The organism is Sphingopyxis indica, from assembly GCF_032879645.1.
Classification (GTDB): Bacteria; Pseudomonadota; Alphaproteobacteria; order Sphingomonadales; family Sphingomonadaceae; genus Sphingopyxis; species Sphingopyxis indica.
In genome coordinates, this window is sequence record NZ_CP076394.1 from 3,995,487 (window position 1) to 4,105,959 (window position 110,473).

Sequence of the window (110,473 nt, forward strand, 5' to 3'; positions counted from 1 at the left end):
GCCTCGTTGCTTGCCAAACTGCGCGAAGCGCCCATTTTTTGATCGCCTGCGGCGACAAACGTCCGCAAAGGCTGACCCGACCTTCTTCGTGCCTTTGCGTCTTTGCGCGAAACGGATATCGCCGCTGCCCGCGCTCAAAGCCGAACGGAGGGGCGAAGCGCCCCATATGCGGCAATGCTTGCATTTCCGGGCGAATCCCCCTAAGCGCGCGCCTTCCGATTGTGTCGGCTGGCTGAAAGGGCTGCCATGCCGATACCAAAGCGGACTTCAAAGGAGACCGAAATGCCCAAGCTCAAGACCAAGAGCGGTGTAAAGAAGCGCTTCAAATTCACCGCCTCGGGCAAGGTGAAGCACGGCGTCGCCGGCAAGCGCCACCGCCTGATTTCGCACAACGCCAAATATATCCGTACCAATCGCGGCACCAGCGTGCTCAGCGATTCGGACGCAGCCCATGTGCGCCTCTGGGCGCCCTATGGCCTGAAGTAAGGAGCGCCAAGCATGTCCCGTATCAAACGCGGCACGACCACGCGCGCCAAGCACAACCGGATTCTCGAACAGGCGAAGGGCTATTACGGCCGCCGCAAGAACACGATCCGCATCGCGCGCCAGGCCGTCGAAAAGGCCGGCCAGTACGCCTATCGCGACCGCAAGGTCAAAAAGCGGAATTTCCGCGCCCTGTGGATTCAGCGCATCAACGCCGCGGTCCGCGCCGAGGGCCTGACCTATTCGCAGTTCATGCACGGCGTGAAGCTTGCCGGGATCGAACTCGACCGCAAGGTCATGGCCGATCTCGCGATGAACGAAGGCGCGGTGTTCGCCTCAATCATCGAGCAGGCAAAGAAGGTCCTGAGCGACGTCGAAGGGCCCAAGGCCGCCTGACGCTTCGCGCATCGACACAGCAAGAGGGCGGCCCCCGCGGGGCCGCCCTTTTTCGTGTCCGCGCGCGACGCGCAGACAGAAGGACGGCGCGGAAGCGAGTTCCCCCACGCCGTCCCGGGGATGATCCGAAGGACGTACCGCCCCCCTCCCTCCGTTCCGACGAGCCCTGGGTCGCAAAAAGCCGACGGTCCGGCGGGAGTCCGGTGGAACCGGCACGCGCGTGTGCCGGACGTCGATCTATATCGCCGCCGCCGGTATGGAAATTGTAGGAAACCGACACGTTCTCCGGGCAATTTGTTGGAACATTGTGCCGTTCCGGGCTATGCTCCTTGTTCAAGGACCAACGCCGTGGGCAATGAGGGCGACCAACAGGGTGGGCAGGCGCGCGTCGTCACGCGCTTCTTTCCGGTGTCCGCGGCGCTCCGCCCCTATGCCAGCACCATCTACAGCCTCGAGGTCGATGCGCCGCCCGGTGTGCGGGTCGAGGACCATCTGCATCCCGAGTGGGCGAACCTGCGCTTCATCGACGGCGAAGCGCCGCTGGCGGCGATCGGCGACGCGGTGCCGGTGCCCGTTCCCCCCTTCGTCGTCGCCGGACCGACGAGCCATGCGACGCGCTTCGCCGCAGGGGCGATGCGCGCGTGGGGCATCGGAATCCTGCCGATGGGCTGGGCGCGGCTTTTCGCGGTGCCGGCCGAGGAGCTCGCCGACCGCTTCTGCGACGGCCGCCGCCATCCCGCCTTCGCGGCGATCGCACCGCTCGCGGATGCGCTTGCGGGCATCGACGATTTCGCGGCGGCGGCGCGCCTTATCGACAAGCATTTTGCCGCGCTGCTGTACGAGACACCCGAGGATGACGGCGCGGTCCTCGCCGCCTATCGCGCGCTCGTCGACGACGAATGGGTCAGCGTCGCCGAGCTCGCCGCGGCGCTCGACCTTTCGGTGCGCTCGGTCGAGCGGCTGTGCCATCGCGCCTTCGGCTTTGCGCCCAAGCTGCTCCTCCGCCGGCAGCGCTTCCTGCGCAGCCTCGCGCGCTTCATTCTCGACCCGTCGATGGCGTGGGTCGATGCGCTCGACCATCGCTATTACGACCAGTCGCAATTCACCCACGACTTCCATCGCTTCATGGGGATGAGCCCGCGTGCCTATGCCGCGCTGCCGAAGCCGATCCTCGCCGCCGCCGCGCGCGCCCGCGCCGCCGCGGCGGGCGAGGCGGTGCAGGGGTTGCACAAGCCCGGAGCCTAGCGGCGACTCATATGGGTTGACCCATGCCGCCGCTTCGGTGCAAGCGGCGGCGGGGCAAAGGCGGGTTTTCCGCTGCCGGCAGCCCGACAAGCGACACGAACAGACAGCGGCGGCGCCTTCCCGGCGATCCGCCGCCGCAGGACGAATGACGATGAGTGACTATCAGGCCATGCAGGCCCAGCTCGTGAGCGAGATCGCCACCGCCGCCGACTTGGGCGCACTCGAGGCGCTGCGCGTCGCCGCGCTCGGCAAGACGGGCAGCGTGTCCGCCCTGCTCAAGACCCTCGGCGGCATGACCCCCGACGAGCGGCAGGCGAAGGGGCCGCAGATTCATGCGCTGCGCGAGGCCGTGACCGAAGCGATCGCCGCGCGCAAGGCGGCGCTCGAAGCCGCCGCGCTCGACGCGAAGCTCGCCGCCGAACGGCTCGACATGACGCTGCCGGCCGAAGCCGCGCCGCAGGGTAGCGTCCATCCGGTCAGTCAGGTCATGGACGAACTCGCCGAAATCTTCGCCGACATGGGTTTCGCGGTCGCGACGGGGCCGGAGATCGAGGACGACTGGCACAATTTCACCGCGCTCAACATTCCCGAGACGCACCCCGCCCGCGCGATGCACGATACCTTCTATTTCCCGTCGCAGATGAACGATGCCGAGGGCCGGTCGATGCTGCTGCGCACGCATACGTCGCCGGTGCAGATCCGCACGATGATGCGCGAGGCGCCGCCGATCCGCATCATCGCGCCGGGACGCGTCTATCGCAGCGACAGCGACGCGACGCACACGCCGATGTTCCACCAGATCGAAGGGCTGGTCATCGACCGCGGTATCCATCTGGGGCATCTCAAATACACGCTCGAAACCTTCCTCAAGGCCTATTTCGAACGCGACGACATCGTGCTCCGCCTGCGTCCCTCCTATTTCCCCTTCACCGAACCCTCGGCCGAGGTCGATGTCGGCTATGCCCAGGAAAAGGGCCGCCGCATCGTCGGCGGGGACGGCGACGATGCGGGCCATGCGTGGATGGAGCTGCTCGGCAGCGGCATGGTCCACCGCCGCGTGATCGCCAATTGTGGGCTCGATCCCGATGAATGGCAGGGTTTCGCTTTCGGGGTCGGCGTCGACCGGCTCGCGATGCTCAAATATGGCATGGACGACCTTCGCGCCTTTTTCGACGGCGACCTGCGCTGGCTCGCCCATTATGGCTTCGGCGCGCTGTCGGTGCCCACGCTGAGCGGGGGGATTTCGGCATGAAGATCACCCTCGACTGGCTTCGCGATCATCTCGACGGCACTTTCACCGTCGACGATGTCGTCGCCACTTTGAACCGCATCGGCCACGAGGTCGAAGGCGTCGAAAATCCCGCCGAAAGATTCGCGGGCTTCCGCGTCGCGAAAGTGCTGACCGCCGAGAAGCATCCGCAGGCCGACAAGCTGCAGGTGCTGACCGTCGATGCCGGCGACGGCGGCCCCCCGCTCACCATCGTCTGCGGCGCCCCCAATGCGCGCGCGGGGCTCGTCGGCGTGCTCGGGCTGCCCGGCGCGGTCGTGCCCGCGAACGGCATGGCGCTGAAGGTCGCGGCGGTGCGCGGCGTCGAATCGAACGGCATGATGTGCTCGGTGCGCGAGCTCGAACTCGGCGACGAGCATGACGGCATCATCGAACTGCCCGCCGACGCGCCGGTGGGGACGCCTTTCGCCGATTATCAGCAAGCGAACGACCCGGTGATCGACATTTCGATCACCCCGAACCGGCAGGATTGCATGGGGGTGCGTGGTCTGGCGCGCGACCTTGCCGCCGCCGGGCTCGGTACGCTGAAGCCGCTCGACGTCCCGGTGATCGAGGGGGCGGGCGCCCCCGCGACCGAAATCGCGACGCACGACCCCGAAGGCTGCCCCGCCTTTTACGGCCGCACGATCAGCGGCGTCACCAACGGCGCCGCGCCCGACTGGATGCGCCGCCGGCTCGAAGCGATCGGCCAGCGCTCGATCTCGGCGCTCGTCGACATCAGCAATTATGTGATGTTCGACCTCGGCCGCCCGAGCCACATCTACGACCGCGCCAAGCTGACCGGCGCGCTTGCGGCGCGGCGCGCGAAGGACGGCGAAACCGTCACCGCGCTCAATGGCAAGGATTATGTGCTCAGCGACAGGATGACGGTGATCGCCGACGACGCGGGCGTCCACGACATCGCAGGCATCATGGGCGGCGAGCATAGTGGGTGCGGCGAGGCGACGACCGACATCCTGATCGAGATCGCATACTTCGCCCCCGAACGCATCGCGCTCACCGGCCAGGCGCTCGGCCTGACGAGCGATGCACGCAGCCGCTTCGAGCGCGGGGTCGATCCCGCCTTCCTGGACGATGCGACCGCGATCGTCACCGGCCATATCCTCGCCATCTGCGGCGGCACCCCGTCGGCGGTCACGCGCGCGGGCACGCCGCCGGTCGAAGCGCGGACGATCGCCTATGATCCGGCGCTCGCCGAAACCCTGGGCGGCATCGCGATTCCCGCCGCGCGCCAGCGCGAAATCCTCGAAGCCCTGGGCTTCGGCGTGACCGAAGGCGCGCCGTGGCAGGTCGCCGTGCCGAGCTGGCGCCGCGATATGGACGGCGCCGCCGACGTGGTCGAGGAAGTCACGCGCATCCACGGCTTCGACGCGATCCCCTCGACCCCGCTGCCGCGTGCAGACGGCGTCGCGCGGCCGACCGCTACGCCCGGCCAGCTGCTCGAACGCCGCCTGCGCCGCGCCGCCGCGGCGGCGGGCTATCACGAGGCGGTGACGTGGAGCTTCGTGTCGGAGCGCGAAGCCGCGCCCTTCGGCGGCGGCGCGTGGAGCCTTGCCAACCCGATCAGCGAGGATCTGAAGGTCATGCGCCCCTCGCTGCTCCCCGGCCTGCTCTCGGCCGCCGCGCGCAACCAGAATCGCGGCGCGGAGAGCATCCGCCTGTTCGAGATCGGCCGCCGCTATCTCGCCGACGCCGAGCATCCGACGCTGGCGCTGTTGATGGCGGGCGACAAGCGCGCGCGCAGTTGGCAAGCGGGCAAGGCCGCGCCGTTCGACGCGTTCGACGCGAAAGCGGCGGCGCTCGCGCTGCTCGATGCCGCGGGCGCGCCCACCGACCGGCTGCAGGTGATGGAGGCGGTGAGCGAGGGCGCGATCTGGCACCCCGGCCAGTCGGCGACGCTGCGCCTCGGGCCGAAGGCGGTGCTCGCCGAATTCGGCGCGCTTCACCCCGTGCTGACGCGCCACTTCGACGTCGACGGGCCGGTGATGGCGGTGCAGATCTTCATGGACGCGATCCCGGCGAAACGCGCGAGCGGGCCGGCGCGCCCGGCCTATGCGCCGCCCGCGCTGCAATCGGTGCGCCGCGACTTCGCCTTCCTCGCGCCCGAAACGCTCGCCGCCGCCGATCTGGTCCGCACGATCCGCGGCGCCGACAAGGCGGCGATCGTCGATGCCCGCCTGTTCGACCGCTTCGCCGGCCAGGGCGTGCCCGAAGGGCAGGTCAGCCTCGCGGTCGAGGTCGAGCTGCAACCTCAGGATAAGAGCTTCACCGACGCTGAACTGAAAGCGATCGCCGACAAGGTGGTCGCCGCGGCGGCGAAGCTAGGCGCAACGCTGCGCGGATAAGCCGCGCAGCCCGACACGATCAGGACGGCAGGCCGCCGACGCGCGCTGTTCGGGAACGGGGCGGTGGAGCGGGTGAAGGGAATCGAACCCTCGTCGTAAGCTTGGGAAGCTTCTGCTCTGCCATTGAGCTACACCCGCACGCCGTTGGAAACCCATGGGTTTCCTCCGGACGACGCGAATCGGTTTGCCTTGAAGTCCACCGGCCGCGTCGAATGCGCTCGCCGATTGCCACAATAACCGCGGATTGGTCAACGCAGGTTCGACCTATCCCGAAAACTTGTTCCGCCGCCGCGCCGGCGCGAACCCCGGATCAATAGAGCCCCGGCTGTTCGCGCTGTGCCGTGCTCGGCTTCGCGGGCATCAGCATCGCCGGCGGCGTGCGCGGTGCGCCCGTCCGCTGGTCGGCCGAGGCCGAGCGGGTGTCGGCGATGCGCGTCGTGCAGGCGCGGCCCGCCAGGAAGTCGATCGCGGCGCGTACCGACGCCTCGCGCGGGTCGCCGAGCGGATAGGCGAGATCGTCGTCGGCGGCGCAGCTGTTCGGGATGCGCGAGGCGAGGCCGTTGTAATAGTCGCCCGCGCCGTCGGCGTTGGCGAGCGCGAACGCGATGACGCGCATCCGGTCGTCGCATTCGGCCTTGTCGAGTGCGATCTGGCCCACCGGCTTGCCATAGGTGTTGCTGCCGACCAGCGTCATATTGGTGCCGAGCCAGGGCAGCATCCCGTTGATCACCAGCTCGCTCGCCGAGGCGGTCGATCCGGTGCCGATGAAGGCGAGCCGCGTCGGCGCGATCGCTTCGGGCTGGGCGGTAAAGAAGTGCCGGTCGTTCTCCGCCGATTTTTCGGGGCGGAAGGTGAGCTGCGAGAAGAGGTCGCTGGCATTGCGCCCGCCGCCGAGCAGGTCGCCGAACAGTTCGGCGACCGATACCAGCCCGCCGCCATTATAGCGCAGGTCGACGACGACGTCGGTCACCCCCTGGTCGCGGAACGTCTGAAAGGCGTCGCGCAGCTGCGGCCCCGCCGAGCTGATGAAGGTGCGCAGATTGACATAGCCATATTTGCGCCCGCCCTCGCTGATCACCTTGGCGCCATAGCGGTCGGACACGGGATCGAGGTCATATTCCTCCTTGGTCACCGCGATGTCATGCGTTCCCGATGCGTCGGTGACGCGCAGCACACGCGTCACGCCCGGCTGATCAGGGCCGAGCGCGTCGATGATCCCCGCGGTGCCCTCGGCGGCGACGATGCTCGAGATCGAGCGCATCGTGCTCGCGCTCGTACCGATCGCCGAGATGGTCGCGCCGCGGTCGATCCCCGCCGACAGCGCCGGTGCGCCTTCATAGGCTTCGGCGATCAGCAGCAGTTCGTTATAGGGGTCATAGGCCAGGCGCACGCCATAGCCCGCGCTCGACCCGCTCGCATAATAGGCTTCCTCCTCGGCGATCGAGGTGATGTAGGTGAAATAGCGATCCTTGTTCTGCGCGCGCGCCGGTTCGAGCAGCGCGTCGATATAAGTCTGGACGTCGCTATAGCTCGCCGGGTTGACGTTCGTCGCGACATCGTTCGGGAAGAGATACCATTCGTCGATCACCGCCTTGGCAAAGGCCTGGCGCGAAGAGAGGCTGCAGGTCGCGGTCGGCGTGGGGGTTGGCGTGGGCGACGGAGTCGGCGTGACCGCGACCGGCGACGCGCTGCCGTTGCCACCGCCGCCGCACGATGCGAGCATCAGCGCCGCGAGCGTGATCGCCGCGATCGAACCCTTGCACCCCCTCATAGCGTCACTCCTCCTTTTCGTCCCGTTCGGCGCGTCCCTTGAATCCCTGCGCGACGACATAAAGCTCGGGCGATCCCTTGCGGCTCGCGGGCGGCTTGGCGTGCTTGACGCTCGCGAAATGCGTCTTGAGCAGCGTCAACAGCTCGCGGTCGGCGCCGCCGGCGAACACCTTGGCGACGAAGGTGCCGCCGGGCTGGAGCGTCTGTACCGCGAAATCGGCGGCGGTTTCGGCGAGCCCGATCGTGCGCAGATGGTCGGTCTGCGGATGGCCGACGGTGTTCGCCGCCATGTCCGAGATGACGAGGTCGGGCGCGGCGCCGAGCGCGCCCAACAGTGCGTCGGGCGCGGCATCGTCCATGAAGTCCATCTCGAGGATCGCGACGCCCTCGATCGGCTCGCAGGCGAGCAGGTCGATGCCCGCGACCTTGGCGCGCGGGTTCGCCTTTCGCACCACCTGCGACCAGCCGCCGGGCGTGATGCCCAGGTCGACCACCGCGCGCGCCTTTTTCAGAAAGCCGAATTTCTCGTCGAGTTCGAGCAGCTTATAGGCGGCGCGCGAACGATAGCCTTCGGCCTGCGCGCGCCGGACATAGGGATCGTTGAGCTGGCGCTGCAGCCAGCGCGTCGACGAAGCGGTGCGCCGCCGCGCGGTCTTGACGCGCTCGTGCAGCCCGCCGCGTCCGCCCCCGCTGCCCCCCTTGCGGCCGCTCATTTGCGAAAATCGCGGCGGGTGACCGGAACGTCGCGGCCCTGCACGGCAAGGGTGCGCAAAATGCCTTCGCGGATGCCGCGGTCGGCGACCCCGACGCGCGCTGCGGGCCACAGGTCGATGATGCTTTCGAGGATCGCGCAGCCGGCGACGACCAGATCGGCGCGTTCGCGGCCGATGCACGCGATGCCGGCGCGGTCGGCGATGCTCGCTTCGGCGAGGCGGCGGCTGATCGCGCGCATCTCGTCCGCCGGCACCGACAGCCCGTCGACGACGCGCCGGTCATAGCGCGGCAGGTCGAGGAAGACGCTGGCAAGCGTCGTCACCGTGCCGCTGGTGCCGAGCAGGCGCAGCGGCTGCCCGGCGAAGCGCGTCGCACGGTCGGCGAACGCGGCAAAAGCCTCGCGCGTGACTTCGCGCATCCGTGCATAGCTCGCCCGACGCGCCGCCAGATCGTCGGCGGCAGGAATCGCATGTTCGGTCAGCGAGACGACGCCCCACGGCACGCTGATCCAGTCGTGAATCACGACGTCATGGCCCGACGCCTCGACCTGCATCAGCTCGGTCGAGCCGCCACCGATGTCGAAGATCAGCCCGGGGCCGTCGCCCGGCTCCATCAGATTGTGGCAGCCGAGCACCGCGAGCCGCGCTTCCTCGGCGGCGGTAATCACGTCGAGGACGATCCCCGTCTCGGCCCGGACCCGCGCGACCAGCTCGTCGCAATTGCTCGCGCGGCGGCACGCTTCGGTCGCGACCGCGCGCGACAGGGTGACGTGGCGGCGGCGCAGCTTGTCGGCGCAGATAGCGAGCGCCGACACGGCACGGTCCATCGCCGCGTCGCTGATCCGGCCGCTGCCGTGCAGGCCTTCGCCGAGCCGGACGATACGCGAAAAGGCGTCGATGACGACGAGCTCGCCGTCCTGCGGGCGCGCGATCAAGAGCCGGCAATTGTTGGTGCCCAGGTCGATCGCGCCATAGCTCTTCGCGCGCGTAAAGGGAAAGGGGCGGGTTACGGAGCCGCCCTGCTGTCTGTCTTTCGCCACCGCTGCCCGGGGCCGCGGCGACCGCCCTGAAGGCGCTGCCATTTGCCGCATGGCTATGTTGACCTGTCTTCTCACGCGTCCGCCTGGGTGCGGACGAGCACTTGGCGGCAAGACTAGGCGCGCCCCGCGGCAAAGGCAAGCCGGGCGGGCCGGCCGGTCGCCGCGCGACGAAAAATCCGCCCGGCGCTAGGGCCGGGCGGGCAAAGGTGACGAACATATTATTTGGGGGTCGGGACTGGTCCTAGCGACAGCCGTCATTCCCCTTGTCGATCGCGCGACCGGCGATGGCGCCGATCGCGCCGCCGATGATCGTGCCGACGGTCTTGTCGCCGCGGCCCGCAATCTCGTTCCCGGCCAGGCCGCCCGCGATCGCGCCGATCACGGTGCCGCCGGTGCCATTGTCGCACTGGCGATAGCGGCGGTCGTTGTAGCGATTGTTGTAATAGCGGCGGTCGTAGCGCCGGTCATAGCGGTCGGCGCGGCGGTCGTAGCGCCGGTCGTAACGGTCGTAGCGGTCATAGCCGGCATAATGGCGCGAATAGCCGTCGCGGTCGTAATAGCCCGTCTGTGCGGTGGCGGGCGTCGCCAGGCCCAGCGTCGCGGCCGACATCAGGGCGGCGATGGAGAGCGTCATCGTCTTTTTCATCTCTTTTCTCCTTCTTTCCGTTCGGCGCCCGGACGGGGGCGGTGAATCGATGATGCCCTTTTGCCCGATTCGCTTTGAGCCAGGGCTGAACATCGGCGTCGGCGTTCGTTCAGCTTCGGTTGCCTGCCGTTCATCTTTTCGAAGGGTGCATCTTCCCATTTGCGGCGCGCCACTCTAACCCCGCGCCGATGCGCCGCCTCCTCCCCGCGATCCTGATCTTTCTCGCGATCGGTCCCGTACCGGGGGCGAGGATGCGGTTTCCGGTCCCCGACGAAAGCCAGCAAGCGCGCGCGATCGCCATCGACTTCGCAGCGCAGACGTCGGGGACGCTGCGCTTCGTGCGCGGCTGGCACCTCGTCAGCCCGAACAGCCATTTCGGGGGTTTTTCGGCACTCGCGCGCATGGGGCCGGGCCGATACCAACTGGTCGGGGACAATGGCTATTGGGTCAGGATGGATTTCGGCGGCGGCGATCGGCTGCGCGCGGTGCGGATCGGCAGGATCCCCACTCCCGAAGGGCGGCCGCGGCGCAAGACGATGGTCGATACCGAAGCCATGACCTTCGATCCGGCCACCGGCGAGAGCCGCGTCGCCCTCGAGGGGATCAACGAGGTCTGGCGGTTCGACGCTGCGCTTACACGGGTCGCATCGCGCAATCATTTGCCCGACTGGCCGGGCAACCGCGGCCCCGAGGCCATGGCGCATATCGCGGGCGGCCGCACCGTCATTTTTTCGGAGGATGCGAGCGACGACCCCCGCGGGCGCCAGGCGCTGCTCTTCGCGGACGATCCCGCCGCGCCCGGAGCAAAGCCGCTACGCTTTTTCTACGATGCCGAGGGCAAGGGCAATGTCAGCGACGCCGCGCCGCTTCCCGACGGCCGCATATTGCTCGTCCACCGCAAGCTCGGTTTCGATCCGTTTTTCACGACCATCCTCGCGATCGTCGATCCGGCCGATATTCGGAAGGACGCGGTGGTCCGCTCGGTGCCCATCGGCCGGGTGCCACGGCCGCTCGCCGACAATTTCGAAGGCGCGGCGGTCGCGATCGAGGATGGCCGGACGCGGCTCTGGCTCGTCTCCGACAATAATTTCAACAGCTGGCAGCGCAGCCTGCTGCTCGAATTCGACCTCGTCGGCCTCCCGCCGCGCAAAACGGACAGCAAAAAGGCGGCGCCGTAGCCGGGCCGCCTGATCGCTTCGATGCGGGCCGGAGCCGCACAAGGAATGGCGAATTACGCCGCCTTTTCGGCGAGCTTCTTCGCGACTTCCTTCTTCAGCTTGCGCGCATTCGCCGAAAGCTGCTCGTCGCCGGTCTTCATCAGCCAGTTGTCGAGGCCACCGTTGTGCTCGACCGAGCGCAGGCCGTGCGTCGACACGCGCAGCTTCACGCCCTTGCCGAGCGCTTCCGAAAGCAGCGTCACATTCTGCAGATTGGGCAGAAAGGTGCGCTTCGTCTTGTTGTTGGCGTGGCTGACATTGTGGCCAACCTGGCGGCCCTTGCCGGTCAGTTCGCAAATGCGCGACATGTCTTCAGTCCTCACAAAATCTGGGCGGCGTGCCGGACGGCGCGAAAGGCGCCGAAAAGACCGGGTGGGCCGGGAAAGGCGCGCGCTTATCGGCTTGCCGGGGATTCGTCAAGGGATTAGCGGGAAGGACATGGCTCTTTTCCTGCTCCCCGACCCGATGCGCCGCGCGCTCGACCTCGCCCGAATCGCCGCCGAATGGGGCGAAGTGCCGGTCGGTGCGGTCGTCGTCAAGGATGGCGAGATCATCGCCGAAGGGCACAACGCCCCGCGCGAATCGCACGACCCGACCGCGCATGCGGAGATCGTCGCGATTCGCATGGCGGCGGCGAAGCTCGGCAACGAGCGGCTCGACGGCTGCGACCTTCATGTCACGCTCGAACCCTGCGCGATGTGCGCGGGCGCGATCGCCCACGCCCGCATCGCGCGGCTCTATTATGGCGCCGACGATCCGAAGGGCGGCGCGGTCGCGCACGGCCCGCGCCTCTTCGCGCAGCCGACGGTGCATCACCGGCCCGAGGTCTACGACGGAATCGGCGCCGGCGAGGCTGCGGCGCTGCTCAGGGACTTCTTCGCGGCGCGACGCTGATTAGAGCAGCGAGCCTTAAATCTGCACCGTCTCCCCGAGCGAAGACGAGGGGCTGTGCCGAGCGAAGTCGAGGCTGCGACGCTGCGGTTCTCGCTCCGCTCGAACGAGCCCCTCGTCTTCGCTCGGGGAGACGAGTCGATTCAGATTTCCTGCAATTTGCTCTAAATCTCACACAAAGACACGAAGAGGGCATTTTTCCCTCCTCCGTTCGTGCTGAGCTTGTCGAAGCACCGTCTTCCTCGTTGAGGGAAAAAGGACCGCTCCTTCGATTGTCGTGCAGGCGCTCAGGCAAGACCTCCACAAACGCAGGGCGAAAGGAAGAAGAGCCTCTTTGTGTGAGATAATTTCTTTTCTTCGTGCCTTCGTGCCTTCGTGCGAGACTTTCTTCGGCGCCGCGTCAAAACCCCAATATCTGGTCGACCCACTGCGGAACGAGTTGCGTCGCCGGCCCGTGGCGGGCCTCGCTGAACCAATAGCTGCCCTGGCTCGGCTCCATATTGAGTTCGAGCGTCCTTGCGCCCGCAGCCCGCGCCTCGCGCACGAAGCCCGCGGCGGGATAGACCGCGCCCGAGGTGCCGATCGACACGAACAGGTCGGCTTTGTTCAGCGCCGCGTAAATCTCTTCCATCCGGTACGGCATCTCGCCGAACCAGACCACGTCGGGGCGCAGATAGCCGGGCATCCCGCACGCCGGGCAGGCGGGCCGCTCGATCAGCGTTCCGGTCCAGCGGCTGCGCGTGTCGCACGCGATGCACCAGGCGTTCAGATGCTCGCCGTGCATATGGATCAGCCGCTTCGCGCCCGCGCGTTCGTGCAGGTCGTCGACATTCTGGGTGACGATCAGCAGCTCGCCGGGCCACCCGGCGTCGAGCCGCGCCAGCGCCTCGTGCGCGGCGTTGGGCTGCTTCGCTTGAATCGCCTCGCGCCGCGCATCGTAGAAGCGGTGGACGAGGTCGGGGTCGCGCGCAAAAGCCTCGGGCGTCGCGACATCCTCGACGCGGTGCTGCTCCCACAGCCCGCCAGCGTCGCGGAAGGTGTCGATGCCGCTCTCGGCCGAGACGCCCGCACCGGTCAGGACGACGATATTCCGAATCGGGGACATGCGCCCTCTTATCCATGCGCGCGGCAAAGTCGAGATGCCCCGAAAGCCGTCGTCCCAGCGAAAGCTGGGGCCGCTATCGAGGCAACAGGCCGAGAGCGATCCCGGCTTTCGCCGGGATGAGGATTTCGGGAGCATGTCTCGACTTCGCTCGACACGAACGTCTAAAGGGGGGCCGGATAGGGGATTGAACATGACCAATATCGGCATCGTCGGCAGCCACGGCCGGATGGGCGTCGCGCTCGCCGCGGCGATCTCGGAAGCCGGGCAGCATCATCACGGCATCGACAAGGGCGGCAATGTCGCGAAGCTCGCGGAGCGCAGCGACGTGCTCGTCGATTTCTCCTCGCCCGTGGCGCTCGAAGCCACGCTCGACGCCTGCATCGCCGCGAAAAAGCCGATCGTGATCGGCACCACGGGGCTCGAGGAGCGGCATCATTATCTGATCGACAATGCCGCAAAGGATATCGCGGTGCTGCAAACCGGCAATACCTCGCTCGGCGTCACCCTGCTCGCGCATCTGGTGCGCGAAGCCGCGGCGCGCCTCGACGCCGACTGGGATATCGAAGTGCTCGAAATGCATCACCGCGCCAAGGTCGACGCGCCGAGCGGCACCGCGCTGCTGCTCGGACAGGCGGCGGCCGAGGGGCGCGGCATCGACCTCGATCGCTGCTCCGAACGCGGCCGCGACGGGCTCACCGGCGCGCGCTGTCACGGCAAGATCGGCTTCGCGAGCCTGCGCGGCGGCACGATCGCCGGCGACCATGATGTTATCTTCGCCGGGCCGGAGGAGATGCTGACGCTGTCGCACCGCGCCGAAAACCGCATGATCTTCGCACGCGGCGCGGTGAAAGCGGCGCTGTGGCTCGTCCACCAGAAGCCGGGACGCTATCGGATGGCCGAAGTGCTGGGATTGTCGTGAAGGCGATGACGAAAGCCGAAATTTTCGAATTCTTCCGCCGCCTCGCCGAACTCGACCCCGATCCCCGGACCGAACTCGACTATGGCAACACCTATCAATTGCTCGTCGCGGTCGTGCTTTCGGCGCAGGCCACCGACGTCGGGGTGAACAAGGCGACGCGACGGCTGTTCGAGGCGGTGAAGACCCCGCAGGCGATGCTCGACCTCGGCGAAGCGGGGCTCAAGCAGCACATCAAGACGATCGGCCTGTTCAACGCCAAGGCAAAGAATGTCATCGCGCTTTCCGAAATCCTCGTACGCGAGCATGGCGGCGAGGTGCCCGCCGACCGCGACGCGCTGGTCGAACTACCCGGCGTCGGGCGCAAAACCGCCAATGTCGTGATGAACTCGGCGTTCGGGGCGGAGACCTTCGCGGTCGACACGCATATCTTTCGCGTCGGCAACCGCACCGGCCTTGCGCCCGGCAAGACACCCCTCGCGGTCGAGAAACAGCTCGAAAAAAAGGTCCCGGCGCCGTTCCGCGTCGGCGCGCATCATTGGCTGATCCTCCACGGCCGCTACATCTGTAAGGCGCGCACCCCCGAATGCTGGCGCTGCCCGGTCGCCGATCTGTGCCGCTACAAGCCCAAGACATTGGCACCAAAGGCGAAAAAGGCCGCAGCCTGATCCCGCCCCGCCCTTTCGGGCGCAAAACCCGAAACTCGAAGCCGAAATCCGGCCTGAACATCGGGCGATTCGTCGCATAATTGCGTGCATTTTCGGCACAGATTCTATGCAGCGAGCGTGGGGGGTAACAGCCCGACACGGCATTTCAGGGGAAGCGGTCCACGAAAGGCCCGCGATCATGCACGGTCGGCTGATGCCATCAAAGGAGTATTAGAATGCGTGTCGTTTCCAAAAGTCCAAAGGCGCTGTTGCTGCTGGCGCTGCTTGCCGTTCCGGCGACGGGCGGCTGGGCGCAGGAACAGCAGGACCAGTCCGAGGGCGACGTCATGGCGACCGTCTATGGCCAGGGAATGCCCGATCCGGCCACGATGGCCAAGGGGCCGCAGATCGACGGGATCATCTCCGCGCGCAGCGGCGACCAGATTCAGATCACGACCGCCGACGGCAACCGCACCGCGGTCGCGGTGGGCGACATGACGAAGATCAGGGCCAAGGGCGGCTTCCTCGGCCTCGACCGCGACAAGCTCGCCGCCGATTCGCTGATGAACGGCCTGCCGGTCAGCGTCGAGACGCTGCAGTGGGACGGCGGTCTGCTCGCGAGCCAGATCGACCTCAAGAACAAGGATCTGAAAACCGCGTCGATGATCCACACCGGCACCAACCAGCGCTTCGAGGCCCAGGAAGCCGCGACCGAAGCACTGCGCGGGCGCATGGGCGACATCGACAAATATAATATCAAGGGCACGACGAATGTGAACTTCGCCGTCGGCAAGGCAAACCTGTCCGAACAGGCCAAGGCCGATCTTTGCGCCGCGGCGTCGCAGGCCGAGGCGACCGACAATGCGCTGCTGCTCGTCGTCGGCTACACCGATTCGACCGGCAGTCAGGAGTTCAACCAGCAGCTCAGCGAAAAGCGCGCGAGCCGCGTCGTCAACTATCTGCAACAGGCGTGCGGGTGGAAGCCCTATCGCATGCTGACGCCGACGGGCATGGCCGAGGCCGACCCGCTCGCGGACAATGAGACTCCCGAAGGCAAGGCGCAGAACCGCCGCGTCGCGGTGAACATTCTCGTCAGCAAGAGCGTCGACGGGATGTGATCGGTCTTGGGGGGTGGGGACGCCCACCCCCATTTCTGTATCCAGACCTTGTTCGGTTCAAGTCGAATCAGGCCCCTCCCCTTCAGGTGAGGGGCTTGAAGTGGTTCGGTCCCGACAGGAAAGACACTGGCGGGCTCGCCACTCCGGCAGCGATTGCCACTTGCCGACTGCGCGGGACGCGGCATAGTCGCGCCATGCGCATATCCTACGCCCCGCTCGCTCTCGCCGCCGCCCTGTTTGCCGCGGCGCCCGCTCACGCCAGGCCCGCCGATCCGGTCGCGGCGAAACAGATATTGATGGACAGCGTCGCGATCCCGACCGTCGCGGGGCGCGGCAAGGTGCCCGAGCTTGCGGCCTATTATAAAAAGGTGCTGACCGCGGCGGGCTTCGCCGACGGCGATGTCGTGATCACGCCGATGGGCGAGACCGCGACCTTCGCCGCGACCCTGAAAGGAACGAGCGACGCGAAGCCGATCCTGCTGCTCGGCCATATGGACGTCGTCGAGGCCGACGCGAAGGACTGGACGCGCGATCCCTTCGTGCCCGTCGAAGAGGACGGCTATATCTTCGGGCGCGGGTCGGAGGACAATAAGTTCGACGTCGCGATGATGGTCGCGACGATGGCCCAGCTCAAGAAAGACGGCTTCAAGCCGAAACGCACGATCATCCTGCTGCTCTCGGGCGACGAGGAAACGTCGATGACGACGACGCGCGCGCTCGCCGCCAAATATAAGGGCGCCGAAATGGCATTGAACGGCGACGGCGGCGGCGGGCTGATCGGCGAGGACGGCAAGGCGCAATATTACGGATTGCAGGCGGGCGAAAAAACCTATGCCGACTTCACGCTCGAAGTGACCAACCCCGGCGGCCACAGTTCGCGCCCCGGCCCGGTCAACGCGATCGTGCAATTGTCGAACGCGCTCGCCAGGATCGGCGCCTATCATTTCAAGCCGCAGCAGAATGAGCTGACCAGGGCGGGAATGCCGATCGTCGCCGACCAGGTCGGCGGCGAAATCGGCGCCGCGCTCAAGGCCTTTGCCGCCGACCCGGCCGACGCCGCGGCGATCGCGACGATCACCGCCGATCCCGAATATGTCGGGCAGATCGGCACGACCTGCGTGCCGACGCTGGTGAACGGCGGTCACGCCGAAAATGCGCTGCCGCAGCGCGCCACAGCGAACATCAACTGCCGCATCTTCCCCGGCGTCGCGGTCGAGGCGGTGCGCGCCGAACTCGAAAGGGTCATCGCCGATCCCGCCGTGGCGGTGAAAACCGACCCCGACGCGACCGCGAGCGACGCCTCGCCGCTGCGAAAGGATGTGGTGACGGCGGTGACGAAAGCGGTCCATGCGCGCTTCCCCGGCATCCCGATCATTCCCTCGATGAGCGCGGGCGCGACCGACAGCCTCCATTTCCGCGCCGTCGGCGTGCCGAGCTACGGCGTCGCGGGCCTGTTCTCCAAGGCGAGCGACAGCTTCGCCCACGGGCTCAACGAGCGCGTGCCGGTCGCCGCGATTCCCGGCGCGCTCGCGCATTGGGACAGCCTGCTCAGGGATTTGTCGAAGCAATAACGTCGTCCCAGCGAAAGCTGGGACCGCTGGCGTTTCAGCAGGCCGATGGCGGTCCCAGCTTTCTCTGGGACGACGTTATAGCAGCGCCGCCACAGCCCTCTCGATCATCTCCGCTGCCGCCTCGGCGCCGAAACTCGTCGGATCGAGCGACAGTTCGAGCCACAGCCCGTCGACCATCGCGGTCAGCAGGATCGCCAGCCGCGCCGCGTCGGGCGCGCCGCACGCGGTCAGCAGATCGCCGAGCCGCGCGCGATATCCGGCATAGCTTGTCGCATGGATCGCCGCCATCCGCGCATCGCTGCGCGCGAGCGCCCAAAAGGCGGTCCATGCGCCGAGCAGTTCGGGATCGGTCACCGGCGGGCGGAAACTGGCGGTCAGATAGGCGGTCAGCCGCGCGCTGGGGTCCGGTCCGGCGGCGGCGACCGCGGCGGCGAAAACCGCGTCCATCCGGTCGCTCGTCGCCTGATAGGTTGCCGCGACCAGATCGTCGATACCGTCGAAATAATGCCGCAGCAGCCCCGGCGACACCCCCGCCCGGGCGCAGATTGCACGCACATTGGTCCCGGCCAGCCCGCGCTCGGCCAGCACCGCTGCCGCCGCCTCGATCAGGGCGGCGCGGCGGGCATCGGCGCTCTCGCGCGTAAAGGCTTGGCGAAGGGAAGTCATATTGTTATACGGACGTATAACAAGGAACGAGCAATGGCAACAGCACCCCTGCACAGCGCAAACGCCGACCCCCTCGACGGCTGGTCGCTCCCGGCATGGACCTATAGCGACCCCGACTTCTACGCCGCCGAAGTCGAGCGCATCTTCCGCCCGAGCTGGCAGGTCGTGTGCCACGACAGCGACATTGCGAATCCAGGCGACTGGCACAGCATCGACTATGTCGGCGAAAGCGTGATCCTCGTCCGCGGCACCGACGCGATCGTGCGCGCCTTCACCAACGTCTGCCGCCACCGCGGCTCGCGCCTCGTCGACGGTGCGGCGGGCTACGCGAAGAAGCTCGTCTGCCCCTATCATGCATGGACCTACGAACTCGACGGCCGCCTGACCGGCGTCCCCGATTCGGCGAGCTATCCGACGCTCGACAAGGGCAAGGCGGGACTCGCCCCGGTCGAGGCCGAAAACTGGCGCGGTTTCTGGTTCGTCCGGCTGGAAGACGACGGCGGCCCGTCGGTCGCGGAGATGATGGCGCCCTATGAGGCGATGATCGAACCCTATCGCTTTGAGGAGCTTGGCGCCCTCGGCCGCGTCACGCTGCGCCCGCGCGATGTGAACTGGAAGAATGTCGGCGACAATTATTCGGACGGCCTCCACATCCCCGTCGCGCACCCCGGCCTGACGCGGCTGTTCGGCAAGAGCTATGGCGTCGAGGCCGAGTCCCAGGTCGATCGCATGTGGGGCGACCTGATCGACCGGCCGTCGGCGAACTGGTCCGAACGCCTTTACCAGCGCCTGTTGCCGCCGGTGCCGCACCTGCCCGCGAACCGTCAGCGCCACTGGCTCTATTTCAAGCTGTGGCCCAATGTCGCCTTCGACATCTACCCCGACCAGGTCGATTTCATGCAATGGCTGCCGACCGGGCCGACGAGCTGCCTGATCCGCGAATTTTCCTATGTGCTGCCCGATGAGCGCCGCGAGATGCGCGCGGCGCGCTATCTCAACTGGCGCATCAACCGGCAGGTCAATGCCGAGGACACCGCACTCATAACGCGCGTCCAGCAAGGGATGGCGTCGCGAAGCTTCTCGATGGGACCCTTGAGCGACAAGGAGGTATGCCTCAGGCATTTCTGCGCGAGGATGCGCGAGATCATTCCGGAGGCGCGGCTCGAACAGGCGCCGGTCACGGGGTGGAGCCGATAGGTCCCCCTCCCGCTTGCGGGAGGGGTTAGGGGAGGGCCTGTGGCTCTCTCATGGTTTGAAGACGGGACAGGCCCTCCCCCGGCCCCTCCCGCAAGCGGGAGGGGAGAATGGACGATCTTCCGGTCATCATCGTCGGCGGCGGTCCCGCCGGCATGGTCGCGGGGCTGCTCCTCGCGCGCGCCGGGGTGCGCGTCACGGTGCTCGAAAAGCACAAGGATTTCCTGCGCGATTTCCGCGGCGACACGGTGCATCCCTCGACGCTCGAACTCTTCCACGAGATCGGGCTGCTGGGCGAGCTGCTGAAGCTGCCGCACGCACGCTTCGACACCGCGACGCTCGACCTGCTCGGTGGGCGCTACACGATCGCGACGCTCAAGCATCTGCCCGTCGCCGCGCCCTATATCGCGATGATGCCGCAATGGGACCTGCTCGACTTCATCGCGCGCGAGGGCCGCAAATATCCGACCTTCGACCTGCGCATGTCGACCGAAGCGAGGGCGCCGACCTTCGACAGCGCGGGGCGCGTCGACGGCGTGACGTTGACCAGCGGCGAGGTGCTGCCCGCGCGGCTCGTCATCGCCGCCGACGGGCGCCGTTCGGTGCTGCGCGAGGCGGCCGAGCTGCCGCTCGACGATCTCGGCGCGCCGATGGACGTGCTGTGGTTCCGCATTCCGATGCCCGAAGATGCGCCGAGCGACGTCCCCCTCGGGACGATCGAGGCGCGCGGCATGGTCGTCGCCATCCCGCGCTCGGGCTATTGGCAATGCGCGCGGATCATCGAGAAGGGCGGCTTCCCCGCGATCGAAGCGAAAGGTATCGAGGCGTTCCGCGCCGATGTCGTCGCGCTTGTCCCCGGTCTGGCAGCGGGCATCGACGCGATCGCGAGCTTCGACGACGTCAAGCTGCTCTCGGTCTCGCTCGACCGGCTCACCCGCTGGTCGCGTCCCGGCCTGCTCGCGATCGGTGACGCCGCGCACGCGATGTCGCCCGTCGGCGGCGTCGGGATCAACCTCGCGGTGCAGGATGCGGTCGCCGCGGCGAATATCCTCGCCGCGCCGCTCGCGCGCGGCGAGGATCCCGATCCTTTGCTCCAGCGCGTGCAGGATCGCCGCTGGACCCCGACGGTGCGGATGCAGGCGTTCCAGCGCTTCGCGCATCTGCGCGTCATCGAACCCGTGCTGCGCGGCGAGGTGAACCGCGTGCCGCTCGCGGTCAAGCTGCTCGACCGCTTGCCCGTGCTTCGTCGCATCCCGGGCCGCGTGATCGGCCTCGGCTTCGGCCGCCAGCATGTCGAATCCCCGCTCGCCAAGGAGTTTCAATGACCAAGCCCTATGACGCCGTGATCATCGGCGCCGGCCACAATGGCCTCGTCTGTGCCTTCTATCTCGCGCGCGCCGGGCTGAAGGTGCGCATCGTCGAGGCGCGCGATGTCGTCGGGGGCGCCGCGGTGACCGAGGAATTCGCGCCGGGCTTCAGGAATTCGGTCGCGAGCTACACGGTCAGCCTGCTCCAGCCCAAGGTGATCGCCGACATGAGGCTCGCCGATCACGGCTATCGCGTGATCGAGCGGCCGATCAGCAATTTCCTGCCGCAGGAGGATGGCCGCTATCTGAAGCTCGGCGGCGGGCTCGAACGCACAAGGTCCGAATTCCGCAAGTTCAGCGATCATGATGCCGAGGTGCTTCCGGCCTATTATGATGCGCTGGAAAATGTCGCCGAGCTGCTCCGCGATCTCGCGCTCAAGGTGCCGCCGAACGTCGGTGAGGGGCTGCGCACGCTGATCGACGGCTTGACGCAGGGGCGGCGTTTCGCGGGGCTCAGCCTCGAACAGCAGCGCGACGTGCTCGACCTCTTCACCAAATCGGCGAGTGCGATGCTGGGCAGCTGGTTCGAGAGCGAGGCGGTCAAGGCCGCCTTCGGTTTCGACGCGGTCGTCGGCAACTATGCCTCGCCCGACACGCCGGGCAGCGCCTATGTCCTCCTCCATCACGTCTTCGGCGAGGTGAACGGCAAGAAGGGCGCGTGGGGCCACAGCGTTGGCGGCATGGGCAATATCACGCGGATCATGGCGAAGGTCTGCGAAGCCGCGGGGGTCGAGATCAGCCTCGAAAGCCCGGTGGCAAAGGTGCTCGTCAACGGCGACAAGGCGGTCGGGGTCAAGCTGGTCAGCGGCGAGGAGATCGCTGCCGCGCGTGTCGTCGCCAATGTCGGGCCGAAACTGCTCTATGAGCGGATGATCGACGCCGCCGACCTGCCGGCCGATTTCCGGCGCCGCATCAAGGGGTTCAAGGCGGGCAGCGGCACCTTCCGCATGAACGTCGCGCTGTCGGAACTCCCCAAATTCACCTGCCTTCCCGAACCCGGCGAGCATCACCAGTCGGGGATCATTCTCGCGCCGACGCTCGATTATATGGATCGCGCCTTTCTCGACGCAAAGGCGCACGGCTGGTCGAAGGCGCCGATCGTCGAGATGCTGATCCCCTCGACCGTCGACGACAGCCTCGCGCCCGCGGGCGCCCATGTCGCCAGCCTCTTCTGCCAGCAATTCGCGCCCGAGCTTCCCGACGGACGCGACTGGGACGACGAGGAGGAAGCCGCAGCCGACACGATCATCGACACGGTCGAGCATTACGCGCCAGGCTTCCGCGCGAGCATCATCGCCAGCACGCGCCTGTCACCCAAGGGGCTCGAGCGCAAGTTCGGCCTGATCGGCGGCGACATCATGCATGGCAATATGACGCTCGACCAGCTCTGGGCGGCGCGCCCCGTGCTCGGCAACGGCGGCTATCGCGGACCGGTGAAGGGCCTCTATATGTGCGGCGCGGGCACCCACCCCGGCGGCGGCGTCACCGGCGCGCCGGGGCATAATGCCGCGAGCGTGATCCTGCGCGACCGCGGCCTATTCGCGCCACGCTGGCGCTGAACGCATACCGAAAGGGCTCCATCAAGCGTCCCTCTTGCATTCTCCTTTACATTTTCATATGAGAATGCAAAGGAGAATGAGTCATGAAACTGATGGTTCAGATTGATTGCGTCGAACATGATTTGATCGACTTGTTAGAAGCCGTAAAAACCTTGGCCCATGGCGCGCCACGAGTATTCACACAACAGGAAGTTCCAAAGCTTCCGAGTGCCGAGAAGGAATTTGAGGATCGGGCGTATGCAATCGCGAAGGCGATCAAGCCTCGGCCAAGCCAGCCAATGCGACGGGAGGCTTTGCGGATGGCTTTGTGCAACGGCGACACTTGGTTCGATCAGAAGGGAGAACCTGATCCTGCTATGCGCAATGCAACCGGAGCACTGTCTAAGGCTTTGCGCCCCTTCGCGCCTTGGGAAGAATCGCCGTTGGAAATATTGTGCCGCCGACAGCGAGAAGTAGTTGCGAAGGGTCCTTACAAAGGTAAGTATCAGGGCACGCGATATTTGCCAACCTCACTGGGAAAGCGCGTTCGTGAAATTTTGAATGAATGGGGTGTTATTTGATACTTCTAGAGCAAATTGCGCGAAATCTGAATCATCCGCATCCCCGAGCGAAGACGAGGGGCTCGTTCGAGCAGAGCGAGAACCGCAGCGTCGCAGCCTCGACTTCGCTCGGCAGAGCCCCTCGTCTTCGCTCGGGGAAACGGTGCAGATTTCCGGCACGATGCTCTAGGTTTTATCCAGTCGTCAACCTTTATGTTGTCGACCGCCGAGTCCACCAATAGAGCGGCAGGCCGGCGGCCATCAGGATCAGGCTCATCGCGCTGACGTCGAGCCCCGCGCCCCACAGCGTCCACACGGCATAAATCAGCCCGAGCGCCGCAACCGGCGTCGCGACGCCGAGGCGCAGCGCCGCGCCGGCGCAGGCGAGGTAGAGCCACAAGGTGACCGAGGTCGAGAGGACGAGCATCGCGTTGAACATCTCGCTCGTCGATTGGCTGGCGTTGAGGAGCACGCAGACGGTCGCGATCGCGCTCGACAGAATCAGCGCGTTGGCGGGGGTGCCATGGCGGTTCTCGCGCGCGAACCAGGCGGGGAGCAGACCCTGGCGTGCGAGCGCAGCGGGGAGCTCGGCCTGCACCAGCGTCCAGCCGTTCAGCGTTCCGAGCGCGCTCACCGCGGCAAAGGCGGCGACGAACAGCGCGGGCTCGTGCGACCAATAGCGCTCGACGAACAAGGAGAAGGGTGCGTTCGATTTCGCGACTGCGTCCGCGGGCAGCATCAGGATGATCGCCGAGCAGACGATCAGATAGAGGAGGCCGGTCGCGAGCGTCCCGATCATCGTCGCGCGCGGGATGGTGATCGCCGGCCGATCGACCTTGTCGGCGGCAACGCTCGCCGATTCGAAGCCGAGCAGCGCCCAGAGGGTGAAGATCGCCGAGGCGCTCACCGTGGTCCACGACAGGCCCTCGGCGGGAAAAGGGGTGAGCGCGACCGGCCGGTCGCCCGCGAAGGCGATCGGGATCAGCGCGATCACGACCGCGAGCGGCACCAGCTTCACCGCCAAAGTGACGATCTGGAAGCGTCCTGCCGCGCGCGCGCCGCGCCAGTTGATCGCGGTGACGATCCAGATCAGCGCGATCGTCGTGATCGCCATATGGTCTGCGAGTTCGGGCACGAAGACCGACAGGAAACTGACCGCGGCGACCGCGAGCGTGACATTGGCGGTCCACACCGAAATCCAATAGGCCCAGCCGATCATGAAGCTCGGCACGCGGCCGAAGGCGCGCTCGACGAAGCCCGTCGGTCCGCCGGCCTCGGGAAAAGCGACGGTCAGCCGCGCGAGCACCGCCGCGAGCGCGAGCGCGCCGGCGATCGTCAGCGCCCAGCCCGCGACCGCATTCCAGCCGAAGGGCGCAAGGCTCGCGGGGAGCAGGAACACCCCCGACCCGATCATATTGCCCATGACCAGCGCGACGCACATCGCGAGGCCGAGTTTCCGGCCCGGCCCCGCGCTGTCCGTCACGGCATCATGTCTATCCTCAGAAATCCTTGCTGACCTTCAACCCTATCAGGCGCGGGCGGATGACATTGTCATAGAAGACGCCGCCGGTCGAACTGATCCCGTCGGGGTCGCCGCAGATCGATTCGCCGCACTGCACCGCGCTGTTCACGACGCCGCGGCTGTCGAACAGGTTGGTCGCGAACAGCTCGGCGCTCCAGTCGTCGCCCTTGACCCCGACGCTGATGTCGGCAGTCGTATAGGCGTCGAAATCGCCGACGATCGCATTTTCATAGGTGCGCAGATCCGACCGGCGCTTGCCGATATAGTTGACCGCGAACTGGATATGGCCGTCGAAGCCGCTGACCGGGAAATCGTAGCGCGCGACGGCATTGCCCTTGAACTTCGCGGTGACGGGCAGCTGCGTGCCGGCAGGCGCGAGCGTTTCATTCTCCTCGTTCGAAGCGTCGATCGCGCCGCTGCCGTCGAGGTCGGCGTCGATCGTGCAGTCGAATTCGGGGTTGGCGATCTTGCAGAAATCCTTGCGGATTTCGGCGTCGTTATAGCTGCCGCCGAGGCTCAGGCTGAAGCCGCCCTGGCGGAAGCTCAGATCGGCCTCGATGCCGCGGATGCGCGCGATGCCCGCGTTGCGGATCTCGGTCAGACCGTTGGCGCCGAGGAAGGAGAGCTGGATATTGTTCCAGTCCTCCTGATAGATGGCGCCGTTGAACCGCACCGGGCCGAAGCTCGTCTTCCACCCGATTTCGTAATTGTCGAGCGTATCGGGGCCATAGGGCGGCAAGGTGCCGCGGCGGTTGATGCCGCCCGGACGGAAGCCGCGCGAGAAGGTGCCGTAAACGAGGACGTCGTCGTTCACCTTGTAGGTCAGGTTGACTTTCGGGATGAAGTCGGTGTCGCTCGTGCTCTTGTCGAGGTTGGTGCAGGGCGATCCCGACACCTCCGGGCCCGCGAAGCATGCCGCCTCGCCGGTGCGGCTCGAATAGCCCGCCGAATAGCCGAAGAAGCCGACGAGGCTGTTGTCGAACTTGTAGAGCCGCCCGCCGCCGGTGATCGTCAGCCTGTCGGTGATGTCGAAGCTCAGCTCGCCGAACGCGGCATAGTCGCGGTCGATGCGCAGCTGCTTGGTCAGCCAGATGTCGCTGTCGGTGCCGGTGACGGTGATCGCGTCGGCGATATCGTCGATGATATAATGCTGCTCGATATTGTGCGACTGGCGCTGCCAGAAGACGCCGCCGATAAAGCGCACCCGCGCGTCGGCGGGCGAGGCGATGCGCGCCTCGAAGAAGCTCTTCTTATAGCGGTCGATGCCGTGGATATATTGATTGGGGCTGACGAGGTCGCCGTTGTTGTCATAGAAATAGACGCCATAGCCATAGAGGGCGTCGTAGAAATAGGCATAGTCCGAATAGTCGCTGTCGACCACGGTCTTGCGGCGCAGGTGCCCGCCGGTGACGGTGAGGTCCCAATTGCCGAGCTTGCCCTCGATGGTCAGCGCAGCCTGGATCCACTTATCCTCGCTTCGTTCGGGATTATATTGAACCGTCTGCAGATCCCTGGTCACCGCAGTGCTGCGTTCCTGCGCAAAGCTGCCATCCGCATTCTGGATCTGTCCCATCACCGTCGGGCGCAAGGTCCAGTCGTCGTCGAGGTCGATGCCGAGTGCAAGGCGCGCGCCATAGGTATCGACGTCGTTGTAGTCGTCTTTGACATAGGCCGCATTGTCCTGCGTCGCGGCCGCCGTGCCCTGCTCGGCTTCGAGCGAGGGATAGACGCGGCTCCCCGCGATATTGTCGATATAGCCACCATCGTGGCGATACCAGCCGACGAGGCGGAGCGCCGCGCTGTCGCTGATTTTCGCGTTGATGAAGCCTTCGGCGACGCCGCCGATGTCGCCGTGCGCGACGCTGTTGAGTTCGAGTCCCGCCGAGCCATAGGTGCCGCTCGTATCGGGCTTGTTCGTCACGAGCTTGATCGTGCCCGCCATCGAGCTGGCGCCATAGAGCGTGCCCTGCGGCCCCGCGAGCGCCTCGACGCGCGCGAGGTCATAGGCGTGGATGTCGAGCGCGCCCTGGATCGTCGTGATCGGCATTTCGTCGAGATAGGTGCCGACCGTCGGCAGCGACGCCGAATGGTTGGCATTCTCGCCCGACGCGACGCCGCGGAAATAGACCTGACTGAAACCGGGGCCGAGCGTCTGGATCGTCACCGACGGCAGGAATTTGACGACATCCTGGAATTCCTTGACCTGCAGCTCGTTCAGCTTCTCGGTGCCCAGCGCGGTGATCGCCATCGGCACGTCCTGCAGATTCTGTTCGCGCTTCGACGCGGTGACGACGATGTCGTCGTCATTGTTGCTGTTCGCCTGCTGCGCGAACGCCGCGCCCGTCGAACAGAGCATCGTGCTCGCCAACAGAACCGCGCCGCTCTTTGCTACCAACGCCCTGACACTATGCATGAGACCCCCCTTCGCATGACAGCTATGTGACGCCAGCATGACGCGGCGCGGCGCAAGCGCAAGCGCCTTCGCCTATGCGTCCCCGCCGCTGGTCGAAAATGTCGGAAGCTGTTGCCGAAAGGCAACGAATGGACACGCGGGGGTCAGTCGAAGCGCGGGGGCACCGCCGGATAGGCGTCGAGCACCGGGCCGAGCGCGTCGCGAAGCGGGCCGAGCCACGCGTCATAGGCGCGCCATTGGCCGACGCCGTCGCGGTTGATCGGGCGGCGCACCTGTTCGCTCGACGCGGTGCGCACCGCGCGGGCATTGGCGTGGAACGACAGGCACGCCGCTTCGAACGGCTGGCCGAGAAAGGCGAGCAGCGCGCGCACCTCGCGTTCGGGGTCGGCGAGCAGCGCTTCGTGGATCACGCGATGCACCGTGCCCGGCTGCACCGCATCGACATGCGCCATCAGCCGCACATAGTCGCGATAATAGGCGCCCATGTCGGCAAGGCCATAGCTGAACGCCTGCCCCTTCGCATAATGCTGGCGAAAGTTCGACCAGCAGCAATCGAGCGGGTGGCGCCGCGCGTCGATGATCCTCGCATTCGGCAGGATCAGGCGGATCAGCGGCACATAAAGCCAGTTGTTCGGCAGCTTGTCGATATAGAAGGGCTTGCCGCTCTTGCGCTGCACCGCGGTGCGCCGCAGGAAGGCGGCACCCATTTCGGCGAGCTTTTCGGGCGCGGCTTCGGCGAGCGCCGCTATCCAGTGCCGCCCGTCGCCCTTCACCTCGCGGCCGAGGCCGAGCGCGAGTGCGGGAATGTCGGGCAGCTCCATCGTCCCCTCGATCACCGAATGGCAGCTGAGAATCTGTTCGATCAGCGTCGACCCGGCGCGCGGCATGCCGAGGATGAAGATCGGGTCGGGCGCGGGATCGCCCGCGCCTGCGCGCGCAGCAAAGAATGCGGGGGTGAAGGTCGCAATCGCGGCATCGACGATCGCGCGCGTCTCGGCCGCGTCATAGCCGAGCTGGCCCGCGCGGATCGCATTGCCCGCGGCATAGTGGCGAAAGGCGGCCTCTGCCTCGCCCGCGTCGCCATAGGCCTTGCCGAGCGCGAAATGCAGGTGCAGCCGGTCATCGGCACGCGCGTCGCTTTCGGGCTCGGCGGCGGCGAGCGCTTCCTCCATCGCGGCGCGATCGGCGGCGTCGAAGCGGATCGTCTTCAAATTCGCGAGGCTCCACCACAGCTCGCCGAGCCCCGGGTCGGCGGCGAGCGCGTGGCGATAGGCAGCGATGCTGTCGTCCTGCCGCCCGACGGTCTTGAGCATATGGCCATAGCTCATCCACAGCTTGGCGTGGGCGGGGAAGCGCCGCGTCAGCGCTTCATAGAGGGTGATCGCCTCCTCATAGCCGCCGATCCGGCCGAGCGCGGCGGCCTTCAGATTCGCGTGCGCCGGATTGTCGGGGTCGCCCTCGAGCACCGCGTTCAGCGTCTCGACCGCGTCGGCATAGCGGTTCTGCTTGTAAAAAACGGTGGCGAGATTGGCGCGCGCCGCGCCGAACCCCGGCGCGAGTTCGAGCGCGCGGGAGAGCAGCTTTTCGGCGTCGCCATAGCGCCCGATCCGCCCCGCCACCTCGGCGAGCATCCGGATCGCCGCGACGTCGGTCGCATCGGCCTTGAGCCGCGCGCGCAGCGCCGCCTCGGCGTCGGGCAGGCGGTTCTCGGCGAGCGCGAGCGCCGCGTCGATCATCGCGGGATCGTGGATCGCCGCGCTCACCGCGGCAAGCGACGCCGCCTGCGCCTCGCCCTCGCGCCCGAGCGCGCGCAGCGCCTGCGCGGCGATGCGGTGCGCTTCGGCCGATGTCGGCGCGGCGTCGATGATCGCGCGCGCCTGCGCGAGCGCCGGACCCGGCTGGTCGCGCAGCAGCCGGCGGGCGTTGGCGAGCGCGTCGTCGAGGGTGACGGTCGCCGTCATCCGGCAAATACCGAGGCCTTCGATGCCCCTCTCCGTTCGTCCTGAGGAGGGGCTGAGCTTGCCGAAGACCCGTCTCGAAGGGTCATAACGCCGCGTCCTTGCCCTTCGAGACGCCATTTCGACAAGCTCAGCCCCTCCTCAGGACGAACGGAGAGAATGGGCTCCATCGACTTTGCCTCACGCCTTCGACCGCGCCCTGGCGACCGCCTGCTTCAGCGTGTCATAGCCGACCTGGCCCTGCAGCAGCTGGTCGCCGATCACCCAGGTCGGGGTTGCGTTGAGCTGGAGCTGGCTCGCGATGGCGAGATTATTGTCGAGCTCGCGCTGGAACAGCGCCTCGTTCGCGGTCGCGTCGGCGCTGCCGTCGGTGACGACGCCCGCCTTGGCCGCCGCTGCCGAGATCGCCGCGGGCGACAACGACGAGGCAGCGAACATTGCATGGTGGAAGGCGTCATATTTGCCCTGCCGCGCCGCGGCGAGCGCCATGATCGCGGCGTCGCGGCTCTGCGGCGCGATGATCGGCAGCTCGCGGAACACGACTTTCAGGCGCTTGTCCTCGCGGATCAGCCGGTCGACGTCGGGCACGCTCGCGCGGCAAAAGCCGCACGCATAGTCGGTGAAGACGACCATCGTGACGTCGCCGTCGGCATTGCCCGCCCACGCGCCGGCATAGGGCTTTTCGAGCGCCGGGCGGATCGCGTCGATCGCCTTCGCCATCTCGCGATTCCGCTGCGCTTCCAGCGCTTCGGGAATGATCTGCGGGTTCGCGCGGATATAGTCGGCGACGACGGTTTCGACCTCGCTCCTGCTCAGCCCGCCGCCGAAGCGGCCGCCGAGCCAGAAGGCGGCACCGAGCAGCGCCGCGCCGGCGATCCCGATCAGCCACGGGCGGCTCGCGCCATTCATTTCCATTGCGGGCCTTTCGCTTCGCTGCGCGGTGGGTGCGGCGGTCATCGCCTTTGCGCGCGGCGGCGCGGGCTTCGCCGCAGGCGCCGGGTGCGGCGTGCGGTCGTCTTCCTCGGCGATCGTCGTCCGGGGTTCCGCCTCGGCCATCGCGGGCGTTTCGGCGAACAGCGGCAGGTCGGGCGCGGGCTTCGCCCGGCGCGCCTCGGCCTCTTCGCGCGCGAGCAGCTGCTCGAGACCCGAGGGCGGCGGCGCGGGCTCCTCGCCCGGCGCGGGGCGCAGCTTGATCGCCGCTTCGCCGAGGCTGTCCTTGCCGGCCTTCGCAGCCTGGCCGATGCCGGCCTTTGCCTTGCCTGCGACCTCGCCGATCCCGCGTCCTGCCTCGCTCGACAGCTTTCGGGCCTTGTCGCCGAGCGCCAGCTTGTCCCATGCCTGCGCGCTCGCCGCGGCGGCAGCGCGGCCCGCCTTCGCCGATCCGCGTCCGGCGGCGCGCGCACCGCCTGCTATCGCCCGCGCGGCCGCGGCACTTGCTTCGCGCGTGCGGCGCGGGATTTCCATCGCCTCGACGCGCGCCGGAATATCGGCGCGTTCGCCGACGCGAATCGTCCAGCCGGCGAAGGCGGCGGCGCCGCGGCGCGTCGCCGCCCAGACGCGCCCCGCGCCCGCGCGCAGCTTCGCCGGCTCGACGAGCGGCGCGCGGGGCGGCTTGTTCTCGGCGGGATAGCGCGACAGGTCGATGCCGATTGGCGGCGTATCCTTCGGTTTGGCGAGCCCTTCTTCGCTGCGCGGGGCAGCACCCGGTGCGGGCGCCGGATCGCGCAGCCAGGGCTGGTAATATTCGTCTTTCTTGTCGGTCACTTGTCGCCCTTGTGCATCACGGGATCGCGATGCATTCCCCGCCGGTCGCGCATGAATCTAGCGTCGTTTACGCTCGCGTTCCACCTCGGCGCGCGCAACCATCGAAATATCCTGTGCCCGGATCCAGTCGGGACTGCCCTGGGGGAGGCCCTGCATCGCGACCTCGGCATTACGCAGCGCGAGTCCCGCCTGTCCACCCTCGAGGCTATAGCGTTCGGCCGAAGCGAGCGCCGCCCGCGCCTGATCGCCCCGCGCGGCATAGACGATGCCGAGCTGATACCAGGCGAAGGGATTTTCATTGTCGAGCGCAACCGCGGTTTTCAGCACCTTTTCGGCCTCGGCATAGTTGGCGGGGTCCTCGGTCGCGATCAACGCATGGCCGAGCGTCGCGGCGATCAGCGGCGCCGAGCGCGAATTGGCGACCGCTTCGCGCAGCGGCGGGATCGCCTCTTCGGGCTTTCCCGATTCGAGCAGCACCTGCCCCTCGAGCTCGAGGAAATAGGGGTCTTCGGGATCGCGCTTGAGCAGCGCATCGACTTCGCCCAAGGCCTTTTGCGGATAGGCGCTTTTGTGCCAGGCATAGGCGCGCGCATAATGCGCCGGGATGCTGTCGTCGCTTTCGGGATAGTCGCGCAGCGTCTTTTCGGGCTCGGCGATATAGCCGACGAGCTTCGCCTTGACGCGCTGGAAGCGCTTTTCGAGATCGGGGTCGCTCGGCTTGTCCCACGCCGCATCGGCGACATAGCCGTCGCGCAGCGCCTGAATGCGGTCGCCCGACAGCGGGTGGGTGCGGCTGTAGGTCGCGTCGTCGTCCTGACTCACCGCATAGCGGAATTCGAGATTCTGCAGCTTCTTGAAAAAGGCCAGGCTTCCGCGTCCGCTGATTCCCGCCTTCGACAGATATTGCGCGCCTGCGGCGTCGGCGGTCGCTTCCTGCGTGCGCGTAAAAGCCAGGAATTTGCCGAGCGCGGCCTGCTGCCCCGCCATCATCACGCCCATCCCCGCCTCGCCGCCGCCCGCGGCCATCGCGGCGGCGCCGAGCAGCAGGCTGAGCAGCGAAATCCCCGTCGCCGCCTTCGCGCCTTCGCCGACGCGGATCGCGTGGCCGCCCATGATATGGCCGAGTTCGTGCGCGAGGACGCCCTGCACCTCGTTCGCGCTGTCGGCGGCCTCGATCAGCCCGCTGTGGACGTAAATATCCTGACTGCCCGCGACGAAGGCGTTGATGCTGCGGTCGCTGAGCAGATGGACGCGCACCTGCCCCGGACGCAGCCCGGCGGCGACCGTGATCGGGTCCATCATGTCCTGCAGCAGCGCTTCGGTCTCGGCGTCGCGCAGCAGCGACTGGGCGAGCACGGGGCGCGCCGCGACCGCGAGCAGGAGGATGAGCGTGAGCAGGAGCCGCGCGAGCGGGCGCAAGGCGTCCGCCCCTTGCAGGAAGCGCGGCTGAGGGGTGCGGGTCATCGGCGCCGGTCTTGCACCCCGCGCCTGAACCGCGACTGAAGCCAAAGGGCGTCGGTCGCGGTCGGGCGCGGGAGGGCAAGCATCCCGGTCATCGCGGCATCAATTGCCGAAGGTGCGCTGCCACCAGCCGCGGCGCGGTTCACCCGTCTCGTCGACAGCGGCTTCGTCGGTCGGCGCCGCGTCGGCCGGAGCCTCTGCGGTCGGCGATGACTCGGCGGCGACGGGTTCGGCCTTGCGGCGACGGCTGCGCGCCGGCGCCTTGGCGGGCTTGGCTTCGGGCTCGGGTTCGGCTTCGACCGCTTCGGCAGCGGGGCCCTCGGCCGCGACAGCCTTCTTGCGGTTTGCGCGCTTCTTCGGTGCGGGCTTCGCCTCAGGCTCGGCATCATTCGCCGCGACCGCTTCGACGGGAGCGTCCGCCGCTTCGGCCCCGGCCGTTTCGGCGGCCGCCTTGGTCTTGCGCGGCGCGCGCTTGCGCTTCGGCTTTTCCTCGGCTGCGGGTTCGGCCTCGACGGCTGCCGCCTCGGCGACGGCTTCGGCGGGCGCTTCCGGCGCTGCCTCGGCCTCGGCCTCGTCGCTCTTCTTGCGGCGTCCGCCGCGGCGGCGCTTCGGCTTTTCCTCCGCCGGCGCTTCGGCTTCGGTCTCTACGGTCGCCGGAGCCTCCTCGGCCGCCTCTTCGCTCTCGCCGGAGCTGTCTGCATCGGCCGCTTCGCCGGCTTCGCTGCCGTCCTCGTCGCGTCGGCCGCGGCGGCCGCGGCGGCGGCGGCGGCGGCGCTTGCGGCCCCCGCCCTCGCCATCGTCGCTTTCGTCGCGCACCGGACGCTCGGCCTCTTCGTCTTCGTCCGTCTCCTCTTCGACGGTCTCGTCCTCGTCGTCCTCGATCAGCTCGATCGGGGCGAAGCTGCGGCGCTGGGCCGGGGGCGGGCCGCCGACCTCGATTGCCATGCGCGCACCCTCGGTCTCGCCGTCGGGCAGGATTTCGACCGAAACGCCGTAGAGCTCCTCGATCTCGCGCAGCTCGCGGCGCTTTTCGTTGAGCAGGTAGAAGGTCGCTTCCTGGCTCGCGCGCAGGATGATCTTGCTGCCCTTGCCGCGCGCTGCTTCCTCTTCGATCAGGCGCAGCGCGCTGAGGCCCGCCGACGAAGCGGTACGCACCAGCCCGGTGCCCTCGCAATGCGGGCAGGGGCGCGTCGAGGCTTCGAGCACGCCGGTGCGCAGGCGCTGGCGGCTCATCTCCATCAGGCCAAAGCCCGAGATGCGGCCGATCTGGATGCGCGCGCGGTCGTTCTTCAGCGCCTCCTTCATCGCGCGCTCGACCTTGCGGACGTTCGAGCCGTGATCCATGTCGATGAAGTCGATCACGATCAGCCCGGCCATGTCGCGCAGGCGCAGCTGGCGCGCGATCTCGTGCGCGGCTTCGAGATTGGTGCTGAGCGCGGTCTGTTCGATATTATGCTCGCGCGTCGAGCGGCCCGAGTTGATGTCGATCGACACCAAAGCCTCGGTGGGGTTGATCACCAGATAGCCGCCCGATTTCAACTGCACGACGGGATTGAGCATCCCCGCGAGCTGATCCTCGACGCCGTAGCGCTGATAGAGCGAGACGGGGTCGGCATATTGCTTCACGCGCCGCGCGTGGCTCGGCATCAGCAGCTTCATGAACTGCTTCGCCGCCTTGTAGCCGTCCTCGCCCTCGACGAGCACTTCCTCGATGTCGCGGTGATAGATGTCGCGGATCGCGCGCTTGACGAGGTCGCTGTCCGAATGGATCAGCGCCGGTGCGCTCGACCCCAGCGTCTTTTCGCGAATCTCGTCCCACAGGCGGGCGAGATAGTCGAAGTCGCGCTTGATCTCGGTCTTCGTGCGGCTCATCCCCGCGGTGCGGACGATGCAGCCCATCGTCGGCGGCAGGTTCAAATCGTCGATGATCGCCTTCAGCTTGCGGCGGTCGGCGCCGTTCGAAATCTTGCGGCTGATCCCGCCGCCATGCATCGTGTTCGGCATCAGCACGCAATAACGGCCGGCGAGGCTGAGATAGGTCGTCAGCGCCGCGCCCTTGTTGCCGCGCTCTTCCTTGACGACCTGGACCAGCATCACCTGGCGGCGGCGGATGACGTCCTGAATCTTGTAGCGCCGGCGCAGCGACATGCGGCTTTCGCCATTGTCGTCGTCGCGGCGGGCGCGCCCGCGGCCCTTGCGGCCCCGGCCGCGCCCGCGTCCGCGGCGCCCGCCACGGTCGTCCTTCGCCTCTTCGGCGTCATCCTTTTCGGTCTCGCCGGCTTCGGCGTCTTCGCGCTCGTCCTCGGCGTCGCTTTCCTCGCCGACCGTCACCGGCGTCGGGGCGTCGCCATTCTCGTCCTCATGGCCCTCGACCTCGGCGACGTCGCCTTCGAGCTCGTCGAGATCCTCCTCGGCGCGCATCGCCGCCTCGGCGGCATGCTCGGCCTCTTCGCGGAGCAGCGCTTCGCGGTCTTCCTTCGGGATCTGGTAATAGTCGGGGTGGATTTCGCTGAAGGCCAGGAAGCCGTGACGGTTGCCGCCATATTCGACGAACGCCGCCTGCAGCGACGGTTCGACGCGGGTGACCTTGGCCAGATAGATATTGCCCTTGAGCTGCTTGTGCTCGGCGGACTCGAAGTCAAACTCCTCGATGCGGTTTCCCTTGGTGACGGCGACCCGGGTTTCTTCCCGGTGCCGCGCGTCGATCAACATACGCGTGGTCATTATTATCACTCCAGGCGCGCCGCGGCGCGCCAAACAAAAAGGCCGCAGGCGCCCGGGACGGACGGATGCGGTCGAAAGGGTTCAAAGAAAAAAAGACGTTATTGCCGCGCGCGGCCCGCGTCCGGTCGTGGACGCACATGCGGTCTTCGGCTCCACGGCCCGCGGGTGCGAAGGCACCCGGACCGGGATAAGAAGAAGGCATGGCAAGCCTCATGCGGCATCAACCTGTTTGGGGCGACCGGAGGGCGGGCGATCGCGACCGATCCGCCGCCCGGTCATCCGGGTGGACTGGCGGCCTGTCCCGCCTTCGGTCCGGCACCGGGGGCCGCGATCCCGCGATTTCATCGGGTTCGGGCCAGTCCCTCGAAAGGCCGGACGGCAGGGTGGAACGCCGTCAGTGGTCGCGGTGCTAGCATCGGCAGCGACCGACGGCAACCTTCACCGCTGCAATTGGGTCGGATGGCGCGCCACTGTTGCACGAAAACCCACCGTTCCTCGGCGACGTCCAGACGGAAATTAACCCTGTTTCGCGCCGCATTCCGTGGGCTTCGCAATAAGCGCTGGACCATGGCGCTCTGCCGGCGGCATAACCGCGGCCATGGGCCTGTCCTTGCTTCTCGCGACCCTCTCGCTCGCCGCGCCGGTGGCGTCCGCACCGCCGTTCGGGCCTTTTTACCAGCTCCCCGCGCCCGCCAGCTACCGCGCGCGGCCGCCGCAAAAGCGCTACAGCGTCACCGTTCCGATCGGCAAGCCGAAGCCGGCCCTGCCCTTGCCGAAGATCGAGGGGCCGGACGACGACGACCTGCCGCTCGTCGTGATCGACGCCGGGCACGGCGGGCACGATCCGGGCGCGATTTCCCCCTTTGGCGGGCAGCGCGAAAAGGACATCACGCTCCAGCTCGCCCGCGCGATGCGCGACGCGCTGGTCGCGGGCGGCCGGGTGCGCGTCGCGCTGACCCGCGCGGATGACCGCTTTCTGATCCTCGAGGAGCGCTATGGCATCGCGCGGCGACTGAAGGCCGACCTGTTCATTTCGGTCCACGCCGATTCGGCCCAGAATGAAGCGGCGCACGGCGCGTCGATCTTCACTTTGTCCGAGGTCGCGTCGGACCGCGAGGCGGCGCGGCTCGCGGCGCGCGAGAACAAGGCGAACATCATCAACGGCGTCGATCTCGGCGCGCACAGCGGCGCGGTATCGTCGATCCTGCTCGACCTCGCGCAGCGCGAAACGATGAATGTCGCCGCCGATTTCGCGCGCCTGCTCCAGCGCGAGGCCGCGGACGACATGAGCTTCCGCACCGAAGCGCACCGCTTCGCCTCCTTCGTCGTGCTCAAGGCCCCCGACACGCCCTCGGTGCTGCTCGAAACGGGCTTTCTGTCGAACGCAGAGGACGCCGAATTTCTCGCCTCGAAAGAAGGACAGCAAAAGATCGCGCGCGGCGTGCGCGACGCGGTCCAACTCCACTTCGCCCGCCGCTTGGCGTCGGGGCGCTGATCGGCCGAAACGGTGGAAAGCCGAAGGAGAAGGCGGCTTTGGGGTGGGGAACTGACGTTCGCCTGCTCTCTTTCGTCATCCCGGACTTGATCCGGGATCCACAGCAGCGCCGAAGTCATGGACCCCGGATCAAGTCCGGGGTGACGATGATAAATAGGGCAACACCCGGTCGCAAGCCGCCGCTGCGCCATAAATATAGTCTTGACTAACTTTTCTCCCGCCCCCAGCATCGCCCCCACACGGCGGGAGAGGCCTATGGGCTGGAGCAATTGGTCGGGCAGCGTCACCGCGCCCGCGGCGGTCGGGTATCCGCGCAGCGAGGACGAACTCGCCGCCGTCCTTCGCGGTGCGAAAAAGGTCCGCGCCGTGGGGGCAGGCCACAGCTTCATGCCGCTGTGCGAATCGGCGGAGGCGATCGTCGGCCTTGGCGCGATGGAAGGCGCGATCGCGATCGCCCCCGACCGGCGGAGTGCGCGCATTCCCGCGGGCTGGAGCATCAGGCGGCTGACCGCGGCGCTGTGGGACGAAGGGCTCGCGCTCGCCAATCAGGGCGATGTGAATCCGCAGGCGCTCGCGGGCGCGATGGCGACGGGGACGCATGGCACGGGGGTGACCCTCGGCTCGCTCTCGACCTTTGCGCGCGGCTTCCGGCTGATCGGCGCCGACGGCGAAGCGCACTGGTGCGACCGGCGGACGAACCCCGAACTGTTCGAGGCGCAGCGGCTGTCGCTCGGGCTGTTCGGCATCGCGACCGAGATCGACGTCGATGTCGTCCCCGCCTTTCACCTTGCCGAGCGGATCGAGAAAAAGCGCTGGGCGGAGGTCCGCGAAAGCTATGATGAACTCGCCGGGCAGCATCGCCACATCGAATTCTGGATCTTCCCGCACGCCGATGCCGTCATCCTGAAGACGCTGACGCCGTGCGACCCGTGCGACCCGCCCGCTTCGACCAGCGACGTCGACGAGGCGACCTTTCGCCGCGTGCTCGACGTCGCAGCGAAGCTGCCGTTCCTGACGCCCTTTCTCCAGCGGCTGATGATGCGCACGCGCTTCGACGGCCGGCGCCGCGGCCCCGCGCACAGGATCTTCCCGTCGGATCGCACGGTCCGCTTCGAGGAAATGGAATATGAGCTGCCGCGCGCCGCGGGGCTCGCCGCGCTCGACGATGTGATCGGCTGGATTCGCAGGGGCCGCCTGCCCGTCGCCTTTCCGTTCGAATATCGCACCGTCGCCGCCGACGACATCTGGATGAGCCCGATGAACGCGGGGCCGGTCGCCGCCATTTCGATGCACCAATATGCGAAGATGCCTTGGCGCGAGCATTTCGCGGGCGCCGAGGCGATCTTCCGCGCGCATGGCGGGCGGCCGCACTGGGCGAAGCGCCACAGGCTGACCCGCGCCGACGTCGATGCCCTCTATCCGATGGCGGAACGCTATCGCGCGGTGCGCCGCTCCGCCGACCCGGCGGGCAAATTCCTCAACCCCCATCTGGAGGCGCTTTTTTCATGACCGACGATGTGACGCTCCACGCCCATCTGATCGGCCGGCAGGGCTCGCGCGCCGACCTCAATACACCCGTGCTGGTGCTCGACGAAGGCGCGCTCGATCGCAATATCGCGGCGATGGCGGCGCTGGCAAAGGCGCACGGCGTCGGCCTGCGCCCGCACGCCAAGACGCACAAGAGCGTCGACATCGCGCGACGTCAGATCGCCGCGGGCGCGCTCGGCATCTGCTGCGCCAAGATCGGCGAGGCCGAGGTGATGGCCGATGGCGGCATTGCCGGAATCCTGATCACCTCGCCGGTCGCCGCGCCGCGCGCGATCGAGCGACTCGCGGCGCTCGCGGGCCACGCCGAGGGGTTGATGGCGGTGGTCGACCATCCGGCGGTCGCCGCGCGGATCGACGCGGCGCTCGGGCAGGCGCGCGCAAGCCTCGACGTGATCATCGACATCGACCCCGGCATCGCGCGCACCGGCGTCGCATCGGCCGAAAAGGCGGTCGAACTCGCGGCCGCCATCGCTGCCCTGCCCCACCTGCGCTATCGCGGCGTCCAATATTATTGCGGGTCGCAGCAGCATATCGAGGATTTTGCCGAGCGCCGCGCCGCGATCGTCGAGCGCACGCAATATCTGGAGAGCGCGATCGCGGCGCTGACCGACGCGGGCTTCGCGCCTGACATCGTCACCGGATCGGGGACCGGCACGCACCGCATCGACCTCGACCTCGGCGTCTTCACCGAGCTGCAGGCGGGCAGCTATGTCTTCATGGACAAGCAATATCTCGACTGCGACCTTGCCGGCGACGGCAGCGTGCCGTTCGAAACCGCGCTCGGCGTCGATGCGCGGGTGGTCAGCGCCAATCATCAGGGACTCGTCACCATAGACGCGGGGTTCAAGTCGCTTTCGACCGATGGCGGGGCCGCGGTGGTGCGGCGCGGCGCGCCCGCGGATGCCTTCTTCGCCTTCATGGGCGACGAACATGCCGCGCTGATCGCGCCGGGGATCGGCGATACGCTCGCGCCCGGCGATCCGGTGACGCTGACGGTTCCGCACTGCGACCCGACGGTCAATCTCTACGATCATTATCATGTCGTCGACGGCGACACGCTGGTCGCGATCTGGCCGGTGAGCGCGCGCGGCCGCGCGCGATGAAGCCGCCGCCGAAGCAGGCGCGCGCCGCCGCGACGCGCGAACGGCTGCTCGACGTCGCGGGCGCCCTGCTCGCCGAGGTCGGGATCGAGCGCATCTCGACCAACAGGATCGCCGCGCGCGCGGGAGTGAGCCCGCCCGCGCTCTATCGCTATTTCGCCGATAAATATGCCGTGCTCGAAGCGCTCGGCCGCCGGTTGATGGCGCGACAGAACGACGTGCTCGACGCCTGGGTGCTGCGCCATGCGCCCGGCGGCATCGCCGCGATGGCCGATCATATCGGCGAGCTGCTCGCCGACACCGCCGCCGTGACCCGCGCCGAGCCCGGCGCGGCATGGACCCTGCGCGCGCTCCACGCGACCCCCGCGCTCGTCCATGTCCGCCTCGAATCGCACCGCAGCGTTACCGACCGCCTCGCCGCCGCCTGCACGCCGCACCTGCCGGGCGTCGACCCGGCGATGCTGTGGCGGCGGCTGCGCATCGCGGTCGAGCTCGGCTTCGCCGCCGAGGAGATGCTGGGCGAAGAGGACCGGCTCGACCCCGCCGCGGTCCACGCCGACGTCGCCGCGATGCTGGGCGCCGCGATGACCGAGCTAATCGCAGGGCGCCTCGCCGCAACCATGCTTCCCTTTCCGGGAGACAGGCGATAGAGGCGGGCGATATGGCCGCCGACACCTCGTCCCATTTTCGCTACCGTCTGCGCCGCGACAGCAATGCCGTCCTCGGCTGGCTGCGCGAGATGTGGACGCGCCGCTGGTTCCGCTGGCTCGGCTATCTCGCCATTGCAGGGCTGCTCGGCCTCGCGCTGATCTGGGCGATCTTCGCGCGCGACCTGCCCTCGGTCGATCAGCTGCGCGACTATGAACCGCCGCTGCCGACGATGGTGCGCGACGGCGAGGGCAAGCCGGTACACAGCTATGCGCGCGAGCGCCGCGTCCAGCTCGACTACAGCGAATATCCGCCGCTGCTCGTCCGCGCCTTCCTCGCCGCCGAGGACCGCACCTTCTTTCAGCACGGCGGCATCGACTATCCCGGCATCGTCAGCGCGATCATCACCAATCTGCAGAACGATGGCCGTCCCGTCGGCGCTTCGACGATCACCCAGCAGGTCGCGAAGAATCTGCTGCTCACCAACGAGGTCAGCTATACGCGCAAGATCCGCGAGGCGATTCTCGCGAAGCGCATCGAGGCGGCGCTGTCCAAGGAACAGATCCTCGAACTCTATCTCAACGAAATCCCGCTCGGGCGTCGCAGCTTCGGGGTGCAGGCGGCGAGCCGCGCCTATTTCGACAAGGATGTCGATCAGCTCGCGCTGCACGAAATGGCCTTCCTCGCGATCCTGCCCAAGGCGCCCGAAACCTATGGCCGCGCGCGCAATGCCGAAAAGGCGCTGGCGCGGCGCAATTTCGTGCTCAAGGAAATGGAGCGCAACGGCTGGATCAGCAAGGCGCAGCGCGACGCCGCGCAGGCGCAGCCGCTCGGCCTGTCCGAAAGCGGCAATCGCGCGGTCGAGCAGGTCGGCGGCTATTATATGGAAGAGGTGCGCCGCCAGCTGATCGAGCAGTTCGGCGAGACCGCCGAGGACGGGCCGCACAGCGTCTATGCCGGCGGCCTGTGGGTGCGCACCGCCTATGACGACAAGATGCAGCAGGCGACGGCCAAGGCGCTGCGCGAAGGCATGATCCGTTACGACCGCGGCAAGGGCTGGTCGGGGCCGATCGCGACGATCGAGGCCGACGATCAATGGGCGAGCCGCCTCGCCTCGAGCTTCAAGACGGTCGACTATGCGGATTGGCGCATCGCCGCAGTGCTGTCGAAAACGGGCAGCGAGGCCCGCATCGGCTTTGCCGACGGCAGCACCGGCCGCCTGCCCGCGAGCGCGGCGCAGATGGGCTATCGCAAGCGCGGGACGAGCGCCTTCGTCGCGATGAAGCCCGGCGACCTGATCGCGGTCGCGCCGAGCGGCGGCGGCAGCTTCTCGCTCCGCAACATTCCCGAAGTGTCGGGCGGCATGGTCGTCGAAAGCCCGCATTCGGGCCGCATCTATGCGATGCAGGGCGGCTTCGACGTGCGCCTCTCCTCGTTCAACCGCGCGACGCAGGCCGAGCGCCAGCCGGGCTCGACGATCAAGCCCTTCGTCTATGCGACCGCGCTCGACAATGGCATGACCCCCGCGACGATGATCGTCGACGGGCCGTTCTGCGTCTATCAGGGCGCCGGACTCGGCACCAAATGCTTCCGCAACTTCGGCAATTCGGGCGGCAGCGGCGAGCATACGATGCGCTGGGGCCTCGAACAGTCGCGCAACCTGATGACCGTGCGCACCGCGAGCCAGATCGGCATGGAGCCGATCGTGGAGACGATTCGGACGATGGGGATCGGCCAGCACGAACCCTATCTTTCGACCGCGCTCGGCGCCGGGACGACGACGGTCGAGCGGATGGTCAACGCCTTTTCGATGCTCGCCAATCACGGCCGCGCGCTGACCCCGCACCTGATCGACTATGTTCAGGACCGGCGCGGCAAGGTGATCCTGCCCCGGAACTGGCGCCCGTGCCAGGGCTGCAACAAGCCCGATTGGGACGGGCGGCCGATGCCGCGCTTCGCGCCCTCGGGCAAGCAGCTGATGGACCCGATGACCGCCTATCAGGTCGTCCACATGCTCGAAGGCGTCGTCCAGCGCGGCACCGCGCAGCGGCTGCGCGACCTCGGCGTACCGATGTTCGGCAAGACCGGGACGACGACGGGGCCGAAGGACGTCTGGTTCATCGGCGGCACGCCCGACATCGTCGCCGGCCTCTATCTGGGCTTCGACCAGCCGCGCAACATGGGCGGCTATGCGCAGGGCGGCAGCCTCGCCGCGCCGGTATTCAAGCAATTCTATCAGGCCGCGCTCGCCGACCGCCAGCCGGTGCCCTTCACCGCGCCCAGGAATATCCGCATGGTTCGCATCGACCGCCGTTCGGGCCGCCGCGTCTATGGCGCGTGGCCGACGAGCGATCCGAAGGCCTCGATCATCTGGGAGGCCTTCAAGCCCGAAAGCGAGCCCAGGCGGACGATCCGCGAAGAGGAAATCAAGCCGTCGAAGCCGGCCAAGCAGCCCGACGCGCCGGTCCAGCAGGGCGGGCGGCGCAGCGACGCCGACTTCCTCGAGGATCGCGACGGCATCATCTGACGCCCGGCCGGCGGCGCGCGCGGGGCTTTTCCTCGGGCGCGCCAGCCACTAAGGCCGGACGCATCTATTCAGGAGCACAGACATGCGCGCCGAAGCGCAGGACCATATCGACAAGATCAACGCCGCGCTCGCGCTGCTGCGCCGCTTTCTCGACTGGGATCGCGCGCTGCGGCGGCTCGACGAGCTTAACGCCAAGGTCGAAGACCCGACGCTTTGGGACAATCCAAAGGCGGCGCAAGAGGTGATGCGCGAACGCCGCCGCCTCGACGAGGCGGTCGCCGCGACGCGCGCGATCGAAAAGGAAATGGCCGACACCGCCGAGCTGATCGAGCTTGCCGAGATGGAGGGCGACGAAGCGCTCGTCGACGATGCCGTCGAAAGCCTCGCCGCGCTCGCCGCGCGTGCCGAAGAGGATAAGGTCAAGGCGCTGCTCGCGGGCGAGGCCGACGGCAACGACGCCTATATCGAAGTCCATGCGGGCGCCGGCGGCACCGAGAGCCAGGACTGGGCCGAAATGCTGCAGCGCATGTATATGCGCTGGGCCGAAAAGCGCGGGATGAAGGTCGAGCTGATCGAATATCAGGCGGGCGAGCAGGCGGGGATCAAGTCGGCGACGATGCTGGTCAAGGGCGAAAATGCCTATGGCTATGCCAAGACCGAAAGCGGCGTCCACCGCCTCGTCCGCATCTCGCCCTACGACAGTTCGGCGCGGCGCCACACCAGCTTCTCGAGCGTCTGGGTCTATCCGGTGATCGACGACAATATCGAGATCGAGATCAACGAAGGCGACCTCAAGATCGACACCTATCGCGCGTCGGGTGCGGGCGGACAGCATGTCAACACGACCGATTCGGCGGTGCGCATCACCCACATCCCGACCGGCATCGTCGTCGCGAGCCAGAACGATCGGTCGCAGCACAAGAATCGCGCGACCGCGATGGGGATGCTGAAGGCGCGGATGTACGAGGCCGAACTGCAGAAGCGCGAGGCCGCCGCGTCGGGCGAATATCAGGCGAAGACCGAAATCGGCTGGGGCCACCAGATCCGCTCCTATGTGCTTCAACCCTATCAGCTGGTGAAGGATCTGCGCACCGGCGTCACCTCGACCGCGCCGTCCGACGTGCTCGACGGCGCGCTCGACCCGTTCATGGCGGCGGCGCTGTCGCAGAAGGTGACGGGCGAAAAGGTCGAGGTGGAGGACATCGACTGATGGCGCACGCGGGCGTCCGGGCGGGGCTTGCGGCGTGCGCGCTGCTCGTCCTGCTCGCCGGCTGCGATTCGCCGTGGAGCGACGACGACGACCGGATCGAGACGGCGCGCGACTTTCCGCCCGCCGACCGCCCCGTCGCTCCGGTCGGCGCGACCAAATGGTCGACCGAAGAGGCGCGCGACCGCGTCAACGAGGCAGAGGACATCATGGATTCGTCAGGCGTCCGGCCCGGCATGACCGTCGCCGACATCGGTGCGGGCGACGGCTATTACACCGTGCGCCTCGCCGCGCGCGTCGATGCGGGCGGGCGCGTGCTCGCGCAGGACATCCAGCCCGAAGTGATCGAGCGGCTCGCCGATCGCGTCGCGCGCGAACGGCTCGACAATGTGTCGCTGAAGCTGGGCGCGGTCGACGATCCGCGGCTGCCGCAGAACAGCTTCGACCGCGTCTTCATGGTGCATATGTATCACGAGATCGGCGAGCCTTACGCTTTCCTCTGGCGGTTGCGCCCGGCACTGCGCCAAGGCGGACAGGTGATCGTGGTCGACGGCGACCGCCCGATCGAAAAGCACGGAACGCCGTTCCGCCTGCTCGTCTGCGAGTTCGAGGCGGTGGGCTACAAGCTCCTGTCCTATGACGACAAGCAGACCGCGGGCGGCTATCTCGCGCGCTTCGTCCCCGCGGGGCAGCGGCCCGAACCCGGCGCGATCAAGGTGTGCGAGAATCCGTGAATCCGGATAGTGAGCCGACACCCGCCGGTCTCGAGTGTGTCCCCGCGAAGGCGGGGACCCATCTCCTGCCGGCTCGACATGGCAACGACGGAAGATGGGCTCCCGCCTTCGCGGGAGCACAGGGTCATTATCAATAGGCGACTAGTCGTTCCTCATCGTCCATCGCCGCCAGAAAGCCGACCAGCCCGCCCATCCGCGTCCCGGGCACAAGGTCCCCGGCCGTCAGTCCCGCCAGCGCAAGGCCCGACTGGCAGGCGATGATCCCGACCTCCATCGCCGCGGCTTCCTCGATCATCTGTGCAAGATCGGGCTGTCCCGCGGCGCGGCGCGCGGCGTCGCCGGCAAAGCCGGCCGGCGCGCGCAACAGCGCCACCGCCTCGCCCTGCACGAACATCCGCACGCGGCCGCCGAGCGCCGCCGCCGCCATCGCGGTTTCGAGCGCCGCATAGAGGCGCGCGCCGTCGCCGCCCGCGACGATCAGGCTCAGCCCCCGCATATCGGACAGGCGGGGTCTTTTGCGATGCCGACCTCGCGCCAGCGCCGCTCGAGCATGTCGAGGATCGCAAGCCGCCCCACGAGCGACCGGCCCCAGCCGGTGAGCGCGCGCACGCCCTCGAGCGCCGCCATCGTCCCGACCATCCCGGCAAGCGCCCCCATCACCCCGGTCTCGGCGCAGTTGATCCCCTCGCGGTCGGGATCGTCGCCGACGAGGCACGCATAGCAGGGGGCGTCGCCGCGCCAGCCTTCATAGAGCGCGATCTGCCCCTCGAAGGCGCCGATCGCCGCGCTCAAAAGCGGGATTTCGAGCGCGACGGCGGCGCGGTTAACGGCCAGCCGCGTGTCGAAATTGTCGCAGCCGTCGAGGATCAGGTCGGCCCCGGCGAGCAGCGCTTCGGCATTGCCCCCCCCGATCCGCTCGGTCACCATCGCGCAGTCGACGTGCGGGTTGATCCGCCACACCGCCTCGGCGGCGACGATCACCTTGGGCGATCCGACGTCGACGTCGGTGAAGAGCGGCTGGCGATGGAGATTCGACAGCTCGACGACATCGTCGTCGATGATCGTCAGCCTGCCGACCCCCGCCGCGGCAAGATAGGTGATCGCCGGGCAGCCGATCCCGCCCGCGCCGATCACCGCGACATGGCTGGCCTTCAGCTTCGCCTGCCCGGCGCCGCCGAACTGCGGCACGATGATCTGGCGGGCGTAGCGGTCGAGTTCGGCGTCGGTCAGCAAATCACTCGCCCGAACGCCGCATCTTGATCGCGGCGAGCGAGCCGACGTTCGCCGGACTCGCCGCTTCGGCCTTCGCATCGCTCGCGAGCCCGGTCGAGCCGAAGCCCCCCGCGCCGCGCACGGTATCGTCGAGCGCGGCGACCTCGGCAAAGGTCGCGCGCTGCACCGGCGCGGGGACGAGCTGCGCGATGCGGTCGCCGCGCCTGATCTCGAAATTATCCTCGGACAGATTCGCAAGGATCACCTTCACCTCGCCGCGATAGTCGCTGTCGATCGTCCCCGGCGTGTTGAGGCAGGTGATGCCGTGCTTGAGCGCGAGCCCCGAGCGCGGGCGCACCTGCACTTCATAGCCCGCGGGAATCGCCATCGCGAAACCCGTCGCGACGGCGTGGCGGGTGCCGGGGCGCAGGGTCAGCGTCTCGGCCGCGACGACGTCCATTCCCGCCGCGCCGTCGGACGCATAGGCGGGCAGCGGCAGGCCGCCGCCGTTGGGCAGGCGCTGGAGGCGGATTTCAATCGGAATCAAGGGGTGAACGGAGGTCGAGGTCATCGGCGATCTTTTCCATCAATTTGCGGGCGACGGCGTCCTTGGGCAGCCGGTCCCAACTTTCTACGCCCGCTTTGCTAATGATATGCACCCGATTCGTCTCGCCCCCCATCGGGTCGGCCGACACATCGTTGGCGACGATCCAGTCGCACCCCTTTCGGGCGAGCTTGGCCTCGGCGTGCGCGATCACATCGTTGGTTTCGGCGGCGAAGCCGACCAGCAGCGGCGGCCGGTCGGGGCTTTTCGCGATGCTCGCCAAAATGTCGGGATTTTCGGCGAGCGCGAGCGGCGGGACGGCGCCGCTGCCGTCCTTCTTGATCTTTTGCGCGCGCGTATCGGCGGCGCGCCAGTCGGCGACCGCGGCGACCATGATCGCGGCATCGGCGGGCAGTCCGTCCGCGACCTCCTCCGCCATCTCGCGCGCGGTTTCGACATCGACGCGGACCACCCCCGGCGGGGTCGGCAGCGGCACCGGCCCGGCGATCAGCAGCACCTCGGCGCCCGCCTCGGCGGCGGCGGCGGCGATCGCAAAGCCCTGCTTGCCGCTCGACCGGTTGGCGATATAGCGCACCGGGTCGATCGGCTCGTGCGTCGGCCCCGCGGTGATCAGGATGCGACGGCCGTGAAGCGGGCGGTGGTTGGTCGGCGCGAAATCGGGCTGGCCGCCAAAGTTCCCCTCCCGCTTGCGGGAGGGGTTAGGGGAGGGCGTGTCCCGATAATCCGTTCCAGCAACAGGCCCTCCCCCGACCCCTCCCGCAAGCGGGAGGGGAGAAGAAAGCGCCTCGACAATCGCGGCATGAATCGCCTCGGGTTCGGGAAGGCGGCCGGGGCCATATTCGCCGCACGCCATCTCGCCCTCGTCGGGCTGCATCACCGTCACCCCGTCGCCGCGCAGCACGCCCAGATTGCGCTGCGTCGCCGGGTGCAGCCACATGCGCACATTCATCGCGGGCGCCGCGAGCACCGGCTTGTCGGTCGCGAGCAGCAGGGTGGTCGCAAGGTCATCGGCGAGTCCCGCCGCCATTTTTGCGAGCAGATCGGCGGTTGCGGGCGCGACCACGACCAGGTCGGCCTCGCGGGAGAGCTGGATATGCCCCATCTCGACCTCGTCTTTCAGGTCGAAGAGGCTCGTATAGACCTTGTTCTCGCTCAGCGCCGCGAGCGTCAGCGGCGTCACGAACTGCTCGCCCGCGCGCGTCAGCACGCAGCGCACGACATGCCCCGATTTGCGCAGGAGCCGGACGAGCTCGATGCTCTTATAGGCCGCGATGCCGCCGCCGATAATCAGCAGGATGCGTTTCGCCGTCATCGTCATACTCCGGTGAGCAGCACGTCGAGTGCGCCGGTGATGGTCAGGCCCTCTTCATTCAGGCTCATAACGACCTCGCCCAATTGACTGACCGGAATGGCGGCCGCGAACTGCGTGTACATCACATAGCTCGTTTCTTCGACGGTGAAGAGCGGATTGAGCCGGTGCGCAACGACATCGAATTGATCGGCGTGCAGCAGCGGCACGACGAGCCGCGTATTGAGATGGGTCAGCAATTCGGATTGGCAATCGATCACCAGATCGCCGTCTCTGGTGCGCCAGACGTCGAATTGTGCCATCAGAAAAGCCGGTATTTGGCCAGCGGCAATCCATGCTTGCGGACATAGTCGTTCGACGCTTCGATCGCGGCGCGATTCTCTTCCTGCCACGCCGCCTGGCGCGCCTTTTTGACCTCGGCCGCGAGTCCCGACTGGCACGCCTCGCTGACGTTGATGCCCAACCGCTTGGCCTCTTCGACCAAAGCGATGCTAAGCGACACGTTGGTCGGTCGCTTGGGTGTCGTCTTCGACAGCCGTTCGAATCGCGCCGATTCGTTCATCGCCATTCTCCTTGCGCATGATATATGCGCATGATGACCGCCGATCAATGCCCGGCCAGAGTGCCGGTTTTGATTCAATCAAAACCGAACGCACTCTAGCGCGACATATCGGGTGCGATTATGCTCGCGCGAAAACAGCAGGATGCTGCCGATGCCAATCATGGCCGCCCGCCTTTACGACCGCGGAAAGCTCGTCCGCGATCTCGGCCCCGACGAGGCGATTCCCGAGGATTGCGCCGAGGGCGAGTTCTTCTGGCTCGGCCTCTATGCGCCGACGCCGGGCGAGCTCGAACGCGTCGCGCAGCGCTTCGGACTCCACCCGCTCGCGGTCGAGGATGCGCTCAAGGCCAATCAGCTTCCCAAGGTCGAAACCTATGGCGACCAGCTGTTCGTCATCGCGCGCACCGCCAATCTCGACAACGACACGATCCAGCCGGGCGAGACCGCCTTCTTCGTGGGGCGCCACTTTCTCGTCTCGGTGCGTCACGGCTCGGCGCGGGGTCATGCCGAGGTGCGTGCGCGGCTCGAAACGGCCCCCGCGCTGCTCGGCCATGGTCCCGACTATGTGCTCCACGCGATCCTCGATTTCATCGTCGACGGCTATTTCCCCGTCGTCGATGCGATCGAGGACAAGCTGCTGCTCGTCGAGGACAGCGTGATGGACACCCCGCTCGACGCCGAAGCGATCCGCCACCTCTATGGCCAGCGGCACGAGATCATCCGCTTCCAGCGCCTCGTCGGATTGATGAAGGACATGACCTACAAGCTCGCGACGACCCCGCTCGTCTGTATCGACGATCCGGTGCGGCCCTTCTTTCGCGACATATGGGACCATGTGCAGCGCGCCGAATTCCGCCTGACCGGCCTGCGCGACATCGCCGCCGGGGTGGTCGAAACCAACGGCCTGCTCGAACAGCAGCGCCAGGGCGTCATCACCCGCCAGCTCGCGGCCTGGGCGGCGATCCTTGCGGTGCCGACCGCGATCGCGGGCATCTATGGCATGAATTTCCGCCACATGCCCGAACTCGGCTGGCATTTCGGCTATCCGTTCGCGATCGCGCTGATGGCGGGAGTGTGCGGCCTCGTCTATTGGCGCTTCAAGCACATCGGCTGGCTATAGCGCCTCAGCCCCGCGCGCCGAACAGCGCGGTGCCGACGCGCACATGCGTTGCGCCCAGCATCACCGCGGTCTCGAAATCGCCGCTCATCCCCATCGAGCGCAGCGGCAGGCCGTGGCGCTCGGCAAGCTCGTCGAGCAGCGCGAAATAGGGCGCGGGCTCGACGTCGGCGGGCGGTATCGCCATCAGCCCTTCGATCGCCAGTCCCGCCTCCTTTGCCTCGGCGAGCAGCGCGGGCAGGTCGGCGGTCGCGCAGCCACCCTTTTGCGCCTCGTCGCCGATATTGACCTGCACGAACAGCCGCGGCTGCTTTCCCGCCTTGTCGCAGGCGCGCGCGAGCGCCTGGACGAGCGACGAGCGGTCGACCGAGTGGATGACGTCGAACAGCACCACCGCATCGTCGGCCTTGTTCGATTGCAGCTGGCCGATCAGGTGGAGGACGATATCGGGCGCCGCTTCGCGCAGCTCGGGCCATTTGGCCGCGGCTTCCTGCACGCGATTCTCGCCGAAATGGCGCTGGCCGGCGGCGATCAGCGGCCGGATCGCTTCGGCGTCGTGCGTCTTCGACACCGCGATCAGGCAGATGTCGTCCGCGCGCCGCTGCGCGCGCTTCGCCGCGATCGCGATCGCGTCCCTCACTTCGGCCAGCCGCTCCGCCGCTTCGCTCATCTCGCCTCCTGTCCGGCGCGTCCGTTGCGCGCGCTTCGTCCGCGCCTATAGAAAGCGCGATGGATCGATTCCACCCCCCTTCCCCGCCCCGGCGATGGCTGCTGACCGACGAACGGGCGCCGGTGCCCGTCGAACGCCTCGCGGCGATGCTGCCGCCGGGGAGCGGGGTCGTGCTGCGCCACGACAGCCTCGCGGTCGGCGCACGATGGCGGCTCTTCCGCCGGCTCGCGCGGATCGCGGCGGCGCGGCGGCTGACGCTGCTGCTCGCCGGCACCCCCGCGACCGCCGTGCGCTGGGGCGCCGACGGCGTTCACCTGCGCCGGCGCCGCGCCGCGCGCGCCGCGCAGGCGCAGCGGCTCGCGCTGGTCGTCTCCATGCCGGTCCACGATGCGCGCGAAGCCCGGCGCGCGCGGCGCGCGGGGGCGTCGCTCGCATTCGTCTCGCCGCTCTATCCGACGCGATCGCATCCCGGTGCCGCCGCGCTCGGTCGCGCCGCATGGCTCCGCCTCGCGCGGGCGGCGGGCGGGCAGGCGGTCGCGCTCGGCGGCATGACGCCGGCGCGCGCGCGCGCGCTGGCCCGCGCCGCCAGGGCAAGCGGGATCAGGCCCGGCTGGGCGGCAATTGATGCGTGGGTGGAGGCGGCCGAGATCCGCCGGCGACGTCAGAAGCGGAACTGCGTTCCGACATAGACCGCCTGGCTGTCGCGCCGCGAATCGGTAAGCGGCTCGAGCCGGTCGTCGGCCTTGTAGCGGACGCCGGCGGTGACATCGAGGTTGCGCGTGATGCGATAGCTGCTCATCACATCGACCGCCGGAGCGGCGCCCGGTGCGGTGATGCGATCGGTCGCGCCCGCGGGATCGGTCGGCCGGTTGACCATTCGCGTCGCGAAGCGCGAAGGCTTTTCTTCCTCGGCGGGCGCCTTGGCGACGGGCAGGTTGCGCAGGTCGGTGCCGCGCGGCAGCTGCGGCGTGACGAATTTCTGGAAGCCGACCGAGGCGCCGAGATCATAAGCGATCGGCGTGATCGCGACCGGCGCCGCGCGGCCCTTTGCCAGCGCCGCGGTGCGCGCCGCGCTTGACGCATCGTCGCGCTTGCGGATCACGACGGTGATCGCCCGGTTCTTGCGATTTTCCTCGGTCACCGCGGGAGTGAAGCTGAAATTGCGGCGCGCCTCTTCCGACACCTTGGCATAGCGCGCGATCAGGCGCGGGTCGCCCGACGCCGGCGTGAACTGGCCGAGCAGGGTTTCCGACAGCGCCATCTCGCGGTTCGCGTCGCTGCGCGTCATCGCGGCGAGCGCCGGCGGCAGGGCAAGCGACATCGCCGCCAGAACGACGATGCTTCCCTGCCAAAGATGTCGCGGCTTGCCCGCCATGATCTGCGACTCCAACCCCAAGTCATTCGACAGATAGGCGCGCTTGTCGGATAATTCCAGTGATTCGAGTCGGATCGTTCGCAGGCGAACGGCTTTTGGACCCGATTGTTGCGCAATGAGCACAGTTTGCGCACCCGCCCCGGACCATCTGTTCCGAAGCGGGGCGCATCGCTTGCAATCCTTGCCTGAGCCGAAGCTGAACGGCGGCGACAGGGCGAATCGCCATGCTTGCCGGGGCGCGGCAAGCGCGATAGAGACGCTGCCAATTCTCCGCACTGCGGCCAGCCGCCGCATTCAGAATAAGGTGTCCGGCATGTCCCAGCTTCGTTTCCTCGTCCCGACCGGTCGCCCGGCCGCCCTCGCGCTGCTCGGCGTCGCGGTGCTCGGCCTTTCGGCGTGCGGCGGCAAGGAACGGCCGAAGGCGGATCTTGCGGCGTCGCAGGTGACGACGATCGGCGTGAACAGCTATCTGTGGCGCGCGTCGCTCGATTCGCTCTCGTTCATGCCGCTGCTTCAGGCCGACAGCGCGGGCGGGGTGATCATCACCGACTGGTATGCGAACCCGCAGAACCCGAACGAGCGGATGAAGGTCACCGTGTCGATCCTCGACCGCGACCTGCGCGCCGACGCGCTGCGTGTCGCGGCCTCGCGCCAGGTGTCGCAGGGCGGCACCTGGGTCGATGCACCGGTGCAGGCGGCGACGGTGCAGAAGCTCGAGGAAATCATCCTCACCCGCGCCCGCGACCTGCGCCGCGGCGCGATCGAGGGTTAAAGGGAAATCGTCATTGCGAGGAGCCAAAGGCGACGCGGCAATCCAGAGTGCGCGTGAACCGCTCTGGATTGCTTCGCTCCGCTCGCAATGACGGAAGAATGAAATACGGGGTGAATAGAATATGACCCGCGAAATGCGCTTTGGCGCCCTGGCCGCCGATGCCCGCTGGCAGGCGGCGTGGGAGGCCGCGAACAGCTTTGCCGCCACCGACGGCGACGACCGGCCAAAGGCCTATATCCTCGAGATGTTCCCCTATCCTTCGGGGCGCATCCACATGGGGCATGTGCGCAACTATACGATGGGCGACGTGCTGGCGCGCTTCAAGCGGATGACCGGGCACGACGTGCTGCACCCGATGGGCTGGGACGCCTTCGGTATGCCCGCGGAAAATGCCGCGATGGAAAGGGGCGTGCATCCCGGCGGCTGGACGCGCGCCAATATCGACACGATGCGCGCGCAGTTGAAGCGGCTCGGGCTCGCGATCGACTGGGGGCGCGAACTCGCGACCTGCGACGCCGGCTATTATGGGCAGGAGCAGGCGCTGTTCCTCGATTTCTACGCCGCGGGGCTCGTCACGCGCAAGGAAAGCTACGTCAACTGGGACCCGGTCGACATGACCGTGCTCGCCAACGAGCAGGTGATCGACGGCCGCGGCTGGCGATCGGGCGCGCTGGTCGAGAAGAAGAAATTGTCGCAGTGGTTCCTCAAGATCACCGACTTCGCCGACGAGCTGCTCGAAGGGCTGAAGAGCCTCGATCAGTGGCCCGAGAAGGTGCGGCTGATGCAGGAAAACTGGATCGGCAAGTCACAGGGGCTTGAGTTCTCGTTCCGCCTCGTCGGCGGCGCGCCGGGGTTCGACGTCTTCACGACGCGCCCCGACACCATCTATGGCGCCAGCTTCGCGGCCATCTCGCCCGACCATCCGCTCGCCGAACGCCTTGCCAAGGATTCGCCGCGCCTCGCTGCCTTCATCGCCGAATGCCGGCGCCGGGGCACGTCGGCGGAGCAGCTGGAAACCGCCGAGAAGATGGGCTTCGATACCGGCCTCGCCGTCGAGCATCCGCTCGATCCGAACTGGCACCTGCCTGTGTGGGTCGTGAATTATGTGCTGATGGACTATGGCACCGGCGCGATCTTCGGCGTCCCCGCGCACGACCAGCGCGACCTCGACTTTGCGCGCAAATATGAACTGCCGGTCTATCGCGTCATCGCCGACGGCGACGAGACCGGCCAGCATTTCGAAGGCGGCGAGGCCTGGGTCGGCACCGGCCGCCTTGTGAACAGCCATTTCCTGAACGGCATGAGCATCGACGAGGCGAAGGCCGCGGTGATCGCGCGCGCCGAGCACGAAGGCTGGGGCAAGGGCACCACGGTATGGCGCCTGCGCGACTGGGGCGTTTCGCGCCAGCGCTATTGGGGCACGCCGATCCCCTTCATCCATTGCGATACGTGCGGCGTCGTTCCGGTGCCGAAGGACCAGCTGCCGGTCACGCTGCCCGAGGATGTCGATTTCTCGGTCCCCGGCAACCCGCTCGACCGCCATCCGGCGTGGAAGCATGTCGCCTGCCCGTCGTGCGGCGGCGCGGCGGTGCGCGAGACCGACACGCTCGACACCTTCGTCGATTCGAGCTGGTATTTCCTCCGCTTTGCCAGCTCCCCGGCGGACAAGCCGTTCGACCCCGCGGTGATCGCGCGCTGGCTGCCGGTCGACCAATATATCGGCGGCATCGAACATGCGATCCTCCACCTGCTCTACGCGCGCTTCTGGACGCGCGCGCTTCAGCGCATCGGCATGATCGAGGTCAAGGAGCCCTTCGCGAGCCTGTTCACGCAGGGCATGGTCACGCACGAAACCTACAGCCGCGATCAGGGCGAGGGCGTCGCGCCGCTCTATTTCACCCCCGAGGAGGTGACGCGCACCGCCGACGGCGCGACGCTCGCCGCCGACGGGTCGCCGGTCGAGGTCGGTCGCGTCATCAAGATGTCGAAGTCGAAGAAGAATGTCGTCGATCCCGACGCGATCCTCGACCAATATGGCGCCGACGCGGTGCGCTGGTTCATGCTCTCCGACAGCCCGCCCGAACGCGACCTTCCGTGGAGCGAGGCAGGGATCGAGGGCGCGTGGCGTTTCGTCCAGCGGCTGTGGCGACTGTTCGGCGAGACCGAGAACCGCGGCGACGGGGCCGAGGATATTGCGCTGGCGAGGCTGCTCCACCGCGCGATCGCGGGGGTTGCCGCCGACATCGAAGCCCTGGGCTTCAACAAGGCGGTCGCCAAGATCCACGCGCTCGCCAACGACATCGAAAAGGCGAAGCCGTCGGCGACGCGCGCCGAGGCGTGCGCGACGCTGATCCGCCTCGTCGCGCCGATGATGCCGCACCTCGCCGAAGAGGCGTGGGCGGCGCTGCCCGAGGCGCAGCGCACGAGCGCGATGGTCGCCGACGCGGCATGGCCCGCCGTCGATCCCGCGCTGCTCGCCGAGGACGAGGTGACGATCGTGATCCAGGTCGCGGGCAAGCGCCGCGACGAGCTGACGCTCGCCAAGGGACTCGACAAGGACGCCGTCGAAGCCGCCGCGCTCGCGCGCCCGCGCATCGCGGAGTTGCTCGCAGGAGCCGCGCCGAAGAAGGTGATTGTGGTTCCCGACCGGCTGGTGAATATTGTTCCCTAAGATGCGCGACCTGCTCGCCTCCTGCCTGATCGCCCTGTCGCTGCCGCTCGCCGGCTGCGGGCTGAAGCCGCTCTATGCGAACGGCAGCAAGGGCGAGGTCGCGACGATGCTCGCCGATATCGACGTCGCGCCGATCGAGGGGCACGCCGGCTGGCTCGTGCGCAATGCGCTGCGCGACCGCTTCGTCGCGGCGCAGGGCGGGCGCGGCGAGGGCAATCGCTTCCGGCTCGACGTCCGGCTCGAGGACAGCATCACCGGGTTCGGCGTCCGCACCGACGATTCGGTGACGCGCGAGCGGCGGACGCTGCGCGCGCGCTACCAGCTCGTCGACGGCGCGACCGGCGAAGTGCTGCTCGACGCGACCGCGGCGCAGGACGCGGGCATCGACGTCGTCGGCAGCGAATATGCGACGATCGCGGCCGAGAACAGCTCGCTCGAACGGCTCGCCTCGGGCGTCGCCGACCAGATCGTCGCGCGGCTCGCCGTCTATGCGAACCGCGGCGGCCCCGCCTCGGCGCCCGGCGTTGCACCGACGGCCCGATGAAAGCGGTCAAGCCCGCCGAACTCGAACGCCTGCGACAGCTCGACCCCGCGGTTCGCCTCATCCTCCTTACCGGTCCCGACGAGGCAACGATGAACGCGCTCGCGGCAAGGCTGGTCGCGCTCGCGGGCGAGGAGGCCGAGCGGCTCGACCTTTCCTCGTCGCAGCTTTCGCAGGATGGCGCCCTGCTCGCCGCCGAAGCGGCGTCGCTGTCGCTCTTTGCGGGTGCGCGGGTGATAAGGCTCGAGATTTCGGGCAGCGGCGACGATTGCCTCGCCGCGGTCGATGCGCTGCTCGGCGCCGACAGCGCGGTCAATCCAGTGATCGCGACGGGGGCATCGGTCACCGCGCGCTCGAAGCTCGTCAAGCTCGTCGAGGGATCGGACGCCGGCCTCGCCGCGATCTGCTACCAGCCCGACCGCCGCGCGCTCGTCGGCATCGCGATCGCGGCGGCCGAGGAACAGGGACTGCGGCTTGCCAATGCCGAAGCGCAATTGCTCGTCGATCTGGTGTCGGGCGACCAGGCACTGATGCGCCGCGAGCTCGAGAAGATGGCGCTCTATCTCGACGCGGCCAGGGATCGCCAGCGGCAGGTCACCGCCGCCGACATCGCCGCGCTCGGCGCCGCGAGCCACGAAGAGGACGTCAGCGAGTGCATCAACGTCGCGCTCGGCGGCAAGCTCGGCGACCTGCCCGACATGCTGACAAGGGCGGCGGCGGTCGGGGTGGCCGAAATCCGCATCATCCGCGCGCTCGCGATCCGCGCGGGCCAGCTCGCCCGGCTGCGCGCCGAGGTCGATGGCGGCGCGCATCCCGCAACGGTGGTGTCGGCGCGCAGCAGCGGCGTTTTCTGGAAAGAGCAGAGCGCAGTGACCGCGCAGCTCCATATCTGGGATTCGGTGCGCATCGCGCGGCTGATGACGCGGCTGCTCGATTGCGAGCGCGCGCTCAAAGCGTCGGGCACGCCGGGCAATGTGCTGTTCCGCAAGCTGATGACCGACATCGCGCACCAGGCGGCGCGGGCGCGGTAGCGCGCCGAGCGTCGTTGACCGAATAACCCGTGTGCTCCCGCGAAGGCGGGAGCCCATCTCCAGACGGCGCTATGTCGACCGGCGGGCGATGGGTCCCCGCCTTCGCGGGGACACTTTCACAGGAGGCTCGTTCAAAGGCGACCAGATCGTTTCCCGATGTGGGCGGGTTATGCCGCCTCGCGCGCTTCCATGCGCGCCTTGGGGTCCTCGGGCGGCACGAAGCTCCATAGCGTATCGCCCGCCTCGACCGCCGGCCGGTGGTGCTTGGCAAAAATGACAAGCTCGCCCGACGGCCGCACCACCGCCAGGCTGTCGCCGCCGCTCGCCTTCATCCGCGCGGCATAGTCGGAATAGGGGAATTTTTCGGTGATCCGGGTGCGGCTGAAGGTCCAGCCCGCCTGCAGCCGGTCGAGCTGTTCCTCGATCGGCGTCGCGGCGAGCGTGAAGACGCGCCCGCGCCGCTGGCTGCCCTGCTGCGCCTCGCCGATCACGCGGCTGACGCGGTCGTGGCCGATCTCGGGCGCAAGCTCGCTGCACACCAGCGCGTTATAGGCATCATTGTCGGTCGCCGCGATCAGCTGCTGAAACTGGCCCATGTCGAGGTGATCCTCATGCACCTCGTCCAATATATCGCCGTGATAGACCGGCAGGCCGGCGTGGCGCGCGCGGCGCAGCGCGAGCTGGCTCGCATCGGCGACGAGCACGTCGCGCTCCTGCCGCTTGATGAATTCGGCAAAGGCGATCGTCCAGCTGTTCGCGCCGACGAGCAGCACCCCGTCGCCCTTGCCGCGATCGAGCCCGAGCCAGCGCGCGAACGGCCCCGCAGTGAAACCGTGCGCAAAGATCGTCGCGATCACGACCCCGAACGACAACGGCACCAGCGCCTCCGACCCGGCGATGCCATAGTCGGAAAGGCGCAGCGCGAAGAGGCCGGTGACCGCGACCGCGACGATGCCGCGCGGCGCGATCCACGCGACGAACAATCGCTCCTTCAGCGGAATGCGCGTGAAGAGCAGCGCGATCATGATCGTCAGCGGCCGCACGACGAAGAGCAGCAGGACGAGGAAAACCAGGAAGCGCGCCTGAAAATTGGACACGACGGTCCAGTCGAGCGTCGCCGACAATATGATGAAGACGCCCGAGACGAGGAGGACGGTCAGATCCTCCTTGAAACGCTGGAGCATATGCGTCGAATAGGTTTCGCGGTTCGCCATCACCACGCCCATCACGGTCACGGTGATCAGCCCGGTTTCGTGCATGATCAGATCGGAGAGGACGAAGACCGCGATCACCGTCGTCAGCAGCACCGGCGCCTTCAGATATTCGGGAACCCAGCCGCGCGGGAAGGCCCAGGTCAGCGCAAAGCCCGCGGCGCCTCCGATCAGGATCGCGAGCAGGCTCGCCGCAACGACGTCGGTGACGATCCCGATGCTGTTCGCCTCGGCGCCGCCGTGGGTGATGTAGCTGTAGATGCCGACCGCGAGCAACGCGCCGATCGGATCGTTCACAATGCCTTCCCACTTCAGCATATTCTTGACGCGCGGCGCGATGTTGAGCGTGCGCAGCATCGGCCCGATCACCGTCGGACCGGTCACCACCATCACCCCGCCGAACAATGCCGAAAGCTCGAACGACAGCCCCGCACCATAATAGGCCGCGGCGGTGCCGAGCGCCCAGCCGACGGGCACCCCGACGAAGACGAGCAGCGCGACGGCATAGCCCGCCTGCCGAAGCTCGCGGAATTTGAGGCTGAGACCCCCTTCGAACAGGATCACCGCGACCGCGAGCTTGATGATCGGTTCGCGCAGATTGCCGAAATCCTGCTCGGGGCGGATCAGGCCGAGCACCGGCCCCGCGACGATCCCCGCGATCAGCATCAGCGCGATCGCCGGGCGCCCGGTGCGCCAGGCAATCCACTGCGCCCCGATGCCGATCACCCCGATCAGCGCAATTTTGACGAGCAGGGAGTCGATCGCGAACATCGCCCAAGCCTATGCGGGGACGAGCGGAAAAGGCCAGCCCAAAAGCGGCGGCAGGTTTGCCAGGCGTCGCCGCATCAAGCGACGAACTGCGCTTCACTGTCCTTGTTCATTCCAGCCCTTGCTCCGCGTCCGCGTGGTGCGCACGCGGCAGCCAGGCGTCGCCCCACGCCTTGATTGCGTCATAGGTCGGGCGCAGCGCCTCGCCCGCCGGGGTCAGACGATAACGCGCGCGCTTCGCTTGCGGCGGCACGCGCTCGAGCACCCCCGCCGCGACCATCCAGCCAAGCCGCGAGGTCAGCGCCGCGCGCGAGATGTCGAGCCGGCTCATGAAATCCTCGAACCGGTCGATCCCCAGAAAGGCTTCGCGCAGGATCAGCAGCACCCAGCGGTCGCCGAGCAGCCGCGACGCGCGCCCGACCGGGCAAGGCGAGCGCGAGGGCGTGTAATCTTTCATCGTCTGGATTTAAGACTTGACGCCGCGCAGGGCAAGCCGCGATAATGTCTGTAATCCAGACGATATAAGGATGCTCTCCCATGCGCGGCCATCGCTTTGCCAGCAACGAAGACGCCGTCGCCTATATGAAGCGCGTCGCGGTCGATGCCTCGGGCTTCACCGCCTTCCTCGGGGTCGAGCCGCTGCGCTGCTTCGCGGGCGAATCGGAGCTGTTGCTCACCCTTCGCCCCGACATGACCCAGCACCACGGCTTTGCGCACGGCGCGATCGTCGGGCTGATGGCCGACAATGCCTGCGCCTGGGCCGCGTCGAGCGTCGTCGGCGACGTCGTCACCGGCAGCTATACGATCAACTTCCTTGCCCCCGCGCAAGGGCAGCGGCTGCGCGCGAAGGGCGTGGTGATCAAGGCGGGCAAGCGCCAGGCGATCGTTCGCGCCGACGTGTGGGCCGAACGCGACGGCGAAACCCCGCGCCACTGCGCCACCGCGCAAGCGACGATCATGCCGGTGGCGGTCGAAGCCCCGGCCGTGCCCCACGATACGAATATTTGCCTCATCTGCGCCGCGCTCGAAGCGGCGCATGTCGCCGACGCGGCTTAGCCGAGCTTGCGGTGCGGCGGCGCCCGCTATACATGTATAGCGAAGGAGAGTTCTCCATGCTCGCAATCCGCCTCGACAAGGAGCTCGAAGAGCGCTTGTCCGCCGCCGCCAAGCGCTCTGGCCGCACCAAGACCGCTCTCGCACGCAAGGCGATCGAAGAATATATCGACGAGCTCGAAGATATCGCGCTTCTCGAAGCTGCGCTCAATGAGGCGGGCGCGGGCAAGACGATTTCCCACGAGCGGATGCGGCGCGAACTTGGCTTGGACGCTTGAATATGACGTCGCCGCTCGGCGTCAGCTACGTAAACTCCCGAGGACCGTCGGCGATCGGATTCTCACGACGCTCGAGCAGATTGCAGCGCTTGAGAACCCCCGGACTCGCGGCCATGCGTTGACCGGTGACTATGCCGGCCATTGGCGTTATCGCGTTGGCGACTATCGCGTCATCGCTCGGATCGACGACGGTCGGCTCGTGATCGTGGTCATCGCCATCGGCCACCGCAGCGCGATCTATCGCTAGAGCAAATTGCGCGAAATCTGAATCATCCGCATCCCCGAGCGAAGACGAGGGGCTCGTTCGAGCGGAGCGAGAACCGCAGCGTCGCAGCCTCGACTTCGCTCGGCAGAGCCCCTCGTCTTCGCTCGGGGAAACGGTGCAGATTTCCGGCACGATGCTCTAAGCCCGCGCGCCCGCCTCCTCGACCCCCGCGCTATTGTGGCGCAGCGCCTTGAGCACGGTGTCGACGATCTGCGGCGCGTTGAGCCCCGCGGCGTCATATTGGGCTTCGGGCTTGTCCTGATCCTGAAAGACGTCGGGCAGGCGCATCGTCCTGAGCTTCAGCCCCGCGTCGATCAGCCCCGCGTCGCTCGCCAGCGTCAGCACATGCGCGCCGAGCCCGCCGATGCTGCCTTCCTCGATCGTCACGCACACCTCATGGGCGGCGAGCGTCTGGCGGATCAGTTCCTCGTCGAGCGGCTTTGCAAAGCGGAGGTCGATCACGCTCGTCGACAGCCCGCGCGCCTCGAGCGTGTCGGCGGCCTTGAGCGCCTCGGCGAGCCGCGTGCCGAGCGAGAGAATCGCGACGGCCTTGCCCTGCCGCACGATCCGGCCCTTGCCGATTTCGAGCTTCTCGGGCACCTCGGGAAGCGGCACGCCGGTCCCGCCACCACGCGGATAGCGAAAGGCGATGGGTCCCAAGTCATATTCGGCGGCGGTATAGGTCATGTGGACGAGTTCGGCCTCGTCGGCCGCCGCCATCACCACCATGTTCGGCAAGGTCGCGAGATAGGTGATATCGAAGCTGCCCGCGTGGGTCGAGCCGTCGGCGCCGACGAGCCCCGCGCGGTCGATCGCGAAGCGCACCGGCAGATTCTGGATCGCGACGTCGTGGACCACCTGGTCATAGGCGCGCTGGAGGAAGGTCGAATAGATCGCCGCGAACGGCCGCATTCCCTGCGCCGCGAGCCCCGCGGCAAAGGTCACCGCATGTTGTTCGGCGATGCCGACGTCGAAGCTGCGGTCGGGATGCGCCCTGGCGAATTTGTCGACCCCGGTGCCCGACGGCATCGCCGCGGTGATCGCGACGATACGCGGATCGCTTTCGGCGAGCTTCGCGAGCGTCTCGCCGAAGACATTCTGATAGGCGGGCGGCCCCGGCGGCGCCTTCGCCTGCTTGCCGGTAATGACGTCGAATTTCTGGACGCCGTGATATTTGTCGTCCGCCGCCTCGGCGGGGGCATAGCCCTTGCCCTTTTGCGTCACCGCATGGATCAGCACCGGGCCATGGTCGCTGTCGCGGACATTTTCGAGCACCGGGATCAGATGATCGAGATTATGCCCGTCGATCGGCCCGACATAATAGAAGCCAAGCTCCTCGAACAAGGTCCCGCCCATCGCGAGTCCGCGCGCATATTCGTCGGTGCGCCGCGCCGCCTTGTGCAGCGGCTCGGGCAGCTTGCGCGCGAAGCGCCGCGCGATCTCGCGCAGTTCGAGGAAGGGGCGCGACGACACCAGCTTTGCCAGATAGGCCGACAGCCCGCCGACCGGCGGCGCGATCGACATATCGTTGTCGTTCAGGATCACGACGAGCCGGTTGCCCGCGGCGCGCGCATTGTTCATCGCCTCATAGGCCATGCCCGCCGACATCGCGCCGTCGCCGATCACCGCGATCGCACGGCCCGGCTGGTCCTTCAGGCTGTTCGCGACCGCAAAGCCGAGCGCGGCGCTGATCGAGGTCGACGAATGCGCGGCGCCGAACGGGTCATATTCGCTCTCGGCGCGCTTGGTGAAACCCGACAGCCCGCCGCCCTGGCGCAAGGTGCGGATGCGGTCGCGGCGCCCGGTGATGATCTTGTGCGGATAGCATTGGTGCCCGACGTCCCAGATCAGCTTGTCGTCGGGGGTGTCGAAGACATAGTGGAGCGCGACGGTCAGCTCGACGACGCCGAGCCCCGAGCCGAGGTGCCCGCCGGTGGTCCCGACGGCCGAAATCATCTCGGCGCGCAATTCGTCGGCGAGCTGGCGGAGCTGGTCGGGCCTGAGCTTGCGAAGGTCGGCGGGCACATCCACCGTGTCTAGCAGCGGCGTAAGCGGTCGATCGGTCATCGTGACGTCATAGGCCCAAGCCCCGATAGTGTCGAACGAAAAGGCGCCTACTCGCCGTCGTCCGCCGCATCCTCGCGCGCCTTGGCGGCGTCGATCTGGGCATAAAGCCCGCGCACCATCAGGTCGGTGAAGACGAGCATCACGCCGAGCATCCCCAGGAACAACGCGACCGCCACCGCGGGGAACGGCCCGACCGCTTCGACCGACCCGCGCCGCATCGCGACCGCGAGCAGCGCCGCCGCGACGATCAGCGCATAGCCGGCCAGGCGCGGTGCGCGGCTCATGCGGAACCATCGGCCGCGTCGCGGCATAGATGCGGGAAGCGTCTGTTCTGATGCATGAAAGTCACGATGGCGGGAAAAGCGTCCGCCCGCAAGCGACGGTGATTGCATCGGATCGACAAGGCCCTAAACCTCCTCGCAAGGGGTCGTAAGACAGGATTCTCCTCGCCGATGCACCGACCGGTCGTTCGCCTTGCGCCCAGCCGCCCAGCCGCCTCGCTCTTCCTTGCGCTCGGCGCCGCTTTGCTGGCGTTCCCTGCGCAAGCCGACGAGATGGCGCTCGCCCCCGATCCGGGTGCGCTCGACAATATCAGCCTCGCCGACGAGATCATCGCGAAGCGGCCGATCGCGCCGGCGCCCGCCGCCTATATGCAGGATCGCGACATCGACCAGGACATATTGTTTCCGCCGACCAATCCCGACGACGACGATCCCGACCGCAAATGGGCGCGCGACTATTTTGCGATCGCCGGCGGGGTGCTCACGTCGCCGCGCTACAATGGCGCCGACGACAACGTCGTCCTGCCGGGGGGCTATCTGCGCGGCCGCATATCGGGCTTTTCCTTTTCGACCCGCGGCACCAATTTCCAGGTCGACCTGATCCGCCAGCGGCGCGGCCAGCGCATCGACTGGAAACTCGGCCCGGTCGTCAACCTGCGGAGCGACCGCACGGGCCGGATCGGCGATCCGCAGGTCGAGGCGCTCGGCGAAAAAAAGGTCGCGGTCGAACTCGGCCTGACCGGCGGCGTGACGATGACCGGCGTGTTCACGAGCAAATATGATCAGCTCGGCCTGCGCTTCATCGTGCTCGCCGACATTTCGGGCCGCCACAGCAGCTGGGTCGCCTCGCCGACGATCGAGTATAGCACGCCGCTGTCGAAGCGCGCCTATATCGGCATGTCGGTATCGGTGAACGTCTATGGCAAGGGATTCGGCGCCTATTATTTCGACGTCGATCCGCTCGGCAGCGCCGCGAGCGGGCTTCCCGTCTATGAAAGGGCCGGGCGCAAGGCGACGGCAGGCAAATATACGATCGGCGTCGCGGGCGCTTATTCGCTGTCGGGCGATCTGCGCAAAGGCTTCGCGCTGCTGACCGGCGTGCAATATGGCCGCATGGCGAGCCGCTTCGCCGCCTCGCCGATCGTCGCGATCGCGGGCGACAAGGATCAATGGATCGCGGGCGCCGGCGTCGCCTATCAATTCTGATCGGGGAAGGCCGCGCGATCCCCTTGATCGCGGCCGCGGCGCAGCCCATATTGCGCCTATCGTCAACAAGCGAAAGGAGGTGGTCGAATGTCTCATTGTCCCATGCCGCACGCGGCGGACTCACTGAGCATGGCCTCCGTCGCGGGGGTCGTGCCCGGCTGAGTTTTCCCGCGTCAGGCAAAGACAATGGAAGGGCCGTCCGCAAGGGCGGCCCTTTGTCGTTGGCGATTTGTCGCTGGCCGAGAGCGGGAATGAGGGCTTTCGGGCGGGAGCGGACATAATAAGCCCCTCCTCTTCAGAGGAGGGGTTGGGGGTGGTGGCGCGCGACAGCGCGCGAGAGGTCTAGCACCACCCCGCTGCGACTAGGGCGCGAAGCGCCCAAGTCTCGCTGCCCCTCCTCTGAAGAGGAGGGGTTTTGTCCGACGGCAGCCTCCCACCCCAAAGCCGCCATCGGCGCGCGGTTCATGCAAATAATTGGAAACCGGCGAGGCCAATCGATCCCCGCGCAAGCAATTCCCGCTTCCCCGCGCGCGGCAAAGCCGCGACAAGGCGGACCCGACCCGCAGGAGCCTCTCGCCGATGACGACCAGCAACGCGACGACTTTCGCCACCATCATGTTCCTCACCGGGGTCGGCATCCCGATTCTCGCCGCCTTGAACGGCGGACTCGGCGCGCGGCTCGGCAGCCCGATGGCGGCGTCGGTGATCCTGTTCGGCCTCGCGATGCTCATTGCGCTCGCCGGCGCGGCGGTCACCGGATCGCTCGGCGACATCCGCCTGTCGGCCGAGGTTCCCGCGCAATTCTACTTCGGCGGGCTGTTCGTCGCCTTTTATGTGATCGCGGTGACCTTCATCGCGCCGCGCTTCGGGGTCGGCAATGCGATCTTCTTCGTCCTCGTCGGCCAGCTCGCGAGCGCGGCGGTGATCGACCATTACGGCCTGTTCGGCGCCGCGCGCTTTCCGATCGACGCAAAGCGCGTCGCGGGGATCGCGCTGATGATCGCCGGCGTCTGGCTCGCGCGCCGCACCGGCTGACCCCCTTTCACTCGCCGCCCACATCGCCTATGCTCGCCCGCATCCCCGGGGAGCCTGTGTGCGGAAACAGGTTGAGAGCGGAACAGCCCGCGACCCGTCGAACCTGATCCCGGTAATACGGGCGGAGGGAGGGAGCGCGATGGCACCACCGGACCGCAGACCCGCTCCCCCCGCCCGCAGGAAGGAGCGCGCGTGATGACCCATGCGACCATATGGTCGGCCCTGATCCTCGGCCTGTTCCTGCTCGCCGCCGCGATCGACGAACTGCGCCGCCCCGGCCAGTGGCACCGGATGATCGAGGAGATCGACGCCTCGCCCGCGCTGCAGATGATCGTCGGGCTGTTCGAGCTGATCTTCGGCACCCTCCTCTATCTCGGCAGCCGCGGCCCGACCGGCTGGCCCGGCGACTGGCTCGCCGCGGTGCTGACGCTGATCGGCGGGCTCGCGGTGCTCGAAGCGCTGGTCATCACCGCCTTTTCCGACATCTATGTCCGCTTCTGGATGCGCAAGCTCGGCACCAACACGCGCGTCGTCGCCGGCCTCACCCTGCTCATCGGCGCCGGCTTCATCGCCGCCGCGCTCTTCCGCCTCGCCTGATTCATCCCCAAGGAAAGACAAACCCATGGCCGATATCGACAGCCGCCTCGACAAGACCGCCGCAACCCCCATCGGCGTTACCACCGGGCCGATCCGTGGCAGCCGCAAGATCCACGTCGCCTCGCCCACCGGCAGCGGCATCCGCGTCGCGATGCGCGAGATCCTGCTCGAACCCTCGTCTGGCGAGCCGCCGGTGCGCGTCTATGACACCAGCGGCCCCTACACCGACCCGAACGCCGCCATCGACATCCACGCCGGCCTCCCCGAACTGCGCAGCCCCTGGATTCGCGCGCGCGGCGACGTCGAGGAGGTCGCGCAGCGCGAGGTTCGGCCCGAGGACAACGGCCAGCTCGGCCCCGACCGCTCGGGCGGCGTCCCGCCCTTCCCGAACGTGCGCAAGACCGTGCTGCGCGCGAAGCCGGGGCAGAACGTCAGCCAGATGCACTATGCCCGCCGCGGCATCGTCACGCCCGAGATGGAATATGTCGCGACCCGCGAAAATCTCGGCCGCGAGAGGCTCGCCGAATATATCCGTGACGGGCAGGACTGGGGCGCGAGCATCCCCGATTATGTCACCCCCGAATTCGTCCGCGAGGAAGTCGCGCGCGGCCGCGCGATCATCCCCAGCAACATCAACCACCCCGAAAGCGAGCCGATGGCGATCGGCCGCTCGTTTCTAGTCAAGATCAACGCCAACATCGGCAACAGCGCGGTCGCCAGCGACGTCGCGGCCGAGGTCGACAAGATGGTCTGGTCGATCCGCTGGGGCGCCGACACCGTCATGGACCTCAGCACCGGGCGCAACATCCACGACACGCGCGAATGGATCATCCGCAATTCGCCCGTCCCGATCGGCACCGTCCCCATCTATCAGGCGCTCGAAAAGGTCGGCGGCATCGCCGAGGAGCTGACGTGGGAAATCTTCCGCGACACGCTGATCGAGCAGGCCGAACAGGGCGTCGACTATTTCACCATCCATGCGGGGGTTCGTTTGCCCTACGTCCCCCTCGCCGCCAAGCGCGTAACCGGCATCGTCAGCCGCGGCGGCAGTATCATGGCGAAATGGTGCCTCGCGCATCACAAGGAATCGTTCCTCTACGACCGCTTCGACGAGATTACCGAGATCATGAAGGCCTATGACATCGCCTACAGCCTCGGCGACGGCCTCCGCCCCGGCAGCATCGCCGACGCCAACGACGAGGCGCAATTCGCCGAGCTTTATACGCTGGGCGAGCTGACGAAGCGCGCCTGGGCGCAGGATGTGCAGGTGATGATCGAGGGGCCGGGCCACGTCCCGATGCACAAGATCAAGGAGAATATGGACAAGCAATTGGAAGCGTGCGGCGAGGCGCCCTTCTACACGCTCGGGCCGCTCACCACCGACATCGCGCCGGGTTACGACCATATCACCAGCGGCATCGGCGCCGCGATGATCGGCTGGTACGGCACCGCGATGCTTTGCTACGTCACGCCCAAGGAGCATCTCGGCCTCCCCGACCGCGACGATGTGAAGGTCGGCGTCGTCACCTACAAGCTCGCCGCCCACGCCGCCGACCTCGCCAAGGGCCACCCCGCCGCCAAGGTCCGCGACGATGCGCTATCGAAAGCGCGCTTCGAATTCCGCTGGCGCGACCAGTTCAACCTGAGCCTCGACCCCGACACCGCCGAGCAATATCACGACCAGACACTCCCCGCCGAGGGCGCCAAGTCGGCGCATTTCTGCAGCATGTGCGGCCCCAAATTCTGCTCGATGAAGATCAGCCAGGAAGTCCGCGAGTTCGCAAAACTGCAAAATCAGGACAGCGCCACCTTCATCGCCGCCGAAGAAGCCGAAAAGGGCATGGCGAAAATGAGCGAGGTTTATGAGGAAACCGGGCGCGAGCTGTATATGGGTGCGGGTGGTAGGGAGCATGATTGATGGAATTGAAGGATCTCACTGACCAACAGATCAGCAACTTTATTGCCAACTACGAAAAGAGCGGAAAGGTCGAGGGCGGGAAGTTCACACTGTCCGAATTGCGCCTTGAAAGACAGCGCCGGATCGTTTCTCCATTTCCGCCAGCCGAAACCGCCAAGGCCATCGTCGAAATAGCGCAGACGTCGAAGGACGGCCTCGTTTCTTATAAGGAGGTTTGGCAAAGGTTTCGGCCAAATGTGGTTTGGACTGGCAACGCGCCACGTGCGGAAATGGCAAAGGCCCTAGGCCGAGTCATCGCGTTTTGCATTGACAACGAACTGCCAATTCTAACGGCGCTAGTTGTCAAAGCTAGTACCCGATCACACTCCCCAGAGGCGATCCAGAATATCTGTAACGAAGCGCGATCCTACGGGATCGATGTCGGAATCGACCCGCATGAGTTTGTTAAAGCCCAACAAGAACGTTCTCGATCATTGGCTATCGAAGCATTCTCAAAATTATGAGCGTCAAGGCGCCGAACGAGGCACCCTAGTCGACTCTGTGAGCACCTATTCGAATGCCGAGATCGCTACCGCCAAGTCTTCAAATAGGGAACGAAATACCTCGAAAACTTCGTCTTCGCGCTGAACCACCCAATCTGCGAAGGGAACCTTGGAATCCTTTTGAATCTGTTTAGCGAGATAGCGAAAGTCTTCAGCTATGCGCCCATGAATCGCATCGTCTACATTGACTTCCAACGGAAGCTCTTCATTCGCAATGCGTGCCATGCGCGGCTCTAAGACCAGCACTTCTTCGGCTCTCGCGGCATCCAGCACCGCTCTCGGAAACATAAATTCTATCGGTAAAGGAAGGGCCATTCCGATGGCTCGAAAAGCGGCTTCTGCCTCCTCAAGATGGCCGGGGGTTTTAAAGTCCCCAGCAAAAATTCTCTTGGGCTTGCTCACAACACGAAAGTTCGTTTCCGGTAGAAAGTGGCTGCTGGAGAATTTCTGAAGCTCCTTTCGACCAGCCGCATCCGCGTCAAATATCCCTATTAGTGGCCGCTCATCCGATTTTATCCTCTCGTTAACTTTTAAGAAGGCCAACAAATTAGAAACTCCGTGCGACGGCTCAAAGCGAATATTCATATCGCCAAAGCCTAACGCCGCTTTAGCGCGTTCCAAAATCGTAACATCCGTTGGCCCTTCTACATAGGCGACTGGGCACTCCACATCGTCTAATCGCCCCTGCATGTCGTGAATTGACTCTTTTAAGCCCGAAAGCTCATCATAAACCTGCCGCATTCGCGGCGTGATAAGCGCCAGCAAACCCATTGTTCCATCGATATCAGATGTCGAACTTATTGACTCAACACAGGATGCCGTCCTGTCATCGTCTTCGCGATTCTCGATATACCAACGCGCAGCGTTTTCTCCAGATATGTCATAGAATGCGGGCGAATGAGTCGTCAGAAAGATCTGATTATCGACTGAGAATTTTCGACGAAAATCATCTGCCATCTCAAACGATTTTGTTAGCTCTAAGGAATTCTCTGGCTCTTCGTATCCCCAGATATGATACTTCTTGGACTTGGAAGAAATGTAGTCCAAAATGAAAGGCATATGCCGACTCTGAATCCCATCCCCCCTGAGCACCAGCGGAATGTCATGGTCTCCAAACTTATTAGTAAAGTCCAGAGCCCTGAATAGGTCTTTCAGATTTTCCGGTATATTTATCGTGGATTCTATCTTCAATATATCGAGAATTTCTACACTCATTTCTTCCGTCAAATTATGCAGGTCATTTACCAACGCTTCGGATGAATTTTTCAACCCGAGAGATTCATCTTGTAACAACGTATCATGCATGTCCGCAAGAAGATCGGAAAATATATCTCTACTCCTGATCGCAGGAATATAGTGAAACTGGAGCTTATTTAAAAATCTTCCTATTGTCGTATTTGGTATATCGTCATCATACGAATCTGTCGGAACTAAATCATACCTATTCCAAGACCTTTTAATCGAGAATCTATCCGGAAGGGATTGCCAGTTCAAAAAGTTTTTGAAATAAACTCGCATCCAAATTGTCATGCGCCCTTTAGCTGCACGAGCCTCCTCTTCTCGATCTCGGTTCAAATCTTTTATGAAATCAAAATCGGTATGTGGCTCAGTAACTCCGTTAAAGAACAAGTTTAGAGCTTTGAGGATGTTGGATTTTCCGGAGTCATTTGTCCCGGTTATGACATTAATATCTTTGCATTTTTTCAAAGAAACCGAATACACTGAACGAAAGTAGTTGATCTCTATCTGATCGATTATCTGCACGATCGCCTCCCCATTTCGTGCATTGCATTTCATCTATCATGTTGAAACGCAAGAGGTGTGGTAAGCTCATAATTGAGCGAACCTAGTTACCCCCACGCCATGTTACACCCCCGCCCATGCGCGCCCGGAATCCCCTCTACGTCATGGCCAAGCCGCCGCCGGAGGTGCAGGCGGCGATCGTCGCGCTGCCGCGCAACGACCCCGGGCGCGGCCCCGAGCTGCTCCATGTCACGCTCATCTCGCTCTACGACCTCCATTATGTGCCGCCCGAGTGGCTGCCCGCGACCATCGCCGCGCTGGACGGCTTCGCCGCGGCGCCCTTTCCGCTGCGTTTCGACCGGATCGAGAACCGCAAGGCGGTGACGCTGCGGACGCGTGGGGCCCTGGCCGAGGCGCGGGCGTTCCAGAAGGCGCTGGTGAACCATCTGCTCGCCGCGAAGGCGCCGATCATGGACGGCACCACCCCCGAACCGCATGTCACGATCAACTATCGCGGCGACCGGCTGGGCTCGCAGAAAATCCCGCCGATCGGCTGGACGGTGGGCGAGATCATCCTCACCGAAAGCATTGTGGGCCGGACCACCCATGTCGAACACGGCCGCTGGCCGCTCCGCGGCGGCGCGGGCTGATTTTTGGTGGCCTTTGGGGTGGTGGGCGGACCTTTGCTTTCTTCGTCATCCCGGACTTGATCCGGGACCCAGTCCACCGGCGTCGCGCTCAATGGACCCCGGATCAAGTCCGGGGTGACGATGGGGGATGGGCTTTGCTCTGCCGCAAGCGGAGGGCCTTCGCCCATAGCCGGCCACCGTCCCCGTCCGACGGCGCTCTAGACCGTGCCCTCTTCCTTCTCGGCCTGTTGCCGGGCCCACATGTCGGCATAAAGGCCGCGCATCGAAAGCAGCTGGTCGTGCGTTCCCGTCTCGGCGACGCGGCCTTTTTCCAGCACGATGATGCGGTCGGCATTGACCACGGTCGACAGGCGATGCGCGATCACCAGCGTCGTGCGGCGTTCGGCGATGCGGTCGAGCGTCGCCTGGATCGCCGCTTCGGTGCGGCTGTCGAGCGCGCTCGTCGCTTCGTCGAGGATCAGCAGCGGCGGGTTCTTGAGCAGGGTGCGCGCGATCGCGACGCGCTGTTTCTCGCCCCCTGACAGCTTGAGCCCGCGCTCGCCGACCTCGGTCTCATAGCCCTGCGGCAGCATCGCGATAAAGCCGTCGATCGCCGCACCCTCTGCCGCCGCCGCAATCTCGTCCGCGCTCGCGCCCTCGCGGCCATAGGCGATGTTGTAGCCGATCGAATCGTTGAACAGCACCGTGTCCTGCGGGACGATGCCGATCGCGGCGCGCAGGCTCTTTTGCGTCACCGCGCTTATGTCCTGCCCGTCGATCGCGATGCGTCCGCCCTGCGGGTCATAGAAGCGGAAGAGCAGCCGCGCGATCGTCGACTTGCCCGCGCCCGACGGCCCGACGATCGCCAGCGTCTCGCCCGCCTGGGCCGCGAAGCTGACCCCGTTCAGGATCGTGCGGTCGGGTTCGTAGCCGAAGACGACATTCTCGAACGCCACCGCCGCGCCGTTCACCCGCAGCGCGGGCGCCCCCGGCGCGTCGCTGATCTCGGGCGGGGTGTCGATCAGGCGGAACATCGCCTCCATGTCGATCAGCCCCTGGCGGATCACGCGATAGACCATGCCGAGCATGTCGAGCGGGCGGAACAGCTGCGCGAGCAGCGTGTTGACCAGCACCACGTCGCCGACCGCGTAGATGCCGCGCGACCAGCCCCACACCGTATAGGCCATCGCGCCGCCGAGCGTGGCATTGGTGACCAGGCTCTGCCCGATGTTGAGCCAGGCGAGGCTGTTCTCGCTCTTCACCGCGGCGCGCGCATATTGGTCGGCGACGTCGCGATAGCGCGCCGCCTCGCGCTCTTCGGCGCCGAAATATTTGACCGTTTCGTAATTGAGCAGGCTGTCGACGCTGCGCCCGACGGTCAGCGTGTCGAGGTCGTTCATCCGCGTGCGCAGCGCGTTGCGCCAGTCGGTGACCCGCCGCGTAAAGACGATATAGACGACGACCATCGCCGCGGTCGCCCCCGCGAGGCCAAGGCTGAACCTGGTCCAGAAGATGACGAGCACCGCGACGAGTTCGATCACCGTCGGCGCGATGTTGAACAACAGGAAATAGAGCATCGTGTCGATGCTCTTCGTTCCCCGCTCGATCACCTTGGTCACTTCGCCCGTGCGCCGCGCGAGGTGGAAGCGCAGCGACAGCGCGTGGAGGTGGGTGAAGGTCGCGATCGCCAGCTCGCGCGTCGCATCCTGCCCGACGCGTTCGAACACCACGTTGCGCAGATTGTCGAACAGCACCCCGGCGAAACGCGCGCCGGCATAGGCGAGGACAAGCCCGATCGCGGGCGCCACCCCCGCCTGCATCCCCGGCGCCATGCGGTCGATCGCGGCGCCATAGAGAAAGCCCATCGACAGCTGCACGCCCTTCGACGCCAGCACGATCAACGCGGCGAGCAGGATGCGGACCTTGTGCCCGCGATGCCCCGCGGGCCACAGATAGGGCAGGAAGCGCTTCAGCGTGTCGAGAACAGGCGGTTCGCGCGCCGCGTCGGCGGCAGTGGTCGTATCGGGCGGCATGAGCGCCCCATGTAGGGGCGCGGCGGCGAAACGCCAAGCCGCGGCGTCATCGGTGAAAATCTCACGCAAGGGCGCGAAAGAGGAAAAGAGAATCTCGCACAAAGACACGAAGGCACAAAGAGGGCGTCTATTTCCAGGCGTTCTGAATGGACTGGCGCGAAGCGCCTCTCTCGACCGCCTACGGCGAATCCGTCGCCGCACGGCACACGCGACCTCTTTGTGCCTTTGTGTGAGATATGTCTTCGCGCCTTCCTGCCTTCGCGTGAGATTTCTCTGGAGCCCCGTCGGCTTACGGCCGCTCGCGCTTCGCCGCAAAGCTGATCAGCCGGTCGATCAGGCGCCGGTCGTCGGGGTCGGGACGCGGCGCGGCGGTTTCTTCGGCGGAGGGATCCTGTCGCCGCCCGAAGCTCGGACGGCGCGGCGGGATGCGGGGGGAAAAGCGCATGGACGGGCAACCTTGCTCGCGCGGCTCCCCCCGGCGCCGCGAATGACTGGTCCCTGCCGTCATATGTGAACGGACATAGCTGTCCGCGGGTAAAGGAAGAGGGTTACTGCGTCGTTCGCTTTGGCACGGTGAAGGTGCCGGTGACGCGCCCGTTCTGCCCCTCGACCGGGCGGCCGTCGGGCCCGCGCGCCGCGCCGCGGCCGTCGACCGTCGCGCGTCCCGAATCGAGGTCGATCACCATCCGCCCGCCCGACAGGCGATTCGCGCCCTGGCGCAGCTCGACATTGCCGACCATCGTGATCAGCCGCCGATCGAGGTCGTAGATCGCGACATTGCCCTTCGCCACCTCGTCGCCCTTGGTCACCGTGACTCCACCCGACGCGTCGAGCCGGTTCACGTCGGTGCCGCCGGCGCGCGTATAGGCGACGGTCATGCGCTGCGCCGTCAGGGTCATGCCCGCCTGCGTCACGCGGACGTTGCCCGAAATCACGACGCGGTCGGATCGGTCCTGCACCTCGATGACGTTCGCCGAAAAATCGACCGGCGCGCTGCTGTCGTGGTTGGCGAGCGCCTGCGCCTGCGCGGGGGCGCCGCCGCCGGTCGCGAGGATCGCCAGGCTGGCGAACGCAAAGCTCGCGCCGCCGAGCGCGAGGCTTTTCCACCCGAAGAGGCGCCGGGGCTCGCTCGTCATTTGATCACTCCCTGGTTGATCCTCAGCCGCGCATTGCCCGACAGGCGCACGGTCCGCCCGTCGAGATCGGCATAAAGCCGGTTGGCCGAAAAGCGCCCGATGTTCAACGTTCCTTCGACCCCGCTGTCGCCGGTCAGGCTGCGCGTCCGAAGGTCGAGCGCGACATTTTCGGCATTGATGCGATAGCCGTCGGCGCTCTTGACCAGCACCGTGCCCGGTACCGAAACCTTTTCGGTGTCCATATTATATTGCGCATGCTCGGCGGCGATCGTCGCGGGACCGTCCTCGAGCCGGATCGCTCCCGACAGGTCGGTCATCCGGACGACCGGCTCGGCGCTCGATTTCTGGACCGCGCTTCCCGCGATCAGCGCGAAGGGCCGGCCTTTCGTATCCTGTCCGCGATATTCGGCGCGTGTCACGCGCATCCGTTCCTTCGCAACCTCGACCTTGTCCTTGGCGAGCAGGAAACTGACCTCGGAGCGCTGGGTGAAGGGCGAAAAGACGAGCACGGCAGCGATGACGCCGATGACCAGCGGCAGGCCGACGCGCAGGATGCGCACCACGCGGTCGTGGCTCGACCCCTTCGCCGCCCACAGGCGGCGCATCGTGCGATCGAGTTCGGCGCGTTCGGACACCGGCGAATCGCTCCCCGTCAGCTGTGCGCGAAAATATCGACTTCGGGCCAGCCCGCGAGGTCGAGCGCGGCGCGCGTCGGCAGGAAGTCGAAGCAGGCCTGCGCGAGCGCGGTGCGCCCTTCGCGCGCGAGGCGGGCGTCGAGCACCTCCTTCATCGCGTGCAGATAGCGCACGTCGCTCGCGGCATAGTCGCGCTGCGCCTCGCTGAGTTCGGCGGCGCCCCAGTCGCTCGACTGCTGTTGCTTCGAAATATCCTGCCCCAACAGCTCGCGCACCAGCTCCTTGAGCCCGTGACGGTCGGTGTAGGTGCGCACGAGCCTCGAGGCGATCTTGGTGCAATAGACGGGCGCGGTGACGACGCCGAGCGCCTGCTGCAGCGCCGCAATGTCGAAGCGCGCGAAGTGGAACAGCTTCAGCCGCGCGGGATCGGCCAATATCGCCTTCAGCACCGGCGCGTCATAGGCGCTGCCCGGCGCGAAGCGCACGAGATGCTCGTCGCCCGTACCGTCGCTGATCTGGACGAGGCACAGCCGGTCGCGCAGCGGGTTGAGGCCCATCGTCTCGGTGTCGACCGCGACGGCGCCCGGCCCCAGCGCGCCTTCGGGCAGATCCTCTTCGTGGAAATAGACAGTCATGGCCTCGCCTTATACCAAGCTGCAGAGATCGCAACCTATCGCGATCCCTGCGGCTTGGTATCGGGCCGGAAATCGGCATCGCTCAATGACTGGTTTTCATCACGTCCGCCGCCACGCGAGCGCTGCGGCCAGACGTGTAAAATCCCGCACGGAGCCTTTGAATTTTCTGTTCGCAGAAGCGCCACGAATAGGTTATATATTACGCCGTTAGCGGCACGGGGCGAGTCTGTGCCCATGGTGAACTGCGTCCCCGTCCGGCGCACGGAGCCGGTTCAATAGGGTGCGGACGAACCGAAAGCGACTATTATTCCATGAGTTTCAACAAGGACCGCCGTGGCCATCGCGGGCGCGGCAAGCGCGATGATTTCGGCAATTTCGACAGCTTCGAACCCGCCCCCTATGGCGGTGACAGCTTCGGTGCGGCCCCGCGCGGCGGCGGCTTCGGCGATCGCGGCGGTTTCGGGGACCGCGGCGGCTTTGGCGGTGGCGACCGGGGCGGCGGCTTCGGCGGCGGCAATCGTGGCGGTGGCGGCTTCGGCGGCGGGCGCGGCGGCGGCATGCCGGCGCAGGTCGTCGGCGAGGGCCAGGGCACGGTGAAATTCTTCAACCCGTCGAAGGGTTTCGGCTTCATCGCCCGCGACGACGGCGGCGAGGATGTGTTCGTGCATATCAGCGCGGTCGAGCAGGCGGGCCTTCAGGGCCTCGCTTCGGGCCAGCCGCTCGGCTTCACGCTCGTCGAGCGCAACGGCAAGGTTTCGGCGATCGACCTCAAGATCGAGGGCGAGCCGATGCCCGTCGAGGAATTCGCCCCGCGCCGCGACGACCGCGGCGGCGAGCGTCCGGGCGGCGCGCGCGGCCGGCGCCAGCTGACCGGCGAGCGCACCTCGGGCACGGTCAAATTCTTCAACACGACCAAGGGTTTCGGCTTCATCGCCCGCGACGACGGCCAGGCCGACGCCTTCGTCCATATCAGCGCGGTGCAGCGCGCCGGCATGGCGGGCCTCGAAGAGGGCGACCGCGTCGCCTTTGACATTGAAGTCGACGATCGCGGCAAATTCGCCGCCGTGAACCTCGAACCGTCGAGCGACTGAGCCAGGCGGACAGGCACAGGAAAGGGCGTCTTCGGGCGCCCTTTTTATTGCGCCGCTCGGGCCGTCCGCGGCGCGCACCCGGCGGTCCCGCGGCGAGACCCGGAAGGGCCGGGAGGCCTTGCTCCCGGCGCCGCACCGCGCCACACCGGACTTATGCCGCTTCCCGCCCTCTTTGCCGACTGGTTCGCCGCGCGCGGGTGGCGGCTGCGGCGGCATCAGGCCGAAATGCTCGAGGCGGCCGGTCGCGGCGACCATGCCCTGCTCGTCGCCGCGACCGGGGCGGGCAAGACGCTCGCGGGTTTCCTGCCGAGCCTCGTCGACCTCGCCGCGCATCCTTCGGACCGGCTGCACACGCTCTATGTTTCGCCGCTCAAGGCGCTCGCCGCCGACGTCGAGCGCAACCTCGGCGCGCCGATCGCCGAAATGGCGCTGCCGATCAGCGTCGAGAGCCGCAGCGGCGACACGAGTTCGGACAGGAAGGCGCGCCAGCGCAGCCGCCCGCCGAACATCCTGCTGACGACGCCCGAATCGCTTTCGCTGCTGCTCTCCTATCCCGACAGCTTCGCGATGTTCGCTGGTCTGAAAACCGTCGTGATCGACGAGATTCACGCCTTCGCCACGGGCAAGCGCGGCGACCTGCTGAACCTCGCATTGGCCCGCCTGCAGCGAATTGCGCCCGATCTGCGCCGCGTCGGCCTGTCGGCGACGATCGCCGACCCGGACGCCTATCGCCGCTGGCTTGCGCCGGGCGGCGACGCGGACCGGGTCGCGCTCGTCGAGGGCGAGCCGGGCGCCGAGCCCGACATCGCGATCCTGCTCCCCGAAGGTTCCGTGCCCTGGGCCGGCCATTCGGGGCGCTATGCCGTGCATCAGGTGATGGCCGAGATCGCGAAGAACCGCACGACGATCATCTTCTGCAACACGCGCGGGCTCGCCGAGCTGATCTTTCAGGAGCTGTGGAAGGTCAACGACCTCGGCCTACCCATCGCGATCCACCACGGCAGCCTCGACCGCGAAGCGCGCCAGCGCGCCGAGGCGGCGATGGCCGAGGGGCGGCTGCGCGCGCTCGTCGCGACCTCCAGCCTCGATCTCGGGCTCGACTGGGGCGACGTCGACTGTGTGATCCAGATGGGCGCGCCCAAGGGATCGTCGCGCCTGCTCCAGCGCATCGGACGCGCCAACCACCGGCTCGACGAGCCGAGCAAGGCGCTGATCGTGCCCGGCAACCGCTTCGAATATCTGGAAGCGCGCGCCGCGCTCGATGCCGTCGAGGCGGGCGAGCGCGACGCCGACCGCTTCCGCCCCGGCGCGCTCGACGTGCTCGCGCAGCATGTGATGGCGCTCGCCTGCGCGGCGCCGTTCCGTGAAGCCGAGCTGCTTGCCGAAATCCGGACCGCCGCGCCCTATCGCTGGATCGACGCCGCGATTTTCGCGCGGCTGCTCGGCTTCGTGCGCGACGGCGGCTATGCGCTCAAAAGCTATGACCGCTTCCGCCGCCTCGCCCCCGACGGGCGGGGCGGCTGGCGCATATCGCACCCGCGGCTCGCGGCGCAGCACCGGCTCAACGCGGGGATCATCGTCGAGGCGCCGATGGCCGACGTCCGTTTCCGCAACGGCCGCCGGCTCGGCAAGGTCGAGGAATATTTCGCGAGCACGCTGACCCCCGGCGACACCTTTGCCTTTGCGGGCCTCAGCCTCGAGGTCGAGGCGACTCGCGACACCGACCTGATCGTCCGCGCGACCACCCGCCCCGCGCGCATCCCGAGCTATATGGGCGCGCGCATGGCGCTGACGACGCGGCTCGCCGACCGGGTGCGCCACTTCCTCGCCGAGCCCGAAAGCTGGGCGCGTTTCCCGGAGGATGTGCGTTTCTGGCTCGAGATGCAGGCGCTGCGTTCGGTGCTGCCGCGCGCAGAGGAGCTGCTCGTCGAGACCTTCCCGCACGAAGGCCATCATTATCTGCTCTGCTATCCGTTCGAAGGCTGGAACGCGCACCAGTCGCTCGGCATGCTGATCTCGAAACGGATGGAGCGCGCGGGGCTGCAACCGCTGGGCTTCGTCGCGTCCGACTATGCGCTCGCGCTCTGGTCGCTGCGCCCTGTGACGAAACCCGAAGCGCTGTTCGATGCCGCGATCCTCGAGGAGGAATTCGTCGAGTGGGTCGAAGGCTCGCATCTTCTGAAGCGCGCGTTTCGCGAAGTCGCGGTGATCGGCGGGCTGATCGAACGCCAGCACCCCGGCAAGCGCAAATCGGGCAAGCAGGTGACCTTTTCGACCGACCTGATTTTCGACGTGCTGCGAAAATATGAACCCGACCATCTGCTCCTCGAAGCCGCGTGGGCCGACGCGCGCGAGCGGCTCACCGATGTCGCGCGGCTCGGCGACCTGCTCGACCGCGCGGCGGGGACGATGGTGCATCGGTCGCTCGACCGGATCAGCCCGCTCGCGGTCCCCGTGCTCGTGCTGATCGGGCGCGAGAATGTGGCGGCGGCCGATATCGACGACGCCCTGCTCGGCGAACTCGCCGACGACCTCGCGCGAACCGCGATGGGCGAGGTTCGAGGGCCGCTTGCCCGATCGCCCGCGAAGGCGTAAACTCGCGTCGAATACAGGAGGGGATGCCGATATGACGTCGATTGCCGTCCGGTCACCTTTTTGGGCGCTGCTCGCCGCGCCGCTGCTCGTCGGCGCGACGCCGGGAACGCCCGCCCCGCCGCCCGCCCCCGAAACGCGCGAAGCGCACGGACAAGCCGGCCCGACTTCGGTGGTCGATCCGACCCTGCCGATCGAGGAGGTAGCGCCCTTCGTCCAGCCCTTCGACCTCGATGCGACGCGGCGCATGTCGGTGCAGGTGATGGTCGAAGGGCAGGGACCCTTTTCCTTCCTCGTCGATACCGGTGCCGAGCGGACGGTGATCGCGCGCGAACTCGCCGACCGGCTGGGGCTCAGCCTGGGCGCGCGGCTGCGCCTCTCGACGATCAGCAAGAACGCCACGAGCGCTACCAGCTACCGCGTTGCGTCGCTGCAGATGACCGGCCTTCGCCTGACGCCTTTCGACGCGCCGGCCTTTGCCGGACGGCATATCGGGGCCGCGGGGCTGATCGGCGTCGACATGCTCGAGGACCGTCGGCTGCTGATCGACTTTCGCCGCGAGAAGATGGACATATTGCAGACCAAGCGTCGCGCCCGTCCGCTGATCCGCGACCATGACGCGATCGTGGTGTCGGCGCGCAACAGCGCCGGCCGCCTGATCCTGTCCGATGCGCGGATCGACGGACGCCGCGTCGATATCGTGGTCGACACCGGCGCGCAGTCGAGCGTCGGCAATATGGCTTTGATGAAATTGATCGCCGCGCGGCGACAGAATAGCGTGCCGTTCCAGCCGACGATGCTCGGCGCGATCACCGGCGAGGATGTTCCGGCAACGCGCACCTCGATCAAGCGCATCACGATCGAGGGGGTCGATATCAACGACCTGCCGGTGTCCTTCGCCGACGCTGCCGCCTTCACCGCGCTCGGCCTCGACGAACGCCCGGCGCTGCTGCTCGGCATGGACAGCCTGTCGCTTTTCGACCGGATAGAGATCGACTTCCCAAACCGGCGCGTCGTGCTCGACATGCCCGACGGCGCGCGGCGCGACACGCCGCAACGCTTTGCCAGCGCGGGCTGGCGGCAGAGCCTGTAGCCCCCTTGCCGATGCGCCTCGCCGCCGCCATAGCGGCAGCATGTCCGCCGCCCCCGCCCTCGAATTTGCCGGTCATTCCTTCGTCCCGCTCGCCGACCGCGCGTTGTTCTGGCCGCGCCACGGCGCGCTGATCGTCGCCGATCTGCATCTCGAAAAGGCGAGCTGGTATGCGGCGCACGGCCAGCCGCTGCCGCCCTATGACAGCCACGATACGCTCGACCGGCTCGCGCGGCTCGCGACCGGGACCGGCGCGCGCGCGATCTGGTGTCTTGGCGACAGCTTCCACGATCGCGACGCCGCGACGCGCATCGCGGCGGCGGTTGCCGCGCGACTGGACAAGCTGGCAGCGGCGGCGCGCATCTTGTGGATCGCGGGCAACCACGACGGCCTGTCGGGCGGCGCGTGGGGCGGGGAGGTCGCCGACGAGCTGATCGTTGACGGCGTCGTGCTGCGCCACCAGAGCGAACGCACCGAGCGGCGTCCCGAAATATCGGGTCATTTCCATCCCAAGCTGCGCCGCACGGTGCGTGGCCGCAGTGTCGCGCGGCCCTGTTTCGCGGGCGACGCGCAGCGCCTGATTCTTCCCGCATTCGGCAGCCTTACCGGCGGTCTCGACGTCGATGCAGCGGCGATCGCGGAAAATTTTCCCCGAGAATATCGGGCAATGCTCGTCGCCAACGGCCGCCTTCTTACCTTTCCCTGCGGCGGCGGCGCGGCGGATGACGCTACGGCAAGCGCGGCGACGGCCGCACGATAAGCGCAAAAGCATCCGGGAATCCGGGACTTTCCCACTGTGACCGAAATGCATCACTCCGGCCAAAACAATGGCCGGGCAAGGCTCTGCGTGCTGAAACCTGCGGATCAATTCGATATGTTCGCCGGGCAACGAAAAAATGAAATTTTGAGAGGAGTGCCCGAAATGAAATCTTCCCTTCTTTGTGCCCGGCTTTTGCGCACGAGCGCGCTCGGCGTCTCGCTCGCCGTGGCGGTCGGCGCGGTGCCCGCCTTCGCGCAGGACAGCGAGGCCGACACCCAGGATGCGGCACCGCAGGAAAGCGCCGCCGACGACAGCAATGTCATCATCGTCACCGCGCAGGGCCGCGCGCAGGCGCTGTCCGACGTTCCGGTCGCGATTTCGGCGGTCGGCGCCGAGGTGATGCAGAACAGCGGCGCGAACGACATCCGCCAGCTCAACCAGGTCGCCCCGTCGCTGCTCGTCTCGTCGACCGGCTCCGAAGCCAATGGCTCGGCGCGTATCCGCGGCATCGGCACCGTCGGCGACAACCCCGGCCTCGAAAGTTCGGTCCCCGTCTTCATCGACGGCGTCTATCGCTCGCGCTCGGGCATCGGCCTCAACGAGCTCGGCGAAATCGACCGGGTCGAGGTGCAGCGCGGCCCGCAGGGCACGCTCGGCGGCCGCAACTCGTCGGCGGGCCTGATCAGCATCTATTCGAAAAAGCCCGAATTCCAGTTCGGCGGCACCGGTGAAATCACCTACGGCAACTACGATTATTGGCGGCTCGGCGGCAGCGTCACCGGCCCGATCACCGACACGCTCGCCGCGCGCCTCGACGGCATCTGGGTCAAGCGCGACGGCTTCTATCGCGACACCACGAACAATACCGACGTCAACGACCGCGATCGCTATTTCCTGCGCGGACAGCTGCTCTTCGAACCGACCGACGCGCTGTCGGTGCGCTTGATCGCCGACTATACCTTCCGCGACGAGAAATGCTGCGCCGCGACCTATGTCGACAACAGCGTCAACCCCTATATCGGCAATCTGAACAATCCGGGTGTTCCGGCGACCCCGACGACGAACAATATCATCCAGGTGCTCGCCGACCTCGGCCAGCCGCTCAGCGCCTTCAACCAGGGATACAGCCGCAACATCTCGGTCAGCCCGGGACGCAGCTACGCCGGCGAGACCAAGGATTACGGTTTTTCGGGCCAGATCGACTATGATTTCGGCGGCGCGACGCTGACCTCGATCACCGCGTACCGCGAATATCGCTCGAGCCAGGCGTCGGACACCGATTATGGCGCGGTCGACATCCTCTATCGCGCGCCGAGCGACGACGCCTATCGCCAATTCCATACGTTCACGCAGGAGCTGCGCCTGCAGGGCGAGGCGTTCGACGGCACGCTCGACTGGCTCGTCGGCGGCTTCTATGCCAACGAAAAGCTGACGGTCCGCGACAATCTGCGCTTCGGCAACGATTACGGCCGCTTCGCCAACTGCCGCATCATTTCCGGCGGCGGCCTTGCGGGCCTCTATTCGCCGAACAGCCCGCTCTGCGTCATTCCAGGCGTCGGACAGGCGACGATTGCGGGCGCGAGCGGCGCATCGGGTCCCGACATCGTCGCCGCCTTCACCGCGCTCGACGGGCTCAACGATCTCGGCACGATCAACGACCGCTATTATCAGAACGGCACCAACTGGGCGCTGTTCACGCATAATATCGTCCACATCACCGACACGCTCGATCTGACGCTGGGCCTGCGCTACACCCACGACAAGAAGAAGTTCAGCGCCGACTTCACCAACGACAATACCGTCTGCACGACGATCCAGAGCCTCGTGCTCGACGATCTGACCAGTCCGACGTCGAACGCGACCGCCAAGGCGCTCGCAGGCGGCCTCATCGGCCTCGGCTGCCAGGGCAATTCGACCGCCGAGCTCAATGGGGTGTCGATCGACGATCAGCGCAGCGAGGACGAATGGACCGGCACCGCGATCCTGTCGTGGAAGCCGACCCCCGACCTCCTCACCTATGCGAGCTTCGCGCGCGGTGGCTCTGTTGCAAAGATTGGCGGCAGTCAGAGGTAGGCTGTCGCTCTGCGCCGATCAGGCGGCTGCTGCGAAATGGTGGTTGAGCATGCCCATGGCCTCCGTCAGCGCCGAGGGCCCAATGCCAAAAGCTCTCTCCACAAGGCGCACCTCGCCCCTGATGCCGGGCTGCAGGCACCAGGGGCGAGCCTGTCCTTTGCGCAGGGCTCGCATGACTTCGAATCCCTTGATCGTGGCATAGGCCGTGGGGATCGATTTGAAACCGCGCACCGGCTTGATCAGTATCTTGAGCTTTCCGTGATCGGCCTCGATCACGTTATTGAGATACTTCACCTGCCGGTGGGCCGTCTCCCGGTCCAGCTTTCCTTCGCGCTTCAATTCGGTGATCGCTGCACCATAGCTCGGCGCTTTGTCGGTATTGAGCGTGGCAGGCTTTTCCCAGTGCTTCAGGCCTCGCAGGGCCTTGCCCAGGAACCGCTTCGCTGCCTTGGCGCTGCGGGTCGGCGACAGGTAGAAATCGATCGTGTCGCCCCGCTTGTCGACTGCCCGGTACAGGTAGGTCCACTTGCCCCGCACCTTGACGTAGGTTTCATCCAGGCGCCAGCTCGGATCAAAGCCACGCCGCCAGAACCAGCGCAGCCGCTTCTCCATCTCCGGGGCGTAGCACTGGACCCAGCGATAGATCGTCGTATGGTCGACCGAAATGCCGCGTTCCGCCAGCATTTCCTCAAGGTCGCGATAGCTGATCGGATAGCGACAATACCAGCGCACCGCCCACAGGATCACATCACCCTGGAAATGGCGCCACTTGAAATCCGTCATCGTTCCGTCCGTCCAATCTCCGCCAAGCATGCTCAAGCTTCACGATTTTTGCAACAGAGCCGTGTTGACCGAGCGCGGCCGCGCCTCGCGCTTCTCCTGCAATTACCACAACTGGGTCTACCGCAACGACGGCAGCCTGATGGGCGTGCCAGACGAGGCGAACTTCTTCGATCTCGACAAGAAGAAATGCGGCCTCGTGCCGATCGCCACCGATGTGTGGGAAGGCTGGATATTCCTCAACCACCAGAAGCAGCCCGAAGTCAGCCTGCAGGAATTCCTTGGAGACTTCGGAACGCGGTTTGCCGGGGTTTCTTGGGAAAATACGGATACGTCACTCTATTTCGAGGCGCATCTCGATGCGAACTGGAAAGTGCTGGCCGATGCCTTTTCGGAAACCTACCATATCCCTTCGATCCACCCGGCGACGATCGGCAAGACTTTCGCCAGCGCGGTCAATCCGCATTCCCGCCCGCTCGATGCACGCTTCTGGGGACCACACCGCCAGTTTTCCACTTTCGGCAATCCGGACTACGCTCCGCCCGAAGATGCGATGGTCGAAAAGATGGCCTATGCGAACCGCGATACCGGCAACGTGCTGGGTGCCGCGGAAACGGCGGGGATGACCGAGTATCTCGATCATCCCGCGATCAATCCCAAGCAATCGAAACACTGGGCGCTGGACATCGCCGTCGCTTTTCCCACGCTGCACATAAACCTTTCGCCCGGCGGTTTCTGGTCGCACAGGTTCTGGCCGATCAGCGTCAATCGCACGCGGTGGGAAGCCGAGTTTCATGTACCCAAGCCACTGACCGGGCGGGAAAAGCTGCAACAGGAACTCTATATCACGCGCATCGCGGAAATCCTGCTGGAGGACGTGACGAACACCGAACGCACCCAGCGCGGCATCGAGGCCGGCGCATACGATACGATGCAGTTGCAGGATGGCGAAGTACAGATCCGCCACAACCTTCACCACGTCGATCGCTGGGTGAACGCCAGGACCGTGCGCGAAGCGCTGGGCATCTGACAGGCAGCGCCCTTCACTTGCCCGTCAGTCAAAAATGGGGTCCTCAATGTCCGGATTGGAGCAACGCAGCTATATCGTGACGGGCGCAGGCGGCAGTATCGGCCGCGCTGCCGCCCTTATTCTTGCCCGTCGGGGCGCGAATGTGGTTGTCGCCGATATCGTCGAAGCCGCAGCCGAGGAAACGGTCAGACTGATACGCGCGGAAGGTGGCAACGCCGTCTACAGCCATTGCGACGTCAGTATCGAGGACAACGCGTGGTCGACCGTGGAACTCGCCATCACCGAATTCGGTCGCCTTGATGGCGCATTCAACAATGCGGGGCTGCCGCCGGTCAACGTGCCGCTTCATCAACTGACGAGCGCCGATTTCCAACGATCCCTGGATATCAACGTGCTCGGCGTTTTTCATTGCATGAAACATCAGATCGCAGCGATGCTGAAAGCGGGGAGCGGCGGTTCGATCGTGAACACGGCGTCGGTTGGCGGCACCGTCGCGATCCCCGCACATGGCGAGTACATCGCAGCCAAACATGCCGTTATCGGGCTGACGCGGATCGCTGCCGTCGATTACGGGCAACAGGGAATCCGCGTGAACGCAGTTCTACCGGGCGCTATCCGCACTCCGATGCTGATGTCGGTGATCGAGAACGAGCCTTCGCACGCGGAATTCCTGAAAACCGCCCACCCGATCGGTCGATATGGCGAACCGGCGGAGATCGGCGAAACGGCAGCCTGGTTGCTGTCGGATGCCTCTTCGTTCGTCACCGGCGCCGCCATTGCTGCCGATGGCGGCTACACCGCAATCTGAACTGCCAGAACCGTTGGGAACCGGACTATGAGCGCAATACGAATGATGGCGGTCTTCGCACGGAGAGTGGGAATGACGCCTCAGGCGTTTCACGATCACTGGCGCTATCCCCACGGCTCGCTGGGACAAGGCATCCGGATTATCAAGCGCTATGTCCAGAGCCATCAGGTCGACGTCGATTTCCTCGATGCCGATCAGAACCGCTACGAAGGCATCGCCGAAGTCTGGTTCGACAGCGAAGCGGACGCTGCCGCCTTCGTGACCGATCCTGATTATGTGGCCTATGCGCTGAAAGATGAGCCGAATTTCGTCGACATGGACAACTTCTTTGCCGTTTTCGCACGCGAAGAGGTTCTCAAAAGCCGCGCCGAAGCGCTGCGCGGTGACGAGGCGGCCTATAACTGGTCGATCGACCGACGACCGAACTTCGCCAAGCTTACCCAGGTGGTGTTCGAGGAAGGCGGCACGGCCTGGGCCGGAGACGACGATTTCGCACTTGGCGAGCGTCTTGGCGCATTTCGCCATACCCGGTGCCATCCGATCGAAAAGCTCGTCCTCCCCGGCCCCTCGGTGATCGGTGTGCGCGAACTTTATTGGCCGACGCGGACATTGGCAGAACAGGGCATAGCTGCAGCAGGTGACGCTTTCCATGCGCTGTTTAGCCGAGCGCCAAAGGCACAAACGATCTTCTCGATAAGTGAGCGCTACGTCTGACGGTGCAGGTTAACCGCCCCTGCGCCTCAAGACGCTTCTCAACCAGACGCCGCTCCTGCGCAGCCCATGGTAGAGCCAGAATGCGATCCATACCGAGCTTCAGCGGCCCTTCCAGGCGCTTCTGCAAATAGCGGCCGATCTCGAACGGGTTAGTCTTCGCCTGCCCTTCCACCACGGTCTTGCCGTCGGGATCGAGAACACAGATGCTCGTGCTGCGCTGGCTGACATCCAGACCCACGCTGTATGTTGCTTCGTGCCGGATAGGCGAGCCGTCCGATCAGGCGCAGGATGTTGCGCTCTGCCGGCGATTGTGGCGCATTGCGCAGCCAGGATAGCCATGTCGCGGCCTGCCCCGGTCGTCGGGCTAGCAAATCGTCCAGACCCTGAGCCAGCCAGCGCGGACGACGGCGATGCTGGCCGATGCGCGAAATCGTCGAAGCCATTTTCTATCTGCTACGGGCAGGATGTCCCTGGCGGCTTTTGCCCGACAGTTTTCCGCCATGGCGCACGGTATACCAGTGGTTCTGCACCTTGCGCGACGATGGGGTATTCGAAAGCCTCAATCATCATCTCGTTCGGATCGATCGCATCCGGACAGGGCGAGAACCAGCACCATCCGCGGCAGTCATCGACAGCCAGAGCGTGAAGACCACCGAAGCAGGCGGACCTCGTGGTTACGACGCAGGCAAGAAGACCATGGGACGCAAACGCCATGCAATGGTCGATACCGATGGTCGCGCCCTTATCATACTGGTCCATCCTGCCGATGTGCAGGACCGCGATGGCGCGGTGCCCTTGCTCCAGCAGTCTCACCAGCGGCATCCCTTCGTCGCGCGCGCCTATGCCGACAGCGCCTACAACAGCGATCGCGTCCGGGACGCCACCTCCATTACGATCGAAATCGTCCGCAAATTCGCCGATCAGACCGGCTTCGTCGTCCATCCCAGACGATGGATCGTCGAACGCACCTTCGCATGGATCAACCGCAATCGCCGTCTGGCCAAAGACTTCGAGCGGACCATCAAATCCGCAACCGCGCTCCTCTATGCCGCCGCTGCCATCGTCCTCATCCGACGCATCGCTCGTTACCCATGAGATTCAAGACAGACTCTTAACAAAATTTCGTTACTTGACGGATTTCTTGGACTTAGGGTTGCAGTGCGCCGCATGTAGATGGCTGTTCGTGGAGAAAGACAACGTGATACGTATGTTGGGTGAATTTTGGCCAGATATATTCGTGATCTTACTGGTCTGTTCGCTCGTATCATTTGCAAACCAAAAATTCGGAATATTTGTCGCTACTCCGATAACATTGGGATCGACTGCATTAACGCTATTGCTCGGAGCCGCTGGGGCGACATGATTCTACTCTTATCTTCCTTTTGGCCTTGGCTTGTTCCAGCAATTGCGTGGATCGGATTTTTCACCGGTCGCTATTTTAGAAGAAAGAGCATAGCGAAAAACACATGATTGCCGCAACTCTGGCGGCTTCGCGCGCCTACGCCGGGCCGGGTTACTCCCGGCCGTGAAAGCGGCATCCATCTGCGGCCTGCACGTCAAGCGTGTCGGCGCTCCTTCGCAGCCGCCAACATCTCGCGCCGAAGGATTGCGTTCATGCGAGCCTGATAGCCCTTGCCCTGGGATTTGAGCCAAGCAAGCACATCGGCGTCGAGCCGCGCCGTTACCTGCTGCTTGATCGGCTTATAGAACCGTCCACGCTCGGCGGTCTTCCAGAAATCCTCTGTCAGCGTCGGGGCATCACTATAGTCGATACCGCTATCCGGCATCGCCTGCAGGGCATCCAGCTCGGCCTTCTGTGCCTCGGTCAAGGGGGGCAGATTGCCCGGATCGAGCTGGAAGCGGACGGTATCAGCGTCTTTCTTCTTCATAACGTCGTCTTTCCTTTCGATCGGCTTTTCGGGCCGAAATGATATGGATGATCTCCACATATTCGCCGTCGTCGTCATCCTCAGCGACGGTGTGGGCCACCAGCAGGAGTAAATGTCCTTCGACCAGGCCCAAGGTCTGCCATCGTTGCTCGCCGCCTTCGATCCGATCATGCACGCTAAGCGCAAAGGGGTCTGCGAAGGCGCTGGCGGCCGTCTCGAAACTGATGCCATGCTTTCTCAGATTGCTCTCGGCTTTGGCTGGGTGCCAGGAAAAGCGCATGGATAACATGACGGGAATATAATTATATTTTTGTCGTTATTCAAGGCGTATCCTTGACCGGCGCTGACCACCCGATCCGCTCCAACGTGTCCGTCAATGTTGATCGCGGCACGCTGAACGTGCGAGAAACCGACGCTTTGCTGGCCCCATTGGACAGAGCGGCAACTATCAACTGCATCTTTTCCGCGGCGATCGTCGGCGGTCGTCCACCTTGTCGGCCCCGCCGCTTTGCGGCGGCCAGGCCCGCCATGATCCGCTCCCGCGTCAACGCTCGCTCGTATTGGGCGAGCGCGCCGAACAGCGAGAACAGCAACTCGCCATGCGGCGTGGTGGTATCCATCTGTTCGGTCAGCGACCGGAAGGCGATGCCGCGTTCCTTGAGGTCGGTGACGATCGCCAGCAGGTGCGGCAGCGAGCGGCCGAGCCGATCGAGCTTCCAGACAACCAGCGTGTCGCCGGCGTTCATGTAGTCGAGGCAGGCTTTCAGGCCGGCGCGATCGTCGCGCGCACCGGAAGCCTTGTCGGAGTAGAGGTGCCGTTGATCGACACCAGCGGCCGTGAGCGCATCGCGTTGCAGATCGACCGGCTCTGTTGCAAAAATCGTGAAGCTTGAGCATGCTTGGCGGAGATTGGACGGACGGAACGATGACGGATTTCAAGTGGCGCCATTTCCAGGGTGATGTGATCCTGTGGGCGGTGCGCTGGTATTGTCGCTATCCGATCAGCTATCGCGACCTTGAGGAAATGCTGGCGGAACGCGGCATTTCGGTCGACCATACGACGATCTATCGCTGGGTCCAGTGCTACGCCCCGGAGATGGAGAAGCGGCTGCGCTGGTTCTGGCGGCGTGGCTTTGATCCGAGCTGGCGCCTGGATGAAACCTACGTCAAGGTGCGGGGCAAGTGGACCTACCTGTACCGGGCAGTCGACAAGCGGGGCGACACGATCGATTTCTACCTGTCGCCGACCCGCAGCGCCAAGGCAGCGAAGCGGTTCCTGGGCAAGGCCCTGCGAGGCCTGAAGCACTGGGAAAAGCCTGCCACGCTCAATACCGACAAAGCGCCGAGCTATGGTGCAGCGATCACCGAATTGAAGCGCGAAGGAAAGCTGGACCGGGAGACGGCCCACCGGCAGGTGAAGTATCTCAATAACGTGATCGAGGCCGATCACGGAAAGCTCAAGATACTGATCAAGCCGGTGCGCGGTTTCAAATCGATCCCCACGGCCTATGCCACGATCAAGGGATTCGAAGTCATGCGAGCCCTGCGCAAAGGACAGGCTCGCCCCTGGTGCCTGCAGCCCGGCATCAGGGGCGAGGTGCGCCTTGTGGAGAGAGCTTTTGGCATTGGGCCCTCGGCGCTGACGGAGGCCATGGGCATGCTCAACCACCATTTCGCAGCAGCCGCCTGATCGGCGCAGAGCGACAGCCTACCTCTGACTGCCGCCAATCTTTGCAACAGAGCCAAAAATGTCGTCGCTCATGTCGGTCTCTCCTATTGTCCTGCGCGGGTGATCGGCGTCGCCGCGTCTGTGGTTTGTTCGGATCTTAGAAAATGAGCCGGTTCCGGATTATGCTGGGCGCAATCGCCGGACAAACGCCGCAATCGCCGCGCCAATCTCGTCCGGACTGTCCTCCTGGATGAAATGGGCGCCTGCGACCGTGATTTCGGTCTGGTTTGGCCATGTGCGGCAGAAGTCGCGCAATCGGCCCGTGGTCACGTGTCCCGGCTCGGCGTTGATGAAGAGTTTCGGAATCGGGCTTTCGCTGAGCCAGCCGGCATAGTCCCGGGCGATCGCGACCACGTCGGCCGGGGTGCCTGCGATCGGGATTTGGCGAGGCCAAGACAGGGTCGGTCGACGGGCTTCGCCGGCGGCGAGGAAGGGCTCGCGATAGGCGGCCATCTCCGCTTCGCTTAAGGGGCGCAGGATCATTCCGGGGAGAAATTGTTCGACAAAAACATTGTCCTGCAACACCAATTCTTCGCCCGCCTGCGAGCGAAAGGCCTGAAACAGATCGCGATCCTGTTCGGGAAAATCCGCCCATTCGAGCGGCATGGTGACCGCTTCCATATAGGCAATCCCCTGTACACGCTCGCGGTGGCGGCGGGCCCAGTCGAAGCCGAGGACGGACCCCCAGTCATGCACGACCAGAACAACCCTGTCCCCGAGATCGAGCGCCTCCCACAGCGCGTCGAGATAGTCACGATGCTCGGCATAGGCATAACGCTCGGGCCCCGACGGATCGAGCTTGTCCGAATCGCCCATGCCGATCAGGTCACAGGCGATCAGCCGTCCCAGCCCGGCGCAATGCGGCATGATATTGCGCCACAGATAGGACGACGTCGGATTGCCGTGCTGGAAGAGGATCGGATCGCCGGTCCCTTCATCGATATAGGCCATGCGCCGGCCCTTGATCTCAATGAATTTCTTCTCGCCAAATGGCTTTGCGCTGAGGCTCATCGATATTCTCCTTGAGCGATTTTCTGGTCTGCCCGGTCGGCGATGCATATCGCATGATGAATATCATGTCAATCGAGGAATCGTTCTAGCCATTGCCGTCGAGCGGAGAGTTGCTGCCGGAGCATCGATGGATGACGGCGTAGGCCACGCAGGCGCCTCTCAGGCGGTAGCTTTCCTTAGCCCCGGGCGCATCCGAAAGATCGAGGAAGGTTTTGTGGCTCTGTTGCAAAAATCGTGAAGCTTGAGCATGCTTGGCGGAGATTGGACGGACGGAACGATGACGGATTTCAAGTGGCGCCATTTCCAGGGTGATGTGATCCTGTGGGCGGTGCGCTGGTATTGTCGCTATCCGATCAGCTATCGCGACCTTGAGGAAATGCTGGCGGAACGCGGCATTTCGGTCGACCATACGACGATCTATCGCTGGGTCCAGTGCTACGCCCCGGAGATGGAGAAGCGGCTGCGCTGGTTCTGGCGGCGTGGCTTTGATCCGAGCTGGCGCCTGGATGAAACCTACGTCAAGGTGCGGGGCAAGTGGACCTACCTGTACCGGGCAGTCGACAAGCGGGGCGACACGATCGATTTCTACCTGTCGCCGACCCGCAGCGCCAAGGCAGCGAAGCGGTTCCTGGGCAAGGCCCTGCGAGGCCTGAAGCACTGGGAAAAGCCTGCCACGCTCAATACCGACAAAGCGCCGAGCTATGGTGCAGCGATCACCGAATTGAAGCGCGAAGGAAAGCTGGACCGGGAGACGGCCCACCGGCAGGTGAAGTATCTCAATAACGTGATCGAGGCCGATCACGGAAAGCTCAAGATACTGATCAAGCCGGTGCGCGGTTTCAAATCGATCCCCACGGCCTATGCCACGATCAAGGGATTCGAAGTCATGCGAGCCCTGCGCAAAGGACAGGCTCGCCCCTGGTGCCTGCAGCCCGGCATCAGGGGCGAGGTGCGCCTTGTGGAGAGAGCTTTTGGCATTGGGCCCTCGGCGCTGACGGAGGCCATGGGCATGCTCAACCACCATTTCGCAGCAGCCGCCTGATCGGCGCAGAGCGACAGCCTACCTCTGACTGCCGCCAATCTTTGCAACAGAGCCGTTCTGCGAATGCTTCCTGTGTTTGGCTATGACGATGCGCCTCATGGTCATGGCGAAGTCGAGCTGAAGGATGTTCGCGTTCCGGTCGAGAATATGCTGCTCGGCGAGGGGCGCGGCTTTGAAATTGCTCAGGGGCGATTGGGGCCAGGCCGAATCCATCACTGTATGCGCACGATTGGCTTGGCCGAGGAAATCTTGAAGAAAATGGTGGAGCGGCTCCTTTCGCGCACTGCCTTTGGGAAACGCCTAGCAGAGCATTCCATCTGGGAGCAGCGGATCGCCGAAGCACGGACGTCACTTGAAATGACCCGCCTCCTATGCCTCAAGGCCGCCGACGTGATGGACAAGCTTGGGGCCAAGGCAGCACAAGCGGAAATCGCGATGATCAAGGTGGCGGGGCCGCATATGGCGTTGAAGATCGCCGACGATGCGATCCAGGCGCATGGCGGCGCGGGCGTCGCCGACGACTTCGGCCTTGCGCGCGCCTATGCACATCTCCGCACAATGCGCCTGGTGGATGGGCCGGATGAGGTTCACAACCGCGCGATCGCTCGCCTCGAAATGCGCCGCTATCGTCAATAGTTGAATTGCCGACCCTGTTATTCGGTCGCAATGACCAGCTAACGGCCTGCCGGTCGCGTTCAGGCGAACGGCAGGCCAAGCGCATGACCGACGCAGCGCCCAGGCGCATACGTCGGTAGCTGGCAACCCAAGCCCTACCGCATCAGCACCAGTTCCTCGGCCATAGAGGGATGCAGTGCTACGGTATCGTCGAACTGGGCCTTGGTGAGCCTCGCCTTCACCGCGATCGCGGCGGCCTGCAGGATTTCAGGCGCGTCGGGGCCGATCATGTGGATGCCGACCACCACGTCGGTCTCAGGATGGACGACCAGCTTGTAGAGCGCGCGCTCGTGGCGGTCGGCGAGCACATTCTTCATCGCCCGGAAGTCGGAGGTGTAGACCTTGACCTCACCGAGCTTGTTGCGCGCCTCGGCCTCGGTCATGCCCACGCCCGCCATCGGCGGATGGCTGAATACGGCGGACGGGATGCAGCCATAATCGACCCGGCGGGGATTATTGCCGAACACAGTGTCGGCAAAGGCCTGGCCCTCGCGGATCGCGACCGGCGTCAGCTGCACCCGGTTGGTGACGTCGCCCACCGCATAGATGCTGGCGCAGCTCGAGCGGTTGTCGTCGTCCACCTTGATCGCGCCCTTGGCGTCGAGTGCGACGTCGGCCGTCTCCAGCCCGAGATTTTCGGTATGCGGGCGTCGGCCGGTGGCGAATAGCAGCATGTCGGCCGGGATCGGCTCATGGCCGGTCATGTGCACCAGCAGCGAGCCGTCCGGTTGCTTGTCGACCTTCTCGAAGGCGACGTGGAATTTGAACTCGATCCCCTTGGTCATCGAGATCTGGAGCAGCCGGTCGCGGATCTGCTCGTCATAGCCGCGCAGGATCACGTCGGTGCGGTTGACCAGCGTCACATGCGCACCAAACTGGTGGAAGATGCCGGCAAATTCATTGGCGATATAGCCCGCCCCTGCGATCACCACGCGCTTGGGGAAGGTATCGAGATGGAACACTTCATTCGAGGTGATGCCATGCTCGGCCCCCGGAAAATGGGGTACGATCGGCCAAGCGCCGGTTGCGATCAGGATTTTGCCGGCGGTGATCGTCTGGCCCGAGCCGAGCAGCACCTCATGCGGCCCGGCGACGGTCGCCCGCTCGCGGATGATCTCGACCTTATTGTTGCCGAGCGTCTCGGTGTAGAGACCTTCGAGCCGCGAGACCTCGGCGAGCACATTGTCGCGCAGCGCCGACCAGTCAAATTCGCAATCGGGCACCTTCCAGCCAAAGCGCCGTGCATCCTGCAGATCCTCGGCGAAATGCGAGCCATAGACGAGCAGCTTCTTGGGCACGCAGCCCCGGATCACGCAGGTGCCGCCCACCCGATGCTCCTCGGCGACCGCCACCCGCGCGCCATAGGCTGCCGAAACCCGCGCCGCGCGCACTCCGCCCGAGCCCGCCCCAATGACGAACAGATCATAGTCGTAGGTCAACATCCAATAATCCCAACCAAGTAAGTGTTGTTTTTCTACAGCTAGAGGGCGCGCGCATCGAGTCGTCCGCCTCCATCCCCGAGCAGACCGCCGACTCCCATGCCGGCGATCACATCGCTATCCACGCCGAACCCAGCGAAGAGCCGCTCCAATATCAGATCAACTCCATTACGCAGGGGGCTACGTGCACAACCCGGCAACCCAATGACAGCCCGCCTGCGCAACCAACCGAGGCACAGGAGATTGCCGGGATCGACCGGCATTCCCACCCGCTCCACGCGCCCGCCCGCTTGTCGAATGGCCGCGGGGACCACATCTTCGCGGTCGGCCGTCGCCGATGCCGCCATGATCAGCACAAGATCCGCCTCCGAAGAGTCCGCGAGCAAATTGGTTAGAGCCGCTTCATCATGATCGCAGATCCACACATGATTCAAATGTCCGCCAAGCCTCTCGACTCGCTGCCTTATAACGGTTTCGGTCTTGGCGAGAAGCTTGAGGCTTACGCTGCCTAGACTGGTTTGCACGAGATTGACCGAGAGGGGCCCGAATGCAGCTATACGGACCTTGCAACCATCCGCGACTTGCCCCGCTGAGACAAGTTCGGCTCGGGGCACCGCATAGGGAATTATCTTGACGGTGCCTACCACGTCGCCCGCGCGCACCGGCGTCATCGGCGCGACGGCGGCGAATGTGATCGCCTCCGTTGCCCGATTGAGCTTGCCTATGCCGTCGGGTGCATAAACGAGAAGGCCGTTCGTCTCGGCGATCAGATCAGCCCGCCCATGGACGGGAGGTTCGGCGCGGACATGATCTCCGGCCAGCCTCTGCGCAATCGCCATCGCGACATCATTTTCACCAATATCGTCCGTATCGAGCCGAGCAACGGTGAGCGCTTCCAATCCCGCATGCCGGACCGCCGCCAGATCATCGCAATCGAGCACGCGCCCTTTTGGCAAGCGGCGTCCCGGAATCGAGAGGCTATGGGCCAGGATCGCACCCTCGGCCTCTTCCAGCGATACCCGTCCAAACCTCACTTCGAGCTCCGCAAGACTGTCGTCATCTCGGCCAGGATGGAAACGGCGATCTCGGCTGGTCCCGCCGCACCGATTGGGAGCCCTGCCGGCCCATGGATGCGGGCGAGCTCCTTATCCGTGAAGCCGGCGGCGCCGAGCCGCTCGAGCCGGGCAGCATGTGTTTTTCGTGATCCCAATGCGCCGATATAGAAGGCCGGCGAGTTCAGAGCGCGCGCCAGCGCCGGATCATCAAGCTTTGGATCATGCGTCAAACTGACTACCGCGGAGCCGCCGTCCGGGCGCCAACGATCAAGCGCTTCGTCGGGCCAATTCTCGTCTACAGGTTGATCAAATCGGGCAGCCGCCGCGAACATGCCGCGCGGATCGATAACGGTTGTCTCATAGCCCGCAAGGCGCGCCATCGGGACGAGCAGCTGGGCGATATGAACCGCCCCCACGATCGCGAGACGACGGCGCGGAGGATAGAGATTGAAGAACCATTCCTTCAGAGGGGCCGCATTCTCGCGGGTCGCACCGCTTGTCAGATCCGTCGCCAGACCCAGCGGCAAACCCTGCGCCCGTGCATCAACGATACGCTCGATCAGCGCAGGCGGAAAATGTGCCCCATCGACGGTCTGTAACAGGATGGAGATTCGGCCGCCGCAAGCAAGTCCCACCTCCCAGGCCTGCGCGTCAGCCACGCCATAATCCAGGCGACGAAAGCCGCCCCCTGCCGCAATCAATTCGAGAGCCTGAACGATGACGTCGCCTTCGACACAACCGCCGCTGACGGAGCCTTCGAAAATTCCGTCGTCGCGGATCACCAGATGGGATCCCGCCCGCCGAGGCGCCGACCCCCAGGTCTCGATCACTGTGGCAAGCGCGACATGACGGCCCGCCGCAAGCCATAGCGCCGCGGCATCTATCACGACATCCAGGTCATCCGCTGCCTCAGCCATGATCCCATTCTGATCCAAAAAATGCTGAACTTAAAGGATTACGGCCGGAGCGTCCGAAAAATCGGATGCTCCGGCCGTATCCATTCAATGCACCACCGGCTTCATGCCGGCAGAGGAGGGGAGATCCCAGGCCAATCTCGACAGACCAACCCAAGATCCTCCGATCAGCTTTAGAAACGGAAGCTGGTCTTTACTCCGTAGGTGCGTGGCATGGCCGCATACCGAACCGCCGTATCGGACAGGAACGCTACGTTGTTCCAGTAATATTCGTTGGTCAGATTCTTCACCCAGAACTGGACCTGCCATGCATTGTCCGCATCCTGAAGTGCAATGCGAGCATCAACGGTGGTAAACGGCTTGATGTAGGTTACCGCCTTCGTCACCGCATCATGACCGATCGCAGCCTGCGTGCTGCTGTTATAGGTCAGGCTGGCACCCAAATTCACTGCCAGGCTGGCGCCAAGCGGAACGGTATAGTCGGCGTTTGCACTCGCATTCCATTTCGGAGCGAATGGCACCCGGTCGCCGGCAAAGTCAGTAAATACCCCGTCGGAATTCCGACCGGAGTATTTTTTGATCTTCGCGTCGACATAGGTCACCGCGCCACTGAGGTTGAGGCCATCGACCGGCCGCCATACGATGGCCAGCTCACCGCCCTTGCCGGTGGACTTAGGCACGTTGTCGAGTGCGAACACGGTGCCGAAAGGCGGCTGATCGAAGAAGCCCCTCAGCTGCTTGTTGCGGTAGTCATAGTAGAAGCCAGCACCGGTGAGCAGCACCGAGCGGTCGAACAGCTCCTGCTTGAAACCCGCTTCGTAGGTAATGACCGATTCCTGAACGACCGGACGATATTGACTGCGCAACGCCGCCGTAATCGTTGGGAAGCTGCCTGCCTTATAGCCCTTGGTCACGTTCGCGTAAAATAGCGAACCAGCCACCGGCTTGAAGTCGACGCCAACCTTCCAGGACAGATTATCCTCATTGAGGTTGGTATCGCCGAGGATGCTCTCAAAGGCATCCGGCCGTTGCCCATTCTCTACACCGATAAGTGGATTGCCGTTGGCATCCGTCAGCGGGTCGATCGCAGTGGTGCAGTCACCCGGCTGCAGGGGGGTCGATGCTCCCAGGCCCACCAGGGATCTGGCGAACGTGTGGAGAATGTCGAACAGCCTGCGCTGGGCGTCGTCGCCATGTATCGGGTCGAAATTATTATCAAAGGTACAGCCGACGAAATGGCGCTTGCTGTTCGTATAGCGAAGGCCACCCTTCACCGTGATGGTGTCTGTCACATCGAAATCGACGTTTCCAAAGAACGCATAATTTTCGATCGTCTGCCGGCTGAAATCCGATGCTCTGGAAAATCGCACCGGCAGCGAAGTGCTCGTCCCGTCTATCTGAGAGAAATTCGACATGATGCTATCTCCAAAGGAATACTTGCTTAGCTCATAGACTTTGCTGTGCTGATAATTAGCACCGACGGTGACCCGCATGCGCGATGCGGCGTCGTTCGACAGGCGCAATTCCTGGTTGAAGTCACGAATATATCCGTCGTTGGCGACATAATCATAGTCTTGCACCGCAGTGCCGTCATCCGCCGCCCGGCTATTACGCTTATAGTCCGAATAAGAAGTGATCGAGGTCAGGGTCAGATTATCGGTCACGTCATAGTCGGTACGCAGCGCGGCATTATACATTCTGTCGTCACGGAAAGGTTCAGCATCCGCGGACCAATCGGCGGCGCGCGCCTTGCGCGGCGCATATGGCGTCACCAATGTACCCGTTTCGAAATTATAAAGCTGAGGGCTCAAAAATTGCTCCTGCCCCGCCGTGGCAGGACGCAGGAAGATGTACTGCCCGATCTGCGGCTCGCTGCCGTCATGCCAACCACTCAGGCTGGCCATGAAACTGAGTCTATCGGTGGGCTTCCAGTCTAGAGTGATACGGCCAGCGAATTCCCGCCGCTTCCCGAACTCGTCACCTGGACGAGAGAAGTAATTTTTCTGCCACGATCCCGCATAAGTGCTGCGGCCAGCGAGCCGTATATTGAGCGTGTCGGTCACAGGTCCACTGATGAAAGCTTCGCCTTCAACCGTGCTAAATCGTCCATAGCCAAGGCTGAACCCGCTCGTCAGAGTGTCGGTCGGCTTGTTGGCGATGTAGTTGATCGCGCCGCCGGTGGAATTCTGGCCGAACAGAATGCCCTGCGGACCTTTCAGTACCTCAACACGCTCCATGTCCAAACCGACCCCGATGCCGGGCAGCGCGGAGAAGCTGAGAGGCGCCTGGTCGACATAAACGCTAACCGCAGGCGATGCCGCCAGAGCGGTATCGAAATAGCCGACGCCACGCAGCGTGAACACCGGGGTGCCGAATGCCGACCGCGCATAGGTCAGACCCGGGACGGCCTTGGTCAAATCCTGGACGCTGCTGATACCCTGCTTGACGAGCTGATCGCCACTGACCGCCGCAATCGTGAGGCCGACCTTGTTGATCGATTCAGCGCGCTTGCTGGCGGTGACGATGATCTCGCCGGCACCCAGACTTTCACTCTGCGGCGCTTCGGCGGCTGCGGATTGGGCAGCAGGCTGCTCCGCCGGAGCCTCGCTCTGGGCGAATGCGGGCGAACAGAAGCAAAGAAGCGCGACGCCCGATGCGTATAAGTTAATGCCGTGCCGTTTCGTTGTGCTTTCTGGTCTGACAATCATAACCATCCCTCCCTAGATATGACCGAAGTATCGTTTCGCGTTCTTAAACATTTTTTCTTCGGTCGCGTTGAAAAACTATCCGTGTCTCCTGCCCACTTCACTCCGGTGTCAGGACAATTATTTCGTTTCTATTCGGCAGACTGCCGCTCCAACAGCAGCATCATCACCTTCAGAAACCAATATTTCAATGAGAGTTCCATCGCACGGGGCTTCCACCTCGGACGTCACCTTTTCGGTTTCCACCTCATAAAGGATGTCACCGAGAGCAAAGTCTGCGCCCAGCTGTACGTGCCAGCGAGCGATCGTGCCTTCTTCCATGTTCATGCCAAACATCGGCAACTTAAGCGACATCTTCATGCAACGTCTCCATCGCGTACAGCCGCGCGGATCGCAGCCTCAACCATAGCCTCATCAGGGATCACCGCATTTTCGAGATGGGGCGCGAACGGGATCGCCACATCCTGCACGGTGTCCCGGCGCACGGGACCACGCAACGAAGCAAAACCCTGTTCGGCGACGATAGCGGCAATTTCACTTGCGGCGCTGCATGTAGCACGCGCCTCATCGAGGATTACTAGGCGCCCGGTCTTGCGAACCGAGGCCAGGATCAGCTCCTTATCGAGCGGGAAGAGCGTCATCGGATCGACAACTTCGACCTCGATCCCCTCTTCGGACAATGTCGCCGCTGCGCGCATTGCATGACGCACCATCACACCGATCGCGACCACCGTGACATCGCGACCCTCGCGCTTCACCGATCCCTTGCCGAGCGGCACGACATGATCGCCATCGGGCACTTCTCCTTGCTCGCCGCCGCGGCGGGTGGGCAGCAGGAAGAGGACCGGATTATCCTCACGGATGCTGGCCTTCATCAAACCCTTGGCGTCGGCTGGCGTGCTGGGGATCACGACCTTGATGCCGCCAAGGTTCATAACGCCTGGATAGGGTGCATCGGAATGCTGGGCGCCAGATGAGCGGCCGGCACCTGTAGATGCCAGGTAAACGAGCGGCAGCTTGAGCTGGCCCGCCGTCATATAGCGAAGCTTGGCGGCCTGGTTCGCGATGGAGTCAAAGCCGGTATAAAGGAAGTTGCCATACATCATGTGGCAGATCGGGCGATAGCCGGCCGCTGCCATCCCAACCGCCATACCGGTCATGACAACCTCGGAGATTGGCGTGTTGATCACCCGCTTGCCCCCGAACTTGTCGAAGAGGCCGCGTGTATCGCCGAACAAGCCGATCCTGACATCCTCGCCATAGAGGATCACACGATCGTCGCGCTCCATTTCTTCATGAAGCGCTTCGTTGACAGCATGGATGAGGCGCCGCTTAGCCATTGGCGAACATATCCTCAAAAGCACGGGAGACAGGGGGAAGAGGATCATTCAAAGCATCGGTGATGGCGCTTTCGGTAACGCCCTCGACCCTGGCCCGGATAGCGGCCACGTCCTTTTCCAGATCCTCGGAGACGAGAAATTCTTCCAGCCGGCTAATCGGATCGCGCTGCTTCCAGCTCTCGACTTCTTCCTGGGTGCGATAAGGCGCTGCAAGGAAGCTTTCTTCGGATTCGACATGAGTCCGCCAGCGATAGGTACGAGCCTCGATGAGCGTGGCCCCTTCGCCTGAGCGCGCCCGCGCAACCGCCTCGCCAACGACCCGCCATACGGCGTGGACGTCATTGCCGTCGACCAGCGCGCCGGGCATGCCAAACGGTTCGGCGCGGCGCCAGATATCGCCAGCGTTCACCGTCTCATAAGGGGAGAATTGAGAAAATCCGTTATTCTCGCAGACCAGCAACAGTGGAAGCTTCCACAGGGCGGCGATGTTCAGCGCCTCGGAAATGACGCCCTGGCTGGACGCACCGTCACCGAAAAACACCACGGCAACCCGGCCCTCGCCGTCAAGCTGCGCGCCGAGTGCCGCACCGACCGCGAGCCCTACGCCACCGCCGACAATGCCGTTGGCGCCCAATATGCCCTTCGAGACGTCGGCAACATGCATCGAGCCGCCCTTGCCGTGGCAAATGCCGGTCTCTTTGCCCATGAGCTCCGCCGCCATAGCGCGCGGATCTCCGCCCTTCGCCAGGAAGTGACCGTGCCCGCGATGAGTGCTGGCAACCCAGTCGCTGTCGTCAAGATGTGCGCAGACGCCGGTGGCCACCGCTTCCTGGCCAATATAAAGATGCACATTGCCAGGAAGTTCGCCGGCTTTCCCGAGGTCACCAAGCCGCTCCTCCATCCTGCGGATAAGCAGCATGCGCTCAAAAAGCTGTAATGACCGTTGAAGGTCCGGACCATTCATAAGGACGCCTCCGTGGGCTGAGCCTGCGCAACCAGGCGATCACGCAGGATATTCTTCTGGACTTTGCCCGAAGCCGTGCGCGGAAACGCGTCGACCATCTCCACGCGCTCCGGCCATTTCTGTCGCGCTAGCCCTTGCTCCCCGAGGAAGCTGCCAATGTCGGCGACGGAAACGGGCGCATCCGCAATCACATAGGCGCAGACCCCTTCACCCAGCCTTTCATGCGGCATCGCCACCACTGCGACGTCGGTGATTGCAGGATAGCGATGCAGCGCATCTTCGATTTCCTGAGGGCTGATATTCTCGCCCCCGCGCACGATAACATCCTTTTTACGGCCGCTCACCGCCAGGAAATCGCCAAATTCGATCCGTCCGAGATCACCCGTGCGGAAGAAGCCGTCCTGATCGAACGCATCGTCCGTCAGCGCTTGATCGGTATAGCCCAGCATCACCTCCGGGCCGCGAACAAGGATCTCTCCTTCCGCCCCCTCGCCCAGCAACGCTCCCGTCGCTTCGTCGATGATCCGCACTTCATTGTTGACGATGCGCCCGTCCGTGGTCGCGCCAAGCTCAAGCTCTTCGACGCCCCGGACACCCAGCGTGACCGTTGGCGCCTCGCTGCTTCCGAAGGCGCGCGATATGGCGCACCCCGGGATCGCCTGCGCCGCCCGGCGCACAAGTTCCGGCGCAACCGGCGCCCCGCCGCAGATAAACAAACGCATCGTGGGGAGCAGAGCCCCGGCCGACACGACCGTATCCGTAAGTTCCCTGAGGAAGGGAGTTGCGCCAACGCTCATCGTTACGCCGTGCCGCTTGATCAGCTCGACCGCCTCAGAGGCGTCCCATCGCTCCATCAACACCGCGGCACAGCCGGTGACGAAACCCATTTCGAGCGCGTAAAGATAGCCGGTTATATGCGTAACCGGCGAGGGCATCAGCACCACATCGCTCGCACCAAGGCCCCAATAGTCCCGAGCGGCAAGGAGCTCGGCCATTAAGCTATTGTGGCTGTGCAGAACGCCCTTGGGATGGCTTGTCGTGCCCGATGTATAGAGCAGCAGCTTGACGGCATTGGGATCGGGATGGCCGCTTGCCACGTCAGGCGCGTTTGAAGCGAGAAGCTCCTCATAACCAAGACAGCCCTCCGCCTCACCCCGGACGGTAACGATGGTGGCAAGATCGGGAAGGCCCGCCTGAAGCGCGCGCGCCATATTGACATAATCGAAGCCACGGAAGCTCGTCGGCACGAACAGAATCTTAGCACGGCCGTCGCGCAGGATGTAGCCGACCTCCGCCTCGCGATAGATTGGGATGATGGGATTGCAGACAAAGCCGCCGATACAACAAGCCAGGTTGATTACCGCGGTTTCGAGCCAGTTGGGAAGCTGGAAGCTTACCACATCGCCCGGAACTAGGCCACGCGTGGCAAGTACCGCAGCAATCTTTCTTGCCTTGGTAACAAGATTACCCAGATAAAGCGAGCGATCGCCCTCAATAAATGCGAGCATGTCAGGCTTTTCGATCACCAGACGCGCAGCGATATCGGCGATCGACTCATTCCGCCATGCGCCTGAAGCTGTGTAGTTGTCGATCATCGCGTCGTTCAGACGGGTGATCCAACCGCTCACGTCCTTTCGCACGTCTATCCCCTCACTCGCGAAACACACCGACCACGAGCTTTCCCGATTCGTCTTCCGTACATGGGAAACTAGCCTGCCAACCCGCTCACGCAGGCCCCTGGCAGCATCCGATCCATCCGTTCAGCATTTCCGGCCGGATGGCCCCAACTTGCACGGCGCTTATCGTCTCTGCGTCTGTTTGAAACTTTAGGTCACCGTTTGGTCATTTGTCAATAGCCCTATGCGCCACAAACATCGCCAAAAAGGGCTCTGTTGCAAAGATTGGCGGCAGTCAGAGGTAGGCTGTCGCTCTGCGCCGATCAGGCGGCTGCTGCGAAATGGTGGTTGAGCATGCCCATGGCCTCCGTCAGCGCCGAGGGCCCAATGCCAAAAGCTCTCTCCACAAGGCGCACCTCGCCCCTGATGCCGGGCTGCAGGCACCAGGGGCGAGCCTGTCCTTTGCGCAGGGCTCGCATGACTTCGAATCCCTTGATCGTGGCATAGGCCGTGGGGATCGATTTGAAACCGCGCACCGGCTTGATCAGTATCTTGAGCTTTCCGTGATCGGCCTCGATCACGTTATTGAGATACTTCACCTGCCGGTGGGCCGTCTCCCGGTCCAGCTTTCCTTCGCGCTTCAATTCGGTGATCGCTGCACCATAGCTCGGCGCTTTGTCGGTATTGAGCGTGGCAGGCTTTTCCCAGTGCTTCAGGCCTCGCAGGGCCTTGCCCAGGAACCGCTTCGCTGCCTTGGCGCTGCGGGTCGGCGACAGGTAGAAATCGATCGTGTCGCCCCGCTTGTCGACTGCCCGGTACAGGTAGGTCCACTTGCCCCGCACCTTGACGTAGGTTTCATCCAGGCGCCAGCTCGGATCAAAGCCACGCCGCCAGAACCAGCGCAGCCGCTTCTCCATCTCCGGGGCGTAGCACTGGACCCAGCGATAGATCGTCGTATGGTCGACCGAAATGCCGCGTTCCGCCAGCATTTCCTCAAGGTCGCGATAGCTGATCGGATAGCGACAATACCAGCGCACCGCCCACAGGATCACATCACCCTGGAAATGGCGCCACTTGAAATCCGTCATCGTTCCGTCCGTCCAATCTCCGCCAAGCATGCTCAAGCTTCACGATTTTTGCAACAGAGCCCCATAGCTCGGCGCTTTGTCGGTATTGAGCGTGGCAGGCTTTTCCCAGTGCTTCAGGCCTCGCAGGGCCTTGCCCAGGAACCGCTTCGCTGCCTTGGCGCTGCGGGTCGGCGACAGGTAGAAATCGATCGTGTCGCCCCGCTTGTCGACTGCCCGGTACAGGTAGGTCCACTTGCCCCGCACCTTGACGTAGGTTTCATCCAGGCGCCAGCTCGGATCAAAGCCACGCCGCCAGAACCAGCGCAGCCGCTTCTCCATCTCCGGGGCGTAGCACTGGACCCAGCGATAGATCGTCGTATGGTCGACCGAAATGCCGCGTTCCGCCAGCATTTCCTCAAGGTCGCGATAGCTGATCGGATAGCGACAATACCAGCGCACCGCCCACAGGATCACATCACCCTGGAAATGGCGCCACTTGAAATCCGTCATCGTTCCGTCCGTCCAATCTCCGCCAAGCATGCTCAAGCTTCACGATTTTTGCAACAGAGCCCGGCGAGCGTCGCGCTGCACCACAAGCTCTGCCACACGCTGGGCGGCACCTTCGACATGCCGCATGCGCAGACCCACACCGCCGTGCTGCCCCATGCGATCGCCTATAATGCGCCGTCGGTGCCGGAGGCGATGGAACGGGCTAGCCGCGCACTAGGCGGCGGCGACCCCGCGACCAAGCTGTACGAACTGGCGGTGGGCCTGGGCGCGGAAATGTCGCTGGCGAAGCTCGGCATGCCCAAGGACGGCATCGCGAAGGCCGCCGCGCTGGCGGTCGCCAACCCCTATCCCAACCCCCGTCCGATCACGGAGGAGGGCATCGTGCAGCTTCTGAGCCGCGCGGTGGAGGGGCTTCCGCCGATCACCGCATAAGCAAAGGCCTGATCCTGGAACAGTGCCGGCCGCATCCGATCATTTCCGGATGCGGCCGGTTCTCGATCATCCGGCGCTCCCGTTCGGCCATGGCCAAGGACGGGACGAAATTCAGCGGCTTTCCGCGCCGAGCCAGCCCTGCACCGCCGCCTTGATCGGCAACGGCAGTTCATGCCCGCCTTCATAAGGGATGAAAGTCGCCCGCGCGCCGCTGGGGCCGGAGAGATAGGCTTCCGCCTGCTCGAACTTGTGGCGCGGGATCACATCGTCGAATTGGCCCCGGCAGAAGAGGACCGGCTTGTCGAGCAGGCCGTTGTCCGGCAGGTCGCCGTCCTCCACCGCGAAGCAGCCGCCGATCATGATGAGGCCGCTATAGGCCCCCGGATTGCTGAGCAGAAGACTGGCGGCCATCGCGGCGCCGTTGCTGAAACCGCATAGCCAGGGCCGTTGGCGGCCGGTATCTGCGGCGATCCAGTCGCCGACCTTCGACGTTTCGCCCGACAGGCTGGAGGGCAGGGCGACGCCGATCCCGGCATTTTCGAACCAGGCGAACCCCGGCCCCTGGGGAAGCGGCCCGCGATAGGAGCGAACATTCGCGCGGCCGAAAAGGGGCAGCGCGAACCCCGCTTCCCTTTCGGTGCTGCCGCGGCCGTGAAGATATACGATGTCGCGGCCGGACGGAATGTCGGGATTGTCGTATCGCATGACGATGGCATTGTCTCGAGACATGTTCGCTTCCAATTCCTGGCGATGCGAAGCCGAAGCGGCGTCCGGTCCGACGGCGTCGGCCCGGCTGCTCCGGCTTCCTGTTTTAGCGGGCTTTCCGGTCGGCGGATATTCCGCCTGCCGGGAAATGCTCAAGGCGACCATAGCATGCGATGGCTGCTTTCAAAGCGCGGTCGCTCAATCCCCATGACCGATTTGTGGGCAGTTGGCCCCGTTTCGATCAAATCCGTATCGCGAATATTCCTAATTCATTTGCAGCAATTTCCTCCGCAGGCGAAAGCTGCGATCCTTTCCGGACGGCCCGATAAGCATAATAATCACCGACGTGCCGGATAAGACAGGCGCTGATCCATAACAGCGCATGGAGAGGATATTCCTATGCTTCGATCTCCGGGCAATGCGCGGCGCGTCCGTCGCAATCCGCTCCCGGCCTCGACGTCCGCTGGCCCGCTCGCTGCGTGTCCGGCCCATGCGCAACATGGTCCAGGGGGAAACCCCGCCGCCTGTTTTCCGGAACGGCGGGAATGGCCCGATGAACTGCGCGGGCAGGCAAGTTGCGACCGTGCACCGGCTGGAATTCGTCAGTAGGGGAAGATCGAATGCCTAATGGAATGCGCTGTTTGGATCCCTCGATCGCCGATCGGATCACATCATTGTCGACGATGAGAAATAATGAGGAGATATTCGAAACATTCGGCTTCAGCTATAACACGCTGAGAAAAGTCTCGAACGGCATGCCGCTTCGCAGGTCACTTGCGGATCGGATTGAGGAACGTGCCAGAAAGGTTTTCGAAGCCGATGGATTTTTGAACATTTCGGCCTGATCGCATCGGATGGAATGCTCCGGCCTGTCGTTTCGGAGCGTTTTCCGACCGGGCGGATGATTGCTTCCGTTCGGGGCGACGCTCCGGTGCCGAACATATGCATTAAGCCATTTTTTGCCCAGTCCGCAGGAGAATTGCAGGGACATGTTGAAGCTCTACTACAATCCAGGTTCATGCTCATTGGCGTCCCATGCCGCATTGGAGGAAGCCGGCCTTCCTTATGAGGCGGAGCTGATCGACCTGACGCAAAACGCCCAGTTTTCAGACGCCTATCGTCAGAAAAACCCGTGGGCGCGGGTGCCCGCGCTCCAGATCGGCGATGATGTCCTGACCGAAAATATCGCCATCCTCAACCATATCGCGGAACTCGTGCCCGAAAAGGCCTTGCTGCCCACGGAAGGCCTTGCCCGCGCCCGGGCCCTGGAATGGCTCGCGCTGCGGCTCTGTTGCAAAGATTGGCGGCAGTCAGAGGTAGGCTGTCGCTCTGCGCCGATCAGGCGGCTGCTGCGAAATGGTGGTTGAGCATGCCCATGGCCTCCGTCAGCGCCGAGGGCCCAATGCCAAAAGCTCTCTCCACAAGGCGCACCTCGCCCCTGATGCCGGGCTGCAGGCACCAGGGGCGAGCCTGTCCTTTGCGCAGGGCTCGCATGACTTCGAATCCCTTGATCGTGGCATAGGCCGTGGGGATCGATTTGAAACCGCGCACCGGCTTGATCAGTATCTTGAGCTTTCCGTGATCGGCCTCGATCACGTTATTGAGATACTTCACCTGCCGGTGGGCCGTCTCCCGGTCCAGCTTTCCTTCGCGCTTCAATTCGGTGATCGCTGCACCATAGCTCGGCGCTTTGTCGGTATTGAGCGTGGCAGGCTTTTCCCAGTGCTTCAGGCCTCGCAGGGCCTTGCCCAGGAACCGCTTCGCTGCCTTGGCGCTGCGGGTCGGCGACAGGTAGAAATCGATCGTGTCGCCCCGCTTGTCGACTGCCCGGTACAGGTAGGTCCACTTGCCCCGCACCTTGACGTAGGTTTCATCCAGGCGCCAGCTCGGATCAAAGCCACGCCGCCAGAACCAGCGCAGCCGCTTCTCCATCTCCGGGGCGTAGCACTGGACCCAGCGATAGATCGTCGTATGGTCGACCGAAATGCCGCGTTCCGCCAGCATTTCCTCAAGGTCGCGATAGCTGATCGGATAGCGACAATACCAGCGCACCGCCCACAGGATCACATCACCCTGGAAATGGCGCCACTTGAAATCCGTCATCGTTCCGTCCGTCCAATCTCCGCCAAGCATGCTCAAGCTTCACGATTTTTGCAACAGAGCCCGCTACTCGATCGGCGTTGGCGTCACAGGATTCGAGCTCGATTTCTGGGGCCGGGTGCGCAACCTTTCTGACGCAGCGCGCTCGCAATATCTAGCAACCGTGCAGGCTGAACGGGCGTTCCGCCTCGCGTTGATCCGGGATGTGGCCTCGACCTATTTTGCTTCCCGGGAAGCCGACGAGCGGATCGCCCTTGCCGAAGCTACGGTACGCAGCCGGCAGGAAGGCCTCCGCATAGCCGAGCGTCGCCTTGAAGCCGGGGTGACTTCAGCTCTTGATTTTCGACAGGCGGAGTCGCTACTGACTCAAGCCGAAACGGAGTTGGCCAGCCTGCGCTTGGCCGAGGCGCAGAGTGAGAACTTCCTGGCCGTACTCTTGGGCGGACCCGTTCCTGTCGGGCTCACGGTGCCGCTGACGCTGGCTGACCAGAAAAACGGAACGGTGATTGCCGCCGGATTACCCTCCGAGCTGATGGTGACTCGACCGGACATATTGGCGGCAGAAGAGAAACTGCGGGCAGCGCGTGCCAATATCGGTGCTGCTCGGGCAGCCTTCTTTCCATCCATCTCACTAACCGGTAGTATCGGTTTCGCTTCAACTGATCTTGGGAATTTGATCGGAAACGAAGGACTGAGCTGGAGCTTTGGACCTTCGATCAGCCTACCCATCTTCGATTGGGGTGCGAGGAAGGGCAATCTGAGCGTGGCTGAGGCACGTGAGGATATTGCCATCGCCGAATACGAACGCACCATTCAGGGAGCTTTCCGCGAAGTTGCGGACGCCCTTGCCGGGCGCCGCTGGCTTGCTGAACAGGTCGCCGCGCAGGTTCGTGCCACTGCGGCACAGCGAGCGATCGCCGATCTTGCCCGCACTCGCTACCGCGAGGGCGTCGCAAATTACCTTGAAGTGCTCGATGCCGAACGGAATCTGTTCATCGCGGAACAGACACTGATACAGCTGCGTCGCGCCGAGCTGGATGCTCTCGTCTCTCTGTATGTCGCTCTGGGCGGCGGCCAGCAAGGGTAATGGTGGTAATGTTCCACCGACGGGCCTTGGCTATTGATCATGACAACCTACAGATCGGTCCGCCGATAAATTCCCTGACCTATATATGATAATGTCCTTTATCACACACTCATGGCGATCCGATGGAGCCGTTTAAACGGTCCCGAGATCCACCGCCGAAAGGGAGCGATATGGACCAGGACGAGGACACGGCTTTCGCCGACAACTATGCCGAGCGCGACCAGGCCAAGGCGCTGCGCGAGCAGGCCCGCGCGGGCGGCTTGCGCTTCGAGGCGTATCTTACCGGCGATCAGGCCGACTGGCTGTTGGAGCGGATCGAGCGCGGCATGTTCGCCGATCCTTCCGAGGCGGTGTTCGCGATCGTCAAGAACTTCATCGACATGGAGCCGCACCACGATTTACGCGACGAGCTGCTACGCCGGATATTGGACGGGTCGATAAAGCGCGGCCTTGAGGACGCGGAGGCTGGCCGCGTCCGCGACGCCGACGAGGTGTTCGACGAGCTGCGCCGCAAGATGGCCGCGCCGCGTCCCGCGCCGGCGCGATGGGAGAAGATCGCGCGATGAACCAGCTCGCCCCCCTCCCCGCGCCCGCGCCCGCGCTGGCGTTGCCGGCGCTGATCGCGGCGGCCGACGAGCGCGCGCAGCTTCGATTCCTTGAGTTCTTCGCCGTCACCATCCGCAATCCGCATACACGCCGCGCCTATGCGCGGGCGGCCGGCGACTTCCTGGCCTGGTGCGAGGCGCGCGGCGTCGCCTCGCTCGCCCAGGTGCAGCCGCTTCATGTCGCGGCCTGGGTCGAGGCGCTGGGGCGCGAGCTGGCCGCCCCCAGCGTCAAGCAGCAGCTCGCCGGCGTGCGCCACCTGTTCGACTGGCTGGTGACGGGTCATGCCGTGCCGGCGAACCCGGCCGGATCGGTGCGCGGGCCGGCGCATAGCCAGCGGCGCGGCAAGACGCCGGTACTGGCCCCCGACGAGGCGCGGCGGTTGCTCGACAGCATCGACGTGACCACCCATGCGGGCCTGCGCGACCGCGCGCTGATCGGTCTCATGGTCTATAGCTTCGCGCGGATCGGCGCGGCGCTGGCGATGCGGGTCGAGGACGTGTTCATGCAGAATCGGCGGCTATGGGTCCGCCTGCATGAGAAAGGCGGCAAGCGCCATGAAATGCCCTGCCACCACAATCTAGAGGATTATCTAACCGCCTATATCGACGGTTGCGAGCTGCGCGAGGACCGCAAGGGGCCGCTATTCCGCACGATCGCGCGCAGCACTAAGCGACTAAGCGATACCCCCCTGCCCCAAGCCAACGCCTTCGCGATGGTGCGCCGGCGCGCGGCGGCGGCCGGGATCGGGACGGCGATCGGCAACCACAGTTTCCGCGCGACCGGGATCACCACCTATTTGAAGAATGGCGGCACGTTGGAGACGGCCGCGACGATGGCGAACCATAGCTCGACGCGCACCACCCAGCTCTATGACCGCCGCCCCGATGACGTGACGCTGGACGAGGTGGAGCGCGTGTTGATCTAGGCGGCGAGCGCGGGCGCGCAGGTCCAGCGGTCGCCCTGCCAATGAAACCCTACCCGCTGCGCGTTGCCGATCGCGGGCGGCTCGCCCTTGCGCCAGAAAGCGCGCATCTTGGCCCGATCGTCCAGATGGGCGTCGGCGACGATCGCGCGCGCGGCCTGGATGAACTGCCCATGCCCGAACACATAGGCCAGCGATCCCGCAGGCATGGCGGCGAGGCGCGTTAGCGCCGCCTCGCAGCGCCGTAACAGGGTGCTGAAACTCTCCGCCCCTTCCCCGTCGCAGTAGTCAGGATCGGCCTCGCGCCAATAGCGTTCTAGGTGCGGCATCCGTTCGGCGCTGCGCGTGCCGTTCCAGCGCGCAGGTTGCAAATAGGTGAACTCTTCGATCGGCCACACTTCCACCGGCACGCCTGGAAAGCGCGCGATCGTCGGCGCGGCCGTCTGCCGGGTGCGGGTATAGGGCGAGGTGACGATGAGCGCGGGCGCTTGCGTCCAGCTCGCCGCGACCGCGCGCGCCTGTTCGTGGCCGCGCTCCGTCAGCGCGATCGTCGCGAGATCGTGGCAGGGCACGCCGGCGTTGCCGGTGTTTTCGCCGTGGCGGATGAAGATCGCTCTCATGTCCGGTTAGGCGGCCCGGTATAGCCCATTGCTGGCTTCCCAGCCCCGGCACGCCAGCAAGATTGGTTTCGGCACCTTCTTTTCGCCGTTGGAGTAGTAGGCGACCATGCGGCGCGAGACGCCAAGCGCATCGGCCGCCTTCGACAGCGACAGCGCATGGCGCAGCCGCCATTCGAGGAAGGCGCGCACATCGCCATGCCCGGTTGCCGACAGCGTTTCGAGCCACAGCATGTCCGCGCCCAGCTCCGCACCCGAAGGCCAGGCCAGGCTATGACCCCAATCGCCCACTTCGACCTTGGCGAACTCGCCCGGATCGCGCAGCGCGGCAAAGGCGCGATCGGCGAGGACCGCGCCAAGATCGAGATCAGCCGCCGTCCCTTCCGACCAGGACAGATGCAGCGATGACGGCCCGGTCGCGCGCACGGCGGTAATGGTGCGGGCCTTGTCGGTGATGTTCATCCGTTCAACTCCTGCCACGTCTGCATGAGCAAAGCCTGATTAGGCCGCGCCCATTCCAATGCGTCCTTCAAGACCGCCGCCGACACGGTGCCCACGATCACGTCAAACGATGCAATCGCCACCGAGCAGCGGAAATCCGGGCCTTCGATGTGGAAATGCGGCACGCCATGATCGCGGCCATAGACGGCAATTTTCCAGCGGGGACCGCGAAACATCGTGACCATGCTTCAATGTAGTGCAAAGGTTGCACTAGTGCAAGGCTGATAGCCAAAATGATCTAAGCGCCTGGCGCTGGCACCGTGGCCCTACTCGTTGCGCTCCCCAAGCCCGCAAGCGGTCCTGGCCCAAGGTTCCGGCCCACATGGCGGGCGAGATCGCGTGCGCGGATCTCGCGGCACCCTCGCCGATTACCGGCGATGTAGGCGATCGGGCGTCCAGCCTTCAATTCGTCGCCGGGTTCCGGCGGCCGATCAGGCACCTTGTCGAGAATGCGGTCGAGATCACCCACCGCACGACCTTTGGAGCGCCGCGCGAAAAACTCGGCCGCCGTTTCGGGTCGATCAATCGTCATCATGGAGATCAGACATAAGCGCCTCAACGCTGGTGAAGCGCACGCCCTTGCCAGCTTCCAGTTCTTCGATCGCATCGCGCGTAGCAGCGCGGCCCATCAACTCGGCCTCCAACTTCGCCTTATGGGCCTCATTACGCGCGCGGCGCTCGGGACTCCAATCTTTCATAAGATCGGAAAAGGGGCGATGGCCGGCCATTCTATCAATCCTTCTAGGTGAGAATCTGGATGCCGCGCCGCTTCACCAGCGTCAGCAAGGCGAGCGCCGCGCCAGTCGGCCGCATCGTGCCGGCCTCCCAGCGCTGGACCGTGCGCTTGTGCGCCCACAGCAAGCGCGCAAACCCGGCCTGGCTCAAACCGCTCTCCTGGCGCACCGCCGGATTTCGGCCGCCTCCATCGGTGGATA

General features: G+C 65.4%; 104 protein-coding genes, 1 tRNA gene, 6 pseudogenes and 1 riboswitch. Of the genes and pseudogenes, 56 read left to right on the plus strand and 55 right to left on the minus strand.

What is annotated here, in order from left to right; translation table 11 throughout:
• The first annotated feature begins 282 nt into the window (after positions 1 to 282).
• The 5 genes from rpmI to pheT all read left to right on the plus strand — a co-directional run bounded on the left by rpmI (position 283) and on the right by pheT (position 5,757).
• Entirely contained in the window at positions 283 to 486 is a 204-nt protein-coding gene (gene rpmI / locus KNJ79_RS18945; protein ID WP_089215951.1) for a 50S ribosomal protein L35, read from the plus strand.
• A gap of 12 nt (positions 487 to 498) precedes the next feature.
• The gene (gene rplT, locus KNJ79_RS18950; RefSeq protein WP_089215870.1) at positions 499 to 879 is read left to right on the plus strand and encodes a 50S ribosomal protein L20; all 381 of its coding nucleotides are present in this window, start codon (positions 499 to 501) and stop codon (positions 877 to 879) included.
• Between the two features lie 348 nt (positions 880 to 1,227).
• Entirely contained in the window at positions 1,228 to 2,124 is an 897-nt protein-coding gene (locus tag KNJ79_RS18955) for a helix-turn-helix domain-containing protein (RefSeq protein WP_317152202.1), read from the plus strand.
• A gap of 151 nt (positions 2,125 to 2,275) precedes the next feature.
• Positions 2,276 to 3,376: a phenylalanine--tRNA ligase subunit alpha gene (pheS, locus tag KNJ79_RS18960; protein WP_317152203.1), complete on the plus strand. Its 1,101-nt coding sequence runs from the start codon at positions 2,276 to 2,278 to the stop codon at positions 3,374 to 3,376.
• On the plus strand, positions 3,373 to 5,757 hold the full coding sequence (pheT, locus tag KNJ79_RS18965; RefSeq protein WP_317152204.1) for a phenylalanine--tRNA ligase subunit beta: 2,385 nt from the start codon (positions 3,373 to 3,375) through the stop codon (positions 5,755 to 5,757). Before pheS ends, pheT begins: the two co-directional genes overlap by 4 nt.
• 64 nt (positions 5,758 to 5,821) lie before the next feature.
• Here pheT and KNJ79_RS18970 read toward each other — a convergent pair.
• From KNJ79_RS18970 to KNJ79_RS18990, 5 genes are all read right to left on the minus strand, one after another.
• Positions 5,822 to 5,895 (minus strand) — tRNA-Gly (locus KNJ79_RS18970).
• Positions 5,896 to 6,067: 172 nt separating this feature from the next.
• Entirely contained in the window at positions 6,068 to 7,528 is a 1,461-nt protein-coding gene (locus tag KNJ79_RS18975; RefSeq protein WP_317152205.1) for a S41 family peptidase, read from the minus strand.
• 4 nt (positions 7,529 to 7,532) lie between these two features.
• Entirely contained in the window at positions 7,533 to 8,240 is a 708-nt protein-coding gene (locus KNJ79_RS18980) for an RlmE family RNA methyltransferase (RefSeq protein WP_089215874.1), read from the minus strand.
• The gene (locus KNJ79_RS18985) at positions 8,237 to 9,331 is read right to left on the minus strand and encodes a Ppx/GppA phosphatase family protein (RefSeq protein WP_317153953.1); all 1,095 of its coding nucleotides are present in this window, start codon (positions 9,329 to 9,331) and stop codon (positions 8,237 to 8,239) included. The genes KNJ79_RS18980 and KNJ79_RS18985 overlap by 4 nt, the downstream gene beginning before the upstream one ends.
• A gap of 190 nt (positions 9,332 to 9,521) precedes the next feature.
• Positions 9,522 to 9,926, minus strand: coding sequence for a glycine zipper 2TM domain-containing protein (locus KNJ79_RS18990; protein WP_089215876.1), 405 nt, complete (start codon positions 9,924 to 9,926; stop codon positions 9,522 to 9,524).
• A gap of 188 nt (positions 9,927 to 10,114) precedes the next feature.
• On the opposite strand from KNJ79_RS18990, the gene KNJ79_RS18995 reads away from it, so the two are divergent.
• A complete protein-coding gene (locus KNJ79_RS18995; RefSeq protein WP_317152206.1) occupies positions 10,115 to 11,104 on the plus strand; it encodes an esterase-like activity of phytase family protein in 990 nt (329 codons plus the stop codon).
• A 53-nt stretch (positions 11,105 to 11,157) separates the two neighbouring features.
• Here KNJ79_RS18995 and rpmB read toward each other — a convergent pair whose 3' ends face one another.
• Positions 11,158 to 11,451 carry a 50S ribosomal protein L28 gene (gene rpmB, locus KNJ79_RS19000; RefSeq protein WP_317152207.1) on the minus strand — a complete coding sequence of 98 codons (294 nt, stop codon included), beginning with the start codon at positions 11,449 to 11,451 and terminating at the stop codon, positions 11,158 to 11,160.
• A gap of 130 nt (positions 11,452 to 11,581) precedes the next feature.
• On the opposite strand from rpmB, the gene tadA reads away from it, so the two are divergent.
• A complete protein-coding gene (gene tadA / locus KNJ79_RS19005; RefSeq protein WP_317152208.1) occupies positions 11,582 to 12,037 on the plus strand; it encodes a tRNA adenosine(34) deaminase TadA in 456 nt (151 codons plus the stop codon).
• Between the two features lie 397 nt (positions 12,038 to 12,434).
• Here the strand turns inward: tadA and KNJ79_RS19010 are convergent, their stop codons facing one another.
• Positions 12,435 to 13,139: an NAD-dependent deacylase gene (locus KNJ79_RS19010; protein WP_317152209.1), complete on the minus strand. Its 705-nt coding sequence runs from the start codon at positions 13,137 to 13,139 to the stop codon at positions 12,435 to 12,437.
• A gap of 190 nt (positions 13,140 to 13,329) precedes the next feature.
• Between KNJ79_RS19010 and dapB the strand changes: the two genes are divergently transcribed.
• The 4 genes from dapB to KNJ79_RS19030 all read left to right on the plus strand — a co-directional run bounded on the left by dapB (position 13,330) and on the right by KNJ79_RS19030 (position 17,391).
• Positions 13,330 to 14,058 (plus strand): 4-hydroxy-tetrahydrodipicolinate reductase, encoded by a 729-nt coding sequence (gene dapB / locus KNJ79_RS19015; protein WP_317152210.1) that lies wholly within the window; start codon positions 13,330 to 13,332, stop codon positions 14,056 to 14,058.
• A 5-nt stretch (positions 14,059 to 14,063) separates the two neighbouring features.
• Entirely contained in the window at positions 14,064 to 14,723 is a 660-nt protein-coding gene (gene nth, locus KNJ79_RS19020; protein ID WP_317152211.1) for an endonuclease III, read from the plus strand.
• A 215-nt stretch (positions 14,724 to 14,938) separates the two neighbouring features.
• Complete coding sequence (locus KNJ79_RS19025; protein ID WP_317152212.1) at positions 14,939 to 15,820, plus strand: OmpA family protein; 882 nt, start codon at positions 14,939 to 14,941, stop codon at positions 15,818 to 15,820.
• A 194-nt stretch (positions 15,821 to 16,014) separates the two neighbouring features.
• Positions 16,015 to 17,391 carry a M20/M25/M40 family metallo-hydrolase gene (locus tag KNJ79_RS19030; protein WP_317152213.1) on the plus strand — a complete coding sequence of 459 codons (1,377 nt, stop codon included), beginning with the start codon at positions 16,015 to 16,017 and terminating at the stop codon, positions 17,389 to 17,391.
• A gap of 75 nt (positions 17,392 to 17,466) precedes the next feature.
• Here KNJ79_RS19030 and KNJ79_RS19035 read toward each other — a convergent pair whose 3' ends face one another.
• Complete coding sequence (locus tag KNJ79_RS19035) at positions 17,467 to 18,057, minus strand: TetR/AcrR family transcriptional regulator (protein ID WP_317152214.1); 591 nt, start codon at positions 18,055 to 18,057, stop codon at positions 17,467 to 17,469.
• Between the two features lie 33 nt (positions 18,058 to 18,090).
• On the opposite strand from KNJ79_RS19035, the gene KNJ79_RS19040 reads away from it, so the two are divergent.
• The 4 genes from KNJ79_RS19040 to KNJ79_RS19055 all read left to right on the plus strand — a co-directional run bounded on the left by KNJ79_RS19040 (position 18,091) and on the right by KNJ79_RS19055 (position 22,737).
• Positions 18,091 to 19,254, plus strand: a complete 1,164-nt coding sequence (locus KNJ79_RS19040) for an aromatic ring-hydroxylating oxygenase subunit alpha (RefSeq protein WP_317152215.1) — start codon at positions 18,091 to 18,093, stop codon at positions 19,252 to 19,254.
• Between the two features lie 107 nt (positions 19,255 to 19,361).
• A complete protein-coding gene (locus KNJ79_RS19045) occupies positions 19,362 to 20,576 on the plus strand; it encodes an FAD-dependent oxidoreductase (protein ID WP_317152216.1) in 1,215 nt (404 codons plus the stop codon).
• Positions 20,573 to 22,177, plus strand: coding sequence for a phytoene desaturase family protein (locus KNJ79_RS19050; protein WP_317152217.1), 1,605 nt, complete (start codon positions 20,573 to 20,575; stop codon positions 22,175 to 22,177). Before KNJ79_RS19045 ends, KNJ79_RS19050 begins: the two co-directional genes overlap by 4 nt.
• Positions 22,178 to 22,260: 83 nt before the next feature.
• On the plus strand, positions 22,261 to 22,737 hold the full coding sequence (locus tag KNJ79_RS19055; RefSeq protein WP_317152218.1) for a hypothetical protein: 477 nt from the start codon (positions 22,261 to 22,263) through the stop codon (positions 22,735 to 22,737).
• 190 nt (positions 22,738 to 22,927) lie between these two features.
• On the opposite strand, the gene KNJ79_RS19060 is transcribed toward KNJ79_RS19055, so the two are convergent.
• The 6 genes from KNJ79_RS19060 to KNJ79_RS19085 form a co-directional block, all read right to left on the minus strand.
• A complete protein-coding gene (locus KNJ79_RS19060; protein WP_317153954.1) occupies positions 22,928 to 24,139 on the minus strand; it encodes an amino acid permease in 1,212 nt (403 codons plus the stop codon).
• Between the two features lie 76 nt (positions 24,140 to 24,215).
• Positions 24,216 to 26,651 (minus strand): TonB-dependent receptor, encoded by a 2,436-nt coding sequence (locus tag KNJ79_RS19065; protein WP_317152219.1) that lies wholly within the window; start codon positions 26,649 to 26,651, stop codon positions 24,216 to 24,218.
• Positions 26,652 to 26,794: 143 nt separating this feature from the next.
• The gene (locus tag KNJ79_RS19070) at positions 26,795 to 28,612 is read right to left on the minus strand and encodes a tetratricopeptide repeat-containing sulfotransferase family protein (RefSeq protein WP_317152220.1); all 1,818 of its coding nucleotides are present in this window, start codon (positions 28,610 to 28,612) and stop codon (positions 26,795 to 26,797) included.
• A gap of 177 nt (positions 28,613 to 28,789) precedes the next feature.
• Entirely contained in the window at positions 28,790 to 30,373 is a 1,584-nt protein-coding gene (locus tag KNJ79_RS19075) for a DsbA family protein (protein ID WP_317152221.1), read from the minus strand.
• Positions 30,374 to 30,430: 57 nt separating this feature from the next.
• Entirely contained in the window at positions 30,431 to 31,837 is a 1,407-nt protein-coding gene (locus tag KNJ79_RS19080) for a M48 family metalloprotease (protein ID WP_317152222.1), read from the minus strand.
• A 99-nt stretch (positions 31,838 to 31,936) separates the two neighbouring features.
• Positions 31,937 to 34,558 carry an Rne/Rng family ribonuclease gene (locus KNJ79_RS19085; protein ID WP_317152223.1) on the minus strand — a complete coding sequence of 874 codons (2,622 nt, stop codon included), beginning with the start codon at positions 34,556 to 34,558 and terminating at the stop codon, positions 31,937 to 31,939.
• Between the two features lie 685 nt (positions 34,559 to 35,243).
• Here KNJ79_RS19085 and KNJ79_RS19090 point away from each other — a divergent pair.
• From KNJ79_RS19090 to KNJ79_RS19120, 7 genes and pseudogenes are all read left to right on the plus strand, one after another.
• Positions 35,244 to 36,053, plus strand: a pseudogene (locus KNJ79_RS19090) (N-acetylmuramoyl-L-alanine amidase family protein); the annotation flags it as partial.
• Between the two features lie 255 nt (positions 36,054 to 36,308).
• Positions 36,309 to 37,562, plus strand: coding sequence for a D-arabinono-1,4-lactone oxidase (locus tag KNJ79_RS19095; RefSeq protein WP_317152224.1), 1,254 nt, complete (start codon positions 36,309 to 36,311; stop codon positions 37,560 to 37,562).
• On the plus strand, positions 37,559 to 38,704 hold the full coding sequence (locus KNJ79_RS19100) for a DSD1 family PLP-dependent enzyme (protein ID WP_317152225.1): 1,146 nt from the start codon (positions 37,559 to 37,561) through the stop codon (positions 38,702 to 38,704). The genes KNJ79_RS19095 and KNJ79_RS19100 overlap by 4 nt, the downstream gene beginning before the upstream one ends.
• Complete coding sequence (locus KNJ79_RS19105; protein ID WP_317152226.1) at positions 38,701 to 39,351, plus strand: TetR/AcrR family transcriptional regulator; 651 nt, start codon at positions 38,701 to 38,703, stop codon at positions 39,349 to 39,351. Before KNJ79_RS19100 ends, KNJ79_RS19105 begins: the two co-directional genes overlap by 4 nt.
• Before the next feature lie 11 nt (positions 39,352 to 39,362).
• Positions 39,363 to 41,876, plus strand: coding sequence for a penicillin-binding protein 1A (locus tag KNJ79_RS19110; protein WP_317152227.1), 2,514 nt, complete (start codon positions 39,363 to 39,365; stop codon positions 41,874 to 41,876).
• Positions 41,877 to 41,958: 82 nt separating this feature from the next.
• Entirely contained in the window at positions 41,959 to 43,086 is a 1,128-nt protein-coding gene (gene prfB, locus KNJ79_RS19115; protein WP_317152228.1) for a peptide chain release factor 2, read from the plus strand.
• The gene (locus KNJ79_RS19120; protein ID WP_317152229.1) at positions 43,086 to 43,817 is read left to right on the plus strand and encodes a class I SAM-dependent methyltransferase; all 732 of its coding nucleotides are present in this window, start codon (positions 43,086 to 43,088) and stop codon (positions 43,815 to 43,817) included. Before prfB ends, KNJ79_RS19120 begins: the two co-directional genes overlap by 1 nt.
• 130 nt (positions 43,818 to 43,947) lie before the next feature.
• Here the strand turns inward: KNJ79_RS19120 and KNJ79_RS19125 are convergent, their stop codons facing one another.
• The 6 genes and pseudogenes from KNJ79_RS19125 to KNJ79_RS19150 all read right to left on the minus strand — a co-directional run bounded on the left by KNJ79_RS19125 (position 43,948) and on the right by KNJ79_RS19150 (position 47,465).
• Complete coding sequence (locus KNJ79_RS19125; RefSeq protein ID WP_317152230.1) at positions 43,948 to 44,313, minus strand: DsrE family protein; 366 nt, start codon at positions 44,311 to 44,313, stop codon at positions 43,948 to 43,950.
• The gene (locus tag KNJ79_RS19130; protein ID WP_317152231.1) at positions 44,301 to 45,050 is read right to left on the minus strand and encodes a HesA/MoeB/ThiF family protein; all 750 of its coding nucleotides are present in this window, start codon (positions 45,048 to 45,050) and stop codon (positions 44,301 to 44,303) included. The genes KNJ79_RS19125 and KNJ79_RS19130 overlap by 13 nt, the downstream gene beginning before the upstream one ends.
• Positions 45,051 to 45,138: 88 nt before the next feature.
• Positions 45,139 to 45,600, minus strand: a pseudogene (dut, locus tag KNJ79_RS19135) (dUTP diphosphatase); the annotation flags it as partial.
• The gene (locus KNJ79_RS19140; RefSeq protein ID WP_317152232.1) at positions 45,563 to 46,906 is read right to left on the minus strand and encodes a bifunctional phosphopantothenoylcysteine decarboxylase/phosphopantothenate synthase; all 1,344 of its coding nucleotides are present in this window, start codon (positions 46,904 to 46,906) and stop codon (positions 45,563 to 45,565) included. The gene KNJ79_RS19140 and the pseudogene dut, both read right to left, overlap by 38 nt.
• 2 nt (positions 46,907 to 46,908) lie before the next feature.
• On the minus strand, positions 46,909 to 47,205 hold the full coding sequence (locus tag KNJ79_RS19145) for a CcdB family protein (protein ID WP_089215902.1): 297 nt from the start codon (positions 47,203 to 47,205) through the stop codon (positions 46,909 to 46,911).
• Positions 47,205 to 47,465 (minus strand): type II toxin-antitoxin system CcdA family antitoxin, encoded by a 261-nt coding sequence (locus KNJ79_RS19150; RefSeq protein WP_089215957.1) that lies wholly within the window; start codon positions 47,463 to 47,465, stop codon positions 47,205 to 47,207. Before KNJ79_RS19150 ends, KNJ79_RS19145 begins: the two co-directional genes overlap by 1 nt.
• A gap of 151 nt (positions 47,466 to 47,616) precedes the next feature.
• Between KNJ79_RS19150 and KNJ79_RS19155 the strand changes: the two genes are divergently transcribed.
• Positions 47,617 to 48,585 carry a magnesium and cobalt transport protein CorA gene (locus tag KNJ79_RS19155; protein ID WP_089215958.1) on the plus strand — a complete coding sequence of 323 codons (969 nt, stop codon included), beginning with the start codon at positions 47,617 to 47,619 and terminating at the stop codon, positions 48,583 to 48,585.
• A 4-nt stretch (positions 48,586 to 48,589) separates the two neighbouring features.
• Here KNJ79_RS19155 and KNJ79_RS19160 read toward each other — a convergent pair whose 3' ends face one another.
• A complete protein-coding gene (locus KNJ79_RS19160) occupies positions 48,590 to 49,252 on the minus strand; it encodes a YggS family pyridoxal phosphate-dependent enzyme (protein WP_317152233.1) in 663 nt (220 codons plus the stop codon).
• Positions 49,253 to 49,311: 59 nt separating this feature from the next.
• Here KNJ79_RS19160 and KNJ79_RS19165 point away from each other — a divergent pair, with 59 nt between their 5' ends.
• Entirely contained in the window at positions 49,312 to 49,941 is a 630-nt protein-coding gene (locus KNJ79_RS19165; protein WP_317152234.1) for a thiamine phosphate synthase, read from the plus strand.
• Here the strand turns inward: KNJ79_RS19165 and KNJ79_RS19170 are convergent.
• Positions 49,914 to 50,627 carry a hypothetical protein gene (locus KNJ79_RS19170; protein WP_089215905.1) on the minus strand — a complete coding sequence of 238 codons (714 nt, stop codon included), beginning with the start codon at positions 50,625 to 50,627 and terminating at the stop codon, positions 49,914 to 49,916. The genes KNJ79_RS19165 and KNJ79_RS19170 overlap by 28 nt on opposite strands.
• 313 nt (positions 50,628 to 50,940) lie before the next feature.
• Here KNJ79_RS19170 and KNJ79_RS19175 point away from each other — a divergent pair, with 313 nt between their 5' ends.
• The 4 genes from KNJ79_RS19175 to holA all read left to right on the plus strand — a co-directional run bounded on the left by KNJ79_RS19175 (position 50,941) and on the right by holA (position 55,642).
• Positions 50,941 to 51,399 carry a DUF3576 domain-containing protein gene (locus KNJ79_RS19175; RefSeq protein ID WP_089215906.1) on the plus strand — a complete coding sequence of 153 codons (459 nt, stop codon included), beginning with the start codon at positions 50,941 to 50,943 and terminating at the stop codon, positions 51,397 to 51,399.
• A 121-nt stretch (positions 51,400 to 51,520) separates the two neighbouring features.
• Positions 51,521 to 54,070 (plus strand): leucine--tRNA ligase, encoded by a 2,550-nt coding sequence (gene leuS, locus KNJ79_RS19180; protein ID WP_317152235.1) that lies wholly within the window; start codon positions 51,521 to 51,523, stop codon positions 54,068 to 54,070.
• A 1-nt stretch (position 54,071) separates the two neighbouring features.
• Positions 54,072 to 54,614 (plus strand): LPS assembly lipoprotein LptE, encoded by a 543-nt coding sequence (gene lptE / locus KNJ79_RS19185; RefSeq protein WP_317152236.1) that lies wholly within the window; start codon positions 54,072 to 54,074, stop codon positions 54,612 to 54,614.
• Complete coding sequence (gene holA, locus KNJ79_RS19190) at positions 54,611 to 55,642, plus strand: DNA polymerase III subunit delta (protein WP_317152237.1); 1,032 nt, start codon at positions 54,611 to 54,613, stop codon at positions 55,640 to 55,642. Before lptE ends, holA begins: the two co-directional genes overlap by 4 nt.
• Before the next feature lie 167 nt (positions 55,643 to 55,809).
• Here the strand turns inward: holA and KNJ79_RS19195 are convergent, their stop codons facing one another.
• Positions 55,810 to 57,624: a cation:proton antiporter gene (locus tag KNJ79_RS19195; protein WP_317152238.1), complete on the minus strand. Its 1,815-nt coding sequence runs from the start codon at positions 57,622 to 57,624 to the stop codon at positions 55,810 to 55,812.
• Positions 57,625 to 57,730: 106 nt separating this feature from the next.
• Complete coding sequence (locus KNJ79_RS19200) at positions 57,731 to 58,078, minus strand: winged helix-turn-helix transcriptional regulator (RefSeq protein ID WP_089215911.1); 348 nt, start codon at positions 58,076 to 58,078, stop codon at positions 57,731 to 57,733.
• A gap of 80 nt (positions 58,079 to 58,158) precedes the next feature.
• Between KNJ79_RS19200 and KNJ79_RS19205 the strand changes: the two genes are divergently transcribed.
• Genes KNJ79_RS19205 through KNJ79_RS19215 form a run of 3 tightly spaced genes read left to right on the plus strand, consistent with a single transcriptional unit; the run spans position 58,159 to position 59,199 of the window.
• On the plus strand, positions 58,159 to 58,677 hold the full coding sequence (locus KNJ79_RS19205; RefSeq protein ID WP_317152239.1) for a PaaI family thioesterase: 519 nt from the start codon (positions 58,159 to 58,161) through the stop codon (positions 58,675 to 58,677).
• A gap of 56 nt (positions 58,678 to 58,733) precedes the next feature.
• Positions 58,734 to 58,952 (plus strand): type II toxin-antitoxin system RelB family antitoxin, encoded by a 219-nt coding sequence (gene relB, locus KNJ79_RS19210; RefSeq protein ID WP_317152240.1) that lies wholly within the window; start codon positions 58,734 to 58,736, stop codon positions 58,950 to 58,952.
• The gene (locus KNJ79_RS19215) at positions 58,885 to 59,199 is read left to right on the plus strand and encodes a type II toxin-antitoxin system RelE family toxin (RefSeq protein WP_317152241.1); all 315 of its coding nucleotides are present in this window, start codon (positions 58,885 to 58,887) and stop codon (positions 59,197 to 59,199) included. The genes relB and KNJ79_RS19215 overlap by 68 nt, the downstream gene beginning before the upstream one ends.
• 156 nt (positions 59,200 to 59,355) lie before the next feature.
• On the opposite strand, the gene dxs is transcribed toward KNJ79_RS19215, so the two are convergent.
• Positions 59,356 to 61,284 carry a 1-deoxy-D-xylulose-5-phosphate synthase gene (dxs, locus tag KNJ79_RS19220; protein ID WP_317152242.1) on the minus strand — a complete coding sequence of 643 codons (1,929 nt, stop codon included), beginning with the start codon at positions 61,282 to 61,284 and terminating at the stop codon, positions 59,356 to 59,358.
• Between the two features lie 47 nt (positions 61,285 to 61,331).
• Positions 61,332 to 61,568 (minus strand): hypothetical protein, encoded by a 237-nt coding sequence (locus KNJ79_RS19225; RefSeq protein WP_089215915.1) that lies wholly within the window; start codon positions 61,566 to 61,568, stop codon positions 61,332 to 61,334.
• A 168-nt stretch (positions 61,569 to 61,736) separates the two neighbouring features.
• On the opposite strand from KNJ79_RS19225, the gene KNJ79_RS19230 reads away from it, so the two are divergent.
• The 5 genes from KNJ79_RS19230 to KNJ79_RS19250 all read left to right on the plus strand — a co-directional run bounded on the left by KNJ79_RS19230 (position 61,737) and on the right by KNJ79_RS19250 (position 66,824).
• Positions 61,737 to 62,771 (plus strand): MipA/OmpV family protein, encoded by a 1,035-nt coding sequence (locus KNJ79_RS19230; RefSeq protein ID WP_317152243.1) that lies wholly within the window; start codon positions 61,737 to 61,739, stop codon positions 62,769 to 62,771.
• 579 nt (positions 62,772 to 63,350) lie between these two features.
• The gene (locus KNJ79_RS19235; RefSeq protein WP_089215917.1) at positions 63,351 to 63,806 is read left to right on the plus strand and encodes a DMT family transporter; all 456 of its coding nucleotides are present in this window, start codon (positions 63,351 to 63,353) and stop codon (positions 63,804 to 63,806) included.
• Between the two features lie 36 nt (positions 63,807 to 63,842).
• Positions 63,843 to 63,953: riboswitch (TPP riboswitch) on the plus strand.
• Between the two features lie 48 nt (positions 63,954 to 64,001).
• Positions 64,002 to 64,403, plus strand: a complete 402-nt coding sequence (locus tag KNJ79_RS19240) for a hypothetical protein (protein WP_317152244.1) — start codon at positions 64,002 to 64,004, stop codon at positions 64,401 to 64,403.
• A gap of 25 nt (positions 64,404 to 64,428) precedes the next feature.
• Positions 64,429 to 66,321 (plus strand): phosphomethylpyrimidine synthase ThiC, encoded by a 1,893-nt coding sequence (gene thiC, locus KNJ79_RS19245; protein WP_317152245.1) that lies wholly within the window; start codon positions 64,429 to 64,431, stop codon positions 66,319 to 66,321.
• Entirely contained in the window at positions 66,321 to 66,824 is a 504-nt protein-coding gene (locus KNJ79_RS19250; protein WP_317152246.1) for a hypothetical protein, read from the plus strand. The genes thiC and KNJ79_RS19250 overlap by 1 nt, the downstream gene beginning before the upstream one ends.
• A 45-nt stretch (positions 66,825 to 66,869) precedes the next feature.
• Here KNJ79_RS19250 and KNJ79_RS19255 read toward each other — a convergent pair whose 3' ends face one another.
• Complete coding sequence (locus tag KNJ79_RS19255) at positions 66,870 to 68,627, minus strand: ATP-dependent nuclease (protein WP_317152247.1); 1,758 nt, start codon at positions 68,625 to 68,627, stop codon at positions 66,870 to 66,872.
• Positions 68,628 to 68,770: 143 nt separating this feature from the next.
• Here KNJ79_RS19255 and KNJ79_RS19260 point away from each other — a divergent pair, with 143 nt between their 5' ends.
• Positions 68,771 to 69,256, plus strand: a complete 486-nt coding sequence (locus KNJ79_RS19260; RefSeq protein ID WP_317152248.1) for a 2'-5' RNA ligase family protein — start codon at positions 68,771 to 68,773, stop codon at positions 69,254 to 69,256.
• 197 nt (positions 69,257 to 69,453) lie between these two features.
• Here the strand turns inward: KNJ79_RS19260 and KNJ79_RS19265 are convergent, their stop codons facing one another.
• The 5 genes from KNJ79_RS19265 to KNJ79_RS19285 form a co-directional block, all read right to left on the minus strand.
• A complete protein-coding gene (locus KNJ79_RS19265) occupies positions 69,454 to 71,268 on the minus strand; it encodes an ABCB family ABC transporter ATP-binding protein/permease (RefSeq protein WP_317153955.1) in 1,815 nt (604 codons plus the stop codon).
• 289 nt (positions 71,269 to 71,557) lie between these two features.
• Positions 71,558 to 71,713 (minus strand): hypothetical protein, encoded by a 156-nt coding sequence (locus KNJ79_RS19270; RefSeq protein ID WP_317152249.1) that lies wholly within the window; start codon positions 71,711 to 71,713, stop codon positions 71,558 to 71,560.
• Positions 71,714 to 71,816: 103 nt separating this feature from the next.
• Positions 71,817 to 72,404: an LptA/OstA family protein gene (locus tag KNJ79_RS19275; protein ID WP_089217526.1), complete on the minus strand. Its 588-nt coding sequence runs from the start codon at positions 72,402 to 72,404 to the stop codon at positions 71,817 to 71,819.
• Positions 72,401 to 73,039 carry an LPS export ABC transporter periplasmic protein LptC gene (gene lptC, locus KNJ79_RS19280; protein WP_317152250.1) on the minus strand — a complete coding sequence of 213 codons (639 nt, stop codon included), beginning with the start codon at positions 73,037 to 73,039 and terminating at the stop codon, positions 72,401 to 72,403. The genes KNJ79_RS19275 and lptC overlap by 4 nt, the downstream gene beginning before the upstream one ends.
• Before the next feature lie 17 nt (positions 73,040 to 73,056).
• On the minus strand, positions 73,057 to 73,674 hold the full coding sequence (locus tag KNJ79_RS19285) for a ribonuclease D (protein ID WP_317152251.1): 618 nt from the start codon (positions 73,672 to 73,674) through the stop codon (positions 73,057 to 73,059).
• Between the two features lie 311 nt (positions 73,675 to 73,985).
• Here KNJ79_RS19285 and KNJ79_RS19290 point away from each other — a divergent pair, with 311 nt between their 5' ends.
• From KNJ79_RS19290 to KNJ79_RS19310, 5 genes and pseudogenes are all read left to right on the plus strand, one after another.
• Positions 73,986 to 74,765, plus strand: coding sequence for a cold-shock protein (locus KNJ79_RS19290; protein WP_089217529.1), 780 nt, complete (start codon positions 73,986 to 73,988; stop codon positions 74,763 to 74,765).
• Between the two features lie 153 nt (positions 74,766 to 74,918).
• Positions 74,919 to 77,360, plus strand: a complete 2,442-nt coding sequence (locus KNJ79_RS19295) for a ligase-associated DNA damage response DEXH box helicase (protein WP_317152252.1) — start codon at positions 74,919 to 74,921, stop codon at positions 77,358 to 77,360.
• Between the two features lie 31 nt (positions 77,361 to 77,391).
• Positions 77,392 to 78,450 carry a retroviral-like aspartic protease family protein gene (locus KNJ79_RS19300; protein ID WP_317152253.1) on the plus strand — a complete coding sequence of 353 codons (1,059 nt, stop codon included), beginning with the start codon at positions 77,392 to 77,394 and terminating at the stop codon, positions 78,448 to 78,450.
• A 40-nt stretch (positions 78,451 to 78,490) separates the two neighbouring features.
• Positions 78,491 to 79,207: a ligase-associated DNA damage response endonuclease PdeM gene (pdeM, locus tag KNJ79_RS19305; protein WP_317152254.1), complete on the plus strand. Its 717-nt coding sequence runs from the start codon at positions 78,491 to 78,493 to the stop codon at positions 79,205 to 79,207.
• A 162-nt stretch (positions 79,208 to 79,369) separates the two neighbouring features.
• Positions 79,370 to 81,244 (plus strand): annotated as a pseudogene (locus KNJ79_RS19310) (TonB-dependent receptor); the annotation flags it as partial.
• A 54-nt stretch (positions 81,245 to 81,298) separates the two neighbouring features.
• On the opposite strand, the gene KNJ79_RS19315 reads toward KNJ79_RS19310, so the two are convergent.
• Entirely contained in the window at positions 81,299 to 82,063 is a 765-nt protein-coding gene (locus tag KNJ79_RS19315) for an IS6-like element IS6100 family transposase (protein ID WP_001389365.1), read from the minus strand.
• On the opposite strand from KNJ79_RS19315, the gene KNJ79_RS19320 reads away from it, so the two are divergent.
• The 3 genes from KNJ79_RS19320 to KNJ79_RS19330 are packed head-to-tail and all read left to right on the plus strand — an operon-like array spanning position 82,050 to position 84,612.
• Positions 82,050 to 83,090 (plus strand): aromatic ring-hydroxylating oxygenase subunit alpha, encoded by a 1,041-nt coding sequence (locus KNJ79_RS19320; RefSeq protein ID WP_238559290.1) that lies wholly within the window; start codon positions 82,050 to 82,052, stop codon positions 83,088 to 83,090. The genes KNJ79_RS19315 and KNJ79_RS19320 overlap by 14 nt on opposite strands.
• 46 nt (positions 83,091 to 83,136) lie before the next feature.
• Positions 83,137 to 83,898 (plus strand): SDR family NAD(P)-dependent oxidoreductase, encoded by a 762-nt coding sequence (locus tag KNJ79_RS19325; RefSeq protein ID WP_007682039.1) that lies wholly within the window; start codon positions 83,137 to 83,139, stop codon positions 83,896 to 83,898.
• A 42-nt stretch (positions 83,899 to 83,940) separates the two neighbouring features.
• Positions 83,941 to 84,612, plus strand: coding sequence for an EthD domain-containing protein (locus tag KNJ79_RS19330; RefSeq protein WP_317152255.1), 672 nt, complete (start codon positions 83,941 to 83,943; stop codon positions 84,610 to 84,612).
• Here KNJ79_RS19330 and KNJ79_RS19335 read toward each other — a convergent pair.
• A complete protein-coding gene (locus tag KNJ79_RS19335; protein WP_145907151.1) occupies positions 84,557 to 84,850 on the minus strand; it encodes a hypothetical protein in 294 nt (97 codons plus the stop codon). The genes KNJ79_RS19330 and KNJ79_RS19335 overlap by 56 nt on opposite strands.
• A 161-nt stretch (positions 84,851 to 85,011) precedes the next feature.
• On the opposite strand from KNJ79_RS19335, the pseudogene KNJ79_RS19340 reads away from it, so the two are divergent.
• Positions 85,012 to 85,707, plus strand: a pseudogene (locus tag KNJ79_RS19340) (IS5 family transposase); the annotation flags it as partial.
• A gap of 461 nt (positions 85,708 to 86,168) precedes the next feature.
• Here KNJ79_RS19340 and KNJ79_RS19345 read toward each other — a convergent pair.
• Genes KNJ79_RS19345 through KNJ79_RS19355 form a run of 3 tightly spaced genes read right to left on the minus strand, consistent with a single transcriptional unit; the run spans position 86,169 to position 87,382 of the window.
• On the minus strand, positions 86,169 to 86,501 hold the full coding sequence (locus KNJ79_RS19345; RefSeq protein ID WP_007682049.1) for a BrnA antitoxin family protein: 333 nt from the start codon (positions 86,499 to 86,501) through the stop codon (positions 86,169 to 86,171).
• Complete coding sequence (locus KNJ79_RS19350; RefSeq protein ID WP_007682056.1) at positions 86,482 to 86,790, minus strand: BrnT family toxin; 309 nt, start codon at positions 86,788 to 86,790, stop codon at positions 86,482 to 86,484. Before KNJ79_RS19350 ends, KNJ79_RS19345 begins: the two co-directional genes overlap by 20 nt.
• 31 nt (positions 86,791 to 86,821) lie before the next feature.
• Positions 86,822 to 87,382 carry a recombinase family protein gene (locus tag KNJ79_RS19355; RefSeq protein ID WP_029987071.1) on the minus strand — a complete coding sequence of 187 codons (561 nt, stop codon included), beginning with the start codon at positions 87,380 to 87,382 and terminating at the stop codon, positions 86,822 to 86,824.
• Between the two features lie 44 nt (positions 87,383 to 87,426).
• Here KNJ79_RS19355 and KNJ79_RS19360 point away from each other — a divergent pair, with 44 nt between their 5' ends.
• Entirely contained in the window at positions 87,427 to 88,191 is a 765-nt protein-coding gene (locus tag KNJ79_RS19360) for an IS6-like element IS6100 family transposase (RefSeq protein ID WP_001389365.1), read from the plus strand.
• 159 nt (positions 88,192 to 88,350) lie between these two features.
• On the opposite strand, the gene linB is transcribed toward KNJ79_RS19360, so the two are convergent.
• On the minus strand, positions 88,351 to 89,241 hold the full coding sequence (gene linB / locus KNJ79_RS19365; RefSeq protein WP_394357136.1) for a haloalkane dehalogenase: 891 nt from the start codon (positions 89,239 to 89,241) through the stop codon (positions 88,351 to 88,353).
• Between linB and KNJ79_RS19370 the strand changes: the two genes are divergently transcribed.
• From KNJ79_RS19370 to KNJ79_RS19380, 3 genes and pseudogenes are all read left to right on the plus strand, one after another.
• Positions 89,201 to 89,479, plus strand: coding sequence for a hypothetical protein (locus KNJ79_RS19370; RefSeq protein ID WP_317152257.1), 279 nt, complete (start codon positions 89,201 to 89,203; stop codon positions 89,477 to 89,479). The genes linB and KNJ79_RS19370 overlap by 41 nt on opposite strands.
• A 39-nt stretch (positions 89,480 to 89,518) precedes the next feature.
• Positions 89,519 to 90,283, plus strand: coding sequence for an IS6-like element IS6100 family transposase (locus KNJ79_RS19375; RefSeq protein ID WP_001389365.1), 765 nt, complete (start codon positions 89,519 to 89,521; stop codon positions 90,281 to 90,283).
• Between the two features lie 54 nt (positions 90,284 to 90,337).
• Positions 90,338 to 90,919 (plus strand): annotated as a pseudogene (locus KNJ79_RS19380) (acyl-CoA dehydrogenase family protein); the annotation flags it as partial.
• 134 nt (positions 90,920 to 91,053) lie between these two features.
• Here the strand turns inward: KNJ79_RS19380 and gorA are convergent.
• The 10 genes and pseudogenes from gorA to KNJ79_RS19430 form a co-directional block, all read right to left on the minus strand.
• A complete protein-coding gene (gorA, locus tag KNJ79_RS19385) occupies positions 91,054 to 92,400 on the minus strand; it encodes a glutathione-disulfide reductase (protein WP_007682024.1) in 1,347 nt (448 codons plus the stop codon).
• Between the two features lie 38 nt (positions 92,401 to 92,438).
• Positions 92,439 to 93,431, minus strand: coding sequence for a molybdopterin-binding protein (locus tag KNJ79_RS19390; RefSeq protein WP_007682023.1), 993 nt, complete (start codon positions 93,429 to 93,431; stop codon positions 92,439 to 92,441).
• Complete coding sequence (locus KNJ79_RS19395) at positions 93,428 to 94,369, minus strand: XdhC family protein (protein WP_007682022.1); 942 nt, start codon at positions 94,367 to 94,369, stop codon at positions 93,428 to 93,430. The genes KNJ79_RS19390 and KNJ79_RS19395 overlap by 4 nt, the downstream gene beginning before the upstream one ends.
• Positions 94,370 to 94,539: 170 nt before the next feature.
• Complete coding sequence (locus KNJ79_RS19400; RefSeq protein ID WP_317152258.1) at positions 94,540 to 97,074, minus strand: TonB-dependent receptor; 2,535 nt, start codon at positions 97,072 to 97,074, stop codon at positions 94,540 to 94,542.
• A 117-nt stretch (positions 97,075 to 97,191) separates the two neighbouring features.
• A complete protein-coding gene (locus tag KNJ79_RS19405) occupies positions 97,192 to 97,431 on the minus strand; it encodes a lipoyl domain-containing protein (RefSeq protein WP_007682525.1) in 240 nt (79 codons plus the stop codon).
• Complete coding sequence (locus tag KNJ79_RS19410) at positions 97,428 to 98,411, minus strand: alpha-ketoacid dehydrogenase subunit beta (protein ID WP_020818090.1); 984 nt, start codon at positions 98,409 to 98,411, stop codon at positions 97,428 to 97,430. Before KNJ79_RS19410 ends, KNJ79_RS19405 begins: the two co-directional genes overlap by 4 nt.
• Positions 98,404 to 99,375, minus strand: coding sequence for a thiamine pyrophosphate-dependent dehydrogenase E1 component subunit alpha (locus tag KNJ79_RS19415; protein ID WP_021244803.1), 972 nt, complete (start codon positions 99,373 to 99,375; stop codon positions 98,404 to 98,406). Before KNJ79_RS19415 ends, KNJ79_RS19410 begins: the two co-directional genes overlap by 8 nt.
• Positions 99,372 to 101,003: an AMP-binding protein gene (locus KNJ79_RS19420; RefSeq protein ID WP_020818092.1), complete on the minus strand. Its 1,632-nt coding sequence runs from the start codon at positions 101,001 to 101,003 to the stop codon at positions 99,372 to 99,374. The genes KNJ79_RS19415 and KNJ79_RS19420 overlap by 4 nt, the downstream gene beginning before the upstream one ends.
• 311 nt (positions 101,004 to 101,314) lie before the next feature.
• Entirely contained in the window at positions 101,315 to 102,079 is a 765-nt protein-coding gene (locus tag KNJ79_RS19425; protein ID WP_001389365.1) for an IS6-like element IS6100 family transposase, read from the minus strand.
• A 51-nt stretch (positions 102,080 to 102,130) separates the two neighbouring features.
• Positions 102,131 to 102,568: pseudogene (locus tag KNJ79_RS19430) on the minus strand (IS6-like element IS6100 family transposase); the annotation flags it as partial.
• A 48-nt stretch (positions 102,569 to 102,616) separates the two neighbouring features.
• On the opposite strand from KNJ79_RS19430, the gene KNJ79_RS19435 reads away from it, so the two are divergent.
• A complete protein-coding gene (locus tag KNJ79_RS19435; RefSeq protein ID WP_020820195.1) occupies positions 102,617 to 103,000 on the plus strand; it encodes a dehydroquinate synthase/iron-containing alcohol dehydrogenase family protein in 384 nt (127 codons plus the stop codon).
• Between the two features lie 111 nt (positions 103,001 to 103,111).
• On the opposite strand, the gene KNJ79_RS19440 is transcribed toward KNJ79_RS19435, so the two are convergent.
• Entirely contained in the window at positions 103,112 to 103,729 is a 618-nt protein-coding gene (locus KNJ79_RS19440) for an alpha/beta hydrolase (RefSeq protein WP_013054035.1), read from the minus strand.
• Between the two features lie 965 nt (positions 103,730 to 104,694).
• Here KNJ79_RS19440 and KNJ79_RS19445 point away from each other — a divergent pair.
• A complete protein-coding gene (locus KNJ79_RS19445; RefSeq protein WP_015460613.1) occupies positions 104,695 to 105,072 on the plus strand; it encodes a glutathione S-transferase N-terminal domain-containing protein in 378 nt (125 codons plus the stop codon).
• Here the strand turns inward: KNJ79_RS19445 and KNJ79_RS19450 are convergent.
• Positions 105,044 to 105,808 carry an IS6-like element IS6100 family transposase gene (locus KNJ79_RS19450; protein ID WP_001389365.1) on the minus strand — a complete coding sequence of 255 codons (765 nt, stop codon included), beginning with the start codon at positions 105,806 to 105,808 and terminating at the stop codon, positions 105,044 to 105,046. The two genes, KNJ79_RS19445 and KNJ79_RS19450, sit on opposite strands and share 29 nt — an antisense overlap.
• A gap of 28 nt (positions 105,809 to 105,836) precedes the next feature.
• On the opposite strand from KNJ79_RS19450, the gene KNJ79_RS19455 reads away from it, so the two are divergent.
• From KNJ79_RS19455 to KNJ79_RS19465, 3 genes are all read left to right on the plus strand, one after another.
• Positions 105,837 to 106,892, plus strand: coding sequence for an efflux transporter outer membrane subunit (locus KNJ79_RS19455; protein WP_013041570.1), 1,056 nt, complete (start codon positions 105,837 to 105,839; stop codon positions 106,890 to 106,892).
• Between the two features lie 170 nt (positions 106,893 to 107,062).
• Positions 107,063 to 107,458 carry a hypothetical protein gene (locus tag KNJ79_RS19460; RefSeq protein WP_008831331.1) on the plus strand — a complete coding sequence of 132 codons (396 nt, stop codon included), beginning with the start codon at positions 107,063 to 107,065 and terminating at the stop codon, positions 107,456 to 107,458.
• Entirely contained in the window at positions 107,455 to 108,423 is a 969-nt protein-coding gene (locus KNJ79_RS19465) for a tyrosine-type recombinase/integrase (RefSeq protein WP_008831330.1), read from the plus strand. The genes KNJ79_RS19460 and KNJ79_RS19465 overlap by 4 nt, the downstream gene beginning before the upstream one ends.
• Here KNJ79_RS19465 and KNJ79_RS19470 read toward each other — a convergent pair.
• From KNJ79_RS19470 to KNJ79_RS19480, 3 genes are read right to left on the minus strand one after another with little or no spacing between them, the layout of a single operon-like run.
• Entirely contained in the window at positions 108,420 to 109,040 is a 621-nt protein-coding gene (locus KNJ79_RS19470) for a histidine phosphatase family protein (RefSeq protein ID WP_008831329.1), read from the minus strand. The genes KNJ79_RS19465 and KNJ79_RS19470 overlap by 4 nt on opposite strands.
• A 6-nt stretch (positions 109,041 to 109,046) precedes the next feature.
• Positions 109,047 to 109,499, minus strand: a complete 453-nt coding sequence (locus KNJ79_RS19475; protein ID WP_008831328.1) for a DUF2442 domain-containing protein — start codon at positions 109,497 to 109,499, stop codon at positions 109,047 to 109,049.
• Positions 109,496 to 109,723, minus strand: coding sequence for a DUF4160 domain-containing protein (locus KNJ79_RS19480; RefSeq protein ID WP_020817904.1), 228 nt, complete (start codon positions 109,721 to 109,723; stop codon positions 109,496 to 109,498). Before KNJ79_RS19480 ends, KNJ79_RS19475 begins: the two co-directional genes overlap by 4 nt.
• A gap of 137 nt (positions 109,724 to 109,860) precedes the next feature.
• Between KNJ79_RS19480 and KNJ79_RS19485 the strand changes: the two genes are divergently transcribed.
• The gene (locus tag KNJ79_RS19485) at positions 109,861 to 110,088 is read left to right on the plus strand and encodes a hypothetical protein (RefSeq protein WP_008831326.1); all 228 of its coding nucleotides are present in this window, start codon (positions 109,861 to 109,863) and stop codon (positions 110,086 to 110,088) included.
• On the opposite strand, the gene KNJ79_RS19490 is transcribed toward KNJ79_RS19485, so the two are convergent.
• Positions 110,060 to 110,266 (minus strand): hypothetical protein, encoded by a 207-nt coding sequence (locus KNJ79_RS19490; protein WP_008831325.1) that lies wholly within the window; start codon positions 110,264 to 110,266, stop codon positions 110,060 to 110,062. The two genes, KNJ79_RS19485 and KNJ79_RS19490, sit on opposite strands and share 29 nt — an antisense overlap.
• A 13-nt stretch (positions 110,267 to 110,279) precedes the next feature.
• Positions 110,280 to 110,423, minus strand: coding sequence for a helix-turn-helix domain-containing protein (locus KNJ79_RS19495; RefSeq protein WP_007685990.1), 144 nt, complete (start codon positions 110,421 to 110,423; stop codon positions 110,280 to 110,282).
• Positions 110,424 to 110,473 lie beyond the last annotated feature (50 nt).

Excerpts from the sequence above, each read along its gene's own strand:
- KNJ79_RS19030 (WP_317152213.1), top strand. The coding sequence starts at position 16,015 with ATGCGCATATCCTACGCCCCGCTCGCTCTCGCCGCCGCCCTGTTTGCC.
- KNJ79_RS19465 (WP_008831330.1), top strand. The coding sequence starts at position 107,455 with ATGAACCAGCTCGCCCCCCTCCCCGCGCCCGCGCCCGCGCTGGCGTTG.
- KNJ79_RS19040 (WP_317152215.1), top strand. The coding sequence starts at position 18,091 with ATGGCAACAGCACCCCTGCACAGCGCAAACGCCGACCCCCTCGACGGC.
- KNJ79_RS19315 (WP_001389365.1), bottom strand. The coding sequence starts at position 82,063 with ATGACGGATTTCAAGTGGCGCCATTTCCAGGGTGATGTGATCCTGTGG.
- KNJ79_RS19485 (WP_008831326.1), top strand. The coding sequence starts at position 109,861 with ATGGCGGGCGAGATCGCGTGCGCGGATCTCGCGGCACCCTCGCCGATT.
- thiC (WP_317152245.1), top strand. The coding sequence starts at position 64,429 with ATGGCCGATATCGACAGCCGCCTCGACAAGACCGCCGCAACCCCCATC.
- gorA (WP_007682024.1), bottom strand. The coding sequence starts at position 92,400 with ATGTTGACCTACGACTATGATCTGTTCGTCATTGGGGCGGGCTCGGGC.
- relB (WP_317152240.1), top strand. The coding sequence starts at position 58,734 with ATGCTCGCAATCCGCCTCGACAAGGAGCTCGAAGAGCGCTTGTCCGCC.
- KNJ79_RS19345 (WP_007682049.1), bottom strand. The coding sequence starts at position 86,501 with ATGAAGAAGAAAGACGCTGATACCGTCCGCTTCCAGCTCGATCCGGGC.
- tadA (WP_317152208.1), top strand. The coding sequence starts at position 11,582 with ATGGCTCTTTTCCTGCTCCCCGACCCGATGCGCCGCGCGCTCGACCTC.
- KNJ79_RS19295 (WP_317152252.1), top strand. The coding sequence starts at position 74,919 with ATGCCGCTTCCCGCCCTCTTTGCCGACTGGTTCGCCGCGCGCGGGTGG.
- KNJ79_RS19065 (WP_317152219.1), bottom strand. The coding sequence starts at position 26,651 with ATGCATAGTGTCAGGGCGTTGGTAGCAAAGAGCGGCGCGGTTCTGTTG.
- KNJ79_RS19375 (WP_001389365.1), top strand. The coding sequence starts at position 89,519 with ATGACGGATTTCAAGTGGCGCCATTTCCAGGGTGATGTGATCCTGTGG.
- KNJ79_RS19035 (WP_317152214.1), bottom strand. The coding sequence starts at position 18,057 with ATGACTTCCCTTCGCCAAGCCTTTACGCGCGAGAGCGCCGATGCCCGC.
- KNJ79_RS19125 (WP_317152230.1), bottom strand. The coding sequence starts at position 44,313 with ATGCGGGGGCTGAGCCTGATCGTCGCGGGCGGCGACGGCGCGCGCCTC.
- KNJ79_RS19230 (WP_317152243.1), top strand. The coding sequence starts at position 61,737 with ATGCACCGACCGGTCGTTCGCCTTGCGCCCAGCCGCCCAGCCGCCTCG.
- KNJ79_RS19055 (WP_317152218.1), top strand. The coding sequence starts at position 22,261 with ATGAAACTGATGGTTCAGATTGATTGCGTCGAACATGATTTGATCGAC.
- KNJ79_RS19275 (WP_089217526.1), bottom strand. The coding sequence starts at position 72,404 with ATGACGAGCGAGCCCCGGCGCCTCTTCGGGTGGAAAAGCCTCGCGCTC.
- KNJ79_RS19120 (WP_317152229.1), top strand. The coding sequence starts at position 43,086 with ATGGCGCACGCGGGCGTCCGGGCGGGGCTTGCGGCGTGCGCGCTGCTC.
- KNJ79_RS19105 (WP_317152226.1), top strand. The coding sequence starts at position 38,701 with ATGAAGCCGCCGCCGAAGCAGGCGCGCGCCGCCGCGACGCGCGAACGG.
- rpmI (WP_089215951.1), top strand. The coding sequence starts at position 283 with ATGCCCAAGCTCAAGACCAAGAGCGGTGTAAAGAAGCGCTTCAAATTC.
- KNJ79_RS19360 (WP_001389365.1), top strand. The coding sequence starts at position 87,427 with ATGACGGATTTCAAGTGGCGCCATTTCCAGGGTGATGTGATCCTGTGG.
- pdeM (WP_317152254.1), top strand. The coding sequence starts at position 78,491 with ATGTCCGCCGCCCCCGCCCTCGAATTTGCCGGTCATTCCTTCGTCCCG.
- KNJ79_RS19325 (WP_007682039.1), top strand. The coding sequence starts at position 83,137 with ATGTCCGGATTGGAGCAACGCAGCTATATCGTGACGGGCGCAGGCGGC.
- KNJ79_RS19100 (WP_317152225.1), top strand. The coding sequence starts at position 37,559 with ATGACCGACGATGTGACGCTCCACGCCCATCTGATCGGCCGGCAGGGC.
- KNJ79_RS19060 (WP_317153954.1), bottom strand. The coding sequence starts at position 24,139 with ATGGGCAATATGATCGGGTCGGGGGTGTTCCTGCTCCCCGCGAGCCTT.
- lptE (WP_317152236.1), top strand. The coding sequence starts at position 54,072 with ATGCGCGACCTGCTCGCCTCCTGCCTGATCGCCCTGTCGCTGCCGCTC.
- linB (WP_394357136.1), bottom strand. The coding sequence starts at position 89,241 with ATGAGCCTCAGCGCAAAGCCATTTGGCGAGAAGAAATTCATTGAGATC.
- KNJ79_RS19450 (WP_001389365.1), bottom strand. The coding sequence starts at position 105,808 with ATGACGGATTTCAAGTGGCGCCATTTCCAGGGTGATGTGATCCTGTGG.
- prfB (WP_317152228.1), top strand. The coding sequence starts at position 41,959 with ATGCGCGCCGAAGCGCAGGACCATATCGACAAGATCAACGCCGCGCTC.
- nth (WP_317152211.1), top strand. The coding sequence starts at position 14,064 with ATGACGAAAGCCGAAATTTTCGAATTCTTCCGCCGCCTCGCCGAACTC.
- KNJ79_RS19110 (WP_317152227.1), top strand. The coding sequence starts at position 39,363 with ATGGCCGCCGACACCTCGTCCCATTTTCGCTACCGTCTGCGCCGCGAC.
- KNJ79_RS19350 (WP_007682056.1), bottom strand. The coding sequence starts at position 86,790 with ATGTTATCCATGCGCTTTTCCTGGCACCCAGCCAAAGCCGAGAGCAAT.
- KNJ79_RS19145 (WP_089215902.1), bottom strand. The coding sequence starts at position 47,205 with ATGGCACAATTCGACGTCTGGCGCACCAGAGACGGCGATCTGGTGATC.
- KNJ79_RS19475 (WP_008831328.1), bottom strand. The coding sequence starts at position 109,499 with ATGAACATCACCGACAAGGCCCGCACCATTACCGCCGTGCGCGCGACC.
- KNJ79_RS19070 (WP_317152220.1), bottom strand. The coding sequence starts at position 28,612 with ATGACGGCGACCGTCACCCTCGACGACGCGCTCGCCAACGCCCGCCGG.
- KNJ79_RS19470 (WP_008831329.1), bottom strand. The coding sequence starts at position 109,040 with ATGAGAGCGATCTTCATCCGCCACGGCGAAAACACCGGCAACGCCGGC.
- KNJ79_RS19045 (WP_317152216.1), top strand. The coding sequence starts at position 19,362 with ATGGACGATCTTCCGGTCATCATCGTCGGCGGCGGTCCCGCCGGCATG.
- KNJ79_RS19240 (WP_317152244.1), top strand. The coding sequence starts at position 64,002 with ATGACCCATGCGACCATATGGTCGGCCCTGATCCTCGGCCTGTTCCTG.
- KNJ79_RS19175 (WP_089215906.1), top strand. The coding sequence starts at position 50,941 with ATGTCCCAGCTTCGTTTCCTCGTCCCGACCGGTCGCCCGGCCGCCCTC.
- KNJ79_RS19050 (WP_317152217.1), top strand. The coding sequence starts at position 20,573 with ATGACCAAGCCCTATGACGCCGTGATCATCGGCGCCGGCCACAATGGC.
- holA (WP_317152237.1), top strand. The coding sequence starts at position 54,611 with ATGAAAGCGGTCAAGCCCGCCGAACTCGAACGCCTGCGACAGCTCGAC.
- KNJ79_RS19370 (WP_317152257.1), top strand. The coding sequence starts at position 89,201 with ATGAATTTCTTCTCGCCAAATGGCTTTGCGCTGAGGCTCATCGATATT.
- KNJ79_RS19455 (WP_013041570.1), top strand. The coding sequence starts at position 105,837 with ATGCTCAAGCTTCACGATTTTTGCAACAGAGCCCGCTACTCGATCGGC.
- KNJ79_RS19085 (WP_317152223.1), bottom strand. The coding sequence starts at position 34,558 with ATGACCACGCGTATGTTGATCGACGCGCGGCACCGGGAAGAAACCCGG.
- KNJ79_RS19300 (WP_317152253.1), top strand. The coding sequence starts at position 77,392 with ATGACGTCGATTGCCGTCCGGTCACCTTTTTGGGCGCTGCTCGCCGCG.
- KNJ79_RS19480 (WP_020817904.1), bottom strand. The coding sequence starts at position 109,723 with ATGGTCACGATGTTTCGCGGTCCCCGCTGGAAAATTGCCGTCTATGGC.
- KNJ79_RS19410 (WP_020818090.1), bottom strand. The coding sequence starts at position 98,411 with ATGGCTAAGCGGCGCCTCATCCATGCTGTCAACGAAGCGCTTCATGAA.
- KNJ79_RS19155 (WP_089215958.1), top strand. The coding sequence starts at position 47,617 with ATGCCAATCATGGCCGCCCGCCTTTACGACCGCGGAAAGCTCGTCCGC.
- rplT (WP_089215870.1), top strand. The coding sequence starts at position 499 with ATGTCCCGTATCAAACGCGGCACGACCACGCGCGCCAAGCACAACCGG.
- pheT (WP_317152204.1), top strand. The coding sequence starts at position 3,373 with ATGAAGATCACCCTCGACTGGCTTCGCGATCATCTCGACGGCACTTTC.
- KNJ79_RS19440 (WP_013054035.1), bottom strand. The coding sequence starts at position 103,729 with ATGTCTCGAGACAATGCCATCGTCATGCGATACGACAATCCCGACATT.
- rpmB (WP_317152207.1), bottom strand. The coding sequence starts at position 11,451 with ATGTCGCGCATTTGCGAACTGACCGGCAAGGGCCGCCAGGTTGGCCAC.
- KNJ79_RS19160 (WP_317152233.1), bottom strand. The coding sequence starts at position 49,252 with ATGAGCGAAGCGGCGGAGCGGCTGGCCGAAGTGAGGGACGCGATCGCG.
- KNJ79_RS19010 (WP_317152209.1), bottom strand. The coding sequence starts at position 13,139 with ATGTCCCCGATTCGGAATATCGTCGTCCTGACCGGTGCGGGCGTCTCG.
- KNJ79_RS19460 (WP_008831331.1), top strand. The coding sequence starts at position 107,063 with ATGGACCAGGACGAGGACACGGCTTTCGCCGACAACTATGCCGAGCGC.
- pheS (WP_317152203.1), top strand. The coding sequence starts at position 2,276 with ATGAGTGACTATCAGGCCATGCAGGCCCAGCTCGTGAGCGAGATCGCC.
- KNJ79_RS19285 (WP_317152251.1), bottom strand. The coding sequence starts at position 73,674 with ATGACTGTCTATTTCCACGAAGAGGATCTGCCCGAAGGCGCGCTGGGG.
- KNJ79_RS18975 (WP_317152205.1), bottom strand. The coding sequence starts at position 7,528 with ATGAGGGGGTGCAAGGGTTCGATCGCGGCGATCACGCTCGCGGCGCTG.
- KNJ79_RS18980 (WP_089215874.1), bottom strand. The coding sequence starts at position 8,240 with ATGAGCGGCCGCAAGGGGGGCAGCGGGGGCGGACGCGGCGGGCTGCAC.
- KNJ79_RS18985 (WP_317153953.1), bottom strand. The coding sequence starts at position 9,331 with ATGCGGCAAATGGCAGCGCCTTCAGGGCGGTCGCCGCGGCCCCGGGCA.
- KNJ79_RS19205 (WP_317152239.1), top strand. The coding sequence starts at position 58,159 with ATGCGCGGCCATCGCTTTGCCAGCAACGAAGACGCCGTCGCCTATATG.
- leuS (WP_317152235.1), top strand. The coding sequence starts at position 51,521 with ATGACCCGCGAAATGCGCTTTGGCGCCCTGGCCGCCGATGCCCGCTGG.
- KNJ79_RS19095 (WP_317152224.1), top strand. The coding sequence starts at position 36,309 with ATGGGCTGGAGCAATTGGTCGGGCAGCGTCACCGCGCCCGCGGCGGTC.
- KNJ79_RS19425 (WP_001389365.1), bottom strand. The coding sequence starts at position 102,079 with ATGACGGATTTCAAGTGGCGCCATTTCCAGGGTGATGTGATCCTGTGG.
- dxs (WP_317152242.1), bottom strand. The coding sequence starts at position 61,284 with ATGACCGATCGACCGCTTACGCCGCTGCTAGACACGGTGGATGTGCCC.
- KNJ79_RS19265 (WP_317153955.1), bottom strand. The coding sequence starts at position 71,268 with ATGCCGCCCGATACGACCACTGCCGCCGACGCGGCGCGCGAACCGCCT.
- KNJ79_RS19150 (WP_089215957.1), bottom strand. The coding sequence starts at position 47,465 with ATGAACGAATCGGCGCGATTCGAACGGCTGTCGAAGACGACACCCAAG.
- KNJ79_RS18990 (WP_089215876.1), bottom strand. The coding sequence starts at position 9,926 with ATGAAAAAGACGATGACGCTCTCCATCGCCGCCCTGATGTCGGCCGCG.
- KNJ79_RS19140 (WP_317152232.1), bottom strand. The coding sequence starts at position 46,906 with ATGACGGCGAAACGCATCCTGCTGATTATCGGCGGCGGCATCGCGGCC.
- KNJ79_RS19290 (WP_089217529.1), top strand. The coding sequence starts at position 73,986 with ATGAGTTTCAACAAGGACCGCCGTGGCCATCGCGGGCGCGGCAAGCGC.
- KNJ79_RS19490 (WP_008831325.1), bottom strand. The coding sequence starts at position 110,266 with ATGGCCGGCCATCGCCCCTTTTCCGATCTTATGAAAGATTGGAGTCCC.
- KNJ79_RS19260 (WP_317152248.1), top strand. The coding sequence starts at position 68,771 with ATGGCCAAGCCGCCGCCGGAGGTGCAGGCGGCGATCGTCGCGCTGCCG.
- KNJ79_RS19330 (WP_317152255.1), top strand. The coding sequence starts at position 83,941 with ATGATGGCGGTCTTCGCACGGAGAGTGGGAATGACGCCTCAGGCGTTT.
- KNJ79_RS19235 (WP_089215917.1), top strand. The coding sequence starts at position 63,351 with ATGACGACCAGCAACGCGACGACTTTCGCCACCATCATGTTCCTCACC.
- KNJ79_RS18995 (WP_317152206.1), top strand. The coding sequence starts at position 10,115 with ATGCGCCGCCTCCTCCCCGCGATCCTGATCTTTCTCGCGATCGGTCCC.
- KNJ79_RS19080 (WP_317152222.1), bottom strand. The coding sequence starts at position 31,837 with ATGACCCGCACCCCTCAGCCGCGCTTCCTGCAAGGGGCGGACGCCTTG.
- KNJ79_RS19405 (WP_007682525.1), bottom strand. The coding sequence starts at position 97,431 with ATGAAGATGTCGCTTAAGTTGCCGATGTTTGGCATGAACATGGAAGAA.
- KNJ79_RS19225 (WP_089215915.1), bottom strand. The coding sequence starts at position 61,568 with ATGAGCCGCGCACCGCGCCTGGCCGGCTATGCGCTGATCGTCGCGGCG.
- KNJ79_RS19445 (WP_015460613.1), top strand. The coding sequence starts at position 104,695 with ATGTTGAAGCTCTACTACAATCCAGGTTCATGCTCATTGGCGTCCCAT.
- KNJ79_RS19200 (WP_089215911.1), bottom strand. The coding sequence starts at position 58,078 with ATGAAAGATTACACGCCCTCGCGCTCGCCTTGCCCGGTCGGGCGCGCG.
- KNJ79_RS19415 (WP_021244803.1), bottom strand. The coding sequence starts at position 99,375 with ATGAATGGTCCGGACCTTCAACGGTCATTACAGCTTTTTGAGCGCATG.
- KNJ79_RS19270 (WP_317152249.1), bottom strand. The coding sequence starts at position 71,713 with ATGCGCTTTTCCCCCCGCATCCCGCCGCGCCGTCCGAGCTTCGGGCGG.
- KNJ79_RS19400 (WP_317152258.1), bottom strand. The coding sequence starts at position 97,074 with ATGATTGTCAGACCAGAAAGCACAACGAAACGGCACGGCATTAACTTA.
- KNJ79_RS19215 (WP_317152241.1), top strand. The coding sequence starts at position 58,885 with ATGAGGCGGGCGCGGGCAAGACGATTTCCCACGAGCGGATGCGGCGCG.
- KNJ79_RS19165 (WP_317152234.1), top strand. The coding sequence starts at position 49,312 with ATGGATCGATTCCACCCCCCTTCCCCGCCCCGGCGATGGCTGCTGACC.
- KNJ79_RS19195 (WP_317152238.1), bottom strand. The coding sequence starts at position 57,624 with ATGTTCGCGATCGACTCCCTGCTCGTCAAAATTGCGCTGATCGGGGTG.
- KNJ79_RS19395 (WP_007682022.1), bottom strand. The coding sequence starts at position 94,369 with ATGGCTGAGGCAGCGGATGACCTGGATGTCGTGATAGATGCCGCGGCG.
- KNJ79_RS19250 (WP_317152246.1), top strand. The coding sequence starts at position 66,321 with ATGGAATTGAAGGATCTCACTGACCAACAGATCAGCAACTTTATTGCC.
- dapB (WP_317152210.1), top strand. The coding sequence starts at position 13,330 with ATGACCAATATCGGCATCGTCGGCAGCCACGGCCGGATGGGCGTCGCG.
- KNJ79_RS19025 (WP_317152212.1), top strand. The coding sequence starts at position 14,939 with ATGCGTGTCGTTTCCAAAAGTCCAAAGGCGCTGTTGCTGCTGGCGCTG.
- KNJ79_RS19170 (WP_089215905.1), bottom strand. The coding sequence starts at position 50,627 with ATGGCGGGCAAGCCGCGACATCTTTGGCAGGGAAGCATCGTCGTTCTG.